At 69.3% G+C, this 111002-nt stretch carries 109 protein-coding genes, 1 other RNA gene and 1 pseudogene (2 of these 111 running past the window's edge); 53 read left to right on the top strand and 58 right to left on the bottom strand.

Going from position 1 to position 111002, the window contains the following annotated elements; translation table 11 throughout:
• Positions 1–1539, top strand: the 3' portion of a protein-coding gene (locus ASD38_RS03565) for a TonB-dependent receptor plug domain-containing protein (protein WP_056457653.1). 510 nt of this gene lie to the left of the window's left edge; only the last 1539 of its 2049 coding nucleotides appear in the window; the start codon falls outside the window, past its left edge; the stop codon is at positions 1537–1539.
• Between the two features lie 16 nt (positions 1540–1555).
• Here the strand turns inward: ASD38_RS03565 and ASD38_RS03560 are convergent, their stop codons facing one another.
• The 3 genes from ASD38_RS03560 to ASD38_RS03550 all read right to left on the bottom strand — a co-directional run bounded on the left by ASD38_RS03560 (position 1556) and on the right by ASD38_RS03550 (position 4590).
• Positions 1556–2332, bottom strand: a complete 777-nt coding sequence (locus tag ASD38_RS03560) for a DUF4908 domain-containing protein (protein WP_235523747.1) — start codon at positions 2330–2332, stop codon at positions 1556–1558.
• Positions 2333–2535: 203 nt separating this feature from the next.
• Complete coding sequence (locus ASD38_RS03555; protein WP_056435810.1) at positions 2536–3261, bottom strand: beta-ketoacyl-ACP reductase; 726 nt, start codon at positions 3259–3261, stop codon at positions 2536–2538.
• 153 nt (positions 3262–3414) lie between these two features.
• The gene (locus ASD38_RS03550) at positions 3415–4590 is read right to left on the bottom strand and encodes an acetyl-CoA C-acetyltransferase (RefSeq protein WP_056435812.1); all 1176 of its coding nucleotides are present in this window, start codon (positions 4588–4590) and stop codon (positions 3415–3417) included.
• Between the two features lie 221 nt (positions 4591–4811).
• Here ASD38_RS03550 and phaR point away from each other — a divergent pair, with 221 nt between their 5' ends.
• The 3 genes and pseudogenes from phaR to ASD38_RS03540 all read left to right on the top strand — a co-directional run bounded on the left by phaR (position 4812) and on the right by ASD38_RS03540 (position 6018).
• Positions 4812–5492 carry a polyhydroxyalkanoate synthesis repressor PhaR gene (phaR, locus tag ASD38_RS03545; RefSeq protein ID WP_056435815.1) on the top strand — a complete coding sequence of 227 codons (681 nt, stop codon included), beginning with the start codon at positions 4812–4814 and terminating at the stop codon, positions 5490–5492.
• Positions 5493–5516: 24 nt separating this feature from the next.
• Positions 5517–5581 (top strand): annotated as a pseudogene (locus ASD38_RS24445) (hypothetical protein); the annotation flags it as partial.
• 92 nt (positions 5582–5673) lie between these two features.
• On the top strand, positions 5674–6018 hold the full coding sequence (locus tag ASD38_RS03540; RefSeq protein ID WP_056457650.1) for a hypothetical protein: 345 nt from the start codon (positions 5674–5676) through the stop codon (positions 6016–6018).
• Here ASD38_RS03540 and ASD38_RS03535 read toward each other — a convergent pair.
• From ASD38_RS03535 to ASD38_RS03520, 4 genes are all read right to left on the bottom strand, one after another.
• Positions 6015–6338 carry a hypothetical protein gene (locus ASD38_RS03535; RefSeq protein WP_056435821.1) on the bottom strand — a complete coding sequence of 108 codons (324 nt, stop codon included), beginning with the start codon at positions 6336–6338 and terminating at the stop codon, positions 6015–6017. The two genes, ASD38_RS03540 and ASD38_RS03535, sit on opposite strands and share 4 nt — an antisense overlap.
• A gap of 146 nt (positions 6339–6484) precedes the next feature.
• Entirely contained in the window at positions 6485–7756 is a 1272-nt protein-coding gene (locus ASD38_RS03530; RefSeq protein WP_056435824.1) for an acetyl-CoA C-acyltransferase, read from the bottom strand.
• A gap of 163 nt (positions 7757–7919) precedes the next feature.
• Positions 7920–8345 (bottom strand): hypothetical protein, encoded by a 426-nt coding sequence (locus ASD38_RS03525; protein WP_056435827.1) that lies wholly within the window; start codon positions 8343–8345, stop codon positions 7920–7922.
• A gap of 294 nt (positions 8346–8639) precedes the next feature.
• Positions 8640–9377 (bottom strand): glycosyltransferase family 2 protein, encoded by a 738-nt coding sequence (locus ASD38_RS03520; protein ID WP_056457647.1) that lies wholly within the window; start codon positions 9375–9377, stop codon positions 8640–8642.
• Between the two features lie 55 nt (positions 9378–9432).
• Between ASD38_RS03520 and ASD38_RS03515 the strand changes: the two genes are divergently transcribed.
• From ASD38_RS03515 to ASD38_RS03505, 3 genes are all read left to right on the top strand, one after another.
• Positions 9433–11148 carry an ArnT family glycosyltransferase gene (locus ASD38_RS03515; protein ID WP_056457644.1) on the top strand — a complete coding sequence of 572 codons (1716 nt, stop codon included), beginning with the start codon at positions 9433–9435 and terminating at the stop codon, positions 11146–11148.
• On the top strand, positions 11145–12047 hold the full coding sequence (locus ASD38_RS03510; protein WP_056457643.1) for a hydroxymethylglutaryl-CoA lyase: 903 nt from the start codon (positions 11145–11147) through the stop codon (positions 12045–12047). The genes ASD38_RS03515 and ASD38_RS03510 overlap by 4 nt, the downstream gene beginning before the upstream one ends.
• Before the next feature lie 117 nt (positions 12048–12164).
• Entirely contained in the window at positions 12165–13001 is an 837-nt protein-coding gene (locus ASD38_RS03505) for a hypothetical protein (RefSeq protein WP_056435839.1), read from the top strand.
• Positions 13002–13039: 38 nt separating this feature from the next.
• Here the strand turns inward: ASD38_RS03505 and ASD38_RS03500 are convergent, their stop codons facing one another.
• From ASD38_RS03500 to cysS, 7 genes are read right to left on the bottom strand one after another with little or no spacing between them, the layout of a single operon-like run.
• Positions 13040–13966: a glycosyltransferase family 2 protein gene (locus tag ASD38_RS03500; protein WP_056457642.1), complete on the bottom strand. Its 927-nt coding sequence runs from the start codon at positions 13964–13966 to the stop codon at positions 13040–13042.
• The gene (gene thrS / locus ASD38_RS03495) at positions 13966–15945 is read right to left on the bottom strand and encodes a threonine--tRNA ligase (protein WP_056435845.1); all 1980 of its coding nucleotides are present in this window, start codon (positions 15943–15945) and stop codon (positions 13966–13968) included. Before thrS ends, ASD38_RS03500 begins: the two co-directional genes overlap by 1 nt.
• Complete coding sequence (gene yidD, locus ASD38_RS23180; RefSeq protein WP_082554589.1) at positions 15942–16196, bottom strand: membrane protein insertion efficiency factor YidD; 255 nt, start codon at positions 16194–16196, stop codon at positions 15942–15944. Before yidD ends, thrS begins: the two co-directional genes overlap by 4 nt.
• 54 nt (positions 16197–16250) lie before the next feature.
• On the bottom strand, positions 16251–16712 hold the full coding sequence (locus ASD38_RS03490; protein WP_056435848.1) for an iron-sulfur cluster assembly scaffold protein: 462 nt from the start codon (positions 16710–16712) through the stop codon (positions 16251–16253).
• 5 nt (positions 16713–16717) lie between these two features.
• Positions 16718–17179, bottom strand: a complete 462-nt coding sequence (locus ASD38_RS03485; protein WP_056435850.1) for an SRPBCC domain-containing protein — start codon at positions 17177–17179, stop codon at positions 16718–16720.
• Positions 17180–17198: 19 nt separating this feature from the next.
• Positions 17199–17711, bottom strand: a complete 513-nt coding sequence (locus tag ASD38_RS03480; protein ID WP_056457640.1) for a DinB family protein — start codon at positions 17709–17711, stop codon at positions 17199–17201.
• A gap of 28 nt (positions 17712–17739) precedes the next feature.
• Positions 17740–19131 carry a cysteine--tRNA ligase gene (gene cysS, locus ASD38_RS03475; protein ID WP_056435855.1) on the bottom strand — a complete coding sequence of 464 codons (1392 nt, stop codon included), beginning with the start codon at positions 19129–19131 and terminating at the stop codon, positions 17740–17742.
• Between the two features lie 178 nt (positions 19132–19309).
• Between cysS and folE the strand changes: the two genes are divergently transcribed.
• From folE to ASD38_RS03440, 7 genes are all read left to right on the top strand, one after another.
• Complete coding sequence (folE, locus tag ASD38_RS03470; RefSeq protein WP_056457638.1) at positions 19310–19951, top strand: GTP cyclohydrolase I FolE; 642 nt, start codon at positions 19310–19312, stop codon at positions 19949–19951.
• Positions 19952–20087: 136 nt separating this feature from the next.
• Entirely contained in the window at positions 20088–21929 is a 1842-nt protein-coding gene (locus ASD38_RS03465; RefSeq protein ID WP_056457635.1) for a M14 family metallopeptidase, read from the top strand.
• Between the two features lie 185 nt (positions 21930–22114).
• Entirely contained in the window at positions 22115–22516 is a 402-nt protein-coding gene (locus ASD38_RS03460) for an MAPEG family protein (RefSeq protein WP_056457632.1), read from the top strand.
• Between the two features lie 131 nt (positions 22517–22647).
• Positions 22648–24432: an FAD-binding protein gene (locus ASD38_RS03455; RefSeq protein ID WP_056457630.1), complete on the top strand. Its 1785-nt coding sequence runs from the start codon at positions 22648–22650 to the stop codon at positions 24430–24432.
• Positions 24433–24481: 49 nt separating this feature from the next.
• Positions 24482–25813: a TldD/PmbA family protein gene (locus ASD38_RS03450; protein ID WP_056457627.1), complete on the top strand. Its 1332-nt coding sequence runs from the start codon at positions 24482–24484 to the stop codon at positions 25811–25813.
• Positions 25810–26595, top strand: a complete 786-nt coding sequence (locus ASD38_RS03445; RefSeq protein ID WP_056435872.1) for a 3'(2'),5'-bisphosphate nucleotidase CysQ — start codon at positions 25810–25812, stop codon at positions 26593–26595. Before ASD38_RS03450 ends, ASD38_RS03445 begins: the two co-directional genes overlap by 4 nt.
• Before the next feature lie 24 nt (positions 26596–26619).
• Positions 26620–26844 carry a DUF4170 domain-containing protein gene (locus tag ASD38_RS03440; RefSeq protein WP_056435874.1) on the top strand — a complete coding sequence of 75 codons (225 nt, stop codon included), beginning with the start codon at positions 26620–26622 and terminating at the stop codon, positions 26842–26844.
• 156 nt (positions 26845–27000) lie between these two features.
• Here ASD38_RS03440 and ASD38_RS03435 read toward each other — a convergent pair whose 3' ends face one another.
• Entirely contained in the window at positions 27001–27666 is a 666-nt protein-coding gene (locus ASD38_RS03435; RefSeq protein ID WP_056435876.1) for a fused DSP-PTPase phosphatase/NAD kinase-like protein, read from the bottom strand.
• Positions 27667–27804: 138 nt separating this feature from the next.
• Between ASD38_RS03435 and ASD38_RS03430 the strand changes: the two genes are divergently transcribed.
• The 5 genes from ASD38_RS03430 to lpxK all read left to right on the top strand — a co-directional run bounded on the left by ASD38_RS03430 (position 27805) and on the right by lpxK (position 33790).
• Positions 27805–29583, top strand: coding sequence for an ABC transporter ATP-binding protein (locus ASD38_RS03430; RefSeq protein ID WP_056435879.1), 1779 nt, complete (start codon positions 27805–27807; stop codon positions 29581–29583).
• Entirely contained in the window at positions 29580–30293 is a 714-nt protein-coding gene (locus ASD38_RS03425) for a lysophospholipid acyltransferase family protein (RefSeq protein WP_056435881.1), read from the top strand. Before ASD38_RS03430 ends, ASD38_RS03425 begins: the two co-directional genes overlap by 4 nt.
• 202 nt (positions 30294–30495) lie before the next feature.
• Positions 30496–31506 carry a cation diffusion facilitator family transporter gene (locus tag ASD38_RS03420; protein WP_056435882.1) on the top strand — a complete coding sequence of 337 codons (1011 nt, stop codon included), beginning with the start codon at positions 30496–30498 and terminating at the stop codon, positions 31504–31506.
• A complete protein-coding gene (locus ASD38_RS03415; protein WP_235523746.1) occupies positions 31503–32786 on the top strand; it encodes a 3-deoxy-D-manno-octulosonic acid transferase in 1284 nt (427 codons plus the stop codon). Before ASD38_RS03420 ends, ASD38_RS03415 begins: the two co-directional genes overlap by 4 nt.
• Entirely contained in the window at positions 32783–33790 is a 1008-nt protein-coding gene (lpxK, locus tag ASD38_RS03410; RefSeq protein ID WP_056457624.1) for a tetraacyldisaccharide 4'-kinase, read from the top strand. Before ASD38_RS03415 ends, lpxK begins: the two co-directional genes overlap by 4 nt.
• Before the next feature lie 131 nt (positions 33791–33921).
• On the opposite strand, the gene ASD38_RS03405 is transcribed toward lpxK, so the two are convergent.
• Complete coding sequence (locus ASD38_RS03405; protein WP_056457621.1) at positions 33922–35001, bottom strand: phosphotransferase; 1080 nt, start codon at positions 34999–35001, stop codon at positions 33922–33924.
• 315 nt (positions 35002–35316) lie between these two features.
• Here ASD38_RS03405 and ASD38_RS24245 point away from each other — a divergent pair, with 315 nt between their 5' ends.
• Positions 35317–35676 (top strand): VOC family protein, encoded by a 360-nt coding sequence (locus ASD38_RS24245; protein WP_156390542.1) that lies wholly within the window; start codon positions 35317–35319, stop codon positions 35674–35676.
• A 56-nt stretch (positions 35677–35732) separates the two neighbouring features.
• Here ASD38_RS24245 and purD read toward each other — a convergent pair whose 3' ends face one another.
• Positions 35733–37019 carry a phosphoribosylamine--glycine ligase gene (gene purD, locus ASD38_RS03395; RefSeq protein WP_056457617.1) on the bottom strand — a complete coding sequence of 429 codons (1287 nt, stop codon included), beginning with the start codon at positions 37017–37019 and terminating at the stop codon, positions 35733–35735.
• A gap of 157 nt (positions 37020–37176) precedes the next feature.
• On the opposite strand from purD, the gene ASD38_RS03390 reads away from it, so the two are divergent.
• Positions 37177–39246: an alkaline phosphatase family protein gene (locus ASD38_RS03390; protein WP_056457615.1), complete on the top strand. Its 2070-nt coding sequence runs from the start codon at positions 37177–37179 to the stop codon at positions 39244–39246.
• On the opposite strand, the gene cytX is transcribed toward ASD38_RS03390, so the two are convergent.
• Positions 39243–40511, bottom strand: a complete 1269-nt coding sequence (gene cytX, locus ASD38_RS03385) for a putative hydroxymethylpyrimidine transporter CytX (RefSeq protein ID WP_056435893.1) — start codon at positions 40509–40511, stop codon at positions 39243–39245. The two genes, ASD38_RS03390 and cytX, sit on opposite strands and share 4 nt — an antisense overlap.
• Before the next feature lie 223 nt (positions 40512–40734).
• On the opposite strand from cytX, the gene ASD38_RS03380 reads away from it, so the two are divergent.
• Positions 40735–41274, top strand: coding sequence for a calcium-binding protein (locus ASD38_RS03380; RefSeq protein WP_056457604.1), 540 nt, complete (start codon positions 40735–40737; stop codon positions 41272–41274).
• A gap of 15 nt (positions 41275–41289) precedes the next feature.
• Here the strand turns inward: ASD38_RS03380 and phoB are convergent, their stop codons facing one another.
• The 6 genes from phoB to ASD38_RS03350 all read right to left on the bottom strand — a co-directional run bounded on the left by phoB (position 41290) and on the right by ASD38_RS03350 (position 48039).
• Complete coding sequence (phoB, locus tag ASD38_RS03375) at positions 41290–41982, bottom strand: phosphate regulon transcriptional regulator PhoB (protein ID WP_012288542.1); 693 nt, start codon at positions 41980–41982, stop codon at positions 41290–41292.
• 18 nt (positions 41983–42000) lie between these two features.
• Positions 42001–42693: a phosphate signaling complex protein PhoU gene (gene phoU / locus ASD38_RS03370; protein ID WP_056435899.1), complete on the bottom strand. Its 693-nt coding sequence runs from the start codon at positions 42691–42693 to the stop codon at positions 42001–42003.
• 19 nt (positions 42694–42712) lie between these two features.
• On the bottom strand, positions 42713–43576 hold the full coding sequence (pstB, locus tag ASD38_RS03365; RefSeq protein ID WP_442856936.1) for a phosphate ABC transporter ATP-binding protein PstB: 864 nt from the start codon (positions 43574–43576) through the stop codon (positions 42713–42715).
• Positions 43577–43628: 52 nt separating this feature from the next.
• Positions 43629–44930, bottom strand: a complete 1302-nt coding sequence (gene pstA / locus ASD38_RS03360) for a phosphate ABC transporter permease PstA (protein WP_056435901.1) — start codon at positions 44928–44930, stop codon at positions 43629–43631.
• A complete protein-coding gene (gene pstC, locus ASD38_RS03355; protein WP_056435902.1) occupies positions 44923–46365 on the bottom strand; it encodes a phosphate ABC transporter permease subunit PstC in 1443 nt (480 codons plus the stop codon). The genes pstA and pstC overlap by 8 nt, the downstream gene beginning before the upstream one ends.
• 285 nt (positions 46366–46650) lie before the next feature.
• A complete protein-coding gene (locus tag ASD38_RS03350) occupies positions 46651–48039 on the bottom strand; it encodes a sensor histidine kinase (RefSeq protein ID WP_056457588.1) in 1389 nt (462 codons plus the stop codon).
• Between the two features lie 176 nt (positions 48040–48215).
• Here ASD38_RS03350 and ASD38_RS03345 point away from each other — a divergent pair, with 176 nt between their 5' ends.
• The 9 genes from ASD38_RS03345 (at position 48216) to dapD (ending at position 59095) form a co-directional block, all read left to right on the top strand.
• A complete protein-coding gene (locus ASD38_RS03345) occupies positions 48216–51491 on the top strand; it encodes an autotransporter outer membrane beta-barrel domain-containing protein (protein ID WP_056435906.1) in 3276 nt (1091 codons plus the stop codon).
• Between the two features lie 235 nt (positions 51492–51726).
• Positions 51727–53190: a porin gene (locus tag ASD38_RS03340; RefSeq protein WP_056457570.1), complete on the top strand. Its 1464-nt coding sequence runs from the start codon at positions 51727–51729 to the stop codon at positions 53188–53190.
• A 124-nt stretch (positions 53191–53314) separates the two neighbouring features.
• A complete protein-coding gene (locus tag ASD38_RS03335) occupies positions 53315–54367 on the top strand; it encodes a sulfate ABC transporter substrate-binding protein (protein WP_056457567.1) in 1053 nt (350 codons plus the stop codon).
• A gap of 156 nt (positions 54368–54523) precedes the next feature.
• Entirely contained in the window at positions 54524–55645 is a 1122-nt protein-coding gene (lovK, locus tag ASD38_RS03330; protein ID WP_056435913.1) for a photosensory histidine protein kinase LovK, read from the top strand.
• An 18-nt stretch (positions 55646–55663) separates the two neighbouring features.
• Positions 55664–56140: a response regulator gene (locus ASD38_RS03325; protein ID WP_056457564.1), complete on the top strand. Its 477-nt coding sequence runs from the start codon at positions 55664–55666 to the stop codon at positions 56138–56140.
• Positions 56141–56143: 3 nt separating this feature from the next.
• A complete protein-coding gene (locus tag ASD38_RS03320; protein ID WP_056457561.1) occupies positions 56144–56419 on the top strand; it encodes a SemiSWEET family sugar transporter in 276 nt (91 codons plus the stop codon).
• A gap of 243 nt (positions 56420–56662) precedes the next feature.
• Positions 56663–57577: an acetylglutamate kinase gene (argB, locus tag ASD38_RS03315; protein ID WP_056457558.1), complete on the top strand. Its 915-nt coding sequence runs from the start codon at positions 56663–56665 to the stop codon at positions 57575–57577.
• Complete coding sequence (locus ASD38_RS03310; RefSeq protein ID WP_056435924.1) at positions 57574–58233, top strand: pyrimidine 5'-nucleotidase; 660 nt, start codon at positions 57574–57576, stop codon at positions 58231–58233. Before argB ends, ASD38_RS03310 begins: the two co-directional genes overlap by 4 nt.
• A gap of 1 nt (position 58234) precedes the next feature.
• A complete protein-coding gene (dapD, locus tag ASD38_RS03305) occupies positions 58235–59095 on the top strand; it encodes a 2,3,4,5-tetrahydropyridine-2,6-dicarboxylate N-succinyltransferase (RefSeq protein ID WP_056435925.1) in 861 nt (286 codons plus the stop codon).
• A 41-nt stretch (positions 59096–59136) separates the two neighbouring features.
• On the opposite strand, the gene ASD38_RS03300 is transcribed toward dapD, so the two are convergent.
• A complete protein-coding gene (locus ASD38_RS03300) occupies positions 59137–59592 on the bottom strand; it encodes a cupin domain-containing protein (protein ID WP_056457555.1) in 456 nt (151 codons plus the stop codon).
• A gap of 52 nt (positions 59593–59644) precedes the next feature.
• Between ASD38_RS03300 and dapE the strand changes: the two genes are divergently transcribed.
• From dapE to ASD38_RS03280, 4 genes are all read left to right on the top strand, one after another.
• Positions 59645–60814 (top strand): succinyl-diaminopimelate desuccinylase, encoded by a 1170-nt coding sequence (gene dapE / locus ASD38_RS03295; RefSeq protein ID WP_056457553.1) that lies wholly within the window; start codon positions 59645–59647, stop codon positions 60812–60814.
• Positions 60814–61254 carry an EamA family transporter gene (locus ASD38_RS03290; protein ID WP_056457550.1) on the top strand — a complete coding sequence of 147 codons (441 nt, stop codon included), beginning with the start codon at positions 60814–60816 and terminating at the stop codon, positions 61252–61254. Before dapE ends, ASD38_RS03290 begins: the two co-directional genes overlap by 1 nt.
• 16 nt (positions 61255–61270) lie before the next feature.
• Entirely contained in the window at positions 61271–62191 is a 921-nt protein-coding gene (locus ASD38_RS03285) for a glutaminase (protein WP_056435933.1), read from the top strand.
• A 76-nt stretch (positions 62192–62267) separates the two neighbouring features.
• On the top strand, positions 62268–62846 hold the full coding sequence (locus tag ASD38_RS03280) for an NAD(P)H-dependent oxidoreductase (RefSeq protein ID WP_056457547.1): 579 nt from the start codon (positions 62268–62270) through the stop codon (positions 62844–62846).
• Between the two features lie 331 nt (positions 62847–63177).
• Here the strand turns inward: ASD38_RS03280 and truA are convergent, their stop codons facing one another.
• Complete coding sequence (truA, locus tag ASD38_RS03275) at positions 63178–63927, bottom strand: tRNA pseudouridine(38-40) synthase TruA (RefSeq protein WP_056457544.1); 750 nt, start codon at positions 63925–63927, stop codon at positions 63178–63180.
• Positions 63927–64868 carry a methionyl-tRNA formyltransferase gene (gene fmt / locus ASD38_RS03270; RefSeq protein ID WP_056457540.1) on the bottom strand — a complete coding sequence of 314 codons (942 nt, stop codon included), beginning with the start codon at positions 64866–64868 and terminating at the stop codon, positions 63927–63929. Before fmt ends, truA begins: the two co-directional genes overlap by 1 nt.
• Before the next feature lie 102 nt (positions 64869–64970).
• Here fmt and ASD38_RS03265 point away from each other — a divergent pair, with 102 nt between their 5' ends.
• Positions 64971–65330 carry a hypothetical protein gene (locus tag ASD38_RS03265; protein ID WP_056435944.1) on the top strand — a complete coding sequence of 120 codons (360 nt, stop codon included), beginning with the start codon at positions 64971–64973 and terminating at the stop codon, positions 65328–65330.
• 101 nt (positions 65331–65431) lie between these two features.
• Here ASD38_RS03265 and def read toward each other — a convergent pair whose 3' ends face one another.
• From def to ffs, 8 genes are all read right to left on the bottom strand, one after another.
• A complete protein-coding gene (def, locus tag ASD38_RS03260) occupies positions 65432–65953 on the bottom strand; it encodes a peptide deformylase (RefSeq protein WP_056435946.1) in 522 nt (173 codons plus the stop codon).
• Positions 65954–66011: 58 nt separating this feature from the next.
• The gene (locus ASD38_RS03255) at positions 66012–66287 is read right to left on the bottom strand and encodes a hypothetical protein (protein WP_056435948.1); all 276 of its coding nucleotides are present in this window, start codon (positions 66285–66287) and stop codon (positions 66012–66014) included.
• A 9-nt stretch (positions 66288–66296) separates the two neighbouring features.
• On the bottom strand, positions 66297–67622 hold the full coding sequence (locus ASD38_RS03250) for a DNA recombination protein RmuC (RefSeq protein WP_056435950.1): 1326 nt from the start codon (positions 67620–67622) through the stop codon (positions 66297–66299).
• A 180-nt stretch (positions 67623–67802) separates the two neighbouring features.
• On the bottom strand, positions 67803–68405 hold the full coding sequence (gene recR, locus ASD38_RS03245) for a recombination mediator RecR (RefSeq protein WP_056435953.1): 603 nt from the start codon (positions 68403–68405) through the stop codon (positions 67803–67805).
• Positions 68405–68725 carry a nuclear transport factor 2 family protein gene (locus tag ASD38_RS03240; RefSeq protein WP_235523745.1) on the bottom strand — a complete coding sequence of 107 codons (321 nt, stop codon included), beginning with the start codon at positions 68723–68725 and terminating at the stop codon, positions 68405–68407. The genes recR and ASD38_RS03240 overlap by 1 nt, the downstream gene beginning before the upstream one ends.
• A 144-nt stretch (positions 68726–68869) precedes the next feature.
• Complete coding sequence (locus tag ASD38_RS03235) at positions 68870–69199, bottom strand: YbaB/EbfC family nucleoid-associated protein (protein WP_056435959.1); 330 nt, start codon at positions 69197–69199, stop codon at positions 68870–68872.
• A 129-nt stretch (positions 69200–69328) separates the two neighbouring features.
• Entirely contained in the window at positions 69329–71200 is a 1872-nt protein-coding gene (locus tag ASD38_RS03230) for a DNA polymerase III subunit gamma/tau (RefSeq protein ID WP_056457537.1), read from the bottom strand.
• 84 nt (positions 71201–71284) lie between these two features.
• An RNA gene (gene ffs / locus ASD38_RS23175) (signal recognition particle sRNA small type) lies at positions 71285–71377 on the bottom strand.
• 91 nt (positions 71378–71468) lie between these two features.
• On the opposite strand from ffs, the gene nudC reads away from it, so the two are divergent.
• The gene (nudC, locus tag ASD38_RS03225; protein ID WP_056457534.1) at positions 71469–72410 is read left to right on the top strand and encodes an NAD(+) diphosphatase; all 942 of its coding nucleotides are present in this window, start codon (positions 71469–71471) and stop codon (positions 72408–72410) included.
• Positions 72411–72566: 156 nt separating this feature from the next.
• On the opposite strand, the gene ASD38_RS03220 is transcribed toward nudC, so the two are convergent.
• From ASD38_RS03220 to ASD38_RS03205, 4 genes are all read right to left on the bottom strand, one after another.
• Positions 72567–72983, bottom strand: coding sequence for an MAPEG family protein (locus ASD38_RS03220; RefSeq protein WP_056458260.1), 417 nt, complete (start codon positions 72981–72983; stop codon positions 72567–72569).
• 93 nt (positions 72984–73076) lie between these two features.
• Positions 73077–73529, bottom strand: coding sequence for a hypothetical protein (locus ASD38_RS03215; RefSeq protein ID WP_156390541.1), 453 nt, complete (start codon positions 73527–73529; stop codon positions 73077–73079).
• Positions 73530–73604: 75 nt separating this feature from the next.
• Positions 73605–74453 (bottom strand): prephenate dehydratase, encoded by an 849-nt coding sequence (locus ASD38_RS03210; protein WP_056435965.1) that lies wholly within the window; start codon positions 74451–74453, stop codon positions 73605–73607.
• Positions 74450–75190: a 3-deoxy-manno-octulosonate cytidylyltransferase gene (locus ASD38_RS03205; protein WP_056435968.1), complete on the bottom strand. Its 741-nt coding sequence runs from the start codon at positions 75188–75190 to the stop codon at positions 74450–74452. The genes ASD38_RS03210 and ASD38_RS03205 overlap by 4 nt, the downstream gene beginning before the upstream one ends.
• A gap of 158 nt (positions 75191–75348) precedes the next feature.
• On the opposite strand from ASD38_RS03205, the gene ASD38_RS03200 reads away from it, so the two are divergent.
• Together ASD38_RS03200 and ASD38_RS03195 are read left to right on the top strand one after the other, a co-directional pair.
• Positions 75349–76050 carry a c-type cytochrome gene (locus tag ASD38_RS03200; RefSeq protein ID WP_056457526.1) on the top strand — a complete coding sequence of 234 codons (702 nt, stop codon included), beginning with the start codon at positions 75349–75351 and terminating at the stop codon, positions 76048–76050.
• A gap of 180 nt (positions 76051–76230) precedes the next feature.
• Entirely contained in the window at positions 76231–76758 is a 528-nt protein-coding gene (locus ASD38_RS03195; RefSeq protein ID WP_056435974.1) for a thioredoxin family protein, read from the top strand.
• Between the two features lie 118 nt (positions 76759–76876).
• Here ASD38_RS03195 and ASD38_RS03190 read toward each other — a convergent pair whose 3' ends face one another.
• Together ASD38_RS03190 and ASD38_RS03185 are read right to left on the bottom strand one after the other, a co-directional pair.
• A complete protein-coding gene (locus ASD38_RS03190; RefSeq protein WP_056457523.1) occupies positions 76877–77722 on the bottom strand; it encodes a C40 family peptidase in 846 nt (281 codons plus the stop codon).
• The gene (locus ASD38_RS03185; protein ID WP_056457520.1) at positions 77719–79140 is read right to left on the bottom strand and encodes a leucyl aminopeptidase family protein; all 1422 of its coding nucleotides are present in this window, start codon (positions 79138–79140) and stop codon (positions 77719–77721) included. Before ASD38_RS03185 ends, ASD38_RS03190 begins: the two co-directional genes overlap by 4 nt.
• Before the next feature lie 90 nt (positions 79141–79230).
• On the opposite strand from ASD38_RS03185, the gene ASD38_RS03180 reads away from it, so the two are divergent.
• From ASD38_RS03180 to ASD38_RS03170, 3 genes are all read left to right on the top strand, one after another.
• A complete protein-coding gene (locus ASD38_RS03180) occupies positions 79231–80052 on the top strand; it encodes a tetratricopeptide repeat protein (RefSeq protein ID WP_056457517.1) in 822 nt (273 codons plus the stop codon).
• Positions 80053–80179: 127 nt separating this feature from the next.
• Positions 80180–82276, top strand: coding sequence for a TonB-dependent siderophore receptor (locus ASD38_RS03175; RefSeq protein WP_056457513.1), 2097 nt, complete (start codon positions 80180–80182; stop codon positions 82274–82276).
• An 8-nt stretch (positions 82277–82284) separates the two neighbouring features.
• Positions 82285–83673, top strand: a complete 1389-nt coding sequence (locus ASD38_RS03170; RefSeq protein ID WP_156390540.1) for a PepSY-associated TM helix domain-containing protein — start codon at positions 82285–82287, stop codon at positions 83671–83673.
• On the opposite strand, the gene ASD38_RS03165 is transcribed toward ASD38_RS03170, so the two are convergent.
• The 9 genes from ASD38_RS03165 to ASD38_RS03125 form a co-directional block, all read right to left on the bottom strand.
• Positions 83642–84616: a type II secretion system F family protein gene (locus tag ASD38_RS03165; RefSeq protein WP_056435989.1), complete on the bottom strand. Its 975-nt coding sequence runs from the start codon at positions 84614–84616 to the stop codon at positions 83642–83644. The two genes, ASD38_RS03170 and ASD38_RS03165, sit on opposite strands and share 32 nt — an antisense overlap.
• Positions 84617–84627: 11 nt before the next feature.
• Positions 84628–85608 carry a type II secretion system F family protein gene (locus tag ASD38_RS03160; protein WP_056435991.1) on the bottom strand — a complete coding sequence of 327 codons (981 nt, stop codon included), beginning with the start codon at positions 85606–85608 and terminating at the stop codon, positions 84628–84630.
• A 3-nt stretch (positions 85609–85611) separates the two neighbouring features.
• Positions 85612–87138 (bottom strand): CpaF family protein, encoded by a 1527-nt coding sequence (locus ASD38_RS03155; RefSeq protein WP_056457510.1) that lies wholly within the window; start codon positions 87136–87138, stop codon positions 85612–85614.
• Positions 87139–87141: 3 nt separating this feature from the next.
• On the bottom strand, positions 87142–88707 hold the full coding sequence (locus tag ASD38_RS03150) for an AAA family ATPase (RefSeq protein ID WP_056435997.1): 1566 nt from the start codon (positions 88705–88707) through the stop codon (positions 87142–87144).
• Complete coding sequence (locus ASD38_RS03145; protein WP_056457507.1) at positions 88707–89432, bottom strand: CpaD family pilus assembly protein; 726 nt, start codon at positions 89430–89432, stop codon at positions 88707–88709. Before ASD38_RS03145 ends, ASD38_RS03150 begins: the two co-directional genes overlap by 1 nt.
• Before the next feature lie 10 nt (positions 89433–89442).
• The gene (locus ASD38_RS03140; RefSeq protein WP_056457505.1) at positions 89443–91038 is read right to left on the bottom strand and encodes a type II and III secretion system protein family protein; all 1596 of its coding nucleotides are present in this window, start codon (positions 91036–91038) and stop codon (positions 89443–89445) included.
• Positions 91035–91922 carry a Flp pilus assembly protein CpaB gene (gene cpaB / locus ASD38_RS03135; protein ID WP_056436003.1) on the bottom strand — a complete coding sequence of 296 codons (888 nt, stop codon included), beginning with the start codon at positions 91920–91922 and terminating at the stop codon, positions 91035–91037. Before cpaB ends, ASD38_RS03140 begins: the two co-directional genes overlap by 4 nt.
• 190 nt (positions 91923–92112) lie before the next feature.
• The gene (locus tag ASD38_RS03130; RefSeq protein WP_056457500.1) at positions 92113–92625 is read right to left on the bottom strand and encodes an A24 family peptidase; all 513 of its coding nucleotides are present in this window, start codon (positions 92623–92625) and stop codon (positions 92113–92115) included.
• A gap of 199 nt (positions 92626–92824) precedes the next feature.
• Positions 92825–93010: a Flp family type IVb pilin gene (locus tag ASD38_RS03125; RefSeq protein WP_056436007.1), complete on the bottom strand. Its 186-nt coding sequence runs from the start codon at positions 93008–93010 to the stop codon at positions 92825–92827.
• Between the two features lie 310 nt (positions 93011–93320).
• Between ASD38_RS03125 and ASD38_RS03120 the strand changes: the two genes are divergently transcribed.
• From ASD38_RS03120 to ASD38_RS03110, 3 genes are all read left to right on the top strand, one after another.
• Positions 93321–93740 carry a pilus assembly protein N-terminal domain-containing protein gene (locus ASD38_RS03120; RefSeq protein ID WP_056457498.1) on the top strand — a complete coding sequence of 140 codons (420 nt, stop codon included), beginning with the start codon at positions 93321–93323 and terminating at the stop codon, positions 93738–93740.
• 87 nt (positions 93741–93827) lie between these two features.
• Positions 93828–94373 carry a TadE/TadG family type IV pilus assembly protein gene (locus ASD38_RS03115; protein WP_056436011.1) on the top strand — a complete coding sequence of 182 codons (546 nt, stop codon included), beginning with the start codon at positions 93828–93830 and terminating at the stop codon, positions 94371–94373.
• Positions 94370–94909, top strand: a complete 540-nt coding sequence (locus ASD38_RS03110) for a TadE/TadG family type IV pilus assembly protein (RefSeq protein ID WP_056457495.1) — start codon at positions 94370–94372, stop codon at positions 94907–94909. Before ASD38_RS03115 ends, ASD38_RS03110 begins: the two co-directional genes overlap by 4 nt.
• Here ASD38_RS03110 and ASD38_RS03105 read toward each other — a convergent pair.
• The 4 genes from ASD38_RS03105 to ASD38_RS03090 all read right to left on the bottom strand — a co-directional run bounded on the left by ASD38_RS03105 (position 94899) and on the right by ASD38_RS03090 (position 99576).
• Positions 94899–95693, bottom strand: a complete 795-nt coding sequence (locus tag ASD38_RS03105; RefSeq protein WP_056457492.1) for an aminotransferase class IV — start codon at positions 95691–95693, stop codon at positions 94899–94901. The two genes, ASD38_RS03110 and ASD38_RS03105, sit on opposite strands and share 11 nt — an antisense overlap.
• Positions 95690–97045 carry an aminodeoxychorismate synthase, component I gene (gene pabB, locus ASD38_RS03100; protein ID WP_056457489.1) on the bottom strand — a complete coding sequence of 452 codons (1356 nt, stop codon included), beginning with the start codon at positions 97043–97045 and terminating at the stop codon, positions 95690–95692. Before pabB ends, ASD38_RS03105 begins: the two co-directional genes overlap by 4 nt.
• A gap of 54 nt (positions 97046–97099) precedes the next feature.
• A complete protein-coding gene (locus ASD38_RS03095; RefSeq protein WP_056457486.1) occupies positions 97100–98539 on the bottom strand; it encodes an MFS transporter in 1440 nt (479 codons plus the stop codon).
• A gap of 263 nt (positions 98540–98802) precedes the next feature.
• A complete protein-coding gene (locus tag ASD38_RS03090) occupies positions 98803–99576 on the bottom strand; it encodes a tyrosine-protein phosphatase (protein ID WP_056457483.1) in 774 nt (257 codons plus the stop codon).
• Between the two features lie 222 nt (positions 99577–99798).
• Between ASD38_RS03090 and ASD38_RS03085 the strand changes: the two genes are divergently transcribed.
• Entirely contained in the window at positions 99799–100560 is a 762-nt protein-coding gene (locus ASD38_RS03085) for an alpha/beta fold hydrolase (RefSeq protein WP_056457480.1), read from the top strand.
• A 152-nt stretch (positions 100561–100712) separates the two neighbouring features.
• Here ASD38_RS03085 and ASD38_RS03080 read toward each other — a convergent pair whose 3' ends face one another.
• Positions 100713–102167, bottom strand: a complete 1455-nt coding sequence (locus tag ASD38_RS03080; protein ID WP_056436029.1) for an AMP nucleosidase — start codon at positions 102165–102167, stop codon at positions 100713–100715.
• A gap of 203 nt (positions 102168–102370) precedes the next feature.
• On the opposite strand from ASD38_RS03080, the gene ASD38_RS03075 reads away from it, so the two are divergent.
• The 3 genes from ASD38_RS03075 to ASD38_RS03065 all read left to right on the top strand — a co-directional run bounded on the left by ASD38_RS03075 (position 102371) and on the right by ASD38_RS03065 (position 104636).
• Positions 102371–103630 carry a dicarboxylate/amino acid:cation symporter gene (locus ASD38_RS03075; RefSeq protein ID WP_056436032.1) on the top strand — a complete coding sequence of 420 codons (1260 nt, stop codon included), beginning with the start codon at positions 102371–102373 and terminating at the stop codon, positions 103628–103630.
• Positions 103631–103697: 67 nt separating this feature from the next.
• Positions 103698–104132, top strand: coding sequence for a DUF6491 family protein (locus tag ASD38_RS03070; protein ID WP_056457476.1), 435 nt, complete (start codon positions 103698–103700; stop codon positions 104130–104132).
• 96 nt (positions 104133–104228) lie between these two features.
• Positions 104229–104636, top strand: a complete 408-nt coding sequence (locus tag ASD38_RS03065) for a DUF6491 family protein (RefSeq protein WP_056436036.1) — start codon at positions 104229–104231, stop codon at positions 104634–104636.
• A 119-nt stretch (positions 104637–104755) separates the two neighbouring features.
• On the opposite strand, the gene ASD38_RS03060 is transcribed toward ASD38_RS03065, so the two are convergent.
• Both ASD38_RS03060 and ASD38_RS03055 read right to left on the bottom strand, forming a co-directional pair.
• Entirely contained in the window at positions 104756–105631 is an 876-nt protein-coding gene (locus ASD38_RS03060) for a 2-dehydropantoate 2-reductase (protein ID WP_056457473.1), read from the bottom strand.
• Positions 105632–105703: 72 nt separating this feature from the next.
• Positions 105704–106744, bottom strand: coding sequence for a ribonucleotide-diphosphate reductase subunit beta (locus ASD38_RS03055; RefSeq protein WP_056457470.1), 1041 nt, complete (start codon positions 106742–106744; stop codon positions 105704–105706).
• A gap of 135 nt (positions 106745–106879) precedes the next feature.
• Here ASD38_RS03055 and ASD38_RS03050 point away from each other — a divergent pair, with 135 nt between their 5' ends.
• Entirely contained in the window at positions 106880–107551 is a 672-nt protein-coding gene (locus ASD38_RS03050; RefSeq protein ID WP_056457467.1) for a glutathione S-transferase family protein, read from the top strand.
• Between the two features lie 47 nt (positions 107552–107598).
• On the opposite strand, the gene ASD38_RS23690 is transcribed toward ASD38_RS03050, so the two are convergent.
• A complete protein-coding gene (locus ASD38_RS23690; protein ID WP_156390539.1) occupies positions 107599–107793 on the bottom strand; it encodes a hypothetical protein in 195 nt (64 codons plus the stop codon).
• A gap of 1082 nt (positions 107794–108875) precedes the next feature.
• Here ASD38_RS23690 and ASD38_RS03045 point away from each other — a divergent pair.
• From ASD38_RS03045 to ASD38_RS03035, 3 genes are all read left to right on the top strand, one after another.
• Positions 108876–109646, top strand: a complete 771-nt coding sequence (locus ASD38_RS03045; protein WP_056457466.1) for a sulfite exporter TauE/SafE family protein — start codon at positions 108876–108878, stop codon at positions 109644–109646.
• Positions 109647–109728: 82 nt separating this feature from the next.
• The gene (gene trhA, locus ASD38_RS03040) at positions 109729–110454 is read left to right on the top strand and encodes a PAQR family membrane homeostasis protein TrhA (protein WP_056436048.1); all 726 of its coding nucleotides are present in this window, start codon (positions 109729–109731) and stop codon (positions 110452–110454) included.
• A gap of 22 nt (positions 110455–110476) precedes the next feature.
• Positions 110477–111002 carry the 5' end (the start) of a patatin-like phospholipase family protein gene (locus tag ASD38_RS03035; protein WP_056457463.1) on the top strand. 794 nt of this gene lie beyond the right edge of the window, so the window shows 526 of its 1320 coding nt (coding positions 1–526); the start codon lies at positions 110477–110479; the stop codon falls past the right edge of the window.

Raw genomic sequence — 111002 nt, 5'->3', positions numbered from 1 at the left:
GGGGTCAACGAGATCGAGGGCTCGGTGAAGGGCACGATCGACCGCACCGACCAGACCTTCGACGGCGGGTCGCGGGTGACCAGCTTTCCCGACGGGCGTCCGACGATCAAGGAAGCCCTCAAGGGCTACGACCAGATCCAGAACTACGTGGCCCGCGGCGCCGTCCAGCGCGCCGCGCCGGGCGGCAAGATCCGGGTCAACGGCAAGATCGAGTACTTCTCGTTCGACCGCGACGTGACCTACACCCAGTACGAGCCCGGCCCCGGCCGCCAGGACAGCGGCGAGACCGACGAAAACTGGACCGGCGAGTTCGGCGCCCGCTACGACCGCAAGATCGGCCCGCGCACCGACCTGCAGCTGGTGTTCCTGCAAAACCTGGGCGACGAGACCTACGGCTCGACCTTCTCCGCCGCCGGGCGCGCCGAGGTCTATCGCGAGCGCGACAAGACCGGCGAGAGCATCCTGCGGGGCGAGCTGAAGCAGCGCCGCTCGCAGACCCTGTCGCTGGAGGGCAGCCTCGAGGGCGCCTACAACTTCCTGGACGGCAATATCGGCTACACCGTCAACGGCGCCCCGGTCGACATCGGCCCGCCGCACGTGAAGGTCGAGGAGCTGCGGGGAGAGGCGGCCGGCAAGGCGGTCTGGCGGGCCAATCCGAAACTGACCGTCGAGGCCGGCGCGCGGATGGAGGTCTCGCGCATCACCCAGAGCGGCGGCGTGGACCTGGAGCGCAGCTTCTTCTACCCCAAGCCCCGGGTGCTGGTGACCTGGAACCCCACCGGCGCCGACCAACTGCGGGTGCGGGTCGAACGCGAGGTCGGGCAGCTGGACTTCGGCGACTTCATCGCCTCGGCCGACCTGACCGCCGGCAGCCAGGACAGCGCCGACGCCAATCTGGAGCCCCAGCGCTCCTGGGTCGGCGAAGTCGCGTGGGAGCGGCGGTTCTGGGGGGCGGGCTCGATCTCGGCCACCCTGACCCACTCGGAGATTTCCGACGTCGTCGACTATAAGCCGCTGCCGACCGGCGGCGACGCGCCCAGCAACATCGGCGACGGCCGGTCCGACCAGTTCGTGATCGCCATGACCGTGCCGACCCAGAAGCTGGGGATCTCCGGCGGCCAGATCAAAGGCCGCCTCAGCTGGTTCGACAGCGAGGTCACCGACCCGGTCACCCTCGAGAAGCGCCGCATCACCGGCGCGACGCCGTTCGTCTGCGACCTGCGTTTCACCCGCGACATGCCCGGCGGCAAGTGGAGCTGGGGCGTCGTCACCTTCTGTCCGACCGAGAACAGCCGCTTCCGCTTCAACGAGGTTCGCACCAACCGCCAGGAGCAATATTTCGAGGGCTTCGTCGAATGGAAGCCCAGCTCGGACCTGACGGTGCGCACCACCCTGTCGAACTGGAGCTCGCGCAACGTCACCCGCGAGCGGACGATCTACAAGGGCTCGCGCGCCGACAACGTGGTCGACAAGATCGAGTACCGCTCGCTGCCGTTCGAGCCCTACCTGTTCATCCAGGTCCGCAAGCGGCTGGGCTAGCGCGTGGGGGCGGCCCCTACTTGCTGACGATCTTGATGATCCGCTTGGACGAGGGCCGGCCCGACAGGCCCTTGCCGGACGCGTAGGTGACCGTCAGGTCGCCGCCCTTCAGGCTGGCGCCGGGCTTGTGGCCCTCGGCCAGCAGAACGCGGGTCACGCGGGCCAGCAGGCTTCGGTCGCCGTCACGGGCCATGCGCTCGAAGGCCTCGGCGGTGACGGTGGCGGTGTCGGCGACCAGGACCGAGGTGCCCGGCGTGGCGTCGTCGATCGTCTCGAACGCCACCCGGTGCTGGGCCGCGCGGCTGGCGCGGGCGCTGGCCTGGACCAGGCGCTGGAACAGGACGTTGACCGAGATGTACAGCGGCGGCTGGATCGAATTGGCCTTGCCCATCAGGGCGGCGGCGTCGCCGCCCGGCCGTTCGCGGGTGAACAGGGTCATGCCGCCCAGCTTGCTGGCCCGCAGCACCGGCTCGCCCATCTCGTTCTTGTAGATCGTGTCGCCGCGCGGCGCCGGCTGGGACGACAGCACCCAGACCTCGGAACTGTTCTCGAACTTCATCAGCGGCTGGGGCGCGGCCCGGTCCAGGATGAAGGCGTCGCCGGTTTCGGACACGTAGCGGGCGATCGGCGGGGCCGGCGTCTTGCGCACTTCGCCGCGGTTGCCGGAGAATACGTCGCGCAGGCTCACGGACGATTGCCGCGCGTTCGCCGCGCCGGCGTTGGCCGCGAGGGCGACCGCCAGCAGGATCGCCCAGCGCCCTGGCCCCGTCGTCACCGCCGATTGACTCTTCATACCCAGGGTCATGCCCCGCGACTGGGGCGAATCTTGGACGCCGAAGACCTTGTTGCCGCCACGCAATTTTCCGGAGGACGCTATGAAATGCTTGGAAGAATTTCCCCGCCGGCCGGAATCTTCGAACCGGCGGGGAGTCTTCGTCAAGCCGTCATGTCTTTTTGCCGCACCCTGTGGCCTTTAGGCCGCGCCTTGCGGCCCGGTTAAGCGGCCATGTACTGGCCGCCGTTGATCGTCAGGGTGGCGCCGGTCACGAAGCCGGCCCGCTCGCCGGCCAGGAACGCGACCATGTCGGCGATCTCCTCGCCCTTGCCCAGGCGGCCGACCGGGATGCCGGCGATGATGCCGGCCAGGACGTTCTCGGGCACGGCCGCGACCATCTCGGTGTCGATATAGCCCGGACAGATGACGTTGGCGGTCACGCCCTTCTTGGCGTTCTCCAGGGCCAGGGCCTTGGTGAAGCCGATCAGCCCGGCCTTGGCGGCCGAATAGTTGGTCTGGCCCATCTGGCCCTTCTGGCCATTGATCGAGCTGATGTTGATGATCCGGCCCCAGCCGCGCTCGCGCATGCCCTCGATGACCGGACGGGTCATGTTGAAGGCCGAGTCCAAGTTCACCCGGATGACTTCGGACCACTGCTCGTAGGTCATCTTGTGCAGCATGCCGTCGCGGGTGATGCCGGCGTTGTTGACCAGCACCTCGATCGGGCCCAGCTCGGCCTCGACCTTCTTGACGGCGGCGGCGCAGTCGTCGAACGCGCCGACATTGCCCTTGACCACCATCACGCCCAATTGCTTGGCGCAGGCCGCGGCGGCCTCCTCGTTGCCGGAATAGCCGGCCGCTACCTTCATTCCGTCGGCCACGAGCCGCTCGCAGATCGCCCGACCGATGCCCCGGGTGCCGCCGGTCACGAATGCAACTCTCGCCATGATCTTCTCCCGCCAGTTTCTTATGGTTGCACGTGGGTGGCGCGGGGGAACAAGCCCCCACGCCGCCCGTCATGAAAAATTTGCCGAAACGCCCAATCAAAACGCCCAATCAAAACAGGCGTCTGATCACAGCGCCCGTCGAGGCCTTGGGGGTCAGACCGCCTCGACGCACATGGCCACGCCCATGCCGCCGCCGATGCACAACGTGGCCAGGCCCTTCTTGGCTCCCGAGCGCTTCATCTCGTGGACCAGGGTGGTCAGGATGCGCGCGCCCGAGGCGCCGATGGGGTGGCCGATGGCGATGGCGCCGCCGTTGACATTGACCTTGGCCGGGTCGAGGCCCAGCTCGCTGACCACGCACAGGGACTGGGCGGCGAAGGCCTCGTTGCTTTCGACCAGGTCCAGGTCCGAGACCTTCCAGCCAGCCTTTTCCAGCGCCTTCTTCGAGGCCGGGATCGGGCCGGTGCCCATGATCTCGGGATCGACGCCGGCATTGGCCCACGAGGCGATGCGGGCCAGGGGCGTCAGGCCGCGCGCCTTGGCGTTCTCGGCGGTCATCAGCACCAGGGCGGCGGCCCCGTCATTGAGGCCCGAGGCGTTGGCGGCGGTGACCGTGCCGTCCTTGGTGAAGGCCGGCTTGAGGCCCGAAATGCCGTCCAGGGTGACGCCGTGACGGATGAATTCGTCCTTGTCGACGACCGTGTCGCCCTTGCGGCCCTTGATGGTGACCGGCGCGATCTCGGCGTCGAACCTGCCGGCCTTCTGGGCGGCCTCGGCCTTGTTCTGGCTGGCGACGGCGAACTTGTCCTGGGCCTCGCGGGTGATCTGCCAGCGCGAGGCGATGTTCTCGGCGGTCTGGCCCATGTGATAACCGTGGAAGGCGTCCCACAGACCGTCCTTGATCATGGTGTCGACGAAGGAAAGGTCGCCCATCTTCTGGCCGTTGCGCAGGGCCTGGGCGTGCGGGGCCTGGCTCATGCTCTCCTGGCCGCCCACCACCACGATGTCGGCGTCGCCGGCGGCGATCTGCTGGGCGCCCAGGGCCACCGCGCGCAGGCCCGAGCCGCACAGCTGGTTCAGACTCCAGGCCGGGCTTTCGACCGGGATGCCGGCGTTGACCGAGGCTTGGCGGGCCGGACCCTGGCCGGCGGCGGCCTGCAGCACCTGGCCCAGGATCACCTCGTCGACGTCGGCCGGCGTGATGCCCGCCCGCTCGACGGCGGCCTGGATGGCCAGCTTGCCCAGCTCGTGAGCCGGCAGGCTGGAGAGGGCGCCGAGGAACGATCCGACCGGCGTGCGGGCGGCGGAGACGATGACGATGTCGCTCATGGCGAAGGAACTCCCGTGACGTGTTTCCAGGCGCTTCTCGCAGTTGCGGCGCCCATGATTTTGCGGTGCACCATCACCTTGCATAAACCTGCGGGGTTCGTCACGCGCACATTTTCACGGGATGTTGCGAACTCCAAGCGCCGCCGGTACTGGCGCCATGCCTTTGCTTCCGCGATAGTGCGATGCGAAAAGGCGGAGACAACGCTGTCCTAGGGAACGAAATGTCCGAGAACAACGAAAACGGCGAAACGGGTTCGGCCCGCGCCCCCGGCGAAAAGAACGGCGGCCAGAAGGTCGTCATCAAGAAATACGCCAACCGTCGCCTCTACAACACAGCCTCTTCCTCTTACGTCACCCTCGAGCACCTGTCGGACATGGTGAAGGAGGGAGTCGACTTCGTGGTGTACGACGCCAAGACCAACGACGACATCACCCGTTCGGTCCTGACCCAGATCATCTTCGAAGAGGAAAACCGCGGCGGCGGCCAGAACCTGCTGCCGATCCAGTTCCTGCGCCAGCTGATCGGGTTCTACGGCAATTCGATGCAGGCGTTCCTGCCCAGCTATCTGGAAATGTCGCTGGAGAGCTTCACCAAGCAGCAGGAGCGCATGCGCACCCAGTTCGCGGGCCTGACCCCGGGGATCGGCGGCGCCAAGGGCATGCCGGGCATGGGCGTCTACGAAGAGCAGATCCGCCAGAACATGGCGCTGTTCGACCGGGCCATGAAGATGTTCTCGCCGTTCGCCTACGCCCGGCCCGAGGACGCGCCCGCCGCTCCGGCCGAACCACCGCCGCCCGCCGCGGCGGCGCCGTCCGCGCCCAGCGAGGACTCCCTGGCCGACCTCAAGCGCCAGCTGGAGGCCATGCAGCAGCAGATCGAGAAGCTGGCGACCAAGCCTTAGGGCCGTGCGTCCTTCGAGGCTCGGCTGCGCCTCACACCTCAGGATGAGGAATGCGGAGCAACAAAGCTCCTCATCCTGAGGCGCCCGCGTAGCGGGCCTCGAAGGACGCACCGCGCTTCCACGACCCCTTAACCACGCCGGCTGACCGGTCCTTAACCGTCATGGATCACAACTCTTCACCATGAACGGTCCGATCGACCCCATCCGGCGCGCCCAGCCCGCCCGCCGCGCGCTGCCCGCGCCGCGCGACGCCGACCGTCCCGAGGCGGACGGCGAAGAGGACGTGACCTTCGTGCGCGACGAGCAGCCGGCCCCGCCGCCGCGCGATCCGCGACCCAACACGCGCCGGGGGGGCGCCTTCGCCGCCTTCGCCGCCCATCTGATGGGTCAGAGCGGCCAGAAGCGCGGTCTGCGCGGTGGGCAGGAAGTGCTCGACGCGGCGCGTTCGACCTATCTCGGCACGGAATATTCCGGCCCGGCCGACCGCCGTCCCAAGGCGGGCCTGATCAAGAAGACCGAAATCTAGCCCTTCAGGCGGGCCAGTTCCGCTTCGAGCGCGGCGACCCGCGCCTCCAGCATCGCCACCTTCTGCTCCAGCGTCAGCGCCTCGCCCGGCAGGGCCGCGGCGTGCGCGCCCACGCCCGCCCGGCGCGCGGCCTCGGCCAGCGGAACGCCCAGAAGCTCGGCGAAGGCGGCGATCTGGGCGGCGGTCAGCTCGCGCTGGTCCTTGTAGGCCAGGACCAGCTCCTCGCCGGTCATGCCGGCCACGGCGGCCAGCACCGCCCGCGTCAGCCCCCGCTCGGCGAGCCGCGCGTCGTACCAGAGCTGGTCGAAGAACAACGCCATGACGCGAGGCTAACGCAGGAGGCGGCGTTGGCGCCAGTCTTGCTTGGCTGTCGGTGAATTCAGCCGACGAGACCCATCATGCTGCTCACCGCCGTGACCCGCTTCTTCGACATCGCCGTGGTGACCCTGATCTTCACGGCGCTGACCTAGGCGCTTTCCAGCAGCATCATCGTGCCCTGGCCGCCGTCGGCGCAGATGCTGACGATGGCCTTCTCGCCCTTGGGCCGGGTGGCCAGTTCCTTGACAGCCTGGCTGAGGATCCGCGCCCCGGTCGCCCCGAACGGATGGCCGACCGCCAGGCTGCCGCCCGTCGGGTTCATCCGCTCGCGCGGGAACTTGCCCAGATCGACATCGACGCCCGCCTTGGTCCTGCGGAACGCCTCGTCCTCCCAGGCGGCGATGTGCGACAGCACCTGGGCGGCGAAGGCCTCGTGGATCTCCCACAGGCCGACATCGGCGTAGTTCAGACCGTTGCGGGCCAGCAGGCGCGGCACGCCGTAGGCGGGGGCCATCAGCAGGCCTTCGTTTCGCAGGTCGATCGAGGTGACTTCGTAGTCGACCACCTTCACCCGCGGCGTCCTGGCCGGCAGGCGCGCCAGGCCCGCCTCGGACGCCACCCAGATCGCGGCGGCCCCATCGGTCAGGGGCGAGGAATTGCCGGCCGTCAGCGTGCCCTGGCCGCTGGTCCGGTCGAAAGCCGGCGCCAGCTTGGCCAGCTTCTCCAGCGTCGAATCCTTGCGCGGGATGGTGTCGCGCTTCAGCTCGCCGATCGGAATCACCAGGTCGTCGAAGAAGCCGGCCTCCCAGGCCGCGACCGCGTGCTGGTGGCTTTCGAAGGCGATCTGGTCCTGGTCGGCCCGGGCCAGCTTCCACGCCTTGGCGGTGATCTCGGTGTGCTCGCCCATCGACAGGCCGGTGGTGCGATTGGCCACCTTGGGAATCCACAGCTTCAGGTCGCCGGCCTTCAGCCTGGTCAGGTGCGCCAGCTTCTGGCCGGGAGTCTTGGCGGCCTGGAAGCCCTTGAGCCAGTCGGAGAAGGCGATGCTGGCCCCGATCTGGACCTTGCTCATGCTCTCGACCCCGCCGACCAGGGCCAGGTCGCGGCCGCGCCCGTCGATCATGCCGGCGGCCTCGATAACCCCGATCATGCTGGTCGAGCAGGCCATGATCGTCGAGAAGGCCGGGATGGTCGGATCGGCCCCGGCGTCCAGCAGCACCTCGCGGGCGATGTTGCTCCAGGTCAGGTTGGGGATCACCGTGCCCCAGATCGCGAAGTCCGGCCGCGCCCCCTGTGCGAGCATGGCCTGGACCACGGGGACCGACAGGGCGATGGCGTCATGGGTCTTCAGCGGCCCGTCGACCTTGGCGAAGGGAGTGCGCAGGCCGGCCGCCAGCCAGATGTCGGGTTTGGACGCCATGATCGTGATCCCGCGAAAGACAGGATGTCAGCATGGCCCGGCTTCGCCGCAAGGGTCTTGTCTAAATCGGCGCTAACCGGGGACATGCCCTTGCGGCGTGTCCCCTTCCGACGCACCGATCTCGACTGGGGACACGCCGCGAGGGCATGTCCCCGGCCGTGAACTAGTGCGCGTCGCCGAAGTCCACGTCGCGGCGGGCCGAGACGATGGTCACGATGAAGCCGGCCAGCACGTCCAGCAGCACCATCACGGTCAGCAGGAAGAACACCGAGGTGCCGAAGGCCGGGGCCAGCAGGAACTCGACCAGGCAGAGGATGAACAGCACCATCGACAGCGAGTGGTTGATGATCGCGATCTTGCGGCTGGTCGTCGACTTCAAGAGCTCGACGAACAGCACCACCAGCGAGGCGGCCAGCAACAGGTCGCCCAGGCTGACGGTCCAGTCCGCCTTGGAGGTCATGTGGATCGTGAACAGCTGCTCGGCCAGCCGGGCCTGGGCGCCGTTGGCGTGGAAGCCGCCCGCCAGGGTCAGGACGATCAGGTTGTAGACCAGCACTGGCAGGGCCAGCAGCGGAAACGCGGCGAACATGTTCCGGCTCTCCCCCGAGAGGCGCGCCCCATAGGCGCGCGACGACGGACGACAGGGTTAACCGGTTTTGCGGATTCCGGAAAGGCGGCGCCGCCCAGCGGGCGAGCTCCGCTCAAATGCCCGTCATCCTCGGACTTGTTCCGAGGACCCCTGCTTCAACCGCGAAGAAGGATGATCCATGGGGCGGTGAGGTCGCGGCCTTGCTGCAAGCGACAACGCGGCGGACCTAGGGGTCCTCGGAACAAGTCCGAGGATGACGGAGGGGGATGGTGGAGGCAAAGAAGGGCTAACCCCTCAAACCTCGTCCACGCCTTGCGGATTGCGGGCCCGGGTCTGCAGCCACATCACGCCCAGCAGGTCGGACACCGAGGCCTTGAGCCGGCCGAAATTGGTGTATTTCGACACCCCGCTCTCGCGGTGACGGTGGTTCACCGGCTGGAACTCGACCTGATAGCCCTCGCGCAGCATCAGGGCCGGGATGTAGCGGTGGATGTGATCGAAATAGGGCAGGCGCAGGAAGGCCTCCCGGCGGAAGGCCTTGAGCCCGCAGCCGGTGTCGTTGGCCGTGTCCTTCAGCATGCGCTTGCGCACGCCGTTGCCGAACTTGGAGGCGAAGCGCTTGGCCGAGCTGTCCTGGCGCTTGACCCGCTCGCCGCCGACCAGGGCCAGCTCGGGCGGGGCGGCCTTCAACGCCTTCGCCAAACGGGGCGCGTCGGCCGGGTCGTTCTGGCCGTCTCCGTCCAGGGTGACGACGATCGGGGCGCGGGCGGCCAGCACGCCGCTGCGCACGGCGCGGCTCTGGCCCGAATTCTTGCGATGGCTCAGCACCCGCAGCTGCGGGATCTCGGCCTTCAGGGCCACCAGCAGGGCCTTGGTGTCGTCGCGGCTGGCGTCGTCGATGAAGATGATCTCGTGGTTTTCGCCCGCGAAGGCGGCGGCGATCTCGCGCGCCAGGGCAGGCGCCGCCCCGCCCTCGTCGAAGACGGGCACGACGACGGAATAGTCGGGAATAGCGGAAGCGGAAGCGGTCATCGCCCTCTCATAGCGCAAAAATAGCCAGAAAGAAGGATCGTGCTATTCCACTACAATGACGCTTGAATCACGCCTGGATGATTGGAGCCGCGGCTGGCGCGGTCCGCTGTTCGCCGCGCTGGTGGCGCTGATCGCCGGCCTGCCCGGCCTGTTCGCCATGCCGCCGCTCGACCGCGACGAATCCCGCTTCGCCCAGGCGACCGCCCAGATGCTGGAAACCGACGACATGGTCGTCATCAAGTTCCAGGACCAGCCGCGCTTCAAGAAGCCGGTCGGCATCCACTGGCTGCAGGCGGCCAGCGTCACCGCGTTCTCGGCCGCCGAGGACCGCGGCATCTGGGCCTATCGCCTCCCCTCGCTGCTGGGCGCCATGCTGGCGGCGGCGGCCTGCGCCTGGGGCGCGGCGGCCCTGCTGGGACCCAAGACCGGCCTGCTGGCCGGCGGCATATTGGGCGCGACCATCCTGCTGTCGACCGAGGCCTTCATCGCCAAGACCGACGCGGCCCTGTGCGGCTTCACCACCCTGGCCATGGCCGCCCTGATGCGGATCTACGCCGCGCATCTCGCGGGCGAGAAGGTTCATCGTTGGACCAAGCTGGCCTTCTGGGTCGGCCTGGCCATGGGCGTGCTGATCAAGGGCCCGGTCGGGCTGATGGTCGTGGCGCTCAGCGTGATCGCCCTGTGGATCTGGGACCGCAAGGCGGTCTGGATCAAGGACCTGGGCTGGGGCTGGGGCGTGACCGTGCTGGCGGCCATCGTCCTGCCCTGGGCGATGATGATCACCGTGGCCACCGACGGCGCCTTCTGGTCGACGGCCGTGGCCGGCGACCTGGCCCCCAAGCTGGCCGGCGGCCAGGAAAGCCACGGCGCGCCGTTCGGCAGCTACGCCCTGGCGGCGTTCCTGCTGGTGTTTCCGACCACGCTGTTGCTGCCCGCCGGCCTGGTCCAGGGCTGGACCGGGCGCAAGGAGGCCGGGATCCGCTTCGCCCTGTGCTGGCTGATCCCGACCTGGCTGGTGTTCGAGATCCTGCCGACCAAGCTGGTGCACTACACCCTGCCCGCCGTGCCGGCCCTGTGCATGCTGATGGCCGCCGCCCTGCGCGCCCCGCTCGGCCCGATCTCGCGGGTGATCGGCGCGATCTTGTCGGCCCTGGCGGGCCTGCTGTTCGCGGTCGTGGCGATCTATCTGCAGCGCGAGCACGGCGATTCCGGCGACATTCCCTGGACGGCGCTGACCGCCCTGCTGTTCCTGGCCTCGGGCGGCGTCGGGGCCGTGCTGATCATGCGCAAGACCGCCGCCACGGCCCTGGTCGCGGCCGGGGCGATCGGCATCGCCGCCCACGCCGCCCTGGTCGGCCTTCTCGTTCCCCGCCTGGAGCCGCTGCTGCTGGCGCCGCGCCTGGAAAAGGCCCTGGAACAGGCCGACCTGGCGCCCCGGGGCGGCGCGCCGGGCCCCGTGGCCGTCACCGGCTACGCCGAGCCCAGCATGATCTTCCTGCTGGGCACCACCACCGAACTGACCGACCCGGTCGGCGCGGCCAAGGCCGTCGCCCAGGGCCGTCCCGCCGTGGTCGAGGGCCGCCAGGAAAAGGCGTTCCAGGCCGCCCTCGCCGCCCTGGGCCAGACCGCCCGCCCAGCCGGCGTGGTCGCGGGCTTCGACTATTCCGACGGCGACGAAGAGCGCCTGACGCTCTATCGCGGCGCGCCGATCCGCCCTGAGGACGAGACCGGCGACGAGACCGCGGAAACCCAAGCGGAGGCCCGCCCATGAGCCGCTTCATCCAGATCGTCGAGGTCGGTCCGCGCGACGGCCTGCAGAACGAGAAACTGTCCCTGCCGGTCGGCGAGAAGCTGGAGCTGATCCGTCGGCTCGAGGCCGCCGGCGCCAAGCGCATCGAGACCGTCTCGTTCGTCAATCCCAACCGCGTGCCCCAGATGGCCGGGGCCGAGGAAATCCAGGCGGCGCTGACGCCCGATCTGGAGCATTCGCGAATCGGCCTGGTGCTGAACATGCGCGGCTGGGAGCGCTGCGTGGCCGCCCAGTGCGACGAGGCCAATGTCGTGGTCTGCGCCACCGACGGCTTTGGCCTGGCCAACCAGGGCGCCACGGCCGCCCAGCAGGTCGACGCCCTGGCCGCCATCGTCGAGCGCCAGGCGGTCGAGGGCGGCCCTCCGATCACCGCCACGATCTCGGTGGCCTTCGGCTGTCCGTTCGACGGCGAGGTCTCCGAGGACCAGGTGGCGGCCATCGCCCGCGACGCCGCGTCCATGGGCGTGACCGAGCTCGCCATCGCCGACACCATCGGGGTCGCCGATCCCTGGACCGTCCGCCGACGGATCGAAGCCGTGCGCGCGGCCGCACCGGACGTCCGCCTGCGCATGCACTTCCACGACACCCGCAACACCGGCCTGGCCAACGCCTATGCCAGCGTCGAGGCCGGGATCGACGTGCTGGACGCCTCGGTCGGCGGCCTGGGCGGCTGCCCGTTCGCGCCGAACGCCACCGGCAACATCGGCACCGAGGACCTGGTCTACATGCTGGAACGGGCCGGCTTCGAAACCGGCTACGACCTGGGCGCCCTGATCGAGATCGGCCGCGACATCAGCGAACGCCTGGGCAAGGCGTCACCGGCGTCTTCGCTGGCGCGGGCGGGGACATTCCCCGCCTAGCCGTCCTTGACTACCCCATAACGAGCATCTTTAGTCTGCGCGACTCAAGATAGATATCGTCGCCCGGTTCCACGGCCGCGCGGCCGACGCGCTCAGGCGTCAGACAGGGGGACAGCGATGGCGAACACGATCACGTTCCAAGACATTCCGTCCGGCTGCCCGTCGGCGCCGGGACCTTACCGCAGCGGGGGCCTGGTGTTCACCAACTCGGTCGGCAACGCCTGGTGCAGCCCGTTCATCAACGGCTTCGTCGGCACCTATGGCTCGCCCAGCCAGCTGTTCGTGAGCCGCGACGACGGCGGCGTGTTCGACTTCGGGTCGCTGCAGGTGTGCAATCCCAACACGGCGATCCCGCCCCAGACCACGACCTTCACCGGGACCCGCGCCGACGGCACTTCGGTCAGCGCCCAGTTCAGCACCCCCAACGCCAGCACCGCGCCGCAGACCTTCGCCCCCGCCGGTTTCGACGACCTGACCAGCCTGGTGGTCAGTCTGGGCTTCGTGGCCTTCGACAACTTCGTGTTCGAGGGGGTGGCGGCCAAGACGGTGACGTTCAACCAGGACTTCCCGCCCGGCTGCCCGTCGATAGCCACCGCCTACACCTCCCAAGGCCTGACCTTCACCAATTCCGTCGGCAACAAGTGGTGCAGCGGCTTCATCAACGGCTTCGTCGGCACCTTCGGCTCGCCGTCCACGATGACCGTCAAGCCGGCCGCGGGCCATAAGTTCGACTTCCGCTCGCTGCAGATGTGCAACCCCAATCCCGCCATCACCGCCCAGGCCATCGAGTTCACGGGAACGCGGCCGGACGGCTCCACGATCAGCGCCGTCTTCTCGACGCCGCCCAACAACACCTCGCCTCAGACGTTCGCCCCCGCCGGGTTCGGCGGCCTGGCCTCGCTGACGATCGTGCTGGGCTTCGTGGCGTTCGACAACTTCGTGTTCGCCGACTAGGCGACGGCGCTCTCCCCGGTCGAGGCCGGGGAGCGACGTCAGATCGGCCGCCCGGTGATCTTCCAGATCAGCGGCCGGGAGACGCTCATCAGCAGGATGAGCGGGGCCAGCAGGACGGCGAGGATGTAGCGCTGGACCGAGTCGGCCCGCTTGATGAAGTAGCGCGACAGGCCCACGCCCTTGTGGAACTCGACCTTCAGCGGATGCTCCAGGCTGGTGTGGCCCAGATGGATGACCTCGGCCTTGGGCTGGAACAGCACCTGGCCGCCGGCCTGGCGGGCGCGCCAGCACAGGTCGATGTCCTCGACGTGCAGGAAATAGCCTTCGTCGAAGCCGCTCAGCAGGTCGAAGTCCTCGCGGCGCAGGGCGAAGCACGCGCCGGAGATGGTCGGCATCGGCACGGCCGCGTCCGGCGTCGGTTCGCGCTCGCGGTGGATCTCGAATTTCGACAGGCCTTTGAACCGGGCGGTCAGATGGCCGAAGCTGAGCAGGGTGGTGACCGGCGTGACCTCGCCGCGCCGGCCGCCGCGCTGTTCGGTGCCGTCGGTGTTCATCACCCGCGCCCCGACCACTGTGGGGACCGGCTGGTTCTCGAAAGCCGCGACCAGGGCCTCGACGCAATTGGCCTGCAGGTTGGCGTCCGGATTGAGGAAGACGATGTATTCGCCGCGCGCGGTCTCGGCGCCCATGTTGGCGCCGCGCGCGAAGCCGACATTGCCGTGGCCCTGCCGCAGCACGACGCGCGGCTCGGCCTGGCTCAGGGCCCGCAGCCGTTCGGCCCAGTCCGCCGGCGAACCGTTGTCGATGATGACGAACTCGTCGACCAGCGGCTCGGCCAGCACGTGCTGGATGCTTTCGATCAGCGCGTCTCCCGTCTGATAGACGACCATGACGACGGAGACGCGCGGCCGAACCGGCCGCACACCCGAGACGAAGGCCGAATGAGAAGGAAGAATGCTGTTCATCAGGCCTGCGCCAACTCCGCGGGCGCCGCCACGGCGCGATCACGGGCGAGGTCCGGCGGGGTCGCTTCCGTGGTCAACGCGCGCACGGCGTCCTCCAGCGACAACACCTTCTGTCCTTCGCCGCCGAGGCGACGCAGGGCGACTTCTCCGTTTTCAGCTTCCTTACGCCCGACCACTGCAATCACCGGCACCTTCGCGAGACTGTGTTCGCGAATCTTGTAGTTGATCTTTTCATTCCTGAAATCGACCTCTGCGCGAATGCCCATGGAAGTCAATCGCTCAGCCACACGTTGTGCGTAATCGTCGGCGTCGGACGTGATCGTGGCCACCACGACCTGGACCGGGGCCAGCCACAAAGGCAGGTGGCCGGCGTAGTTCTCCAACAGAATGCCGATGAATCGCTCGAACGAACCCAGGATCGCCCGGTGCAGCATGACCGGCCGCTTCTTGGAGCCGTCCTCGGCCACGTATTCGGCGTCGAGGCGCTCGGGCAGGACGAAGTCCAGCTGCAGCGTGCCGCACTGCCAGACCCGGCCGATGGCGTCCTTCAGCGAGAACTCCAGCTTGGGACCATAGAAGGCGCCTTCGCCGGGCTGGTCGACCAGACGCTCGCCCGCCGCCTCGGCGGCCGTGGCCAGGGCGTGCTCCGCCTTGTCCCAGGTCTCGTCCGTGCCGGCGCGCAAGTCCGGACGCGTCGAGAACTTCACGTCCGCCAGCTCCATGCCCAGGTCGTTATAGACGCTGCGCAACAGTTCGATGAAGCGCGCGCTTTCCTCCGTGACCTGCTCTTCGCGGCAGAAGATGTGGGCGTCGTCCTGGGTGAAGGCCCGCACGCGCATGATGCCGTGCATGGCGCCCGACGGCTCGTAGCGGTGGCAGGCGCCGAACTCGGCCATGCGCAGCGGCAGCTCGCGATAGCTCTTCTGGCCGACATTGAAGATCTGGATATGGCCGGGGCAGTTCATCGGCTTGACCGCCAGAACCTCGCCCTCGGCGCTCTCGCACATGAACATGGCGTGGCCGAACTTCTCGGCGTGGCCCGACTTCTCCCACAGGCTCTTGTCGAGGATCTGGGGCGTCTTGACCTCGCGATAGCCGGCCGCGTCCAGCCGGCGGCGCATATAGGCCTCCAGCGCCAGGTACAGCGTCCAGCCCTTGGGGTGCCAGAACACCATGCCCTTGCCCTCTTCCTGGATGTGGAAGAGGTCCATGGTCCGGCCCAGCTTGCGGTGATCGCGCCGCTCGGCCTCCTCGATACGCTTCAGGTGCGCCTCGAGATCGGCCTCGCTGGCCCACGACGTGCCGTAGATGCGCTGCAGCTGGGCGTTGTTCTGGTCGCCGCGCCAATAGGCGCCGGCCAGCTTGGTCAGCTTGAAGGCCTTGCCCACCGCCTTGGTCGACGGAAGGTGGGGACCGCGGCACAGATCCTTCCACTTCTCGCCCTGGTGATAGACCGTGATCGTGTCGCTGACCGGCAGGTCACGGATGATCTGGGCCTTGTAGCTTTCGCCCATGGCCTCGAAGTCGGCGATGGCGGCGTCACGCTCGACTTCCTCGCGGCGGATCTTCTCGTCGCGATCGACGATCTGGCGCATGCGCTCCTCGATCTTCGGCAGGTCGTCGAGGCTGAACGGCTCGTCGCGGGCGAAGTCGTAATAGAAACCGTCCTCGACGTTCGGACCGATCGTCACCTGGGTGCCGGGGAACAGCTCCTGCACGGCCTCGGCCAGGATGTGGGCGGTGTCGTGGCGGATCACTTCCAAGGCCTCGGGGGCCTCGCGCGTGATGATCTCGAAGCGGTTGCCGCGGCCCAGCAGATCGGCCGTCAACGGACGGTCCAGGTCCAGCAGCTGGCCGTCCAGCTTGATCAGCAGGGCCTTCTTCTCCAACGACTTGGAGATCGAGGCGGCCACGTCGCGGCCCGTCGCACCGTCAGGGTACTGGCGGGCCGAGCCGTCGGGGAAAATCAGGTCGATCATTCTTCACATTTCCACTTGCGCGGCGCGCGGGGCGGAGGCGGCGGGTCGTACCCTGAACCGCCTAACGGATTGCATCGGCAGATCCGTCCCACCGCGAGCCAGGACCCTTTCAGGGGTCCATGATCCTTGAGCGCCTGGGCCGCGTATTCCGAGCAGGTCGGCAGATACCGGCACTGACGCCCGATGAAGGGCGAAAGCGTCGTCTTGTAGGCCTTCAGGCCCAGGTCGACGGTGCGTTCGTAGAGTGTCATGCCGGCGCTTTCGCGAACGGAGTCGAGGACTTATCGACTAGCGAAAAGTCTCGATCAAGCGGCGCCGACGCGGCTAGTTCGGGTTTGGGTCTCGCCTGTGGCCTTGCGGACAGCCTCCACCGCGGCCTCGAACGCCAACAGCGTCGAGGCATGACGGGCGGGATAGTCCTTGACCGGCTCCAGCACGGCGAGCTCCGAAAATCGGCCCTGGGGAGGTGGGCCGCCTGATTTCAGCATAGCCTGCAAGGCGTCCCGGGCCAACTCGATCTCGGAAAGATCCGCCCCGACCACCTGGGCGCCGAGGATCGCGGCCGAGGCCTGCCCCAGGGCGCAGGCGGCCACGTCCTGAGCGAAGTCGGCGACCTTGCCGTCCCGGACCGTGACGTCGACCACGATCCGGCTGCCGCACAGCTTGGCCGTCTTCTCGGCGCTGGCGTCGGGCGCGGCCAGGCGTCCGGCCCGGGGCATGTTGGCCACCAGGCTCAGGATCCGGGCCGAATAGAGGTCGTCGATCATGCCGCTTATGTGGGGCTGTTCTGGCGCTGCGACCAGAGGTGTTCGGCCCGCGCCTTCACCGCCTCGCCCATCCGGGTGAAGGCGGCCTTCAGCTGGCGGCGCTCGTCGCGGCTGACGAAACGGACCAGCGGGCCCATGAACAGCTCGCCGTTCGAGAAGGTGGAGCCGACGTCGCTCATCTTCTCGATCTCCAGATAGCGGATCGCCGTCACGAAGCCGTTCAGCCGCTTGGTGCGCCAATGCAGCTGTTCGTAGGGCACCCAGTCCTGGACCACGGCCTCGACCAGCCGGGCCTGGCCGTCGTCGACCACCAGATCGAAGCGCAGCGAGGTGCCGATGCGCATCTCGCCCTCCATGCGGGGATGGACCGGATTCCAGTCCTTCCAGGTCGCGAAGTCGGAGATCACCTCCCAGACGATCTCGGCGGGGGCCAGCACCCCGGTACGGTGTTCTACAGCGCGTTGCATGGTCGTCCGTCTAGCACTCTCAAGCGATGAAACCCAAGCCGCTGGCCTTCTGGAAGACCGGCAGGTCGAGGGACGGCGGGTCGATCCCGGCCTGGCTGAGCAGGCCGTGGACCTGACCGCGATGGTGGGTCTGGTGGTTGAACAGGTGGGTCAGGGTGGCCCACATCGGCTGGGTCACCACCGATCCGTCGGCGATCCGCGTCCAGCGGAACACGCCGGCCAGCTGCTCGTCGGTCAGGGCGGCGACATGGCTCGACAGCGCCGCGTCCTCGTGGCTCCGCGCCTCGCGCAGCGTCGCCAGGTCGTGGAAGATCACCGCGTCCAGCCCGTGCGGCGGCAGGGTTTCGCCCCGCAGCCGCGCCAGCCACATCCGATCGGTGACGATCAGGTGGTTCAACGTCCCGTGGATCGAGCCGAAGAACGCCCCGCGCTCGGCCTTGTAGTCCGCCTCGTCCAGCATGGCGCAGGCCGCGTGGAGGCGATGATTGGCCCAGGCGTTGTATCCGGCGAACATCTGGAAATAGGCGCGCATCTCGGGCTCCTGGGTTCCTCGTGTGTATTTAGTCCTTCATTCGCCACGTGGCGCCGGCGGGACCGTCCATGACCACCACGCCCAGGCCGTCCAGCTCGGCGCGGATGGCGTCGGCGGCGGTCCAGTCCTTGGCGGCGCGGGCCTCGACCCGGCGCTTGAGCAGATCTTCCACCTTGGCCTTCAGGTCGTCGTCGGCGTCGCCCTCGAACCAGGCGTCCGGATCGGCCTGCAGCAGGCCCAGCAGGGCGCCGGCCGACAGCAGGCGGGCCTTGTTGGCGGCGATCGCGGCCTCGTCGCCGGCCGTCACGGCCCGCTCGATGGCGCTGGAGATCTCGAAGAAGCCCGACACCGCCAGCGGCGTGTTGAGGTCGTCCGACAGGGCGGCCAGCACGTCGACCGGGCCGTCGACGTCGGTCGCGGCCTCGATGCTCTTGGCGCGGCGCAGGGCGCCGTACAGGCGGTCCAGCGCCTTCCGGCTCTGCTCGACCAGCTCAGGCGTCCAGTCTAGCGGCTGGCGGTAGTGGCCCGACAGCAGCGCCCAGCGGATCACCTCGCCCGGCGTGGTCTTCAGCAGCTCGTGCGGGATGATCACATTGCCCAGGCTCTTGGACATCTTCTCGCCGGACATGTCGAGGAAGCCGTTGTGCAGCCAATAGTTCGCCAGCACCGGCGCGCCGTGGGCGCAGCGGCTCTGGGCCAGTTCGTTCTCATGGTGCGGGAAGGCCAGGTCGATGCCGCCACCGTGGATGTCGATCGTCTGGCCCAGCGCCTTGTCGATCATGGCCGAGCACTCGATGTGCCAGCCCGGACGGCCCGCGCCCCAGGGGCTGTCCCACTCGGGCTCGTTCTCCTTGGACGGCTTCCACAGCACGAAGTCGGCGGGGTGGCGCTTGTAGGGCGCGACCTCGACCCGGGCGCCGGCGATCATGTCGTCCAGGTCGCGGCCCGACAGCGCGCCGTAGTCGGGGAAGGCCTGGGTGTCGAACAGCACGTGGCCCTCGGCGGCGTAGGCGCTGCCGTTGGCGATCAGGGCGGCGATCATCTCGACGATCGGGCCCATGTGCTCGGTGGCCTTGGGCTCCAGGCTGGGCGACAGGGTCAGCAGGGCCGCGGCGTCCTGATGGTAGGCGGCCAGGTAGCGGTCGGTGATGACCTTGATCGCCACGCCCTCGGTCGCGGCCTTGGCGTTGATCTTGTCGTCCACGTCGGTGACGTTGCGGGCATAGACCACCGCGTCCTCGCCATAGACGTGGCGCAGCAGGCGGAACAGCACGTCGAACACCACCACCGGCCGGAAGTTGCCGATGTGGGCGTGGTTGTAGACCGTCGGCCCGCAGACATACATCGTCACCCGGCTCGGATCGGCGGGAACGAAGTCGCGCTTCTCGCGCGCCATGGTGTCGTAGAGCTTGATGGTCATGGGAAGGGAGCGGCCTGACGTCGCGGGAGTGTTGCGGGGATACGGATTGGCCCCATATAACGAGAGCACGCGCGCACGACCATGCTTATTGGTCCCAATGCGCGACGGGTGGCACGCGTAATTCCAGGACGAAAGGCGTCCTGGCGCAACTCAGCCCGTGGAAAGACCTTCCCCACACATGGACGCACGGACCTGCGAGCGAACCCTGACCGATCTCGAGAACGACATCGATCTTGATCTTGAACCCGCCCAGCGCCCCACCCGAGACGAGGCCATGGCCGCCGTCCGGACCCTGCTGGCCTGGGCCGGCGACAACCCCGACCGCGAAGGCCTGCTCGATACGCCGCAGCGCGTGGCCGACGCCTATGGCGAGTGGTTCGCCGGCTATCGCGGCGATCCCGCGCAGGAGCTCAGTCGCACCTTCGAGGACGTGCAGGGCTATGACGACATGGTCATGCTGCGCGGCATCGACGTGCAGAGCCATTGCGAGCACCACATGGCGCCGTTCCTGGGCAAGGCCTGGGTGGCCTATATGCCAACCGGCAAGGTCGTGGGCCTGTCCAAGCTGGCGCGCCTGGTCGAGATCTTCGCCAAGCGTCTCCAGACCCAGGAGACCATGACCATGCAGATCGCCGACGCCATCGAGGACCACCTCAGCGCCGCCGGCGTGGCCGTGCTGATCGACGCCGAGCACCAGTGCATGTCGACCCGCGGCGTGCATCACCACGACGTCTCGACGATCACCACCCAGTTCCGCGGCGCGTTCAAGACCGACAAGGTCCTGCAGCAGCGCTTCATGGACCTGGTGACGCGGAAGTAGGTTGAAAGTCCCTGCGTCCTTCGAGGCCGCTTCGCGGCGCCTCAGGATGAGGAAGTCTGTACTGCTTTCCTCATCCTGAGGAGCGAGCCATAAGGCGAGCCTCGAAGGACGCACGGCGTTTCCGTGGGGGCGTAAGATGTTGAAGACGTGGCTGGCGGCTCTGGCCGTCGCGATGACGGCGGGCATGACCATGGCGCAGACCCCGAAAGCTCCCTGGGAATCGGAAATCCTTCCCCCGGCCCTGGCCTGGCATGGCGTCAGCGAGACGCTGATCGCCAAGCCGTCCGACCCCTGGATCACGCCGTCGGAGCTGACGGGCCTGACCGCCTCGCCGAACTATGACGAGACCCGCGCCTGGCTGGAAAAGCTGGACGCCGCCTCGCCGCTGATCCGCATGGAGGTGTTCGGCAAGTCGCCCGAGGGCCGCGACCTGCTGGTGCTCTACGTCTCCAAGGACGGCGAAAAGTTCGATCCGAACAAGCCCGTGCTGCTGGCCCAGGCCGGCATCCACCCGGGCGAGATCGACGGCAAGGACGCCGGCATGATGCTGCTGCGGGACATTGCTTTCGAAAGGGGGGCCTTCCACGGCAAGGACAATCCGCTGAACAGCGTGAACCTGGTCTTCGTGCCGATCCTCAGCGTCGACGGCCACGAGCGCGCCAGCCCCTACAGCCGTCCCAACCAGCGCGGCCCGCTCATTCAGGGCTGGCGGCACACGGCCCAGAACCTCAATCTGAACCGCGACTACGGCAAGCTCGACGCGCCGGAGATGCGGGCGATGATCACGCTGATCGATCGGGTGAAGCCCGACCTCTACATGGACATCCACGTCACCGACGGCGAGGACTACCAGTACGACGTCACCTATGGCTGGGCCGGCTACCAGGGCGACTTCGCGCGCTCCAAGGCCACCAGCGCCTGGCTGGACAAGGCCTTCCTGCCGGCCACCGAGGCGGGCCTGAAGGCGGCGGGCCACATCCCCGGCCAGCTGGTCTTCGGCCTGGACAACCGCGACCCCAAGAAGGGCCTGGGCGCCTCGCCGGCGTCCTTGCGCTATTCCAACGGCTACGGCGACGCCGCGCGGATCGCCACGGTGCTGGTCGAGAACCATTCGCTGAAGCCCTACCGGCAGCGGGTGCTCGGGACCTACGTCCTGCTGGAGGAGACCCTGAAGGTCCTGGCCAAGGACGGCGCCGCCCTGCGGGCCGCCGAGCGGCAGGACCGCGCCCAGCGGCCCGCCGTGATCAAGGCCAATTTCGGGACCAGCTTCGGAGGCGCCGGCAAGCCGCTGCACACCGTGAGCTTCCTGGGCGTGCTGTACGAGACCTACGACTCCCCCGCCTCGGGCGGCAAGGAGGTGCGCTGGCTGGGCAAGCCCGATCCCAAGCCCTGGTCGCTGCCGCTCTACACCAGCGAGCCGTCGCTCGACCTGACTCCGGCCAAGGCCTACTGGGTCTCGTCGGCCAAGCCCGACATCATCGAACGTCTGCGCATTCACGGCGTCCAGATGGAGACCCTGGCCGCGCCCAGGGCGGTGTCGGTCGACATGATCCGCCTCACCGCGCCCAAGCTCGCGACACGCGCCAGCGAAGGCCATGTCGAGATCGACGCCGGCCCGGTCACCCACGAGACGCGCACCGTCACCTTCCCCGCCGGCTCGGTGCGGATCTCGACCGACCAGCCGCTGGGCGAGATGGTGACCCTGCTGCTGGAGCCGGAAAGCGACGAGAGCTTCTTCGCCTGGGGCATGTTCCCCGAGGTGTTGCAGCGCGTCGAATATATCGAGGGCTACGCGATCGCCCCGCTGGCCGAGAAGATGCTGGCCGCCGATCCCAAGCTGAAGGCCGAGTTCGAGGCCAAGCTGGCGGCGGACCCGAAGTTCGCCGCCGATCCCGATGCGCGGCTGGGGTGGTTCTACGCGCGGACGCCGTATTACGACGACCACTACAAGCTCTATCCGGTCGGGCGGGAGCTGTAGGGTGGGGACATGCCCTCGCGGCGTGTCCCCAACCAGGACCCCTGCGCGCGAAGGGGACACGCCGCAAGGGCATGTCCCCGATCGTGACCGGCCTTAGTCGCCTCCCCGACGATCCGGCTTGCCAGCTTCCGCGAACGCTGAACCTTATGCCGCTCACGTTCGACTAGTTTCATGAGTGACGATCGATGGACACCATCGCCTCCGGACACGCCGCCGCCCTGTGGGTGGGGCTGCACGTCCTGCTCCTGCTGACCCTGTCGCTGCTGGTCGTGCGCCTGCGGCAGAAACACAAGGTCGCCCTGGGCGATGAAGGCATTCCCGAACTGGCCCGCGCCATCCGCGCCTTCGGCAACGCCAGCGAGTACATCCCCGTGGGTCTGGCGGCGGTCATCGTCCTGGCCCTGGTCGGCGCCGCGCCGCTGGCCATCCACGTGGTGGGCCTGGTGCTGTTCGCCGGCCGGCTGATCCACGCCGTGGGCCTGTCCAACAGCGGCGGCGCCTCGATCCCGCGCGCCGTCGGCATGATCTGCACCTGGCTGGCCTACATCTTCGGCGCGGTCGCCCTGCTGTTCTACGCGATCGGCTGATCCCGCTTTTCGAGCCGCCCGGACCAGGGCGTTTCCGGCCGTCCCGAACGGGCCGCCGCTCGTCCCACGCCCCTGGATCGCGGCCGGGCCCTGGCCGATGTCTTCCTCACCGACCAGCGAGGCAAGACGTCATGACCACCGGCTCGAACACGACACGCAGAACCCTGCTGGCGGCCCTGCTGGCCCTGCCGGCGGCGGCCACCCTGAAGATCGACCGCGCCGCGGCCGCCGTGATGCGCCGGGCCCGTCCCGGAACGGCCGCCTGGCCGACGGACCAGCAGTGGGCGTCGCTGAACGCCGCGGTCGGCGGGCGGCTGAAGCCGGTGGTCCCGCCCCGGCTCGACGGCCCCGAGGCCGCCAAATGGCTGGCCGATCCCTTCTATGTCAGCGACCAGCCGGGCCTGACCCAGAGCTCGGGCTGGCTGGACGGCTGGACCTCGTCGCCCAGCGCCTGTGTCGTCCGCGCCGAGCAGGCCTCGGACGTCGCCCAGGCCGTGCGCTTTGCCGCCGAGCACCAGCTGCGCCTGGTCGTGCGCGGCGGGGCCCACAGCTACATGGGCGGCTCCAACGCCCCCGACTCCCTGCTGGTCTGGACCCAGGGCCTGCGCGACATCGCCCTGCACGAGGCCTTCACGCCCCAGGGCTCGAGCGCCGCGCCCGTCCCCGCCGTCTCGGTCGGGGCCGGCTGCCTGTGGGTCGACGTCTATGACGCGGTGACCACCAAGGCCGGCCGCTACGTCCAGGGCGGGGGCTGCACCACCGTGGGCGTCGCCGGCCTGGTCCAGGGCGGCGGCTTCGGCAGCTTCTCCAAGGGCTTCGGCCTGGCCGCCGCCAGCCTGCTGGAGGCCGAGATCGTCACCGCCGACGGCGCGGTCCGCGTCGTCAACGCCAGCCAGGAGCCCGACCTGTTCTGGGCCCTGAAGGGCGGCGGCGGCGGCACGTTCGGGGTGGTCACCCGCCTGACCCTGAAGACCCACGACCTGCCCGAGACCTTCGGCGTCGTGAGCTGGACGATCAAGGCCTCGTCCGACGCCGCGTTCCGCGACCTGCTCGCCGCCTTCGTCGCCCACTACGCCGATCACCTGCTGAACCCGCACTGGGGCGAGCAGGTCCGCACCCACACCGACAACAGGCTGGAGGTCCAGATGGTCTTCCAGGGCCTGGACGTCGAGATCGCCCGCGCCGCCTGGAAAGACTTGGCCGACTTCGTCAAGGCCCGTCCCAAGGCCTATCAGGCCCCCGACCCCGTGGTGCTGAGCCTGCCCGCCCGCCACTTCTGGAATCCGGCCGTCCTGGGCAAGTACGCTCCCGAGGCGATCAAGCTCAGCGACCGTCCCGGCGCGCGGCCGGGCGACTACTGGTGGGCCGGCGACGGCGAGCAGGTCGGAGCCTTCTGGCACGCCTACACCTCGGCCTGGCTGCCGGCCTCGCTGCTGAAACCTCAGGATCAGGGCAAGCTGGTCGACGCCTGGTTCGCCGCCAGCCGCCACTGGACGGTGTCGTTCCATTTCAACAAGGGCTTGGCCGGCGCCTCGCCCGCGACCCTGGCCGCCTCGCGCGACACGGCGATGAACCCGCAGGTGCTGGACGCCTTCGCCCTGGCGATCATCGCCGGGTCCGGCGACCCGGCCTATCCCGGCATGCCCGGTCCCGATCTGGCCGAGGCCCGCGACCACGCCGTCCGCGTCCACAAGGCCATGGACGCCCTGAAGACCGCCGCCCCGGACGCCGGCGGCTACCTGTCGGAATGCGACTTCTTCACCCGCGACTGGCAAGCGTCCAGCTGGGGCGGCCACTGGACGCGGCTGGCGGCGATCAAGCAGCGCCACGACCCCGACGGCCTGTTCGTGGTCCACCACGGCGTGGGCAGCGAAGGGTGGAGCGCGGACGGGTTCACGCGGCGGGCGCCCGCCTGACCCCCGACGGACCCTTGCCGCCCCCCGCCCGCCTCGTCCATAAGACCGCATGGACGAAAACCTGTTGAATGACGTGCTCGCCGCCGCGCGAACCGCTGGCGCCGACGCCGCCGAAGCCGTGTTCGCGCAACGCCAATCCCTCTCCGTCAGCGTTCGCCTGGGCGAGCTGGAGGAGGTCGAGCGCGAGGAGTCCCGCGACATCGGCCTGCGAGTGTTCGTCGGCAAGCAGAGCGCCACGGTGTCGGGCTCGGACATCTCGGCCGAGGGCCGCGCCAAGCTGATCGACCGGGCCGTGGCCATGGCCCGCCTGGCCCCCGAGGACCCCTACGCCGCCCTGGCCCCGGCCGAGCGTCTGGCGCGCGCGCCGTTCCGGGAGCTGGACCTCCATGACCCGACCGAGCCTTCGGCCGAGGCCCTGGAGGCCCAGGCTCGCGAGGCCGAAACCGCCGCCCGCGCCACCCCGGGCGTGACCAATTCCGACGGCGGCTCGTCGTCGTGGAGCGCCTCGACCTGGCGGCTGGTCACCAGCGAAGGCTTTTCCGGCCTGCACCAGGCCAGCGGCTTCGGCGTCTCGGCCTCGGCCATCGCCGGCGAAGGGGCGGGCATGGAGCGCGGCGGCGAGGGCCGCTCGGCCCGCCACGCCAGCGACCTGCCCAGCCCGCGAAGCATCGGCGCCAAGGCCGGCGAACTGGCCGTCGCCAAGCTGAACCCCCGCAAGCTGGACTCGACCACCGCCCCGGTAATCTTCGAGAACCGCCTGGCCATCTCGCTGCTCAGCCCGCTGATCGGCGCGATCTCGGGCCCGTCGATCGCCCGCGGCACCTCGTTCCTGAAGGACAGGCTGGGCCAGCAGATCTTCGCCAAGGGCGTCAACCTGCTGGACGACCCGTTCCGGCCGCGCGGCCTGGGCTCGGCGCCGTTCGACGACGAGGGCGTGGCCTGCGAGGCCCGCGCCCTGATCGACGACGGCGTGCTGACCACCTGGCTGATGAACATCAGCTCGGCCAAGCAGCTGGGCCTGGAAAGCACCGGCCACGCCTCGCGCGGCCTGGCCGGCCCGTCCGGCGTCTCGACCCATAATCTGACGCTGCAGCCCGGCGACAAGGATCTGGCGGGCCTGATGGCCGACGCCGGGACCGGCCTGCTGGTGACCTCGATGTTCGGCCCCTCGCTGAACGGCAACACCGGCGACTGGTCGGTAGGCTGCTCGGGCTTCTGGTTCGAGAACGGCGTGTCGACCGGCCCGGTCACCGAGATCACCGTGGCCGGCAACCTGATCGACATCTACGCCCGCCTGGTCCCCGGCTCGGACCTGGAGATCCGGGGGGCCAGCAACAGCCCGTCCCTGCTGGTCGACGCCCTGGCGATCGCCGGAAAATGACCGACCTGGACCTGATCCTCGCCGCGGCGCGCGAAGCCGGAGCCCTGGCGCTCTCGGCCCGCGAGGCTGGGCTGAAGATCTGGTCCAAGGACGGCGGCTCGCCGGTCACCGACGCCGACCTGGCGGTGGACGCGCTGCTGAAGGACCGCCTGGGCGCGGCCCGGCCGGCCTATGGCTGGCTGTCGGAGGAGACGGTCGACGATCCGGCCCGGCTGGTCACCGCGCGCCAGTTCGTCGTCGATCCGATCGACGGCACCCAGGCCTTCATGAAGGGCAAGCCCTGGTTCGCGGTGTCGATCGCCGTGGTCGAGAACGGCCGCCCCGTGGCCGGCGTGGTCCACGCTCCGGCCCTGGACGAGACCTATGTCGCCACCCTGGGCGGCGGCGTGTCGCTGAACGGCGCGGCGATCAGCCCCAGCGACACCGAAGACCTCGAGGACGCCGCCATGCTGGGCGACGCCAAGATGTTCATCCATCCGGCCTGGGCCAACCCCTGGCCGCCGATGCGGGTCGAGAGCCGCAACTCGATCGCCTATCGCCTGTGCCTGGTGGCCGGCGGGGCCTTCGACGCCGCGGTCGCCCTGTCGCCCAAGAACGAGTGGGACCTGGCCGCCGCCGACCTGATCTGCGCCGAGGCCGGGGCGGTGCTGACCGACCACAAGGGCGCCGCCTTCCGCTATAATCGGGCGAATCCACTGCTTCCGAGCGTGGTTTGCGCCAATCGGGCGCTTCACCCGTTGATCCTGTCACGCGTCGGGCATATCGACCTGCCGCAACGATAACTTCCGCGCAGGAAATTCCACGCCATGAGCGACAAGCAGCTTCTTCACCTCGTGATCGGCGGTGAACTGAAGAACGTTTCCGATATCGAGTTTCGCGACCTGAGCCAGGTCGAGTTCGTCGGCGCCTACGCCAACTACGCCGAGGCCCACAAGGCCTGGAAGGCCAAGGCCCAGGCCACGGTCGACAACGCCCACGCCCGGTACTTCATCATCCACGCGCACAAGCTGCTGGATCCGAGTCTGGATTAGGATCTACCTGAAAGGTCCTCCCCCTGTGGGGGAGGTGTCGGCGCAGCCGACGGAGGGGGGAATATTCGGCAGGCGGTTGCGTCTCGACGCTCGATCCTAAAACTCCCCCCACCGATCGCTGCGCGATCGCCTCCCCCACAGGGGGAGGACCTAAAGCTACTCCCGCCGCAAAAGCCCTTCCGTCACGATCCCGCCGATCATCCCAGCCCGGAAGTCGGCCTTGATCTTCACCGGATCGTAGTCGGGGCTCTCCACCCACTGGGTGAAGGTCAGGCCCTTGGGGGCGGCATCCTTCAGGTAGCGCTCGAAGGTGTAGTCCAGCACCCCGGTCTTGCCCTGCTTGATGTGCAGGTACTTCAGCGACAGCTGCTCGATGGCTTCCTCGATCGGCAGGCCCAGGCGGTAGTGGGCGTAGAGCACGCTCATGATGCCGGCCCGGTCCGCGCCGGACTTGCAGTGCATCAGGGCCGGATATTCGATCGACTCGAACAGGTCGCGCGCGCCCAGCACCCGCTCCTTGATCGGGACCTCGCGCGAGGTGATCACGAAGTCGACCATCTTCAGGCCGACCTTCTCGCAGGCGTATTTCTCCAGCGCGTAGAAGCTGCCGTCGAACCCGCCGCGCAGGTTGATGACGGTCTTGACGCCCTTCTTCTTCCACTCGGCCAGCTGGTGCGGCCACGGCTGGTTGGTCCGGACCAGCTCCGGGCTGATCCAGTGGTCGTTCTTGAAACCCAGGCGCAGATAGGCGTGGTCGTTCCAAAGATAGGAGAGATAGGTGCGAAAGCGCCCCCAGCGGGTTGTGGTGTCGTAGCTGGGCAAACGGGCGATCCTTCGTGAATGCGGGCTAAATAGGCGCCACAGCCCTGTAATGCAAAAGCCACAGCGCCGCACCCCCGCCGCAATGATTGGCCATTGCCCAGCTTGACAGTACGGCCCCGAAATCCGACCCCTGGCCCCATGACCGAACCCGCCGCGCCGCAGACGACCAACCGCGCCCTCGCCGCGCGGATCTGGCGCGACTACCTCCGGCCGCGCCGCGGAACCCTCGCGATCGCGATGATCAGCGCCGCGATCGTCGCCGCCCTGAGCGCGGGCCTGGCCAAGGTGCTGGAGCCGGCGGTGGACCAGCTGATCACGCATCCGCAGCCCGGCGCCCTGTGGCGCATCCCGCTGCTGATCGCCGTGATCGCCATCTCGCGCGGCCTGTTCCAGGTGCTGCAGACCCGGTCGATCAACCAGATCGGCAACGGCGTGGTCGGCGACATGCAGGTGCGATTGTTCGGCAAGCTGGTGCGCTCGGACCTGGCCCGCCTGCGCGGCGCCCATTCGGGCTCGTACGTCTCGTCGATGCTCTACGACGCCACCCTGATCCGCGAGGCGGCGACCAGCGGCGTGGTCAATTACACCCGCGAGATCCTGACCGTGGGCGGCATGCTGGTGGTGATGTTCCAGCTGGACTGGATCCTGGCGACCGGCGTGCTCGTCGTCGCCCCCGTCGCCAGCCTGTTCATCCGGCGGTTCTCCAAGAAGACGACCAAGGCCGCCAAGGGGGCCATGGGCGAGACCTCCAACCTGTCGACCGCGATCATGGAGAGCCTGGACGGGGTGAAGATCGTCAAGATGGAGAACCGCGAGGCCTATGAGGAAGGCCGCGTGGCCGCGGTGATCGAGCGCCGCCAGCGCCATCTGATCAAGGGCTCCAACGCCAAGGCGATGGCCGCGCCGGCCACCGAGACCTTCGGAGCCCTGATCACCGCCGCCGTCTTCGTCTATGCCGGCTGGCGGGCCAGCACCGGCGGCATGACGGCCGGGGCGTTCACCGGCTTCCTGTTCGCGCTGGGGGCGTCCCTGCAATCGCTGCGGCAGGTCGCCAACCTGCAGACGGTGTTCAGCGAGGGCTTCACCGGCGCTCGCCGCCTGTTCGAGGCGCTGGACGTCGAGGCCGCCATCGTCGATCCCGCCAACGCCAAGGCGCTGCCGGCCGGCGAGGCGGCCATCGCCTTCGACCATGTCAGCTTCGCCTATGGCGACAACGCCCCGGCCCTGTCCGACGTCAGCCTGACCGCCAGCCGGGGCGAGACCGTCGCCCTGGTCGGCCCCTCGGGCGGCGGCAAGAGCTCGATCCTCAACCTGATCCCGCGCTTCTACGACGTCACCGCCGGGGCGGTGACCATCGACGGCCACGACGTGCGCGGCGTGACCCTGGCGTCCCTGCGCGACCGGATCGCCCTGGTCACCCAGGAGCCGTTCCTGTTCGACGACACGATCCGCGCCAACATCGCCTACGCCCGGCCCAGCGCCGCCGAGGACGAGATCGAGGCCGCGGCCCGCCAGGCGGCGGCCCATGACTTCGTCAGCGAGCTGCCGCTGGGCTACGACACCATCGTCGGCGAGGCCGGCGCGCGGCTGTCGGGCGGCCAGCGCCAGCGCATCGCCATCGCCCGCGCCTTCCTGAAGGACGCCCCGATCCTGCTGCTGGACGAGGCCACCAGCGCCCTGGACACCGAGAGCGAGGCCCAGGTCCAGGCGGCGCTGGAGCGGTTGATGGCCGGCCGCACCACCATCGTGATCGCCCACCGCCTGTCGACCGTGAAGGACGCCGACCGCATCTATGTGATCGACAAGGGTCGGGTCGTGGAGACCGGAACCCACGGCTCGCTGGTCCGTCACAATGGCCTCTACGCCCGCCTGGCCAAGGCCCAGGACCTGGATCAACTGCCGGAGACTTCCGCTTGAGGCCGCTGCGTTCGCCCTGGGTGATGATCCTGCTGGCCAACCTGATGGCCGGCTATCTGCGGCTGGTCTACGCCACCCTGCGCTGGACCCGCGAAGGCCAGGAGCACGCCCAGGCGGTGTGGGCGCAAAGCCTGCGCGACAAGAGCGGGGCGATCCTGGCCCTGTGGCATTCGCGCGTGCCGGTGGGGCCGTCGACCTGGCCGCAGGGGGCCGACAAGCCGCGGATCCGCGTGCTGGTCTCGCAATCGCGCGACGGCGAGTTCATCGCCCGCACGATCAGCAAGCTGGGCTTCCCCTCGATCCGCGGCTCCTCGGTCAAGAAGACCGACACCGCAAAAAACAAAGGCGGCGAGCAGGCTTTCCGCGACATGGTCAAATGGGTGCGCGACGGCGGGGCCATGGCCATCACGCCGGACGGCCCGCGCGGTCCGGTCGAGGAGATGCAGAAGGGCGCCCTGGCCCTGGCCCGGATGACCGGCGCGCCGGTGCTGTTCGTCGGCCTGGCCATGAAGCCGTGCATCCGCCTCGACACCTGGGACCGCACCATCATCCCCCTGCCCTTCGCCAAGGCCGCCATGGTCTGGGACGGACCGGTGACCATGGGCCGCGACGACGACCCCGACGTGCTGGTGGGAACCTGGGCGGCGCGGCTGTCGGCCGTGAACCGGCGGGCGGAGGCGCTGGTGGGGGAGACGGCGGTCAGGGACTAGGTCCGAGGACCGAGGCTCACTCCCTTGCCCCCACCTGACCGCTTCGCGGTCTGTCCGCCCCCATGGGGGCGGAGGACGCGCGCACGAAGCCCTCTTTCCCCCTATGGGGGAAGACGACCGCGAAGCGGTCCGTAGGGGGCAAGCGTGTGAACCTCCAGGGATGACGGTTGAAAGGGTGATGGCTTGGTGGGATGTAGACCCCATGCCGCACGACCACGCCGACCACGCTCACGACCACCATGATCACGATCATGGTCACGACCATTCCCACGGTCACGACCACGGCCACCACCACCACGGCCCCGGCGGCCACAGCCATGCGCCCAAGGATTTCGGCCGGGCCTTCGCGATCGGCGCGGCGCTGAACATCGGCTTCGTCATGGCCGAGACCGCCGCCGGCCTGATGACCCATTCGCTGGCCCTGCTGGCCGACGCCGGCCACAATCTGTCCGACGTGCTGGGCCTGTTCATGGCCTGGGGCGCGGTGATCCTGGCCAAGAGGGCTCCGGGCGGACGCCACACCTACGGCCTGCGCAAGGGCACGATCCTGGCCTCGCTGACCAACGCCGTGGTGCTGCTGGTGGCGATCGGGGCCATCGCCTGGGAGGCCGTGCGCCGCTTCGCCGATCCGCAACCGATCCAGGCCGGGCCGGTGATGATCGTCGCGGGGATCGGCATCGTCATCAACACCGCCACGGCGCTGATGTTCATGAGGGGCTCCAAGGACGACCTGAACATCCGCGGGGCCTTCCTGCACATGGCCGCCGACGCGGCCATCTCGGCCGGGGTGGTGGTGGCCGCCGCCGTGATGTGGTTCACCGGCTGGCTGTGGCTGGACCCGGTGGTCAGCCTGGGCATCGTGGCGGTGATCGTGCTGGGCACTTGGAGTCTGCTGCGCGACTCGCTGGACCTGGCCCTGGACGCCGCCCCGCGCGGCATCGACCCCAAGGCGGTCAAGGACTGGCTGACCGCCCGCCCCGGCGTCACCGAGGTGCATGACCTGCACATCTGGGCGATGAGCACCACCGAGACCGCCATGACCGCCCACCTGGTGCGCCCCCTCGGGGCCGGCATGGTCGGCGAGGACCTCGACGCCTTCCTGCACGACGCCTGCGCCGAACTGAACAGCCGGTTCAACATCGGTCACGTCACGCTGCAGGTCGAGCACGGCGGCGCGGCGTCCTGCCGACTGGCCCCCGCGGACGTGGTGTGAGCCTTCCCCTGTCCCTGGCGCTGTACCGCGCGGCGACCACCGCGCTGGAGCCGTTCGCGCCCCTGCTGCTGGAACGCCGCGCCAAGGCCGGCAAGGAGGACCGCGCGCGGCTGCACGAGCGCCTGGCCCGGCCGACCATCCCGCGCCCCGACGGTCGGCTGGTCTGGCTGCACGGCGCCAGCGTCGGCGAGAGCCTGTCGATCCTGCCGTTGGTTGAGCGCCTCCGGGCCGAGCGGCCGGACGCCGCGGTGTTGGTGAGCTCCGGCACGGTCACCTCGGCCGAGCTTCTGGCCCGCCGCCTGCCGGCCGGCGCGATCCACCAGTTCCTGCCGGTCGACACCCCCGGCGGCGCCCGGCGGTTCCTCGATCACTGGCGGCCGGACCTGGCGGTGTTCGTCGAGAGCGAGCTGTGGCCCAACCTGCTGCTGACCGCCAAGGCGCGCGGGGTGAAGCTGGCCCTGGTCTCGGCCAAGCTGTCGGACAAGAGCTATGCCGGCTGGCAGGCCCGTCCGTTCGCGGCCCATGAGCTGTTCAGCGGCTTCGACCTGATCCTGGCCCAGGACGGCCGCGCCGCCGACCGGCTCACCGCCCTGGGCGGAATGGTGGCCGGCGAGGCCGACCTGAAGTTCGGCTCGGCCCCGCTGCCCGTCGACGAGGCGGCCCTGGCCGGCCTGCGCGCGCGGCTGGGCGAGCGGCCGCTGCTGCTGGCCGCCAGCACCCATCCGGGCGAGGACGAGATCGTGCTGGACGCCTGGCGCGCCCTGGCCGCCGATAAAGACCACGGGCGCCCGCGCCTGGTGATCGTCCCGCGCCATCCCGAACGCGGCCCGGCCGTCGCGGACCTGGCCCTGGCGACCGGCGCCACGGTCAGCCTGCGCAGCCGGGAGCCCGACGGCTCGGCCGAGATCATCGTCGCCGACACCCTGGGGGAGCTCGGCCTGTGGTACCGGCTGGCGGATCTGGCCCTGGTGGCTGGCAGCCTGGTGACGGGGATCGGCGGCCACAATCCGCTGGAGCCGGCGCGTCTGGACTGCCCGATCGTCTCGGGCCCGCATGTCGAGAACTGGCTGACCGCCTATGCCGATCTGCGGGCCGCCGACGGCGTGACCTTCGCCGACGCCTCGGTGCTGGGCGCGCGGCTGGCCGAGCTGCTGGCCGGGCCTGAGATCCTGAAGCTGCAAGCCGGCCGCGCCCAGGCCTTCGTCGCCCGGCGTGACGCCGAGGCCCGGGCGGGCCTGGACCGCATCCTCGAGCTGCTGGACGCGGAGGCGGAGGCATGAAGCTGGCCACCCCGCGCTGGTGGTATCGCCGCGAAGGCGCGCCCAGCCCCGTCACCCGCGCCCTGCTGACCCCGCTGTCGTGGATCTGGGCCGCCCAGACCGCCCGGCGCATCGCCCGCACCCAGCCGCGCGGCGCCGACTGCGCGGTGATCTGCGTCGGCAACTTCACGGTCGGCGGGGTGGGCAAGACGCCGATCGTCCGCGAACTGCTGCTGACCCTGACCCAGCGCGGCCGCCGGGCCCACGGCCTGTCGCGCGGCTACGGCGGCAAGCTGCAAGGTCCCGTGCGGGTCGACGTGGCCCGCCACACCGCCAAGGACGTCGGCGACGAGCCGCTGATGCTGGCCCAGGACTTCCCGATGTGGGTGTCGCGCGACCGGGTGCTGGGGGCGCGCAAGGCCGCCGCCAACGGGGCCGAGGTGGTGGTCATGGACGACGGCCACCAGAACCCCGACCTGCGCAAGACCCTGTCGCTGGTGGTGGTCGACGGCGAGACCCGCGACGACGAGTGGCCGTTCGGCGACGGCAAGGTGTTCCCGGCCGGCCCGATGCGCGAGCCGCTGGCGGTGAGTCTCGCCCGCACCGACGCGGTGATCGTGCTGCTGCCCGACGACCTGCCGCAGGCCGATCCGGAGTTGCTGGCCCTGTTCGGTGACACCCCCGTGCTGATCGCCCGCCTGGAGCCCGCCGCGCCGCCGCCCAAGGGCCGCCAGGTCGGCTTCGCCGGCATCGGCAAGCCCTGGAAGGTCGAGCGCGCCCTGCAGGCCGCCGGCTGCCACCTGGTCGACTTCGCGCCCTATCCGGACCACGGCGACTATGACGAGGCGACGCTGAACTTCCTGTGGGAGCGGGCCCAGACCTACAGCGCGGGCCTGGTCACCACCGAGAAGGACTGGGTGCGGCTGCCGCAGGCCTGGCGGGACAAGGTCACGGCCTGGCCGGTGCGGGCGCGGTTCGAGGATGAAGGGGCGCTGGCGAAACTGCTGGAGTCAGCAGGGCTGTAGCTCACCCACTTGCCCCCACCTGGCGGCTTCGCCGCCTGTCCGCCCCCATAGGGGGCGGAGGACGCGGCTCCTCTTCCCCCTGTGGGGGAAGACGATCGCGAAGCGATCCGTAGGGGGCAGGTGCTAGCCGCCTAAGCGCCCGCCTTCTTCGCGAACTCCCACGCCCCCCGCGCCAGCACCGGAACCCGCGCCTCCATGATCTCGGCATGGGCGCTGGCCGCCGTGCCGTCGCGCACCCGGCCCACGATCCCCTGGCAGATCCCCGCCAGGCGGAAGAGGTTGTAGCTGAAGTACCAGTCAAGGTTCGGCAGGCCGTCGCGGCCGGTCAGCTTGCAGTACTGGGCCACCGCCTCCGGAATGGTCGGCACGCCGTAGGCGGTCAGGTCCTTGATCTCGGCCAGGCCCCCGCGCTGGTCGGACGGCATCACCCAGTTCATCAGGAAGTAGCTGAAGTCGGCCAGCGGGTTGCCCAGGGTCGACAGCTCCCAGTCCAGCACCGCCACCACCTTCGGCTCGGTGGCGTGCAGGATCATGTTGTCCAGGCGGTAGTCGCCGTGGACGATCGAGGTCACGTCGTCGGCCGGGCACGTGGTCGGCAACCACGCGATCAGCCGGTCCATGTCCTCGATCACCTTCGTCTCGGACGCCTTGTACTGCTTGGTCCAGCGGTCGATCTGGCGGGCGAAGTAGTTGCCCGGCTTGCCGTAGTCGGCCAGGCCGACGGCGGCGTAGTCGACATTGTGCAGGGCCGCCAGGGTGGCGATCTCGGCCTCGTAGATCGCCCGGCGCTCGGCCGGCTGGTAGTCGGGCAAGGTGCCGTCCCACAGGATCCGGCCTTCGACATTGTCCATCACGTAGAAGATCGTGCCGATCACGTCCTCGTCCATGCACAGGGCGTAGGCCTTGGCGACGGGGAAGTTGGCCTTGTTCAGGCCCGAGATCACCTTGAACTCGCGGTCGACGGCGTGGGCGCTGGGCAGCAGCTTGCCCGGCGGCTTGCGGCGCAGGACGTACTTCTTGGTCGGGGTGACCAGCTGGTAGGTCGGGTTCGACTGGCCGCCCTTGAACTGACGGACCTCCAGGGGACCGGCATAGCCCTCGACATGGGCCTCCAGCCAGGTCGCCAGCCTGGCCTCGTCGATGGCGTGGCGCGGGTCGACGGGCTTGGTACCGGAATTCAGATCCTGGGCGGACTGTTCGGCCACAGCCATGCGCTTCACTCCCCAACACTTGTTTGAAAGCGACATTAGAGCGTGGGGACGCCGACGCAACCCTCTCGACGGCCCCGCGGCAGCTTGAGCCGTCCCTCGAAAGCCGGCTACAATCGCCAAGTCGAAAAAGGGCCATGGACCGGACGAGGTAAGCCCGGTCGCTCCGACTTTCGGAGAACCTGTACCCTCGCCTCACGGCTGGGACCCACGACGAGACGACGGCGCATCGTGCGCCGCCGGCTCGGCGTGCGAGGTCCCGATGTCGATACCGATAGAGCCACCCGTGCGCCGCGCCTCACCTGAAGGAGTGCGCTGATGCGCCTGAACCACATCGACTTGCCCGTGCCCGACGTCGCCGCGACGCGGGACTTCTTTGAAACCTGGCTAGGCTTCACCCACGAGCGCACCCTGGGCCAGGACGGCCTGTCCATCCTGCGCGACGACGCCGGCCTGGTGCTGGTGCTCAGCCGGCTGCGCCGCGACGGGGCCCAGACCTGGCCGATCCCGTTCCACATCGGCTTCCACCTGGAGAGCCAGGAGGCGGTGTCGGCGCTCCATGCTCGCCTGGCGGCCGGCGGCCTCGCCGTCGCCCCGCCGACCATGCAGCACGGCGCGTTCGGCTTCTACCTGACCGCGCCGGGCGACATTCTGCTGGAGGTGGCGCACCGCGCCTAGACACCGCGCGGAACGGAGACAGGCGCATGCGCCTGTCTCCAGCCGCGGCTCCGCTCTCAGCCGTGCTGGCTCAGCGCCCGCCAGCCGATGTCCGAGCGATAGAACCCGCCCTCCAGCGACACCGTGCCCAGGGCCGCGTAGGCCACGTCGCGGGCCTCGTGCAGCGTCGCGCCCAGGGCGCAGACATTGAGCACCCGGCCGCCCGAGGCCGTCAGCCGGCCCTCGGCGTCGCGGGTCGTGCCGGCGTGGAAGATCACCGCCTCGCCGCCGAACTCGCTGTCGGCGCCCTGGATCAGGCCGCCGGTCTTGGGGGCGTCGGGATAACCTTCGGCGGCCAGCACCACGCAGATCGCCGCCTGGTCGCGCCAGACCGGCTTGTCGGCGCCGGCCAGCTGACCGCGCGCGGCGGCCAGCAGCAGCGGGACCAGGTCGCTTTCCAGCCGCAGCATCAGGGTCTGGCATTCGGGGTCGCCGAAGCGGGCGTTGTACTCGACCAGCTTGGGGCCCTGGGCGGTGAGCATCAGACCGGCGTAGAGCACGCCGACATAGGGGCAGCCCTCGGCGGCCATGCCCTCGACGGTCGGGACGACCAGTTCGCGCCAAGCCTGCTCGACCAGGGCGTCGGTCAGGACCGGCGGCGGCGAATAGGTGCCCATGCCGCCGGTGTTGGGACCCTCGTCGCCGTCATAGGCGCGCTTGTGGTCCTGAGCCGCGCCGAACAGCATGGCGGTCTTGCCGTCGCAGATCGCGAACAGCGAGGCCTCCTCGCCGTGCATGAACTCCTCGATCACCACCCGCGCCCCGGCCGAGCCGAAGCGGCCGCCCAGCATGTCCAGCACGGCGGCGTCGGCCTGCGCCCGATCGGCGGCGATCACCACGCCCTTGCCGGCCGCCAGGCCGTCGGCCTTGATCACGAACGGCGCGGTCAGGGTGTCGAGGAACGTTCCGGCCGCGGCCGCGTCGGTGAACACGCCATAGGCCGCCGTCGGCAGGCCGTGGCGGGCGCAGAAGTCCTTGGTGAAGGCCTTGGAGGTTTCCAGCCGGGCGGCCTGGGCGCTGCCGCCGAAACAGGGGATCCCGGCCTTGGCCAGTTCGTCGGCCAGCCCGACCTCCAGCGCCGATTCCGGACCGACGACCACCAGGTCGGCGGCGATCTCCCGGGCCAGGGCCACCAGGCCCGCGACGTCGGTCACCTTCACCGCGCGCAGCTCGGCCACCTGGGCGATACCGGGATTGCCCGGCGCGGCCACCAGGCGGCCGCACAGCGGCGACTGGGCGATCTTCCAGGCCAGGGCGTGCTCGCGTCCGCCGGACCCGACGAGCAGGATGTTCAGCTTTTCCATGAGGCCGGGGTGTCGCGTGGCCAGCGCGCGGGGTCAAGACGAATGCGGCGCGCGGGGAGCACCCTCATTGGCGGCACATTGACATAACTCTCTCAAAAGTAGCATCTTCCCACCCATGCTCCGAGCGACTTCGAACGCCGGGCCGGGGGGAAGCGCCATGACACTCAAGAACATCGAACACGTCGTCGTGCTCATGCTCGAGAACCGCACGTTCGACAGCATGCTGGGCTGGACCTACGAAAAGGACTCGCCGACCTTCATCCCGCCGGCCACCGGGCCGTATCGCGGGCTGCAGGCGGTCAATCCCAACGATTTCCTCAACACGGCGCTGAGCGGCACGCTCGCCGCCAAGCCCACGCGCGGCGTGACCGGCTTCACGGTCCCCGACTTCGCGCCCGGGGAGTCGTTCCAGCAGGTCCTGACCCAGTTCTACAACACCCGCACGCCCAAGCCCGACGACCCCGTCACGATGAAGGGGGTGCTGGCCGACTTCGTCGAGGTCCTCAAAGCGCGCAAGCTGAGCGACGCCGACATCCGTCGCCTGGGACCGATGGTGATGCAGAGCTTCACCCCGGCCCAGGCCCCGGTGCTGAACCAGCTCGCCCGCCACTACGCCGTCAGCGACGCCTGGCACGCCTCGGTGCCGTCGCAGACCAATCCCAACCGCGCGTTCCTGATGTGCGGCACCTCGAACGGCATGATCAACAACGGCGACCTGGAGACCGATCCGCGCGCCAAGGAGATCCAGAGAATTGTCGGCATGGCGATCGGCGACGACCGCGTCGACGCGCCGACGATCTTCAACGCCCTGGAAACGGCGGGGGCCGACTGGAACGTCTTCTACGAGACCAGCTACCTGCCGCAGAAGATCTCGACCCTGCTGAAGGAGATCGGGATCATCGCGCCCTTTGTCCCCTTGCTCCGCGAGGTCTACCTGGCGCTGAAGCCCTACACCGACTACCTGGTGGGCCTGACCTCGGGCGCCCTGGAGTCCTGCTACACTTGGCGGCTGTTCCCACAGATCAAGGCCAAGATTCCGGGCGCGGAAAACCGCTTCCGCAAGACCGAGGAGTTCCACCGCAGGGCGCGCGCGGGCAAGCTGCCGATGTTCAGCTATATCGAGCCCTTCTGGTCGATTTCCCACAGCACCGTCGACAACAAGGGCTACGAGAACCTGTTCTCGGCCCTGGGCAACGACTACCACCCGCCCGGCAGCGTCCTGGCCGGCGAGCAGTTGGTGAAGGAGGTCTATTCCAGTCTGATCGCCAACAAGGCCGCCTGGGAAAAGACCCTGCTGCTGATCACCTTCGACGAGTTCGTGGGTTCGTTCGACCACCAGACCGCCGACCTGAAGCCCGGCAAGGTCAAGCCGCCGTGGGGCGCCGGCAAGCCGCCCTATCAGAACAGCGCCGGATTCAAGTTCGACCGCCTGGGCGCGCGGGTGCCGACCATCGTGGTCTCGCCCTATGTCCAGAAGGGATCGGTGTTCCGCTCGAAGACCGACACGCCCTTCGACCACGCCTCGGTGATCACCACCATGCTGGAGAAGGTCGGGCGTCCCGACCTGGTGGCCCAGTTCGGCGAGCGGGCCAAGAACGCGCCCAGCTTCAGCCACGCGGTGACGCTGACCACGCCCCGCACCGATCCTATCCTGCCGTTCGTCGATATGCCGCGCCGGAACGGCGACCCGGTGCTGTACGGTCAGACCTTCCATCTGAAGAACCAGCACGGCGTGTACCTGGCCCCCGCCGTCTGCGCGCTGAAGGTGACCAACTCGGTGTTCTCCAAGGCGATCATGGACCTCTTGGTGGCGTTCGACGTCGCCGCCTATTTTCCGAAGATGGACAAGACCAAGGCGCCGGTGTCGTTCGTCACGACCCTGCCCGATCCGACCGCCCAGATCCCCGACCATTCCCTGGTTCTGCTGGTCTCGCGCGAGCCCGGGCCCGGGGCCCGCAACGTCCTGGGGGCCTGGGACGATTCCCGCTCGTGCTACTATCACGACGAGTATCTCGAGGGGATCAATCTCAAGAAGCAGACCTGGGTGGTCAGCAACATCGACCATCCCGGCCAGCCGCTCCTCTACGGCGGGAAGGTCATCATCCACAACCTGCACTTCCGCGATCAGCGGCTGTCGCAAGACAACCGGATCGGGATGTCCCAATGGGTGACCACCCGCAAGGACGGCGACTACTGGACAATCGAGCCGGGCCCGGTCGGGGTCTAGGTCGAGCGCTTCCGTACGGCCTGGAGCGCCAGATAGACCACCGCGGCCGCCGCGAAGGCCGGCAGGGTGGCGCCCACCTCGGGCGCTGTCCTGCCGAGCGCCTGATAGGCGCCGACGCCGATCGCCCAGGCGGCCAGGCCCGGGAGGTTCAGCCCCAGGGTCTGGGCGTCGGCGGCCTCGACGCGGCGGCGGCGCACGATGAAGTGGTCGGCCAGCAGCACGCCGAACAGCGGCGCGAACACCGAGCCGATCAGCAGCAGGAAAGTCTCGTAGCGCGCCATCGGCGCCAGCAGGGCGACGGCCGTGCAGACCACGCCGAAGCCCAGGGCCAGGCGGGTCGGGCGGATCGGCGCCAGGGTCGCGGTCGAGACCGCCGCCGAATGGATGTCGGCGAAGGTGTTGTCGGTCTCGTCGATGACGATCAGCAGCAAGGCGATCCCGCCGCCGCTGGCCGCCAGGGCCGACAGCAGCATCCCCTGCCCGCCCCCGGCCGCCAGGGCGTAGGCCGCGCCCAGGCCCATGAACCAGACATTGGCCAGCAGGTATCCGACGGCGCTGCCCTGGAACATGCCGCGCGGCGAGCGGCCGAAGCGGGTGTAGTCGGCGATCAGCGGCAGCCACGACAACGGCATGGCCACCACCAGGTCGACCCCGGCCCCGAAGCTCATCTCGCCGGTGCCCGCCTTGGCCAGCAGGGCCGCCAGGTCGTGCTCGGCCAGCAGCCGCCAGGTCAGCCAGCCCGCCCCGGCCAGTAGCAGCCACAAGCCCCAGGCGCGCAGGAACCGCCGCACGAACGACACCGGCCCCATCACCGCCAGGCCGGTGGCCAGGCCGCCGAACAGCAGCGTCCATAGCAGGGGATTGGAGACTCCGAAGGTCTGCCGGGCCAGGGCGTCGGCCGAGTCGCGCATGGCGATGATCTCGAACGCGCCCCAGCCGGTCAGCTGGACGGCGTTGAGCACCGCCGGGATCGCCGCCCCGCGCGCGCCCAGGGCCAGCCGCAGCGACCCCATGGCCGAAAGCCCGGTGTCGGCGCCGACCACGCCGGCGGCGGCCAGCAGCAGCGCGCCCAGCACCGAGCCGGCGACGATCGCCGCCAGCGCCGCGCCCAGGCTCAGTCCGGGGACCAGGAAGGCGCCGGCCTGCAGCACCAAAAGGCCGATCCCCAGGCTGAACCACAGCGAAAAGGCGTCGAACGCGCCGAACGCCCGGCGCTCGGGCGGCACGGGCGTCAGGGGATCGTAGGAGTCGGCGGGGTGAAGCATGGGCGGTGATTAGCAGGAACAGCGCGGCCGCGTCATCCAGGCCTTCTGCCGTGGGGGAGGACCTGAAACACGCGGTTTTCGGCCTCGGTCGGGGGAGGGGCAAGAACGGGCGGCGGAGGTGAGTTCGCGCTGTGGTGTCGGCGCGAATTTGGGAAACACGAGGTTCTTCGGCGCGTTGGTTCGAATTCCGGCGCCTCCGGGGCGCGTAACAGGAGCCCAGATCATGGCTCGCATTGATGGAACCAACCGGGCGGACACTCTCGAAGGCGGCGCGCAAGGCGACGTCATCTACGGCAACGGCGGCGATGACGTCCTTTGGGGCAAGGGCGGCAAGGATCAACTCTATGGCGGAACGGGCGATGATGTTCTGCACGGCGGCGACGGCGCGGACCGGCTGCAGGGCGGCCCCGGCAACGACACCTATATCGGCGGCGACGGCGCGGACCGCTTCGTCTTCACCGACGTCCCCGCTTCGGGCTCGACCTTGGAGACCGTCACGGTCTACCAGATCGGCGACGTTCTCGATTTCAGCGACATCGACGCAAACTGGAACCGTGACGGCAACCAGGCCTTCCGCTGGCTGGGCCATGGCGATTTCACGGGCCGCCCCGGCGAGATGATCATCCGCCACTATGGCGAAGGCATGAGCGCCTACACCGAGATCTTCGTGGACGTCGACGGCAACGGCCTGGGGGACATGGCGGTCAAGCTGAACAACGGCTGGTTCGACTTCAATCCCGGCAACGGCGACCTGATCCTGTAGGGTCGGCGCGGCGCCTTACGCCGCGTCCAGATCCAGCGAATACCCCGCCGACCTCACCGTGCGGATCGGATCCCCGTCCACGTCCCCGTTCAGCGCCTTGCGCAGCCGCCCGATGTGCACGTCGACCGTCCGCGCCTCGACATAGACGTCCGAGCCCCAGACCGCGTCCAGCAGCTGTTCGCGGCTGAACACCCGGCCCGGGTGCTGCATCAGGTAGTCGAGCAGGCGGAACTCGGTCGGGCCCAGGTGGACTTCCTTGCCCTGGCGCTTCACGCGGTGGGCCACCCGGTCGATGACGATGTCGCCGACCGTGATGCGGTCGTCGGCCAGGCCCGGGCGGATGCGGCGCAGCACGGCGCGGACGCGGGCGGTCAGCTCGATCATCGAGAACGGCTTGACCACATAGTCGTCGGCCCCGGTGTCGAGGCCGCGGATCCGGTCGCTCTCCTCGCCGCGCGCCGTCAGCATGATGATCGGCACGTTGCGGGTTTCGGAGCGGCCGCGCAGGCGGCGGCAGACCTCGATGCCCGAGACCTTGGGCAGCATCCAGTCGAGGATCACCAGGTCGGGCGCGCGCTCGGAGGCCATGGTCAGGGCTTCCTCGCCGTCGCCGGCCACGCCGACGACATAGCCTTCCTTGTCGAGATTGTAGTGCAGCAGCGTGGCCAGGGCGTCTTCGTCTTCGACCACCAGAACGTACGGAGTCACTTGCGCCGGCCCTCTTGCTTAGTTCGACAGGGTGTCGAGCTTGGGCCGCTGGGAGATGATCTCCTCGCCGGTCAGCTCGAAATGGATGATCTCGGCGATGTTGGTGGCGTGGTCGCCGATCCGCTCGAGGTTCTTGGCGACGAACAGCAGATGGGCGCACGGATTGATCGTCCGGGGATCGCCCATCATGTAGGTCAGCAGTTCGCGGAAGATGGCGTTGTAGTGCTCGTCCACCTCCTCGTCGCGGCCCCACACGCCGATGGCGCGCTGCAGGTCCGAGGCGGTGTAGGCGTCCAGCACGTCCTTCAGCCGGCCCTGGACCAGGCGGCCCATGCGTTCGATCGAGCGGGTCAGGGCGCTCATCGGATCGGCCTCGGTCAGGATCAGGGCCCGCTTGCCGATGTTCTTGGCCATGTCGCCGCAGCGTTCCAGGCTCATCGAGATCTTCAGGGCGGCCACGGCGTGGCGCAGGTCCACGGCCATCGGCTGGCGCAGGGCGATCAGGCGGAACGCCTTGCGCTCGATCTCGGCCTGCAGGGTGTCGAGCCGCTCGTCGCGGGCCACGACCTGCTGGGCCAGGGGCGCGTCGCGGCGGGCGATGCAGTCGATGGCGTCGGCGACCTGGGCCTCGGCCAGGCCGCCCATGCGGGTGACCTCGGCCGTGAGGTGGTTCAGCTCTTCGCCGTAGGACTTGACGGTGTGTTCAGTCATCTCTTGTGCGTCCTGCCGGTCAGCCGAAGCGGCCGGTGATGTAATCTTGCGTGCGGGTGTCGCGAGGATTGGTGAACATCTCCTCGGTCGGACCGCTCTCGACCAGCTTGCCCAGGTGGAAGAAGGCGGTCTTCTGCGAGACCCGGGCGGCCTGGGCCATCGAGTGAGTGACGATGACGATGCAGTACTGGTTGCGCAGTTCGTCGATCAGCTCCTCGATCTTGGCGGTGGCGATCGGGTCGAGGGCCGAGCAGGGCTCGTCCATCAGGATCACCTCGGGGCTGACGGCGATGGCGCGGGCGATGACCAGGCGCTGCTGCTGACCGCCCGACAGGCCGGTGCCGGCCTGGTGCAGGCGATCGGCGACCTCGTTCCACAGGCCGGCCTTCTTCAGGCTGGCCTCGACGATGGCCTCGAGCTCGGCCTTGCCGGTGGCCAGGCCGTGGATCTTGGGGCCGTAGGCGACGTTCTCGAAGATCGTCTTGGGGAACGGGTTGGGTTTCTGGAACACCATGCCGACCCGCGAGCGCAGCACCACAGGGTCGACGCTCTTGGCGTTGACGTCGGCGCCGTCGATTTCGATCGAGCCGGTGACCTTGGCCGACGGGATGGTGTCGTTCATCCGGTTGATGCAGCGCAGGAAGGTCGACTTGCCGCACCCCGACGGGCCGATGAAGGCGGTGACCGACTTGGCCGGCACGTCCAGGCTGACGTCGAACAGCGCCTGTTTCTCGCCGTAGAAGACGTTGACGTCGCGGGCCCGGATCTTGAACTCGCTGGTGGTCACGTGGCCGTGGCCGGCGGGGATGGCCGACGCCAGGGTCGGAGCCCCGCTCTGGCGTTGGGAGGCGGCGATCGTGTCGTCGCGGTTTTCGGTCGGCATGGCGTGTCCCAGCGAAAGCGGAGAAGCGAGGGGATTGAGGACGGTCATTGGTCTACCACCGGCGTTCGAAGCGGCGGCGCAGGATCACGGCGGCGGCGTTCATGACGATCATGAAGACCAGCAGCACGATGATGGCCGCGGCGGTGCGTTCGTGGAAGGCGCGCTCCGAGGCGTTCTCCCAGATGAACACCTGGACCGGCAGCACGGTGGCCGAGCTGGTGAAGGTCTCCGGCGCGCCGGGCACGAAGGCGACCATGCCGATCATCAGCAGCGGCGCGGTCTCGCCCAGGGCGTGGGCCAGCGACAGGATGGCGCCGGTCATCACGCCGGGCATGGCCAGCGGCAGCACGTGGTGGAACACCGTCTGGGCCTTGGAGGCGCCGACGCCCAGGGCGGCTTCGCGGATCGAGGGCGGCACCGCCTTCAGCGAGCTGCGGGTGGCGATGATCACGGTCGGCAGGGCCATCAGGGCCAGCACCAGCCCGCCGACCAGCGGCGAACCGCGCGGCACGTGCAGCCAGTTGATGAACAGGGCCAGGCCCAGCAGGCCGTAGACGATCGACGGCACGGCGGCCAGGTTGTTGATGTTGACCTCGATGACGTCGGTCCAGCGGTTCTTCGGGGCGAACTCCTCCAGATAGACCGCGGCCATCACGCCGACCGGAATGGCGATCATGGCGGTGATGATCAGCATCATGGCCGACCCGATCACCGCGCCCCAGACGCCGGCCTGTTCGGGTTCGGTGGAGTCGGAGTTGGTGAAGAACTTGGTGTTGAAGCCGGCCTTGACCGTGCCTTCCTTCTTCAGGCGGTCCAGCCAGTCCAGCTGCTGGTTGTCGAGCTTGCGGTCTTCCTCGGCGGTCGCCCGCTGGATCTCGCCCTTGTAGTAGAGGTCGGCGTCGGCCTTGACCGAGCCGGTGACGTCGACGGTCTTGCCGATCAGCGACCGGTCCTTCTTGATCATCTGCAGCAGCTGGTTGCCGAAGTCGCGCGAGACCAGATCCTGGACCTTGCTCGACACCGTGCCCAGGTCGTCGTCCTGGACGCCCAGCTTCTTCATCATCGCCTCGGCGACGATGTAGTCGTAATTGACCCCTTCCAGCGCGTTGGTGTCGATGCGCTCGGGGTTCAGATAGACCGGCACCGTCAGGGTGTGGGTCTCGAAGGTCGAATAGCCCTGGGCGACGATGCGGCCGACCAGCACCACCAGGAAGATCATGGCGACGATGATCGCCGCCATGCCCTGGGCGCGGAACAGCTTCTCGGAGCGGTGGCGCTTCCTGAGCAGGGCCTCGCGGGCCGACAGCGTCGGGCGGGCGGCCGGCGCGCCGGGCTTTAGGGCGGCGTCAGTCATATTGTTCCCGGTACTTCTGGACGATGCGCAGGGCGATGATGTTGAGGCCCAGGGTGACCACGAACAGGGTCAGGCCCAGGCCGAAGGCCGACAGGGTCTTGGGGCTGTCGAATTCCTGGTCGCCGGTCAGCAGGGTGACGATCTGGACGGTCACCGTGGTGACGGTGTCCAGCGGGTTGGCGGTCAGCTTGGCCTGCAGGCCGGCGGCCATGGTGACGATCATGGTCTCGCCCACCGCGCGGGACACGGCCAGCAGCATGGCGGCCATGATCCCCGGCAGGGCGGCGGGCAGGACCACCTTCTTGACGGTCTCGGACTTGGTCGCGCCCATGGCGTAGCTGCCGTCGCGCAGGCTCTGGGGCACGGCGTTGATGATGTCGTCCGACAGCGAGGAGACGAACGGGATCAGCATGATCCCCATCACCACCCCGGCCACCAGGGCCATCTGGTTCTGGACCTGCATCAGGTACTGGCCGATCCCGTCCAGCGGCCCGCCGACCAGCTGCTCGCCGACGCCGTTGAAGAAGGCTCTAAACAAGGGCCCCACGGTCAGGGCGGCGAAGAAGCCGTAGACCACGGTCGGCACGCCGGCCAGGATCTCGAGCAGCGGCTTGATCGTCGAGCGCAGGCCGCGACCGGCGTATTCCGACAGGTAGATCGCCGAGTAGAGGCCGATCGGGGCGGCCACCAGCATGGCGATCATCATCACCAGGAAGGTGCCGGCGAACAGCGGCACCGCGCCGAATGCGCCCGCCGAGGCCACCTGGTCGGCGCGCATGGCGATCTGCGGCGCCCATTCGGTGCCGAACAGGAAACCGAGGATCGGCACGGTCTCGAAGAAGCGCCAGCTTTCGTAGATCAGCGACATGACGATGCCGAGCGTGGTCAGCACGGCGGCGACCGAGCAGGCGATCAGCACGCCGGCGATCCAGCCCTCGACCCGGTTGCGGGCCCGGAATTCGGTGTTGATGCGCGGGGTGGCCAGCATGAAGCCGGCCAGGGCCAGCAGGCCGGCCAGGCCCAGGACCGAATAGCTGACGATGCCGTCGATGCGCTTGGCCTCGACGACCTTGGCGTCGAACGCGGTCTTCAGGGCGCCGTCATAGGCCACCTCGCTGGCGGCCTGGCCGGTGGCGACGGCGTTGACGTCGCTGAAGAACACGTCCTGGCGATCCGCCGTCAGGGCCTGCACCACGGCCGGGCGCTGGGCCTGCAGCATGGCGTCCTCGACCCGGCCGCCGAACATGGCGCCCAGTAGCAGCAGCAGCGCCGCCGGGGCGCCGGCCCACAGGGCCGCGTACAGACCGTAATAGTTCGGCAGCGAGTGGAGCTTGGCCGCGGAGCCGCCGGAGGCCTTCAGCGCGCGGCCTCGGCCGGCCATGAAAGCCGCGCCGGAGAACAGGGCGAGAAACAGGAGCGAGAGCCAGGTCAGCATGCGTGCGGCGGGGTCTTGCGCGAAGGGATGCGATGACGGCGCACAGCGCGCCGTACCGCCCAGCCGATCTATGCCGGGCGGGCGCCGACCTTATGCGACGTCTTGACGACAGTTTTGCGACAGCGGCCAGGAAGGGCCTCCTTGAGACCCCAAGCCGTTGTCATCCCGGACAAGCTCGGCGAAGCCGAGCGCAGATCCGGGACCGTCGGAAGCGCTGAGTTCACGCGTCGGCCCCGAACCTTCGCGCTGCGCGCTCATCCGGGATGACAGCCTGAGTCTAAGGCCTCAATCCCCCGCACCCCGCGCCATCGGGAAATACACCCCGAACGTCGCCCCCTCGCCCTGCACGCTCTCCACCGTCATGCCGCCCCGGTGGCGGTTCATGATGTGCTTGACGATGGCCAGGCCAAGGCCCGTGCCCGAACGCTCGCCGCTCTTCTGGCCCTCGACCCGATAGAATCGCTCGGTCAGGCGCGGCAGGTGCTCGCGGGCCAGGCCCGGGCCCCGGTCGCTGACCCAGAGCGACGCGTAGCGCTCCTCGACGGCGTGGTCGGGGGTCAGCAGCGACATGCGCGCCGCGGCGGGGTCGCGCGGCGCGGCGGCCATGTCGGCGGTCAGCCCCGAGAAGATCTCCACCCGCACGACGCCGTCGCGCGGCGTGTATTTGATGGCGTTGTCGACCAGGTTCTGGATCACCTGGACGATCTGGTCGCGATCGCCCTCGACCACGGCCGCGCCGCGCGGCGGCAGGACGGGATCGAAGGTCACGGCCTTGTCCTTGGCCTGGGGCGTCAGGGCGTCCAGCACGTCGATCGTCGCCATCGCCAGGTCGACCTGGCCCAGCGGCGCGATGTGCTCGTTCAGCTCGATTCGCGACAGGCTCATCAGATCGTCGATCAGCCGCGCCATCCGCTCGGCCTGGGCCTGCATGATGCCCAGGAACTTGTCGCGCGCGCCGACGTCGTCCTTGGCGTGGCCGCGCAGGGTCTCGATGAAGCCCGACAGCGAGGCCAGGGGCGTGCGCAGCTCGTGGCTGGCGTTGGCCAGGAAGTCGGCGCGGGTGCGCTCGCTGCGGCGGGCGTCGGTCTCGTCGCTGAGGATCAGCAGGGCCAGGCGCGAACCGCGCTCGTCGACGCCCAGCGGCGCGCAGTGCGCCGCCCACTCGCGCCCCTGGGCCCCGCCGCCGACATAGTCGACCGAACGCCGCACGCCGCCGAACAGGCTTTCGTCCACCGCCTCCAGCACCTGAGGGCTGCGCAGGGCCGAGACCAGCAGCCCGCCGCGCGGCTGCAGCTTGAACAGGTCCCGCGCCGCGGCGTTGGCGAACACGAATCGCCGGCCGGTCAGGTCGTCGGCCTCCTCGGCGGCGATGACCATCAGCGGATCGGGCAGGGTTTCGAGAATCAGGCCGAAGGGCGGCGGCTGGTCGACCAGGGCCGGGGCGGGCGCCGGGGCGACCGAGTCGACGGACCGGGTCAACACCCGGCGGGCCAGGACATAGCCGGTCACGCCGCTGATCAGGGCCAGGGGAACCGCCGCCGTGGTGTTGGCCCCGCCCGCCGCCGCCAGCGCCAGAAGGGCCGCGGGTCCGGCCAGCACGGCCCCCCAGACGCCCAGCGGCGTGCTGATGGACCCATCGGAACGGGCTGACGAGGACGGCGAGGCCATCGGCATGCGGCAGTCTCGATTTTTCGCGAAGGGAGGATTCGGTGAACCAGATATGGCGCCCCGGGAACGCTTGCGATAGACCGTCAAACGCCTAGAAGCACGACAGCGGCGGAAAGCACCGCAATTTCGCCGCAACGTGCCGCAATCTGGGGTCTGGGTTTATCTCCGAGGTGTCGTTCGTAATGCAGCGCAAGGTCCTGGTCGCGACAGTCGCAACCGCTCCTCTCCTGGCCATGGCGTTCGGCGCTTATGCTGAGACCGTCATCAACACGGCCCGTACGACGCCGATCGCCACGGCGACGGCGACGGCCGCCGCCGGGCCCGACGACGTGAAGGTCGACACCGGCGGGGGCATCACCCTGACCACGGCCGGGCCGCTGATCACCCTGAACAGCAACAACAAGGTCTCGATCGGCGGCAACGGCCTGACGAGCGTCGGCGTGAACGACTCCACCGGCGTCCTGATCCAGGGCGGCATGACGGGCTCGGTGATCAACAACGCGGCCATCAGCCTGACCGAGGACTACACCCCGACCGACGACGACAAGGACGCGTCCGGCGCGGCCAAGCCGGACGGCGATCTCGACGGTCCGTTCGCCAAGGGCTCCAACCGCTACGGCATCCATCTGGTCGGGCCCGGCGTCTTCACCGGCGACATCACCCAGAGCGCGGGCGGCTCGATCACGATCGAGGGAAACAATTCGGCCGGCATCTGGCTTGAGACCGGCCAGGTCGGCAACCTGACCACCGGCGGCACGATCAACGTCATCGGCGACAACACCTACGGCGTCCGCGTCGCCGCCCCGGTGACCGGCAGGGTTTCGATCAACGGCGGCACGACCGTGACCGGCCTGAACGCCACCGGCGTGGCGATCGACGGCGCCGTCAGCGGCGCCGTCATCGTCCAGGGCGGCGTCACCACCACCGGCTATCGCTACACCACGCGTCCGGCGACCAAGGAATTGCGCGCGATTCTCGACGCCGACGACCTGCTGCAAGGCGGTTCGGCGGTGCGGGTGACCGCCAATGTCGGGGGCGGGATTTTGCTCGACGCGCCGCCTCTCGACACCGACACGGCCAACACCGACGAGGACGGCGACGGCGTCGCCGACGCCAGCGAAGGCACCGCGTCGCTGACCACCTACGGCGCGGCCCCGGCCCTGCTGATCGGCTCGGACACCCAGTCGGTCGCCATCGGCGCGGTCGGCACGGGCGACAACGCCTACGGCCTGATCGCCCGGGGCGGCGTCACCGCCAACGGCGTGTACGACGGCGTCACCGCCACCGGGATCCAGATCGGCGGAAACGCCGGCCAGACCACGACCATCGCCGGCGGCGCGCGGCTCGACAGCGCGATCACCGCCACCGCCTATGAAGCCAACTCGACCGGCGTCCTGGTCAAGGCCGGCGCGACCGCGCCCACCCTGTGGAACCGGGGCGGGATCACCGCCTTCAGCGTCTCCGAAGGCCAGTTCGACTCCCGCGCCGTCGCCATCGACGCCGGCGCCAGCGTCACCACCCTGCGCAACGCCGGTTCGATCTCGTCCACCCTGGGCGGCGAAAAGGGCAACGCCTATGGCGTGATCGACAACTCGGGCGCCCTGACCACCATCGAGAACACCGGCCGGATCTCGGCCACGATCGTGCCGACCGACGACAAGGACGACACCGACGACGCCGATCTGCTGGCCAGCAACGAAGTGGTCACCGGCAAGGCGATCGCCATCGACGTGAGCAAGAACACCACCGGCGTCACCCTGACCCAGTTCGGCGTCAATGACGGCGACGACCTGAAGGACGGCATCGCCGACGCGGACGCCGACGGCGACGGCGTGGACAACGCGGACGAGCCGACCCTGATCGGCGCGATCAACTTCGGCTCGGGCGCCGACACCTTCAACCTCCAGAACGGCCTGGTGGTCAGCGATGTCGCCTTCGGGGCCGGCGCCGACGCGCTGAACATCAGCGGCGGCGCCGCCATGCTCGGGGCCGTGCGCGACTCGGACGGCCAGCTGGCGATCAATATCGGCAAGGGCTCGCTGGGCCTGACCAACGCCGAGACCATCAACGCCACCAGCCTGACCCTGGGCGCGGACGCCAAGATGGCGTTCACCGCCGATCCGGCGGCCGGCACGCACACCCAGCTGGTGGTCTCCGGCCCGGTCAACATCGCCGCGGGCGCCCAGCTGGGCCTGCGGCTGACCAGCCTGCTGACGACCCCGACCAGCTACACGGTCATCACCGGCGGCACGCTGACGGCCGGCGCGATCAACCAGGACCTGCTGGGCGACACGCCGTACCTGTACGTGGCCGGCAGCCGGGTCGACACCAACAACGTCTATCTCGACGTGCGTCGCCGCACCGCGACCGAGATCGGCATGAACCAGTCCCAGGCCTCGGCCTACGACGCCACCTTCGCGGCGCTGAGCAAGGACGCGGACATCGCCAAGGCCTATCTGGCCCAAACGACCAAGGACGGGCTCCTGGGTCTCTACGACCAGATGATGCCCGACCAGGGCGAAGGCTTCTTCGCCGCCATGCAGGACGTCAGCCACGCGATCTCGGTCGCCACCCGCTTCCGCCCCGATCCGGGCGATCGCTACGGGCCCGACAGCCTGTGGATCCAGGAAATCAACACCCTGGTGCGGCGCGACACCGACGAGACCATGGGTTCGGACACCCAGGCCTTCGGCTTCGTCGGCGGCTACGAAGCCATGGGCGACGCCGGCGGCGCCCTGGGCCTGACCCTGGCCTATGTCAGCATCGAAGAGCACGACATCGCCGCCAAGGTGGGCGAGCAGACCACCGGCAACTTCGTCGAGCTGGGCGCCTACTGGCGCCGCGCGGTCGGCGGCTGGCGCTTCAATCTCGGCGGCGGCGGCGGCTACGGCTGGTACGACGGCGACCGGACGTTCAACACCGGCGACCTGAACGGCGACGGCGCCGCCGACGTCCAGCGGCACAACAGCGCCAAGTGGAACGGCTCCACGTTCAACGCCTTCGCCGGCATGGCCTACGAGGCCAAGTTCGGACGCTACTTCACCCGTCCCGAAGCCTCGCTCGACTACCTCTATCTGAGCGAAGGCGAGCGCAAGGAATCCGGCGGCGGCGACGGCTTCGACCAGATCGTCCACAAGCGCAACTCCGACAGCCTGATCGCCGACGCGGGAATCGTGTTCGGCGCCGACTATGGCCGCGACCTGTGGTGGCGCCCGGAAGTGCGGATCGGCTATCGCCAGCTGCTGGCCGGCGAGATCGGCAACACCGTGGCCCAGTACACCAACGGCGGCGCGCCCTTCACCCTGGCCTCCGGCACCGACAAGGACGGCGCGGTGACCCTGGGCTTCGCCCTGCGGGCCGGCACGCCGATGTCCTATCTGGCGCTCGAGGCCAACGCCGAGGCGGCCAAGAAGCAGAAGCGCTACAATCTCAAGCTCACCGGCCGGGCGATGTTCTAGGCCTCGCCGGTCCCCCTGGACTTCGGGGGCGAATATGACGAACACTGACGAACAGGGCCCGCGCTTCGGCGTGGGCCCTTTTTCGTTCTGGATTCCAGTAGCTTGACCATGCGCCGAGCAAGGGCCTGAAGGAAAACTCAAAGCCTCGCGGGCTTATCTCTATTTAACACGTAGGAATAATCGTCTTTTGTCCAATCGAACCCGGCGCCGGCCAAGGCGTCGAGAGGGGAACAGCATGACCAAGACCCAGACCGTCCTCCGCACGGCCCTGATCGCCGGAGCCTCGCTTCTGGCCCTCGCCGGCGCGGCGCACGCCCAAGCCGGCCAGGGGGGGACGGCCGTCCAGACCCCCGAGCAGCAACAGGCCCGCATCGAAGCCCTGGAGGCCCAGCTCGAGGCGCTGTCCAGCCAGATCGCCGACCTGAAGGCCGCCACCGCCGCCAGCCTGAAGGACGTGCGCACCGCCCAGGCGGCCACCACCGTCAGCGTCGCCAACGGCAAACCGACCATCGCCTCTGGCGACGGCGCCTTCAGCGCCAACATTCACGCGGTGATGCAGCTGGACGCCACCTGGTACAATCAGGACAGCGGCCTGCCCGCCTCGACGGTCGGCCGCGACCTGAACAGCGGCACGAACTTCCGCCGGGCCCGCCTGGGCGTCGACGGCAAGGCGTTCAAGAACTTCGAATACGGGGTCCTGCTGGACTTCGGCGGCTCGGGCGTCGACGGCGCCGGCGCGCTGCAGGAGATCTACCTGCAGTACAACTACGCCCCCTTCAAGGTTCGGGTCGGGGCCTTCGCGCCGAACCTGGGTCTGGAGGACGCGGCCTCGACCAACGGCTCGCTGTTCCCGGAGCGGGCTTCGGGCGCGGAAGCGGCCCGCGGCCTGGCCGGCGCCGACCGCCGCATCGCCCTGCAGGGCCAGGCCGTCGGCGAGCGCTGGATCGTCTCGGGCGCGGTGACCGGCGCCAAGACCGGCGACGGCGCCACCTTCGACGAGCAGCTGGGCTATGTCGGCCGCGTCGCCTTCATCCCGTTCAAGGGCCATGACTGGCTGACCCATGTCGGCGTCAACGCCAGCCGGATCGTCCAGCCCGCCCAGATCGCCGCGGCCGGCGCCTATCCGATCACCGTCGAAGACCGCCCCGAGCTGCGCACCGACGGCACGCGCCTGGTCAGCTCCGGCGCGATCGACTCGTCGGGCGCCCGCCACTACGGCTTCGAACTGGCCGCCCAGAAGAAGAACTTCCTGATCCAGGGCGAGTATTTCGACATCGCCCTGGACCGCCGCAACAAGCCCGCCAACCTCACCGACCCGAAGTTCTCGGGCTGGTACGTCGAGGGCGGCTGGGTGCTGACCGGCGAGCAGCGCAAGTACAACCCCGCCAACTTCGCCTTCGACGCCCCGCCCGTCACCAATCCGTTCGATCCCAAGACCGGCCAGTGGGGCGCCTGGGAGCTGGCGGCCCGCTATTCGGTGCTCGACCTGAACCACCACGAATACGCGACCGTGGCGGCCGACCGGGTGCGCGGCGGCCTGCAGGAGATCGCCACCGTCGGCCTGAACTGGTTCCCCAACTCGGTGACCAAGTTCTCGCTGGACTATCTGGACGTCGACATCGACCGTCGCGACGCGGCGGGCGTTCAGATCGGGCAGAGCTACAAGGCCGTCAACCTGCGCAGCCAATACGCGTTCTAGGCATGAACGGAGCCGCGTCCCCGCCCGGCGGGGACGTGGATCGGCGCCGCGCGCGGCGCCGCCAGCCAGGGCCGGGTTGGTCGCAAGCGTACAAGATCCACCTTCTCAAGCGAGCGACATCGCCATGATCAAAGATCTCAAGACCCCCACGCGACGCGGTCTTCTGGGTTCGGCCACGGCCGGGGCCGCGGCCCTGGCGGTCCCCGCCGCCCTGGCCGGCCCGGCCCGCGCCCAGGGCGTCAAGCCGCTGACCCTGCTCAATGTCAGCTACGACCCGACCCGCGAGCTCTACAAGGACGTCAACGCCGCCTACGCCAAGTACTGGAAGCAAAAGGTCGGCCAGGACCTGACCATCAACCAGAGCCATGGCGGTTCGGGCAAGCAGGCCCGGTCGGTGATCGACGGCCTGCAGGCCGACGTCGTCACCCTGGCGCTGGCCTACGACATCGACGAGATCGCCGCCAGGGCCAGGCTTCTGCCGGCCAACTGGCAGTCGCGCCTGCCCAACAACTCCACCCCCTACACCTCGACGATCGTGTTCCTGGTCCGCAAGGGCAATCCCTGGAGGATCAAGGACTGGGGCGACCTGATCAAGCCGGGCATCGACGTGATCACCCCCAACCCCAAGACCTCGGGCGGGGCGCGCTGGAACTACCTGGCCGCCTGGGCCTGGGCCCTGAAGCAGCCGGGCGGCAACCCCGCCAAGGCCGAGGCCTTCGTCGGCGAGCTGTTCCGCCACGTGCCGGTTCTCGACACCGGGGCGCGCGGCGCGACGACCAGCTTCACCCAGCGCGGCCTGGGCGACGTGCTGCTATCGTGGGAGAACGAGGCCTACCTCGCCCAGGAGGAGCTGCCGGGCAAGTTCGACATCGTCTATCCGTCGATCTCGATCCTGGCCGAGCCGCCAGTGGCTCTGATCGACAAGAACGTCGACCGCCACAAGACCCGCCTGGCGGCCGAGGGCTATCTGAACTTCCTCTACAGCCCCATCGCCCAGGACCTGATCGGCAAGAACCACTACCGCCCGCGCAACGCCCAGGCGGCGGCCAAGTACGCCGGCAAGTTCAAGTCCCTTCCGCTGGTCACCATCGACGACACCTTCGGCGGGTGGAAGAAGGCCCAGGCCGCCCACTTCGCCGACGGCGGCCTGTTCGACAAGATCTACCGGCCGAAATAGGACGCGCCTTCAGGTCCTTCGGACCCCAAGGGCCGCGACGGCGGAAACTCTCGGAGTTTCCGCCGTCACGCATTTTAGGCCAATGTCTGGAACCCGACTCCGACGTCGGCGTTTCGGGGAACCACGGGGCATGTCAACAAGTCGGGCGTCCAACGAATGACGGACACATTGCGGTCGGAACGCGCGGCCGAGGAATTGGCCGCCGAGCATGGGGTCGGCGATCCGTTCGCGGCGGCGATCCGCGCCACCCGCATGGCGATGGTCGTCACCGACGCGAGCCAGGCCGACAATCCGATCATCTTCGCCAACGACGCCTTCCTGGCCCTGACCGGCTACCGCCGCGACGAGGTGATCGGCCGCAACTGCCGCTTCCTGCAGGGACCCGACACCGACCCGGCCAGCATCGAGGCGATGCGGCGCGCCGTCGCCGACGGCCAGGACATGGCGATCGACATCCTCAACTACCGCAAGGACGGCACCACCTTCTGGAACGCCCTCTATCTGTCGCCCGTGCGCAGCAAGGCCGGCGAGATCGTCTATTTCTTCGGCTCGCAATTGAACATCAGCGACAGGAAGCGCGCCGAGCTGGAGCTGGGCGACACCCGCGAGCGGCTGGAGGCGGCCGTCGAGGCCCGCACCGCCGACCTGACCCAGGCCCTGCAGCAGAAGACCGCCCTGCTCCACGAGGTCGATCACCGGGTCAAGAACAACCTCCAGCTCATCTCCTCCCTGCTGCTGCTGCAGAACCGCCGCGTCACCGACCCGGCGGTCAAGAGCCACCTGCGCGGCATGCTGGAGCGGGTCAGCGCCATCGCCACGGTCCACCGCCGCCTGTTCCAGAGCGAGGACGTCGAGCGCTTCGACGTCGCGGCCTTCGTGCGCGATCTGGTCAGCGACATGATGGGCGGCGCGCGGCGCGACGACATCAAGGTCCGCCTGGACCTGGAGCGCGTCGACATCGCCGCCTCCAAGGCCGCGCCCCTGGCCCTGGTGATCAGCGAACTGTTCTCCAACGCCCTTCGCCACGCCTTCCCGCCGGAAGCGATGGCGGGGCGGACCGGCGAGGTGTTTGTCGGAATCACGCGGCAAGATGCGGATTTCCGGATCGAAATCACCGATAACGGCGTTGGGGTGGAGAATTCCGCATCGTCGGGCGGATTCGGTCTGACCATCGTCCAGCTGCTCTGCCAGCAGCTGAAGGCGCGTCCCCAGACCACGCCCGCCGATCCTGGAACCCGCGTCGTGGTGTATCTGCCGGTCAATGGCGTTCATCACTGAGATAGGTTGGATTTTGTGATGGACGAGCGCCCGCTCGATGTCTTGATCGTGGAGGACGAGGTTCTGCTGGCCACCGAGCTGGAGTTCCTGGTCGGGGAAGTCGGCTGCAACGCCGTCGGCCTGGCCATGAGCTCGGACGAGGCTGTGGCCATGGCCAACGACCTGCGTCCCGACCTGGCCCTGGTCGACGTCCACCTGCGCGACGGCCCGACCGGCGTCGAGGTGGTGCGCAAGATTCATGACGATTGCGGCGGCGTGGCCCTGTTCATGACCGCCAACGTCAAACGCCTGCCCGACGACTTCGCCGGCGCCTGCGGGGTGATCGGCAAGCCCTATTCCGAGCACGGCGTGAAGACCGCCCTGGCCTATCTGACGATCTGCCTGCGCGAAGGCCGGGCCCCCGGCCCCCCGCCGATCGGCCTGGAGCTGTCGCCGGCCTATGCCGAGCGCTGGGGCGTGACCGCCCTGCTCCGCGCTGTCCCGCACGCTGTCTAGGGCGTGAGCGCCAACCTCGCCGCCTCGGTCGTGGGCACGGCCGCCGCCCTGCTGTCGATCACCAGCTTCGCCCCGCAGATCATCAAGATCTGGCGCGAGAAGGACGCCTCGTCGGTGTCGCTGCGCACCTATGTGGTCACCGTCACCGGCTTTTCCTGCTGGATCGCCTATGGGGTGATGATCAAGGCCTGGCCGGTGATCGCCTCCAACACCGCCTGCCTTTTGATGTCGGGCGCGGTGCTGGCGCTCAAGTGGCGGTTCGGTCGGGAGGACCATTGAGCCTTCTGATGTTGTCATCCCGGGCGAAGCGAAGCGTAGACCCGGGACCCAGGTGAACCGCACCGCATCGGCCCAGTCCCCTGGGTCCCGGACAGCCTCCGCGAGGCTTCCGGGACGACAACGCTGGTTAGAGACGCGAAACCCTGGGGCCCGCCCGAGCCCGCTCAAAACTTCAGGCGACGCGTGACAGGGGTCCCGGGGTCCGCTATCGAGGCGCGCCTTTCGCCTTACAGGACCGCCGCCTTGACCGACGTCGCCGAGGAAGCGGGCTGGGCCACCGCCAAGACCCTGGCTGAAGCCCTGCCCTACATCCAGATCTACGACCGCGAGACGGTGGTGATCAAATATGGCGGCCACGCCATGGGCCAGGAGCAGGTGGCCAAGCTGTTCGCGGCCGACGCCGTGCTGCTCAAGCTGCTGGGCGTCCACCCCGTCGTGGTGCACGGCGGCGGCCCGCAGATCAGCCGCATGCTCGACAAGGCCGGCGTCAAGTCGACCTTCGTCGACGGGCTGCGCGTCACCGACGAGGCGACGATGGAAGTGGCCGAGATGGTGCTGTCGGGCGCCATCAACAAGGAAATCGCCAACTGGATCACCCTGGCCGGGGCGGAAGCCGACGTGCGCGGCGTGGGCCTGTCGGGCAAGGACGCCCGGATGATCACCGCCGAGAAGGTGACCCGCACCCGCAAGGACCCGGACAGCAACATCGAACAGGCCGTCGACCTGGGCTTCGTGGGCGAGCCGACCAAGATCGACCCGCACATCATCCAGGCCCTGCTGACCTCGGAAACCGACTACATCCCGGTGATCGCCCCGATCGGCGTCTCCGAGGCCGGCCAGACCTTCAACATCAACGCCGACACCGTGGCCGGCGCGCTGGCGGGCGCGCTGAAGGCCAAGCGGATGCTGATGCTGACCGACATCGCCGGCGTGCTGGACGCCGACGGCCAGCTGATCCGCCAGATGACCGTCGCCGAGGCCCGCGGCCTGATCGCCAGCGGCGTGGCCAGCGGCGGCATGATCCCCAAGCTGGAGAACGCCATCCACGCGGTGGAAAACGGCGTCGAGGCCGTGGTCATCCTGGACGGACGCCGTCCCCACGCCATGCTGGTCGAACTGTTCAGCGAGCACGGCGCGGGTACGCTCATCTCGAAATGACCGCCGATCTGACGCACGTCGAGACCTGGCTGTTCGACCTGGACAACACTCTCTATCCGGCCGAATGCGAATTCATGGCCCTGATCGAGGGCAAGATGACCGACTTCATGGAGAAGGCCACCGGCCTGCCCCGTGACGAGGCCCGGGCCATCCAGAAGCGCTACTACCACGAGCACGGCACCACCCTGGCCGGGCTGATGGCCCACCATGGCGTCGAGCCCAAGACGTTCCTGGACGAGGTGCACGACGTGTCGATGGACCGCCTGACGCCCGATCCGGCGCTGCGGGCGGCGATCGACGCCCTGCCCGGCCGCCGCCTGATCTTCACCAACGGCTCGCTGGGCCACGCCGATCGGGTGCTGAGCCATCTGGGCCTGGACCACCTGTTCGAGGACGTCTTCGCGATCGAGACGGCCGACTACCTGCCCAAGCCGGCCATGGCGACGTTCGAGAAGGTGGTGGCCCGCCACGCGTTCGGCCCCAAGGCCACGGCCTTCTTCGAGGATAGCGAGAAGAACCTCGCCCCCGCCGCCCTGCTGGGCATGACCACCGTCCTGGTCGGCGCCCACGCGGCCGCCTCGACCGCCGACTTCGTCCATCACCGCACGCACGACCTCGCCGGGTTCCTGACCTCGGCGCGCCTGAAGGAAGCCTGACATGACCGCCCAGAATCCCTCTGGATTGACCCTTGCCGACCTGCAAGCCGAAGTCGAAGCCGCCTGGGAGGCCCGCGACGGCGTCTCCACCGCCACCACCGGCCCGGTGCGCACGGCGGTCGAGGAGACCCTGCTGCTGATCGACGCCGGCAAGGCGCGGGTGTCCGAGAAGATCGACGGCGAATGGACCACCCACCAGTGGCTGAAGAAGGCCGTGCTGCTGTCGTTCCGCCTGAACCCCAACAAGGTGATGCACGCCGGGACCATGGGCGGCGCGGTCGGTCCGTGGTGGGACAAGGTCCCCAACAAGTTCGACGGCTGGGACGCCCCGCGGTTCGAGGCCGCCGGCTTCCGCGCCGTGCCCGGCTCGATCGTCCGCCGCGGCGCCTATGTCGGCAAGAACGTCATCCTGATGCCGTCGTTCGTGAACATCGGCGCCTATGTCGACGACAGCACGATGGTCGACACCTGGGTGACGGTCGGCTCGTGCGCCCAGATCGGCAAGCGCGTCCACCTGTCGGGCGGCGTCGGCATCGGCGGCGTGCTGGAGCCCCTGCAGGCCAACCCGACCATCATCGAGGACGACTGCTTCATCGGCGCCCGTTCGGAAGTCGTGGAAGGCGTCGTGGTCGGCGAGGGCTCGGTCCTGTCGATGGGCGTGTTCATCTCGGCCTCGACCAAGATCGTCGACCGCGCCACCGGCCAGATCCACATGGGCAAGGTGCCGCCCTACAGCGTCGTCGTGCCCGGCAGCCTGCCCGACCCCAAGGGCGGCCCCAGCCTGTCCTGCGCGGTGATCGTCAAGACGGTCGACGCCAAGACGCGGTCGAAGACCAGCATCAACGACCTGCTGCGGGACTAGGAACAGCGGCCGGGGACATGCCCTCGCGGCGTGTCCTCGCTCTAGTACGGCGTCCCGTCCTTGCGCCGGTAGAAGCTCTCCCCCGCCCGCGCGACCATGTCGATGTCGCTGTAGGTGCAGGTGTCCCGGTCCGGTCGCCGCGAACCCATCTCCAGCAGCATCGCCTCGCGGTCCGAGCGGTTCTCCAGGTGATGGCCGCTCTCGATCCCGGCCTTGAAGCCCGCGCAGTCGCCGGGCCGCAGGACCGTCTCGCCGCCATCCTCGACCAGCACGACCTCGCCTTCGACCACCCAGACGAACTCGTCCTCGGCCGAATGCCAGTGGCGCTGGCTGCTCCATTGGCCCGGCGGCAGGCGCATCAGGTTGACGCCGAACTGGTCGAGGCCCGCGAGGTCGCCAAGGGCCCAGCGCTGCCGGTCCCGGCACTTCGCATCGTGGGGCGGCGGATAGTCGGTCCCAACGCGCGTGGGGGCGGCGGGGATGTCGATCTTGGGCATGGCGGCGTTCTCGTGTTTGCGTCGGGCGCCAGGGGAGCCTAAAGCCAGGACAATGACTGACAACAGCCTCTCCCTCGACCCCGTCGCGCTTGATCCAGTGGCCTTGGCCCAGGCCCTGATCCGCCGTCCGTCCGTGACCCCGGCCGACGAAGGGGCGATGGACGTGCTGCAGCGGCAGCTGGAGGCCCTGGGCTTCAATTGCCGGCGCATGAAGTTCGGCGAGATCGAGAACCTCTACGCCCGGCGCGGAACCGCGCGGCCCAACCTCTGCTTCGCGGGCCACACCGACGTGGTGCCGGTCGGCGACAGCGCGGCCTGGACCGCGGGGCCCTTCGAGGCCGAGATCAAGGACGGCGTGCTCTACGGCCGCGGGGCGGTGGACATGAAGAGCGCCATCGCCGCCTTCGTCGCCGCCGTGTCACGCCTGCCCCAGGACCTGCCGGGCTCGCTGAGCTTCCTGATCACCGGCGACGAGGAGGGCGTGGCCGAGGACGGCACCGTCCGCGTCGTCCAGGCCCTGGCCGCCGAGGGCGAGGTCATCGACCACTGCATCGTCGGCGAGCCGACCAGCGCCAACCTGCTGGGCGACATGGTCAAGATCGGCCGGCGCGGCAGCATCAACGCCTGGATCGCCGTGGACGGCCGGCAGGGCCACGTGGCCTATCCACACCGCGCCGCCAACCCGATCCCGGTGATGGTCGACATCCTCTCGCGCCTGCAGAGCCGGGCGCTGGACGACGGCTATGCGGGCTTCCAGCCGTCGAACCTGGAAGTCACCACGGTCGATGTCGGCAACACCGCCACCAACGTCATTCCCGCCTCGGCCAAGGCCCGGATCAACATCCGCTTCAACCCGGCCCACAAGGGCAAGGACCTGCAGGCCTGGATCGAGCACGAGTGCCGCGAGGCCGCCGAGGGCTTCTCGGGCCGGGTCGAGGCGCTGTGCAAGATCAGCGGCGAGGCCTTCCTGACCGAGCCGGGCGCCTTCACCGACGTGATCGTCGCCGCCGTCGGCGACGCCACCGGCCGGGCGCCCGAGCTGTCGACCACGGGCGGCACCAGCGACGCGCGGTTCATCCGCAGCCTGTGTCCCGTGGTCGAGTTCGGCCTGGTCGGGGCCACCATGCACGCGGTCGACGAACGGGTTCCGGTCCAGGAGGTCCAGGACCTGGCCAACATCTACCAGGCCCTGATCGGCCGCTATTTCGCGGCCTTCGCCTGATGGGCCGCGCCGCCCTGACGAGCTGGCCCTTCTGGGCGCTCGCCTCGGCGGTGTTCGCGGCCCTGACCGCCATCCTGGCCAAGGTCGGGATCGACGGCGTCGGCTCCAACCTGGCCACCTTCATCCGCACCGTGGTGATCCTGGGCTTCGCGGCCCTGATCCTGACGGTCGCCGGCGAGTGGCGCGCGCCCGGTTCGATCGCACCGCGGTCCTGGCTGTTCCTGGTGCTGTCGGGCCTAGCCACCGGGGCTTCGTGGCTCTGCTATTTCCGGGCCCTGAAGCTGGGCGAGGCGGCCAAGGTCGCGCCGGTCGACAAGCTTTCCGTCGTGTTCGTGGCGATCATCGCCGCCGTGTTCCTGGGCGAGAAGCTGTCGGCCCTGAACTGGCTGGGCGTGGCCCTGATCGCGGCCGGGGCGGTGCTGGTGGCCCTAAGATTTTGAGGGGGCGGATCTAGGCATGGACGAGCTTTCGATCGCCGACGTCCTGGCCGAGGTGGCCGTGCTGGTGAAGCCGTACTTCGGCCGGGGCCGGCCCGCCGACTACATTCCGGAGCTAGCCTGCGTGCCGCCCGGCAAGTTCGGCATGGCCGTGCGGCTGGTCTCGGGCGAGGAGGCGGTGATCGGCGACGCCGACGAGGGCTTCTCGGTCCAGAGCATCACCAAGGTGTTCTCGCTCGGGCTGGCCCTGAACCGCTTCGGCGACGAGGTCTGGACCCGGGTCGGCAAGGAGCCGTCGGGCACGCCGTTCAACCACCTCTCCCAGCTGGAGGCCGAGGCGGGCGTGCCGCGCAACCCGTTCATCAACGCCGGGGCCCTGGCGATTTGCGACCAGCTGATGGACGTGGTCCCGGATCCGGCCGCCCTGGTGCGCGGCTTCGCGGGCTTCCTGGCCGGCGAGAAGGTCGAGATCGACGAGACGGTGGCGGCCTCCGAGCTGGCCAACGCCCACCAGAACCGGGCCATCGCCAACCTGATGCGCGGCAAGGGCACGATCACCCACGATCCCGAGGCCGTGGTCGCCGCCTATTGCCGCCAGTGCGCCCTGACCATGAGCTGCCGGCAGCTGGCCCGCGCCATGCTGCCCCTGGCGGCCGGCGGCTTCTCGCCGATCGTCGAGGAGACCATCTTCCCCGAGCGCCTGTCGCGGCGCTTGAACGCCCTGCTGCTGACCTGCGGCATCTATGACAGCGTCGGCAGCTTCGCCTACCGCGTCGGCCTGCCGGCCAAGAGCGGGGTCGGCGGCGGCATCGTGGCCATCGCGCCCGGCAAGGCGGCGATCGCGGTGTGGTCGCCGGAGCTGGACCGCTTCGGCACCTCGGTGGTGGGCACGGCGGCGCTGGAGCGGTTCAGCCAGCTTACCAACTGCTCGGTGCTGTAGGGGCGAAGCTTCCCGAGTTGCGACGGATCAAGGGCCCGGCGGCCAGGGTCTGTCATAGGCGGCGCAGGAGCTCCGCATGACCAAACGCATCCTCGTTCTTCTGGGCCATCCGGACGGCCGCCCCGAACGGTTCGGCAACGCCCTGGCGACCGCCTACGCCGAGGCCGCGACGGCCGCCGGCCACATGGTCCGGCGCATCAACCTGGCCGATGTCGATACGCCCTTTGTCGAGGGGCAGTGGGAGTTCGAAAGCCCGCCGCCGCCGCACATCGTCGCCGTGCAGGAAGACATCCTGTGGGCCGAACACATCGTGCTGCTGTTTCCGCTGTGGCTCGGCGCGACCCCGGCCAGGCTGAAGGCCCTGCTCGAGCAGGTGTTCCGCGCCGGCTTCGGCTTCACGGTCGGCCCCAAGGGCTGGAGCTCCAAGCTGAAGGGACGGTCGGCGCGCCTGGTCGTCACCATGGGCATGCCCGCCTTCGTCTTCCGGCTGGTGTTCGGGTCGCACGGCCTGCTGGCGCTGGACACGGGCGTGCTGAGGCTGGCCGGCCTGTCGCCCGTCCGGAAATCGGTGATCGGCGGAGTCGAGGCGATCGGTCCCAAGGCGCGACTGGGATGGCTGGCCAAGATGCGGCGCCTGGGCAAGCTGGGCGTCTAGATCGGCGACACGGGGTCATTGAGTCAGATAAAGGCCAACCGCCGTCGACCGCGCGAAGCTTCACCGTTCATGCAACGGAGAGCTTCCATGACGCCTTTTCTCGCCCTCGTGCTCGCCGCCTTCGGCGCCTTCATGCTGGCCCTGGCCGTCGGCCAGATCCAGACGGCCCGGGCCGAGCGGGCCAGGAAGCGCTAGGGCATATCGACATTCACGTCCGGTGCGTGGTCCTCGTCCTTCGACAGGCTCAGGATGAGGACCCTTCACAAGTCCGGGCTGTAGAAAAACCTCATCCTGAGCCTGTCGAAGGACGAGGTCTCGTGCTGAAGGCTTCCTAACCCTCGCCCTCATATCCAACGCCGGTCAGGTACAGCCCGTCGGACGGCGCGACGGGCCCGCAGGCCGTGCGGTCCTTGGCCTCCAGCGCGTCCCGCACGGCCTGCGCCGTCCACCGCCCGACCCCGACCTCGACCAGGGTGCCGGTCATCGACCGCACCTGGCGGTGCAGGAACGAGCGGGCCTCGAACACCAAATGGACCTCGTCGCCGACGCGGAACACCCGGGCTACGTCCAGGGTCTTCAGCGGCGACTTCGACTGGCAGGCCATGTCGCGGAACGTCGTGAAGTCGTGCGGGCCCACCAGGGCCTGGGCGGCGGCGTGCATGGCGTCGGCGTCGATGGGCTTCTTGACGTGCCAGACCTTGCCCTTGTCCAGGGCCGGCGGGGCGCGGCGGTTGAGGATGCGGTAGAGGTAGCGCCGCTCCCTGGCCGAGAACCGGGCGTGCCAGCCCTCGGGCGCGACCGAGGCGTCCAGCACGCTGATCGCCTCGCGCACCAGGTGGGCGTTCAGCGCGTTCATCACCGTCTCGGCCGGCCAGTCGCGCTCCAGATCGACCTGCACCACCTGAGCCGTCGCGTGGACGCCGGTGTCCGTGCGGCCGGCGGCGGCGATGCGGATGTCCTGGCCGGTGAAGGCCTTCACCGCCGCCTCGATCGCGCCCTGCACCGACGGCTGCGAGGCCTGGGCCTGGAAGCCGTTATAGGGCCGGCCGTCATATTCGATCGTCAGGCGGTAGCGGGGCATCAGGCCAGGACCGTTCCGGCCGTCAGCGGGAAGCCGCGCACGAAGACCTCGGCGTCCTGGGCCCCCTTGCCCTCGCGCTGGGCCTTGAGCAGGCGCACCGCGCCGTCGCCGCAGGCGATCAGCAGGGCGTCGTCGAGGGCGTGGCCGGGAACGCCCCCCTCTTCGATATCGGCGCCGTCCTCGACCCGCGACAGCAAGGCCTTCACGCGGACCGGGCCCTTGTCCGACGGCGCCTCGAACCAGGCGCCGGGGAACGGCGACAGGCCGCGGATGTGGCGGTCGACCTCGGCGGCCGGGCGGGTCCAGTCGATGCGGGCCTCGGCGGCCTTGATCTTCTTGGCGTAGGTCACGCCCTCTTCCGCCTGCGCGACCTCGCGGGCCCCGCCGCGTTCGATGGCGGCCAGGGCGATCGGCAGCAGGCGCGAGCCGACGGCGGCCAGCTTGTCGTGCAGGGTTCCGGCGGTCTCCAGGGCGTCGATCCGCACCTGTTCGCCCATCAGCACCGGGCCTTCGTCCAGGCCCTCGCTCATCCGCATCACCTGGACGCCGGTCACCGCGTCGCCGGCCATGATCGCGCGCTGGATCGGCGCCGCGCCGCGCCAGCGGGGCAGCAGGCTGGCGTGCAGGTTGAAGCAGCCCAGGCGCGGGGCCTCCAGCACGTCGCGGACCAGGATCTGGCCGAAGGCCACGACCACGGCGGCGTCGAGGTCGAGCGCGCGGAAGGCCTCGATCTCCTCCGGGGTCTTCATCGACGCCGGGGTGCGCACCGGCAGGCCCAGGCTTTGCGCGAAAGCGTGGACCGGCGAGGGCTTCAGGTCCTGGCCGCGGCCGCGCGGGGCGGGCGGCTGGGAATAGACGCAGGCGATCTCGTGGCCGGCGGCGACGAGCTCGGCCAGGCAGGCGACGGAGAATTCGGGGGTTCCGAGAAAGGCGAGGCGCATGAGCGTCGTTTAACCGCCCAGCCCTCCTGGGGAAAGCTTGAGAGTCGGAACCTTCACCATGGACCGCCGTTCTATGAGCGACCTTTCCAAGGAGGAAACGCCATGCGCTCCATCACCCTCTTCGCCGTCGCCGGCCTGGCCGCCCTGTCGCTGGCCGCCTGCTCGGACGAGCACGCCACCCAGATCAAGGAAGGCGCCAAGGCCGCCGGCAGCGAGATCAAGCAGGCCGCCACCGACATCAAGAATGATCCCGACGTCAAGGAAGCCGGCACGGCCCTGAAGGAAAGCACCGAGGAAGCCGCCGCCGACGCCAAGGTCGCGGCCGGCGAGGCGGTCGACAAGGCCAAGGAAGCCGGCGCCAAGGCCGGTCAGGAAACCAAGGAAGCGGCGGCCGACATCAACGCCGACGCCAAGAAGGCCGGCTCGAACGTCAAGAAGGACGTCCACGAGGCGACGAAGTAGGTCTCGGGGTGGAGATGGGGACGCACACTCACGGCAAGGACCGTGACCATACGTCCTCGAACGTGGGGTGAGTGTGTGTCCCCCGCGTCGTCCGCTGAGCTTTAGGCCGCCCGGCGCGCCTTCTTGACCTTGGAAATCGCCCGGTCGCGCTTCAGGCGCGACAGGTGGTCGATGAACAGCACGCCCTTGAGGTGGTCCATCTCGTGCTGGATGCAGACCGCGAACAGTTCCTCGGCCTCTTCCTCGACGGCTTCGCCCTTGTAGTTCAGGTAGCTGATCTTGACCTTGGCCGGCCGCTCGACGGCGTCGTAGACCTCGGGCACCGACAGGCAGCCTTCCTCGTATTCGAACAGCTCTTCGGACGCCCAGGTGATCTTGGGATTGACGAAGTAGCGGGGGGCCGGTTCCTCGCCCTCGCGGGCCAGGTCCATGACGATCACATTGACCAGCTCGCCGACCTGCACGGCCGCCAGGCCGATGCCGGGGGCGTCGTACATGGTCTCCAGCATGTCGTCCATCAGCGCGCGCAGGGCGTCATCGACGGCGGGCACGTCCTTGGAGACTTGCTTCAGGATCGCCAGATCGGCGGCGTTATCGACGGTGAGGATGCGACGGATGGCCATAACGACAGTCAGGTAAGGTCCGCGCGGTTCAGCGTCAAGGCGACGGAAGGGCGCGGGACTACGGAGCCCTGAGCGCGATCATCATCGCGAAGATCTGCCAAGCCAGCACGCAGATGGCGCTGACCAGGATCAAGGCCGGCATGCCCAGGGCCTTCACCCGGCCCTGGAGCAGCTTTTCGAACCGCTCGGTCTCGACGGCCCGCTCGATCTTGGCCTTGCCGTAGGACTTGCTGACCAGCACGCCCGTGCGCCGCGCGTTCAGCACGGTCAGGCCCTGGGTCAGCAGCATGTAGAGCGACGCGATGATGGCGCCGGCGCAGGCGAGGAAGATCATGCCGTCAGGCTACGGCTTAGCTTGCAGCCGCGCAACCGCGGGTTCGCCCAAGGCTTCGGGTGAGGCTTCCGGCGCCTCGCTGACCGCCAGCTTGATCAGCGGCCGCACCGACCCCTCGACCGGCGTCAACTCGTCGATATCCTTGCCCTCGTGATCGACCGACAGGTCCTCGAAGCGGCGGGCCTGGGTCAGGACCTGGCTTTCCAGCGAGCCGACGAACTGGTTGTAGCGCCCGACCGCCGCCTCCAGCGCCTTGCCCACCGAGCCGGCGTGGGCCCCCATCACGGCGATGCGCTTGTAAAGCTCGCGGCCCACCGCGACGATGGCGGCGGCGTTCTTGGCCTGGTCCTCGGCCCGCCAGCCGTAGGCGACGGCTTTGCAGAGGGCGAACAGGGTGGTCGGGGTGACCAGCAGGACGCGGCGGTCCATGGCCTCGGTCATCAGGTCGGGCAGGCGGTCCAGGGCCGCGGCCAGGAAACCGTCGCCGGGCACGAACATGGCCACGAAGTCGGGCGAGCCCTCGCCGGCGAACTGGTCCCAATAGGCTTTCGCGGAAAGCCCCTGCATGTGGGCGCGGACGCTCGCGGCGTGGCGAACCATGGCGGCTTCGCGCAGAGGCTCCTCGGTGGCCTCCTGGGCCTCGAGGAAGGCGTTCAGCGAGCACTTGGCGTCGATCACGAACACCCCGCCGCCGGGCATCTTGACCTTCACGTCGGGGCGACGACGGCCCTCGTCGCTCTCGACGCTGAACTGCTCCTCGAAATCGAAGCGGTTGTTGAGGCCGGCGGCCTCCAGGACATTACGCAAAGTCTGCTCGCCCCAGCGGCCCTGGACGCCGGCCCCGCGGCGCAGGGCGGCCGACAGCTTGCGGGCCTCGAACTGGGTGGCGGTCGAGGCCTCCATCAGGGCGGCGATCTGGGCCTTCAGGCCGCCGGTCTCCTCGGCGCGGGCCTTCTCGACGGCGGTGACCTGGGCTTCGAACTTGGCCAGGGTCTCGGCCACGGGCTTGAGCTGGGCTTCCAGCCGCTGCTGGCTCAGCAGTTCGCGGCTCTTGAAGTTCTCCTCGGTGCGCTTGATCAGCGCCTCGGCCACGGTGTTGGCGGTCATGGTCGCCTGCTGGGCGGCCTGGGCGCGGATCAGCTCGCCCTGGGTGGCCGTCTGGTCCTCCAGCAGCCGGGCCCGCTCGTCGGCCTGGACCAGCTTGGCGTTCAGCTCCCAGGCCCTGGCCTCGGCGGCGCCGGCGCGGCGCATGGCCCAAACGGCGACCGCGGCGGCGGCGATGGCCACGACCAGCAGGACCAAGGCGAGGATCAGGAACGGATCGGAGAAGTTCATGCTCCGTTCTTAGCCGGAGTCGCGTTCGCAAGGAAGCCGCGCACTTGCCCCCTACGGGTCGCTTCGCGACCGTCTTCCCCCATTAGGGGGAAGAGGAGCCGTGGCGAAACGCGCGTCCTCCGCCCCCTATGGGGGCGGACAGACCGCGAAGCGGTCAGGTGGGGGCAAGTGGGTGAGCCACTAAGCCGGCCTACGCGCCCTCAGCGCCTGGGCGATGGTCCCGTCGTCCAGCCAGTCCAGGTCTCCGCCGACCGGCACGCCGCGCGCCAGCATGGTCACCGAGACGCCGGTCGGCGCCAGGCGGTCGGCCAGGTAGTGGGCCGTGGTCTGGCCGTCGACCGTGGCCGGCAGGGCCAGGATCACCTCGGCGATCTCGCCGCCGCCGGCGCGGGCCAGCAGCTCGCTCACCCGCAGCGCCTCGGGGCCCACCCCGTCCAGGGCCGACAGCAGCCCGCCCAGCACGTGGTAGCGGCCCTTGAACGACTGGCCGCGCTCCATGGCCCACAGCGAGCCGACCTCCTCGACCACGCAGATCAGGCGCGGGTCGCGCGAGCCGTCGGCGCAGATGGCGCACGGGTCGGAGGTGTCCAGCGAGCCGCACACCGAGCAGGTGCGCACCTTGGCCTGGGCGTCGACCAGGGCCGCCGTCAGCGGGGCCAGCAAGGTGTCGCGCTTCTTCAGCAGGGCCAGGGCCGCCCGCCGGCCCGAGCGCGGACCCAGGCCCGGGAGCTTGGACAGCAGAGCGATCAGGCGCTCGATCTCGGGTCCGGCGGAGGCGGCCATCAGGGCTTCGCGACCCGGGTGACCTGCGAATAGACCACCCGCCACTGACCATCGCGTTTGGCCCAGGTGTCGACGAAGCGCACGACCAGGGCGAAGCGCTGGCCGCCGTCCGTGCCCGTCATGTTGACCCGGCCGCCCAGCAGGGCGGTGTCGCCGAGCACCTTCTCGACCGGCTCTTCGATCGTGAACGGGTCCAGCTTGAACCCCGGAGCCACATAGTCGGCGATCAGCCGCGCCTTGTCCTGGACCTGGCCCGCGCCGTTGACCAGCACGTAGTCGTCGGCGACCAGCCGCTCCAGCCCCGCGCGGTCGCCGTTCACCTGGGCCGCGTCATAGGCATGGGCCGGCGGCCAGGTCGGCCGGCAGGGGCGCGGCGAACCCAGCCCCCGGAGCAGTCAGCGCGAGGGCGAACAGGGCGGTGCGAAGGTGGAGCATCGGGGTCTCCGTGCGGACTGGGCGCGAGCCTAGAACTTCATGCCGGGCAGGCCGCCCATCATGCCGGCCATCGGACCGGCGGCTTCCTGCAACAGCTGGTCGCGCTGGGCGTCGAGCTTGGACTTGGCGACGGCGTGGGCGGCGACGACCAGGTCGGCGATCACCTCGCCCTCGCCCGGCTCGACCAGGCTTTCGTCCAGCACCACCTTGACCAGCTCGCCCGAGCCCTTGAGCGTGACGGTGACCATGCCGCCGCCGGCGGTTCCCTCGGCCGTCAGTTCCAGGGTCCTGGCCTGGGCTTCGGCCAGCTTCTGCTGCATGGCCTGGGCCTGCTTCATCAGGCCGCTGAGGTCTTTCATCTGACTAGCTCCATTTTCCCTGTCATCCCGGAAACGGCGAAGCCGTTATCCGGGACCGCCGGAAGCGCCGGCGTTCACGCGTCGGTCCCGGATCGGCGGCCTTGCGGGCCTTGTCCGGGATGACACCGTTTAAGTCTCTTCCAACTCGTCCGGCTCGATCGGCGGCGCCTCGGGCGTCATGATCTTGCGGACCTCGATGATTTCCGCGCCTGGGAAGGCGTCCAGCACCGAGGCGACGAACGGGTCGGCCTTGATCGAGGCCATCTCCTCGCGGTCCTCGCGCTTCTGGCGTTCCAGCAGGCTCTCGGCCCCGCCGCCGCCCTCGGCCGCCACCAGCCAGGGCTGGCCGGTCCATTCCTTCAGCGCGCGGACCAGCCGGCCGGCGAGGTTGCCGGGCGCGCCGGGGGCGGGTTCGAAGGTGATCGCCCCGGGTCGGAAGCTGATCGGGCGGACATATTGCTCGACGTCCAGGCGCAGGCCGATGTCGCGCTTCTCGGCGATCAGCTTCACGACGTCTTCGAACGAAGCCAGGGTCGGCGCGGCCTGGGCGGCCGGGGCGGCCATCACCCGGGCCTGGGCGTTGACGGCCCCGCCCTGAGCGCCGCCGCTGAACGAACCGCCGCCACCGCCGCTGGGACCACCACCCACCGGTTGGCCGTCGCGCAGGGCCTTCAGGGCTTCCTCGGGACCGGGCAGGTCGGCGGCGTAGCACAGGCGGATGATCGCCATCTCGGCCGCGGCCATGGCGTCGGGCGCGCGGCGCACCTCCTCATGGGCCTTCAGCAGCATCTGCCACAGGCGCGACAGGGTGCCGGCCGAGGTCTGGGCCCCGATCGCGGTCAGGCGCGCGGCCTGCTCCTTGGGCATCGACAGGACGTCCGGCCCCAGGGCCTTGGCCACCGAGGCGGCGTGGCAGTGGTCCAGCAGGTCCAGCATGACCACCGCCGGGTCGGCCCCGAAGCCCCACAGGGCGCGGAAGCCCTTCAGCGACTCGCCCGGCTTGCCGCTCATGACGTTCTCGAACAGGGCGATCGTCTGGCCGCGATCGGCCAGGCCCAGCATGTCGCGGATCACGGCGGCGGTGACGGCCGAACCGCGCTCGCCCTGGACGATGGCCTGGTCCAGCAGGGACAGTCCGTCGCGCACCGAGCCCTCGGCGGCGCGGGCGATCAGGGCCAGGCCGTCTTCCTCGACCTTGGCCCCTTCCTTGGCGGCGATCTTGGCGAAGTGCTTGACCAGCACGTCCGGCTCGACCCGGCGCAGGTCGAAGCGCTGGGTGCGCGACAGGATCGTCACCGGAACCTTGCGGATCTCGGTGGTGGCGAAGATGAACTTGGCGTGCGGCGGCGGCTCTTCCAGCGTCTTCAGCAGGGCGTTGAACGCCGCCGTCGACAGCATGTGCACTTCGTCGATGATGTAGACCTTGTAGCGCGCCTCGACCGGGGCGTAGCGCACCCCGTCCAGCAGCTCGCGCATCTCGTCGACCTTGGTGCGGCTGGCGGCGTCCAGCTCCAGCACGTCCATGTGCCGGCCCTCGACGATGGCCTTGCAGTGGCGGCCGTCGACGGTCAGGTCGACCGACGGCTGGTGGACGGTGTCGGTCTCGTAGTTCAGCGCCCGGGCCAGCAGGCGGGCGGTCGTGGTCTTGCCGACCCCCCGCACGCCGGTCAGCATGAAGGCGTGGGCGATCCGGCCGGTGGAGAAGGCGTTGGCCAGGGTGCGGACCATGGCCTCCTGGCCGATCAGGTCCTCGAAGGTCCGCGGCCGGTACTTGCGCGCCAGCACGGTGTAGGCGGCGCCGGACTCGTCCTGAGACGCGCCGGCCGACGGTTCGGCGACGACGACGGGCGCGGCCGGAGCCGCGACGACGGGCGGCGACGCCTCGGACCCTTCAGGGGCCGGCGGCGCGCCGAAGATGTCGGCGGTGTTCTCGTCGCGCTCGGGAGCGTCTTCATCCCACGGCGGCGCGGAATCGGTGGTGAGGTCGTCGTGGTCGGCCATGGCGGGAGTGTAGTGTGCGGAAGGGCGCAGCAAAAGGCTGACGCCACGGTTGGCGCGCAGAAGCTGACAGATTTTAGGGAAAGGTGGAGACCGGCAGACGACCCGGAGCGAAACTCGTTGTGGCTGCTGCCTCTCGGCCCTGACCAGGTTGGCGAGGACTCCGCCCGTCGCCGATCTCCAAGGCCTATATCGCGACTCATCGTGACGGATGCAAGACACGATGCGCGGACTCGTGACGACTCTTCGTCGCGGATGCTACAGAATCCTCATGGCCCTTTCGATCATCACCAACATCTTCGCCGGCAATCCGCTCGACCGCGCCAGCGAGCGCCGGGGCGACGAAGCCTGGCTGGCCGAGAAGGCCGACGACCCGCACTCGCTGGCGGTCGCCATCTGGAACGGCAAGGCCCTGGTCGAGGACGTCGTCGGGGACGAGGGCAAGGTGACCGGCGCCCAGATCGCCTATCTGCGGGCCGACATGGCCAAGGACCTGGCCGCCACGCCCGAGCGGCTGCTGTTTCTGGGCCTGTGGAAGGACATCGCGGTGTTCGCCGTCGACCTGGAGGGCGGGGCCGATCCGGCCGAGGGGCCGCTGCAGGGCCTGGGCCGGTTCGAGGAGCTGCGCGGCGTCGCCCTGACCCTGCCGCCGCCCGACGCCGGCATCCTGGCCACGGCCAAGTCGATGTTCGAATGGCGGCGCAAGCACAAGTGGTGCAGCAACTGCGGCCAGGAGACTCAGGTCAGCGACGGCGGCTGGAAGCGGCACTGTCCGGCCTGCCAGGCCGAGCACTTCCCGCGCACCGACCCGGTGGCGATCATGCTGGCCCTGCACGACGGCAAATGCCTGCTGGGCCGCCAGGCCGGCTGGCCGCCGGGGATGTACTCGGCGCTGGCCGGCTTCCTGGAGCCCGGCGAGACCATCGAGGAGGCCTGCGCCCGCGAGCTGAAGGAAGAGGCGGGCCTGACCGCCACCGCCGTCCGCTACCACTCCAGCCAGCCCTGGCCGTGGCCATCGTCGCTGATGATGGGCCTGATGGCCGATGTCGACAGCGACGCCGCCGCCCCGGACCAGACCGAACTGGAAGCGGTGAAGTGGTTCACCAAGGACGAGGCCAAACTGCTGATCAAGGGCGAGCTGGAAGGCTTCTTCGCCCCCCCGCCCCTGGCCATCGCCCATCAGCTGATCAAGGCCTGGGCGGAGGGGGAATAACGGCCCTCCCCCTGTGGGGGAGGCGGTCGCGAAGCGACCGGTGGGGGGAGTTTTGGGATCGAAGATCCGGGACTCGGCCGCTAGCCGAACACTCCCCCCTCCGTCGGCTTCGCCGACACCTCCCCCACGGGGGGAGGACCTGGGTTCCGGCTTCGCCTACCCGAACAGCACCATCAGTTCCCGCACGACCATCACCGCCAGGGCGATCGTCGACAGCGCGAACACCAGGAACCGCAGGGTCACGGCGTTGACGCTGACCTGCACCAGGCTGTGGACCACCCGCAGCGCCACATAGAGCCAGGCCAGGTGCAGCGCCCAGCCGTCCACATGGCCGGCGACCTGGATGGCCAGGGCGGCGGCGTAGAAGATGGTCGGCTGCTCCATCAGGTGGTTGTAGTTGTCGGCCGCGGCGCGAACCCCGGCGGGCAGGACGTTCAGGCTGCCCGGAAAGGCCGCGTCCTGCGGCTTGATCCCGGCCTTGCTCATCGCCGGAATGCGGCGGACGTACATCCACAGCCAGATCACCAGCGACCAGGCCACCAGCGCCATCACCGGCGCGATCATCGTGTTCATCGTCATTCCCTCCCCGGCCCCTTGCTGGGACCTTGGCGGGGAGGTTAGGCGCCGAACGCGAAATTAGCGAAGCTTGCCGTTCGGGAAGGCCGCTCAGGCCGCCGCGGACGTCAGCCGCGCCTTGAGCGCCGCGGGGACCGCGCCGAGCAGGAGGCCGACGCCCAGGGGCGCCAACGCTTCGGCCAGGCTGGGCGCGATCACGAACAGGTCGCTGGTGTGCGTGTTCTGCATGGCCCGGACGATGCTCAGGCCCGTCAGCAGCGTCGCGAGAAGACCCAGGCCCGGCGGCAGCAGGGTCAGGACCGACAGCAGCGAGGGATCGCCCGAACGCCCCTTCGCCAGGCTCGTGGCGCCAAGGATCGCGATCCAGATCCCCAATCCGAACAGCACCAGATAGACCAGCTTGGTCAGAGCCCCGGCCGAAAGCACCAGGATTCCGAGCGTGGCCAGCGGATTGGCCGGCATGCCCGCCCAGATCCCCAGCCCGATCGCCCCGACCAGGAGCAAGGCTCCGCCCACACCCAGGACGATCGGCGCGATCTTCATGCTTTCCCCCATCGGCGCGTCGATGGCGCGCCCAAGGTCAAGCTAGCGACAAGTCCCGAGGGTCGCAACGTCGCGTCAGACCCGATCCCGGAACGGATCGGCCGGATAGACGCCCAGGACCTCGAACTTCTCGGAGAAGAACTTCAGCTCGTCGAAGGCCAGGGCCAGGGGGCGGTCCTCGGGGCGGCCGTCGACCTCGGCGTAGAAGAAGGTGGCCGTGAAGGCCCCGCCCTCCATGTAGCTTTCCAGCTTGGTCATGTTGACGCCGTTGGTCGCGAAGCCGCCCAGCGCCTTGTAGAGGGCGGCCGGCAGGTTGCGGACCTTGAACACGAAGCTGGTCACGCAGCGATGGGTGAACGGCGGCGCCTCCGGCTTGGCGTCAGCCGTCATGACCAAGAACCGCGTGGTGTTGTTGCGCTCGTCCTCGATGTCGCGGGCCAGGATGTCCAGGCCGTAGATCTCGGCGGCCAGGGCCGGGGCCACTGCGGCGCGGGTCGGGTCGGGCTTCAGGGCCAGGGCCTTGGCGGCGCCCGCCGTGTCGCCGGCGCTTTCGTGGGCCAGGCCCAGCTTTTTCAGGTTATGCCGGCACTGGCTAAGCGCGATCGGCATCGAGGTGGCGATCTTCACCTGATCCAGCTTGACGCCCTTGTTGGCCATCAGCTGGAAGCGGATCGGCTTGAAGCGCTCGCCGACGATCTTCAGGCCCGAGGCCGGCAGCAGGTGGTGCACGTCGGCCACGCGACCGGCGATCGAGTTCTCGATCGGGATCATGCCCAGCTGGCAGGCGCCGGTCTTGATGGCCTCGAACGCTTCCTCGAAGGTGGCGCAGGGCACGGCCTCGTAGTCGGGAAAATAGGTGCGGCAGGCCTCGTGGCTGTTGGCGCCGGGTTCGCCCTGGAAGGCGATCTTCTTGAGGATGCTCATGCTCTATTCCCGGCGGCGTAGGCTCGCGCCGCCTCGAGGTCGGAAGGATTGTCGACGGAGATCGGGGCCTCTGCGGCCACGGCGGCGCGCAGGGACAGGCCCAGCTCCATGGCCCGCAGCTGCTCCAGCTTCTCGCGCTTCTCCAGCGGCGAGGGCGGGGCGGCGTTGAAGGCCTCCAGGGCGGCGCGGCGATAGCCGTAAATGCCGATGTGCCGCCAGATCGGCGCGTCGCCATACAGGGTGGAGCGGGTGAAATAGAGCGCCCGGCCCGACAGGCCGTCCTGCGCCATGGCCAGCACGGCCTTGACCACGTCGGGATTGGACCGGTCGGCCGGCGAGGCCTCCGGCGCGACGACGGTGGCGATGTCGCAGTCGGGATGGGCGCTCAGGAGGTCGGCGCAGGCGCTCAGCACCGAGGGCTGCACGAACGGCATGTCGCCCTGCAGGTTGATGACCACGTCGTGGCGGCGTTCGGGATCCAGCACCTCGAGGGCCGCCAGGATGCGGTCCGAGCCCGAGGGCAGGCCCGGATCGGTCAGCACCGCCTGGCCGCCGGCCTGCTTGACCGCGTGGACGATGGCGATGTCGCCCGCCGCCACCGCCACCGGACCGATTCCCGCCGCCTGGGCCTGACGCAGCACGCGCACGATCATCGGCGCCCCGCCGATGTCGGCCAGGGGCTTGTCGGGGAGCCGAGTGGCCGCCATGCGGGCCGGAATGACGACGATGGGGTTCATGAAAGGCCGATGCGGGTCAAAACCGTTGCTGCCCAGTTGCGCCCCGGGCGGTAGCGTGTAAGAGACGCGAGCGCAACATGGAGCGCGCGGGGGAAACCTCCGGGCGCGGATTTCGGGCCTGTCTTCAGACGGCCCCCAAGAGGCTGGTAAGGCTTTAGATGAGCGACCTGACGTTCAACAAGATCTTCGGCGGCGTCCTGATGACGGGCCTGATCATTTTCGGCCTCAAGGAAGCGTCGGACATCGTTTTCGCCAAGCACGAGCTGGAAAAGCCGGGCTACGAAATCGCCGTGGCCGAAGAGGCCGGCGCCGGCGGCGCCGCGGCCGAGGTCGCGCCTGACTGGGGCAGCGTTCTGACCCCGGCCAATGTCGAGCTGGGCAAGGCCGTCAGCGCCAAGTGCGCCTCGTGCCACAACTTCACCGCCGAGAATCACACGGGCCCCGGCCTGTTCGGCGTGGTGGGCCGCAAGCCCGGCAGCCACCCGGGCTTCGCCTATTCGCCGGCCATGACCGATTTCGGCGGCAAGAACCCCGTCTGGGACTACGACCACCTCGACACCTTCCTGAAGGCGCCGGGCAAGGACGTCTCGGGCACCAAGATGACGTTCGTCGGCCTGAAGAAGCAGGAAGACCGGATCGCCATGATCGCCTACCTGCACAGCCTGGGCTCGACCCTGCCGATCCCGGCGCCGAAGCCGGCCGGCGCGGCGCCGGCCGCCGCCGCTGGCGAGGCTCCGGCCGCCGGCGCCGCCGCCACGGGCTCCACCCCGGCGGGCGCGACCGCTCCGGCTCCGGCCGGCGCTGGGGCTCCGGCCGCCGGCCAGCCGACCACGCCGGCCCCGGCCGCCGCCAAGTCCTGATCGCCTTCAGGTCCGACCAAGATCAATAGGCCGCGAAGTTCGCTTCGCGGCCTTTTTCTTTGCCGTCTTTCCAGGCGCCCCAGGCCTTGTGAAGCCGCCCGCAGCAAAGCTGGCTTGCCGCCTTTTCCCATTCCGTGAGTAGGGTATCGAACCGCACCGCTTCACCGGAACCGTTCGATCATGACGTCTCGCCCGCTGGCCCAACTTGGACGTCTTGGCGTCCTCGCCGCGCTGCTGATCGCCGCTCCCGTCTCGGCGTTCGCCGCCAAGGCGCCGACCGTGGCCCTGAAGTCGCTGGCCGAACTGCCGACGCCCCTGCCCTATCCCTATGACGAAAAGGCCGACGCCGAGGCCGACGTCGCCGCCGCGATCAAGAAGGCCAAGGCCCGTCACAAGCTGGTGCTGATCGACCTGGGCGGCAATTGGTGCGGCGACTGCCGGGTGTTCGCCGGCATGATCGAGCAGCCCGACCTCAAGGCCTTCGTCGACAAGCACTACGAGGTCGTGACCGTCAATGTCGGCCGCTACGACCACAACATGCAGATTCCCGCCCGCTACGGGATCGACAGGCTGAACGGCGTGCCGACCTTCCTGGTGGTCGACACCAAGGGCAAGCTGGTCAATCCCGACGCCCTGTTCGCCCTGACCGACGCCCGCCACATGACGCCCCAGTCGCTGGCCGACTGGCTAGCCCGGTGGCCGAAGTGATTGTCATCCCGGACGAGCGCGCAGCGCGAAGATCCGGGACCGACGCCTGAGCGCCAGCGCTTCCGGCGGTCCCGGATAACGGCTTCGCCGTTTCCGGGATGACAAGCGTTTTTGCTGACTAAGGCCGTCGCCACCCCGTGACCGCCCCGCCGCCCGCCGCCTCGACGCGGGCGATCGCCTCGGCCAGGGGTTCGACCGCCACGGCCATGTGGTGGGCGTTGGCGTGCAGGATGGTCTCGGCGTCCAGCAGGATCGCCACGTGGCCCTTCCAGAACACCAGGTCGCCGCGCCGGCGCGCCTCGGCCGCGATCGGCGCGAAGAAGGCCAGCTGCAGGTCGGTGTCGCGCGGAACCGCCTTGCCGCAGGCCGCCAGGGCCTGCTGCACCAGGCCCGAGCAGTCCAGGCCCAGCGATTCGCGGCCGCCCCACTGGTACGGCGCGCCGAGATAGCTCTCGGCCGCCGCGACATGGTCGGTCAGCGCCACGCCGACCGGCGTCAGGTGGGCGGCGACGAACCAGCCCGTGCCCTCGCCCTTGGCGAACCGGCCCTCGGTCGCCTCGATCGCGGTCAGGGCGTTCAGCGAATAGAGGCCCACGGGCCGCGATTTGATGTTCGGTTCGGCGAAGGCGTAGGTGCGTGGGACCGCCACCTGGTGGGTGGCCGGCGCGCCCGGGGCGGCCAGGTCGGCCTCGGCGACGAAGCCGACATAGCCGTCGCGCGCCGCCTGGCCCCAGGCGAAGCCGTCCTGGACGTCCAGCACCCGGAACAGCTCGCCGAACAGCAGCTGGTCCCATTGCTCGGCCATCGGGTCGGCGGCCTTGCGCAGGGCGGCGGTCGGGACCGCGACCTGGCGCGGGGTCGGAGCCTCGTAGCGTCCGGCGGCGACCAAGCCTTGCAGATCGAGATCCGCCAGGTCGGGGCGGGCCAGAGTCAGTCTTGGATCTCTTGGGCGCGGATCGCTCATGCCTGAGCCTTCGGGAAGCGCGACTTCAGCATGCCGTAGAGCCCCCGGATCACCTGGGCCTCGCCGCCGGACGCGAAGCCCGGCCGGGCCTTGGGATTCCAGGCGAAGATGTCGAAATGCGCCCAGGCGCCGGTGGCGGGCGCGAAGCGCTGCAGGAACAGGGCCGCGGTCACCGAGCCGGCCTGGGCCCAGCCGTCGGGATCGTTCTTGAGGTCGGCGATGTCGCCCTCGATCGCCTCCCGGTATCCATCCCACAAGGGCATGCGCCAAACCGGGTCGCAGGCCTCGCGCGCGCCCTCCTCGATCTCCAGGGCCAGGTCGTCGTCGGGGGTGTAGAACGGGATGACCTGCGGGCCCAGCGCCACGCGGGCCGCGCCGGTCAGGGTGGCCAGGTCGAGGGTCAGCACCGGCTTCAGCTCGGCCGCCCGGGTCAGGGCGTCGGCCAGGATCAGCCGGCCCTCGGCGTCGGTGTTGCCGACCTCGACCGTCAGGCCCGAGCGGGTGGCCAGCACGTCGCCGGGCCGCATGGCGTCGCCGGCGATGGCGTTTTCGACGGCCGGGACCAGCACGGTCAGGGCCACGGGCAGGCCGGCGGCCATCACCATCCGCCCCAGGGCCAGGGCGTGGGCGGCGCCGCCCATGTCCTTCTTCATCAGCCGCATGCCGCCGGACGGCTTGATGTCCAGGCCGCCGGTGTCGAACACCACGCCTTTTCCGATGATCGCTACGCGAGGGTGGGCTCCATCGCCCCAGGTCAGCTCCAGCATGCGCGGGGCGCGGGCCGGGACGGCGGCGCGGCCGACGGCGTGGACGGCGGGATAGTTCTGGTCCAGCAGGTCGTCGCCCGTGATCACCTCCAGGCTCGCGCCGTGGCGCTCGGCGATCTCGCGGGCGATGGTCTCGATCTGCAGCGGGCCCATGTCGTTGGCCGGGGTGTTGACCATGTCGCGGGCCAGGGCGCAGGCGTGGGCGACGGCGTGGACCTCGTGCAGATCGACATTCTCGTCCGCGACCAGTCGTCGCGGCTCATCTCCGGTCCGGGGCCGATAGCGGTCGAACTTGTAGGCCCCCAGCGCGAAGGCCAGGGCGATCTGGCCGGCGTCGAAGCCGTCGGGGACCGCCGCCAGGCGGTAGTCGCCGGCCGGCAGCCGGCTCGGCAGGGCCCGGAACAGCATGGCCTCGGCCTTGTCGCGGGTCCCCAGGCCCAGCAGCACGCGGTCCACGGCCCCTTGCGGCGTCGGCAGAACCAGCACCTGGCCGGCCTTGGCCTTGAAGTCCTCCAGGGCCACGAAGCCCTTCACGAAGCTGGGCCGCGCCTCGACGAAGGCGGCCAGCTCGGACTCGTACAGGCAGTGGATGGGCGTCGGCGCGCCGTCCTCCGAAGCGCGGGACGAGGAGGCGATGATCGGTTCCGACATGGACGCGCCCTGCAGGGGGGTGGAAATTATGCTTAACGATTCCTTGAGGGCCGCGCGCGAGGATGCGGGACCGTCGGGAGATCCCTCTTCATGTGTCGCAAGCGCGCGCTCCTCGCAACCGTTCTCGCCCCGATCTTGCTGATCGGCGTGTCGGCTCACGCCGCCGACAAACGGGCCAAGCCCGCGCCCGAAGCCGCGTCCGTCGCCGCGCCCCAGCCGCCGCGCAAGGCCAGCCCGGCCGAACGGGCCGAGATGCGCCGCGCCGATCCCCTGACCCGCATGGCCTTCTGGTCGACCGAGGCCGAGCGCGACGGCCGCGACGTCGAGGCCGGCGTGGGCCTGGCCCAGGCCCTGCGCGCCCTGGGCCGCTATGACGAGGCCGCCGACGCGGCGGCCCGCCTGCTGATCGTCGTTCCCGACAACTATGACGCCCTGATGGAATCGGCGCGGGCCAACGTGGCGCGCGGCCAGGGCTTCTACGCCATCGAGCCGGGCCGCAAGGCCGCGGCCCTGCAGCCGCGCGACTGGCGGCCGCTGTCGCTGCTGGGCGTGGCCTACGAGCAGGCCAAGCGCGACGACGAGGCCCTGGCCGCCCACCGGCAGGCCGTGGCCCTGGCCCCGAGCGAGGCGGTCCCCCTGACCAACCTGGCCATGCACCTGGCCTCGGCCGGCGACCTGAAGGGGGCCGAGGCCGCCCTGCGCCAGGCCGCCGCCCTGCCCACCGCCACCATCCAGGTGCGCCAGAACCTGGCCCTGGTGGTCGGCCTGCAAGGCCGCCTGGACGAGGCCGAGAAGCTGGCCCGTCAGGACCTGCCGCCGGAGTCGGTCGACAACAACCTGGCCTGGCTGCGCGCCGCCATCGGCCAGGAAAGCACGACACGCTCGTGGACCGCCGTGAAGGCGGGCGGCTAGCAAACCTTTCAGTCTCGACCGCGCGACACGCGATCCGGAGCCGCCAGACCGCGCTCCGGATTTGACACCGCTCGCCGCCGCCGTTACTTGCTCTTGCGAATCATTATCGATTGTAAGAGGGGACTTCATGACCACGATCCTGCGCGCCCTGCTTCTGGCCGGCGCTTCCGTCGCGGCCGTGTCATGGGGCGGCTCCGCCCTGGCCGACGACACCGCCTCCGCCGACGCCGACATCTTGGAAAACCAGGTGGACGGCTTGGTCGTCACGGGCGCGCGCACCCGCACCTCGGCCGTGACCGGCCTGGACATGAGCCTGCGCGAGACGCCGCAATCGGTGACGATCCTCGACCAGGCGCGCATCCGCGACTTCGGCCTGACCAGCGTCCACGACCTGCTGGCCCAGGTGACCGGCGTCAATGTCGAGAAGGTCGAGACCGACCGCACCTATTACAACTCGCGCGGCTTCGACATCACCAACTTCCAGGTCGACGGGATCGGCCTGCCGCTGATCTGGGGCATCCAGTTCGGCGACCTGGACACCGTGCTGTTCGACCGCGTCGAGGTGGTGCGCGGGGCCAACAGCATGATGACCGGCGCCGGCAATCCCTCGGCCACGGTCAACTACGTGCGCAAGCGCCCGACCGACGGCTTCCAGGCCGCCGGGGCCCTGCAATACGGCTCGTGGGAGGACTATCGCCTGGAGGCCGACGTCGCGGGTCCGCTGAACGCCGCGGGCACGGTGCGCGGCCGGCTGATCTACGCCAACGAGGACAAGGGCTCGTACCTCGACCACCACCACGTCAATCGGAACGTCTATTCGGCCCTGCTGGCCTGGGACGTCACGCCCAGGCTGACCGCCACCGCCGGCTATTCGCTGCAGGACAACCGCTCGCGCGGCGTGCTGTGGGGCGCCCTGCCGCTGAACTATTCGGACGGAACGCCGGTGGACTACCCGTCCTCGGCCTCGACCTCGGCCGACTGGACCTACTGGAACGTCAAGGACCAGACGGCCTTCACGGAGCTGGATTACAAGTTCGACAACGGCTGGAAGATCAAGGCCACGGCCACCTACAAGCGCTTCGACGAGAAGGCCAAGCTGCTCTACGCCTACGACAGTCCCGATCCGGTCACCGGCCTGGGCGTGAAGGGCATGAGCGGGATCTACCCGTCCAAGTACAGGAACTACATCCTGGACGCCTACGCCTCGGGGCCGTTCCAGCTGTTCGGCCGCACCCACCAGCTGGTGGTCGGCGGCCAGACCTCCAAATCGACCGGCCTGGAGTGGGAGAACTTCTCCGGCGATGCGATCGTCTATCCCGACGTGCGCCTGTGGGGCTCGCGACAGGTCGCCGAACCGACCTATCCGGGCGAGTATCTGGCTTCCGACCAGACCGACCGCCTGTCGCGCTTCTACGCCGCCGCCCACTTCAGCGTCACCGACCCGTTCAAGATCGTGGCCGGCTTCAACGCCCTGAAGCTGAAGTCGAAGGGCTATTCCTACGGCACGGACACCCCGCGCGACGAGGAGAAGGTCAGCCCCTATGTCGGCGGCGTCTACGACCTGAACCAGAACGTTTCGCTCTACGCCAGCTACACCGACATCTTCAATCCGCAGTCCGAGGTCGACATCGACCACCAGACCCTGTCCGCCGCGCACGGCAAGGCCTACGAGGCCGGGGTCAAGAGCGAGTGGTTCGACCACCGTCTCTACGTGACGGGCGCGGTGTTCAAGTCCGAGCAGGGCGGCCTGGCCGAATACGCCGGCGACTTTCCGAACGGCCAGAGCTACTACGCCGGCGTCGACACCGAGGTGACCGGCTACGAGCTGGAAGCCAGCGGCGCGCTCACCGACCGGTGGACGCTCAGCGCGGGCTGGACCCGGCTGAAGGTCGAGGGCGAGAACGGGCAGCCGACGCGCGCCTACCTGCCGCGCAAGACCTTCAAGGCCGCCACGACCTACACCTTCCCCTCGGCGCGCAACCTGAAGGTCGGAGCGGCGGTGCGCTGGCAGAGCGAGGTCTCGATGGTCGACATCGCGCCGGTCGAGCAGGACGCCTACGCCGTCGTCGACCTGATGGCCGGGATCGACCTGACCGAAAAGGTGCGCGCCACGCTCAACGTCGATAACGCCGCCGACAAGAAATACCTGACCAGCCTGATGTGGAACCAGTCCTACCACGCCGCGCCGCGCAGCGCTTCGCTGCGGCTCGACTTCGCGTTCTGAGGCCGGTCATGGACGCCCAGACCCCGGATCTCGATCTCGCCGCGAACCCCTCCCAGGCGCCCGAACCCTCGGGCGCGGCCCGTTTCGCGCCGCCGGCGCTGCGGCCGATCCTGACCTTCCTTCACCGGTGGGTCGGGTTGTTCATCGCCGGGTTCCTGTTCGTCTCGGGCGTCACCGGCGCCGTGATCTCGTGGGATCACGAGCTGGACGACGTGCTCAATCCGCACCTGATGTTCGCCCGATCCAGCCAGGCGGGGGCCAAGGACGGCCCTGCCCTGCCGGCCCTGGACCTGGCGCGGCAGATCGAGGCGCGCGATCCGCGCGTGCAGGTCACCTATCTGCCCCTGGCCCCGGAGCCGGGCGGAACCCTGGCCTTCGGGGTCGGGCCCAGGCGCGACCCCGCCACCGGCAAGCTGTTCGATCCCCACTACAACCAGGTCTTCATCGACCCGGCGACCGGCGCCGAGCAGGGCCGGCGCGAATGGGGCGCGGTGTGGCCGATCACCGGCGAGACCTTCGTCTCGTTCCTCTACGTGCTGCACTACAGCCTGCACATTCCGGAGATGTGGGGGACCGACCGCTGGGGGATCTGGCTGCTGGGCGGGGTCGCGATCCTGTGGACGCTGGACTGCTTCGTGGGCTTCTACCTGACCCTGCCCCCGCGCCAGAAGAGCGCCCCGAAAGCCGCGCGCCAAAAGGGGGGACGCGGTTTCTGGGCCCGCTGGAAGCCGGCCTGGATGATCAAGACCTCGGCCAGCGCCTACCGGATCAATTTCGACATCCACCGGGCCTTCGGCCTGTGGTTGTGGGGCGTGCTGTTCACCGTCGCGTTCACCGCCTTCTCGCTGAACCTCTACGGCGAGGTGTTCTATCCGCTGATGTCGAAGGTCTCGAAGGTGACGCCCAGCCCGTTCGACCTGCGCAAGCCGGCCGACATCCATTCGCCGATCATCGCCGCGCGCACCTACGACCAGGTGCTGGCCTCGGCCCGGATCGAGGCGGCGAAGCGCGGCTGGCGGGCGCCGGCGGGCGGGGCGTTCTACTCGCCCGAATACGGCATTTACGGCGTGGCCTTCCACGCGCCGGGCGGCGACCACGGCGCCGCCGGCGTGGGTCCGCCCTATCTCTATTATGACGGCAAGACCGGGGCCCTGCTGGGCGCTTCCCAACCCTGGAAAGGCACGGCGGCCGACATCTTCGTCCAGGCGCAGTTTCCGCTGCATTCGGGCCGGATCCTGGGCCTGCCGGGCCGGATCCTGATCTCGCTGACCGGCTTGGTCGTGGCGGCGCTCAGCGTGACCGGCGTGGTCATCTGGCTGCGCAAGCGCAAGGCGCGCGTGGCGCGGCGCAGGCCGCGTCCGCTCCCTAGCGGTGCTTCATCACGTCCTGGATCTTGATGATCGCCGGACCCATGATCACGATGAACAGCACGGGCAGGAAGAACAGGATCATCGGCACGGTCAGCTTGGCCGGCAGGGCGGCGGCCTTCTTCTCGGCGGCCGACAGCCGCAGGTCGCGGTTTTCCTTGGCCATCACCCGCAGGGCCGTGCCCAGCGGGGTGCCGTAGCGTTCGGCCTGGATCATGGCGGTGACCACCGAGCGAATGCCGGGATGGTTGGTCCGCCGGGCCAGGCCCTCATAGGCCAGGCGGCGTTCGGGCAGGTAGCTGAGCTCGGCGGTCAGCAGGCCCAGCTCCTCGGCCAGCTCGATCGAGGCGCCGCCGACCTCGGCGCCGACCTTGGCGATCGCCGCCTCGATCGACATGCCGCTTTCGACGCAGATCAGCATCAGGTCCAGGGCGTCGGGAAAGGCCCCGACGATCGACTCGCGGCGCTTCTGGGCGATGTTGGAGATGTAGAGGTTGGGCGCGTAGTAGCCCGCCCCCAGGGCGAAGACGCAGGCGGCGATCTTCTGCATCGGCAGCAGGCCGAAGTCGTTGATCACATAGAGGTAGAACGCCGCCACCACCGCGAACACGAACGGCATCACGAAGCGGAAGAAGTAGAAGGTCGAGACCGGCTTGGGGCCGCGGAAGCCGGCCTGGGCCAGCTTGTCGACGACCTTGGGATCCTCCAGCAGCTTGGACAGCTGCAAGCGGTCGACGACGTTCTTGTACATCCCCTCGTCGGCGTGGCGCAGGGTGCCGCCGCCGCTCTTCTGGGACATGGCCTCGCGCGAGCGGCGGCGCAGCTCCTCGCGGCGGTTGGCCACCGACTTCAGCCGGCCCTCCAGGCCGTTGCTGCTGAGCATCGGCGAGGCCAGGGTGACGATGGTGGCGAACACCACGATCGCGATGAAGGCGCTGAACAGATTCTGGGGATTGGTGAGCATCTCGATCATGGTCGCCTCCCCTAGAACTTGAAGTTGATCATCTTGCGCATCACGAAGATGCCCACGCTCATCCAGAAGCCGGCGATCATCAGCATGAAGTGGCCGCGCTGGTCGCTGAACATCGGCGCCATGTAGGTGGGCGCGGTGACCGAGATCATCACGACGACGCCGGGCGGCAGGCTGCCGATGATGAAGGCCGAGGCCACGGCTTCGGCCGACAGGGCCTTGATCTTCTCGGCCATCAGCTTGCGGGCCCGCAGCACGGTCGACAGGTTGCCCAGCGCCTCGGCCAGGTTGCCGCCGGTCTTGGCCTGGATGGTCAGGACGATGGTGAAGAAGCGCAGCTCGTTGGTCGGCATGCGCTCGTACATGCGCTCCAGCGCCTGCTCCATCGACATGCCCATGCCGGTGTTCTCGGTCAGGATGCGGAACTCGCCGGCCAGGGGCTCGGGGCATTCCTTGCCGATGATCTTCAGGCAGTCATGGACGGGCAGGCCCGACTTGATGCCGCGCACGATGATGTCGATGGCGTCGGAAAAGGCCTCGGTGAACTTCTTGGTGCGGGCCTTGGCCAGCATGCCGACCACCCAGCGCGGCAGGCCCAGGCCCGCGGCGAAGGCCGCGCCCAGCGCGATCAGCGGCATCTGGCGCAGCACCAGCAGCACCACGCCGACCAGCAGGCCGACGACCCCGCTGATGATCCAGAACATCTGGACGTTGTCGCCCAGGCCGGCGGCGCGCAGGCGCGCGGCGATGCTCAGCGAGGCCTTCTTCTTCTCCTGATCCTGTTCCTTGAGCGTCTTGAGGATCTGCTTTCGGCGGGCGTCGGGAGTGTTGGCGGCCGCCTTGGCCCGGGCGGCCACGCTGGTGCGGTCGCCGCCGGTGATCAGCTGGGCGCGCTTGACGGTCTTGGCCGAGCCGCCGTCGCCGCCGCCGGCCAGCACGAAGCCGAGCCCCGCGATGGTGATGAAGCCAAGGACGCCGGCGAGGATGAACAGCATCGCCTATTCCGCCGCGTCGAGGGCTTCGGCCAGCTCGCGCTCGAGGCCGTAATAGCGGGCGCGGTCCCAGAAGCGCGGGCGGCCGATGCCGGTCGAGCGGTGCTTGCCCACCACCTTGCCGTCGGCGTCCTCGCCGCTGATCTCGTAGACGAACAGGTCCTGGGTGACGATCACGTCGCCTTCCAGCCCCACCACCTCGGTGATGTGGGTGATCCGGCGCGAGCCGTCGCGCAGGCGGGCGGCCTGGACGATGACGTCGACCGAACCGACGATCATCTCCTTGATGGTCTTGGAGGGCAGGCCGTAGCCGCCCATGGTGATCATGCTCTCGATCCGGCTGATCGCCTCGCGCGGGCTGTTGGCGTGCAGCGTGCCCATCGAGCCGTCGTGGCCGGTGTTCATGGCCTGCAGCAGGTCGAAGGCCTCCGGGCCGCGGACTTCGCCGACGATGATCCGCTCGGGACGCATGCGCAGGCAGTTCTTGACCAGGTCGCGCATGGTCACCGCGCCCTGGCCTTCCAGGTTGGGCGGCCGGGTTTCCAGGCGCACCACGTGCGGCTGCTGCAGCTGCAGTTCGGCCGCGTCCTCGCAGGTCACCACCCGCTCGGTCGGGTCGATGAAGGCGGTCATGGTGTTGAGCAGGGTGGTCTTGCCCGAGCCGGTGCCGCCGGAGATGACGATGTTGCAGCGGCAGGCGCCGATCACGCCCAGAACCCGCGCCCCCTCGGGGCTGATCGACGCGTAGTCGACCAGGTTCTTCATCGTCAGCTTGTCCTTCTTGAACTTCCGGATGGTCAGGGTGGGACCATCCAGCGCCAAGGGCGGGGCGATGACGTTGACGCGGCTGCCGTCGGGCAGGCGGGCGTCGCAGATCGGGCTGCTCTCGTCGACCCGCCGGCCGACCTGGCTGACGATCCGCTGGCAGATGTTCATCAGCTGCAGATTGTCGCGGAAGCGCACGTTGGTCAGCTGGACCTTGCCGCCGACCTCGATGAACACCCGGTGGGCGCCGTTGACCATGATGTCGGCGATGTCGTCGCGGGCCAGCAGGGGCTCCAGCGGGCCGTAGCCGAGGACGTCGTTGATGATGTCCTGGACCAGGTGCTCCTGCTCGGACACCGACATCGAGACGTTCTTGATCGCCACCAGCTCGGCGACGATGTCGCGGATCTCCTCGGCCGCCGCCTTCAGGTCCAGCTGGGCCAGCTGGGAAAGGTCGATGGTGTTGAGCAGGGCGTTGAAGATCGTGGTCTTGGTGGCGTGGTAGTAGTCGCTCTGCTCGCGGACCACGTTGGCGGTCGGCGGCGCGCCTTGGGCGGCGCGCAGCTGCTCCAGGCCGTTGGTGGCCTTGGGACCGACGGCCTTGGTCGGAACGGCGCCCGGGGCCGCCGCCGAGGCGGCGGGGGCGCCCGATTCATTGGCGGGGTCGACGCGCTGCGGACGCGTGGCGATGGCCGGCGCGCCCGTCGAGACGGGCGGGGGCGCCTGCTCCGTGCGGACGGCGGCGGCCTGATCGCGCTTGCCGAACATGCCCTACTTCTTCTTGAACAGGCTGGAGAGGACCGACGTCTTCTGCGGCGTCGGCGGTTCGCGGCGGCTGATCAGCCGCGCCAGATGGTCGATGCCCTCGGCCGCCTTCGACTTGGGCGCCACCTCGGCGACCATCTGGCCGTTGTTGGCGGCCTGGCCGAAGGGCTTGGGATCGAAGGGCAGCACCAGGGACGGCGTCAGGCCCAGGGCCTCGCCGAAGTCCTTGACCGGGATCTCGGGGCGGCCGGGCACGCCCACCTGGTTGAGCACCAGGCGCGGCGGGGCGTCGTTGGGCCGGGCCTGGCGGACCAGGTCGACGATGTTCTTGGCGTTGCGCAGGGACGCCAGGTCCGGAGTGGCCACCACGACCAGGTCGTCGCTGGCGATCAGCACCTGTCGGGTCCAGGCGCTCCAGCTGTGCGGCAGGTCCAGCACCACGAAGGGCGCGGCGCCGCGGATCTTCTGGGTGACTTCCTCGAAGGCGTCGGCCGGGATCTCGTAGTCCTGGTCCAGGGTGCCGGGCGCGGCGAACAGCGACAGACGGTCGCCGCAGCGGACCATCATGCGGTCCATCAGCACCGGGTCCAGGCGGTCGGGCTGGCTCAGCGCGTCGAGCACGCCCTGCAGCGGGTCCTGGTTGAAGTCGAGGCCGGCGGTGCCGAACGGCAGGTCCAGGTCGACCATCACCGTGGCGGCCTGGACGCGCTCGGCCATCGACCAGGCGAAGTTGTGGGCCAGGGTCGAGGATCCGACGCCGCCCTTGGCGCCGACGAAGGCGATCTGCCGGCCGACGAACGGCGCGGACGGGTCGGCATAGAGGCCCGAGACCGCGCGGATGATCTGCAGCGGGCCCTGGGGCTGGGTGATGTACTCGCTGACCCCCCGCCGCATCAGTTCGCGATAGAGGGCGATGTCGTTGGTCTGGCCGATGACCACGACCTTGGTGCCCGGGTCGCAGACCTGGGCCAGGCCGTCCAGCAGGGCCAGCATGCGCGGCGCGGCGTCCAGGCTCTCGACCAGCACCAGCGAGGGGGTCGACTGGTTCTGGTAGTAGTCGACCGCGGCTTCCAGCCCGCCGGGGCGGGCCGAGGTCGAGGCGCGGAGCATGCGGCGGTCGGCCGCGGCGGCCTCGACCAGGGCGACGGTCTCGGGCCGCGAGCAGAAGGCGTGGATGGTGATGCGCGGCACGGCCGCCTCGCCCATGTCGGCGTCGGCGGCGGCGATGACTTCCTGCACCAGCGCCTGGGTGGTGCCGACCGGATGGGCGGCCGGCGCGACGGGCGCGGCGGCTTCGACGGGCACGGGCTGGGCCGCGACCGGCGCGACCGGCGCGGCCGCCGGGGCGGGCGGGGCCGTCGGCCTGGGCGTGGGGGGCGCGGCCGGCGGCGGCGGGTCCGCGAACGACGCGGAGACGGTTTCGCGGGGACGCACGGGCGGAAAATCGGCGAACGGGTCGTCGTTCAAGCGCGCCGTCGGCGCGGCTCGCCAGGACTCCGCGCCGGGCGCCGCGAAATCGTCGTCGGCCTCGAAGCCCAGGTCGAAAGGATCGTGATCGTCGCGCGGGGCCATCAGTGGACCGCCTTCGAAACGACGCCGTTGGACTGCTCGTCCTTGGCCGAGGAGGTGGTCTCGCCCTTGCGGTACTTGTCGAGCACGGTGGCGCGCCGCCCAGAGTCGATCGGACCCTCGGGACGCGGGCTCAGCAGGTCCTCGGGATTGGCCACCTGGGCGGCGATATTGGCGGTCACCGCGCAGCCGAAGTTCTCATAGGCGGTGTTGTTGCGCGTGCCGGTGATGTTCTCCCAGCCGCCGCATCGCGGGACCTGGGCGGTGTAGCGCAGGAAGCCGACCTTCAGCGGCGCGGCCGGCGCGCCGGCGGCGTCATAGCCCATCACCCGGACCTTGGCGGCCGGAGCGCCCATGGCGATCAGGCGCTGGCGGGCGGCCACGGCCATGCGGCCGGCGACCTCGCCGCTGGCTCCGCCGGTCGGGGCGCTGACCACGATCTCGCGCGCCTCTGCCGCCATCCAGCGGTCCAGCAGACCGTCCAGGGCCTGGCTCTGAGCAACCGACAGCCCCTCGGCGTGGAGGGCCAGCAGGACCTCGTCGGGGTGGGAGTCGACATAGACGCGGTCGTTCCACTGCTCGGAAGGGGTGCGCGGCGCGACGGCCGTCTCGGGCCCCGCGGCCGGCGCGGCGCAGGCGGCCAGCAGCGTCAGGACCAGACCGGCGGCGGCCAGTTTCGAGACCAGCGGAGCGGCCGTTCGGGGCGAAGAAGGATGGGGGCGCGTCATGTCCGCGTTCTCACTCGATCACATAGCCGACGGGGCCCTGATAGGCGCGCCCGTTGTTCGCGCCGACCGGCGCCTTGACCACCTTGTTCAGCCGGCCCAGCAGGACCGTGCTCATGTCGCTCGCCGTCTGCAGGCCGTCGGCCGGAGTTTGCAGTTCCTGCGGCTTGGTCGGGTCGACGATGTAGGGGGTGATGATGATCACCAGCTCGGTCTCGCCGCTGAGATAGTCGCGCGAGCGGAACAGCGAGCCCAGGATCGGCAGGTTGGTCATGCCCGGCAGGGAGTCGATGTTCTGCTTGGAGGTCTGTTGCAGCAGGCCGGCGATCATCAGCGAGCCGCCGGACGGCAGTTCGACCGTGGTCTCGGCCCGCCGCACGGTCAGGCCCGGCACGCTGAGATTGGTGCCGCCGTCGGAGCTGGCCAGGGTGAAGGCGCCCAGGCTGGTCAGTTCCGAGACTTCGGTCGACAGCTTCAGCGAGATGCGGCCGCCCGACATCACGACCGGCGTATAGCCCAGGCCCACGCCGTACGGCTTGAACTCCAGCGAGATGCGGCCCAGCGCGTCCTGGGCGACCGGGATCGGGAACTCGCCGCCGACCAGGAACTTGCCGGCCTCGCCCGACACCACGGTCAGGTTGGGCTCGGCCAGGGTGCGCAGCAGGCCCACCCGCTCGAAGGCCTGGATCATGGCGTTCGCGGAGTTGACGCCGTCGCTGCCGACGCGGTCCGTGCCCACGCAGTTGGCCATGTTGCCGCCGCTGATCACGGTGCTGACCGCGCAGCCGGCGGGCGGCGAGGCGATCGGCTGCTTGGTGGTGTCCAGCTTGTAGCCGCCGATCGCGCCGCCGACGAGGGCGCCGTTGACGCCGAAGGTCGGGCTCATGCCGAAGGCGTACTGGGCCCCGCCCAGCTGGCCGAGAACCGCGCCGGTGTTGAAGCCCAGCTGCTTGATGATGTTGCGCTGGACCTCGACGATGCGGACCTTGAGCATCACCTGGTCCTTGCCGGCGATGGTCAGCATGTTCAGCACGTTGTCGGGCTTGTCGACGAAGCGGCTGGCGATCTGCGAGGCCATGCCCGCCTCGCCGGTGTTGGCCACGGCTCCGGTCAGGATCACGCTGTCGCGGATCGACTGCACCTGGATGTGGGCGTTGGGCAGCACGCGGCGCAGGGTTTCCTCCAGGGCGGTGGAGTCCTGCTCGACCCGAATGGCCAGGCTGAGGATCTTCCGACCCGAAGCGTCGAAGAACACCGCGTCGGTCGCGCCCAGGGCCATGCCCAGCACGTAGACGCGGCGCGGTCCGCGCAGCACCGCGTCGGCCACGGCCGGATTGGTCACCAGCATGTCGCGCACGTCGACCGGCAGCTCGATGATCGCCGACTTGCCGCGCGACAGGTTCAGGCTCTGGGCGCCCGAGGCGGTGAGATCGATGCGCAGCACCTGTTCGGCCGGCGGCGCCATGACCGACGTCGGGGCGGGGCGGGGCGCGACGCGGGCGGGCGCCCCGTACAGATGGGTGCCGGCCGCCGGGCCGTCGGCCAGGACGGTCGAGGGCGCCAGGACCAGGACGGCCGCGAGCGAGGCGGAAAGGAGCCGGCGGATCATGGGCGGACCGAGATGCTGGAGGTCTGGCCGCCGCGGTTGATGCGGACGACGGCGGAATCTTGCGACGGGGCGGCCAGACCGGAGGGACCGCCCAGGTCGGTGTAGGCCCGCAGGGTCAGGGTCACCGGGCCGCCGGCCTTTGCGCGGGTCAGGGCTTCGGCCTCGATCGGGCCGACCTCGAGGGTGGCGGTGGAGGCGACGATGGTCTTGGCGTCCTTCTCGGCCGCCGTGGTCTGGTCGAGGGCCAGCACGCGGACATTCTGCACGATGGTCTCGGCGATGGTCTGCTTGACCGAGGCGCCGTCGCCCTCGCCGACGCTCTGCGCCTCGCGGGTCTGGATGACGTCGACACGGTCGCCGGGCAGGATGAAGCCGCCGACCGCGGTCTCGGAGGTGACCGGCACGGCCATGGCGCGCTTGCCGGGGCCCAGGACCACCGACAGGTAGCCGCCCTCGCCGCCGCGGACGATCTTGCGGGCGGTGATGGGTTCTCCGGACAGGATCGGGTCGCGCACGATCGCGCCCTCGACGGCCTTTTCGGGGGTGACGCCGCCGATCATGGTCCCGGCCGCCTCGCCGACCGCCTTGGCGGCCTTGGCCGTGGCCTTGGTCGGAACGGGCTCGGCCGCGCCGTTGGTGATGAAGGCGGCGTTGACCGCGTCGGACGGCCAGGGCTGCCAGGCGACGTCGCCGGCGGCCAGGCGATCACCGATCGCCAGGTCGCGCTTGGCGACCAGGACCTGGGTCATGGGCTTGTTGGAGGGCGCGGCTTCCGCGACCGGAGCCGGCGCGGGCTTGCCGCCCATCGCCTTCTGCATGACCACGGCCAGGCCGATGGCCGCGACGGCGGCGACCAAAACGATCATGACGCGAAGAGGGTTCATGCGGTCGGGCTCTAACGACGGAAATACAGGTCGGGGCGAGCCGCCTTCAGGCGATCACGCACGATTCGTCGAACGGCCCTTCTGGCCGCGTCGCACACTCGCGCGGCCATGGTTAACAGCGGCTAAAGGCAGCGCTCCAAAGGCGGGGGCCGGGGCGCGACAGGCTGACGCGGGGCGCCCAGGGGCGTCGCTAGACGCCGACGGCCAGGGTCAGGGCGCCTTGCGGAAAGGCCGCCAGGGCGCCGACCGCGATGGCCACGCCGTAAGGGATGTCGCCGTCCTTGGCGCCCAGCTTGCGGATCCAGGCGGGGCTGCCGGCCAGGACCGGCTCGAACCAGCCCGACCGCAGGCTGAGAATGCCCAGGGTCAGGGCGCCGCCGGCCATGCCGGTGATCAGCATGAACGGCAGGGCCGCGGGCCAGCCCAGCCACAGGACGGACGCCGCGAACAGCTTGGCGTCGCCGCCGCCGACCCAGCCGGCCGCGAACATCCCCATGCCGGCCAGCAGGGCGATCAGGCCGGCGGCCAGGCACAGGCCCAGGGTCGCCAGGGAGGCGCCGCTGACCAGGGCGACCGGCGCGAAGGCGGCGATCAGGGCCAGGGAGATCCAGTTGGGGATCGTGTAGCTGGTGACGTCCTTCAGCGCGGCCACGACGACCAGCGCGGGGAAGATGAGCAGCAGGGCGAACTGAAAGGTCTGCATGGCGGCCTAGCCTGATGGGATCGGCCCCACCCTGGGCCAATCGCGTGAAGCAATCGTTGAAGGGGGCGTTGAAAAGGGCGTCGAAGCGGACGTTGAAGCGGTCGCGCCGCCGGAGGCCGCCCGCCCCGATGCGGGGCTCCAGACGCAAAAAAAGGCCCCGGCGTTTCCACCGGGGCCCTCTTTTCGGGACGGCTTGGCCTTAGTTGGCGGCGCTGTTGGCGGCTTCAACCTTGGCGTTGGCGTTCGTGAAGGTGGTCTTCAGGTTGGTGCCGAGCGTGGTGACGATCGTGGCGATCACGACGGCGATCAGGGCGACGATCAGGCCATACTCGATGGCGGTCGCGCCGGATTCATCGTTCAGGAAGCGGGTGACGAACTTCGACATGTTGGATCTCCTGGTCAGTAAGTGGATCTGGGCTTTCAAGCCGTGTCGACTTGCTCACCCCCGAAAACACGATCAACTTCACCCAGTTCGCTTAATGGCCAGTAAACGCGGATGGTTTCGCATTTTTTTTCGATGGTTTATTTTGATTTACCATTATCTTCTCTTAACTATGCCGATAGTCGGAACATGAAAACCCCTTGTGCGACAACGTTTTCTCAAATGTCGGAAAGAATACACGGGCGGCGCGCTTAGTTCTTTATTGACCATTCCAAGGCATTTTCGTCGTGCACAAAGCTGGGAAGACATCTTCATGCGCCCCCTGACTCTCGCCCTCTGCGCCGGTCTGAGCCTCTCGATCGCCACGGTCGCGCTCGCCGACAGTCCGGCCGCGCCGTTGTCGGTCAGCGCCGGCGCCGCCGCGCGCATCGTGTTGAGCGGGCCGGTGCGCGACATCGTGGTGGGCGACCCGTCGGTGGCCGACGTCAGCCTGGTCAACGAGCGGACCCTGGTGGTGCTGGGCAAGAAGGCCGGCGCGACCACCATCCTGGCCTTCGACGCGCGCGGACGCGCCCTGGCCGACCGCGACGTGGTGGTCTCCGACGTTCCGACCCAGGCGGTCGTCGTCCAGCGCGGCCTCAGCGCCGCGACCTACGCCTGCGGCGATCGCTGCTCGCTGCTGGGCGCCACGAACGCCCCGGCCGCGCCCGCCCCGGCCGCCGCCGTCCCGTAAAGTCCCCGACCTAAACCAACGATTAGGGACGCCCGGCCTAGATTGTCCGGCCTGACGTTCCCAGAAGGCGCTGACGCGGACGCCGCCATGGCCGATCGAGCCCGACACCATCGCCAGCTTCTGGCCCGCCTGGGTCTGCTGCGCCGCTTCGCCCGCGCCGACGACGGCGCGGCGGCGATCGAGTTCGCCTTCGTCGCCATCCCCTTCCTGATCCTGGTGTTCGCGATCATCGAGCTGGGCCTCACCTTCCTGGTGTCGATGAGCCTGGAAAACGCGCTGAGCAACGTCGACCGCACGATCCGCACCGGAACCCTGCAGACCAGCGGCGGCAACGCCGCCTCCTTCCACCAGGACGTCTGCAACGAGATGTCCTGGCTGGGCGCGTCCTGCGCGTCGGCCCTGACCCTGGACGTCCGCGTCCTGCCCTCGTTCGCCCAGACCAAGGACCTGCCCAAGCCCCTGCCCGGCGCCACCAGCTTCGATCCCGGCGGCCCCAACGCGATCGTCCTGGTGCGCGGCTACTACAAGTGGCCCCTGATCACCCCGCTGCTGGAGGACGCCGTCGCCGGTTCGTCCGGCGATCGCGAGGTCACGTTCGCGGCGGTGTTCACCAACGAGCCCTATCCCCCATGACCCGTCGTCTCTCCAGCTTCTGGCGCGACCGCCGAGGGGTCTCGGCCGTCGAATTCGCCCTGATCCTCCCCGTGCTGATGATCTTCTATTTCGGCATGGCCGAGCTGACCGAGGCGATGATGGCCCAACGGCGCCTGAGCCACCTGACCGCCTCGATCGGCGACGTGGTGGCCCGCGACCAGAAGTTCACCGACGCCCGTCGCGACGACGTCTTCAGCGTCGGCAATGTGCTGATGGCGCCCTTCCCCACCGCCACCCTGCGGATGTGCATCGTCAGCATCGCCTCCGACGCCGCCGGCAAGGACGTGGTGGTCTGGTCGGAAAAGTCGAACGCCCCGGCCAACTGCCCCGCGGCCAACGCCATCGTCGACATCCCGCCCAGCGTGCTGCCGGCCGGCCAGAGCGTGATCATGAGCAAGGCCAGCTACGATTACGACTCGGTGTTCAAGCTGATCATCCCCCAGACCATGACCTTCCGCCGCACCTTCTATCTGCGGCCGCGGCTCTCCGACCAGGTGACGCGCGTCAAGCAGTGAGGGCCTGGCCCAGGCGTTCGATCAGGGCGTGCGGACCGAAGGTCTCGCCCTCGAACCGCCGGGCCGGGCGCACGCCGATAAGGCTGTTGGTCAGGAACACCGCCTCGGCCTCGTCCAGGGCCTCGGCGCCGGTCGCCACCTCGTGGACCTCGACGTCCAGGGTCCGCGCCGCCTCCAGCACCCGCCCCCGGGCGATGCCGTTCAGCACGCCGCAATGCAGGGCGGGGGTGAACAGCCGCCCTTCGATGATCCAGAACAGGTTGGCGGCCGCCGCGCAGGTCAGGTCGCCGTGGTTGTTGCGCATCACCGCCTCGTCGGCGCCGGCCGCCCTGGCCTCGGCCCGGGCCAGGACGTTGTCGAGATAGGACAGGGTCTTGAGCCGGGCGGCGGGCGAGCCCTCGTTGCGGCGGGTCTTGGCCAGGACCAGGTCGACCGGCGTCGTCGCCGGCGGCGCGGCGGCGGCCCTGGCCGCCAGGCGAAGCACGGGGGCGGCGGGTCGATCCAGGCCCCGGCCGCCGGAGCCGGCCGTCAGGGTCAGGCGCACGGCGGCGCGGATCTCGGCCAGCCCGGCCTCGCCGGGCGCGGCCAGGCAGAGCGCGCGGGCCTGGACCAGGTCGAAGGCCGGCAGGCCCAGGGTCTCGCAGCCGGCGGCCATGCGCGCCAGGTGGGCGTCGAGATGCGGCAGGTCCTCGCCGGTCCACAGCATCGTCTCGAACAGGCCGTCGCCCAGCAGCAGGCCCCGGTCGTCCAGGGGAAAGGCGGCGTCTAGAGGAAAGGCTGTCATCCGCGGGGCGGCTCCATCAGGGCCCGGCGCAGGGCGGCGAACTTGGCTTCGGTCTCCAGGCGCTCGGCATGGGGATCGCTGTCGGCCACGATGCCCGCTCCGGCCCTCGCCTCCAAACGCCATCCGCCATCCTTTTGTTCGAGCGGGTCCTGTTCAAGGCCGACGGTGCGGATCAGCACGCTGGACTCCAGCGCCCCGTCGACCCCGGCCCAGAACAGCGAGCCGCAATAGGGTCCGCGCGCCGTCTCCAGCTGGGCGATGACCTTCATGGCCTGGACCTTGGGCGCGCCGGTGATCGAGCCGGGCGGAAAGGCCGCGCGCAGCAGGTCGGCCGCCGCCAGGCCGGGGGCCAGCCGGCCGGTCACCGTCGAGACCAGGTGATGGACGTTGGCGAAGGTCTCGACCCGGAACAGCTCGGGGACCGCGACGCTGCCCGGCGGGCTGACCCGGGCCAGGTCGTTGCGCATCAGGTCGACGATCATCAGGTTCTCGGCCCGGTCCTTGGCGCTGGCCGACAGCTCGGCCATCAGCCGGGCGTCCTCGGCCTGGTCGGCTCCGCGCGGGCGGGTGCCCTTGATCGGCCGGGTCTCGATCGTCAGATCGTCCCCCGCGACCTTCAGGAACCGCTCGGGCGAATTGGACACCAGGGCCCGGCCCGGCAGGCGCAGATAGGCCGAGAAGGGCGCGGGGCTGTCGGCGCGCAGGCGGGCGAACAGGTCGAACGGATGGGCGCCGGCCGCCAGGCGGCCGGTCCAGGCGCGGGCGATGTTGGCCTGGAAGATCTCGCCGCCGACGATGCGCTCGACCACGTCGGCCACCGCCGCCTCGTAGGCTTCGCCGGCGCTGACGCTCAGCGCCTCGCACAGTGTTCCTTCGTGCAGGTCCGGCGAGGCGGCGTTCAGCCAGCCCAGGGCCGCCTCGGCGCGGACCCGCGCGAAGCTCTGCGATCCGCCCCGGCCGATCGCCAGCACCCGGCGCTGCAGGTGGTCGAAGGCCAGCAGGGCCGGATAGCGGGCGCAGGCCAGGTCGGGCCAGCCGGTGCGCGGCAGATCCAGATGCTCGACCCGGTCGCCCAGCTCGTAGGCGGCCAGGCCCGCCACCCCGCCCTGGAACGGCGGGCCGTCGGGGTCCATGGCCTGGGGCGGGCCGACCAGTTGGGCCAGGGCCTCGAAGGGATCGCGAGGGTCGTCGGCGGTCACCGTCAGGGTCGCGTCCGGGTCGCGCAGCAGGTAGGACCACCGTCCCGCCTGGCCGCCGGAGATCATCGCGCAGGCGAACGGCTCGTCCCGCCACGGGGCCGCGGCCCAGACCGGGTCGCGCCAGGGGGCGCTGATGAGGACGACATGACGCATCGGCGGGTGATACCGCCGCTGGCCCTCGGACGCTACGACTTAGGGGCCGCCGGATCAGGTCTCCGGGTCGCCGCCCCGCACCAGGAACAGGCCGCAGAATCCCAGCCCCAGCAGGACGGCGATCGGCAGGAAGCCGCCGACCTGGCTCTTGAAGATCGCCGTGGCCAGGGCCACCAGCAGCGAGCCCAGCCACACCGTGGCCGTGCCCGACAGGGCGTACAGCCCGAAGAAGGCGGCGGTCTTGTCGGGCGGACACAGACGGATCAGCAGGGTGCGGCTGGACGCGTACTGGGCGGTGACGAACACCGCGATCAGCAGGCCCAGGCCCAGATAGATCAGCTCCGGCGCGGTGCGGAACAGCGGTCCGCCCCAGATCGGCGCGTGGGCCGCCGGGTCGTAGGACCAGAAGTACAGGATCTTCTCGCGGCTCATGCCCAGGGTGGCGACCAGCACCGCCAGGCAGCCGGCGATCTCGAGCTGGACGGCCTTGCGCGGCCCCAGCACGCGGTCGAACCACGGGGCGGCCAGGCCGCCGATCACCCCGAAGATGCTCAGCGAGATGCCGTAGGCCAGCATCTCCAGCGCGCCCCACCGCATCAGGCCGGCGGCCAGCAGCCCGCCGAACACCAGCAGCGCCGTCATGCCGTCGTTGTAGAGCATGCGCGCGCCCAGGAAGACGGCGACGTCGCGATGGCCGCGCAGGTTGCCGAAGATGTCGCGCAGCATGGCGATCCCCGCCCGCAGGCTGTCCATCCAGCTGCGGCCGGTGCGGACGGCGTCGGGGGTCCACAGGAAGAACGGGATCGCGCCCAGCAGCATCACCGCCGCCGCCATCGGGCCGGAGATCCGGCTGGGCTCGTTCTTGGCCGGGTCCAGGCCGAACAGCGGGGCGTGCGGCACGCCGGGCCAGTCGACCTGGCCGGGCAGCACCATGCCCCAGAGCATGAAGATCAGCAGGGCCACCGACAGGCCGTTGGCCAGGGCGTAGCCGAGGCCGGAGATCAGGGCGGCGCGGCCCGGGACGGCGCCGGCGGCGCGGCCCAGCAGCGAATTGCTCAGCACGTCGCCCCAGTTATAGACCAGGCCCAGCACGATCAGCAGGGCGCTGGTCGCCATCAGCGGCAGGCCGCCGGCGGGCATCGCCCACCACAGGGCGACCAGGGCCGGGACCATGATCCCCAGCACGATCCCCAGCATCGGCTTGCGAGGGCCGTACTGCTCGATCATCGCCCCCAGGAACGGCGCGGTCAGGGCGGTCAGCAGGCCGTAGGTCGTGGAGATGTTGGCCACCAGGGCCTGGCCCGCGACCGGATCGCCGACCAGCACCCGCGAGAAGTAGGGCGAGAAGATGTAGATGGTGATCAGGATCACATAGGGGTCGCGCGCGCCCTGCTGCAGGATCCAGGCAAGGGCGCCGCCCGGCAGGCCCGACTTCAGCGGGGCGACCGGTTCGCCGCTGGCCGGAGCCGCCGCGGCGGCCGAAAACTCACTCATGCCGTTCCACCCTCGTCACTGGCCGTCGTCTGGCGCGGCGGCTTGGGCGGAGCGTGGCTTTGAAACGAGCGTTTGTCACGCCCTGTTCGCCGCCCCCTTTTCACCGTCATCCCGGGCCTTGTGCCCGGGCCCCCTCTATCCGCCGCGGGTGCGGAGGTGTGGCGCGCCGGCGCGCCATTTGGCTTCACCGTCAGCTGAACCGGGGGTCCCGGGCACGAGGCCCGGGATGACGGACTGAATTTGGAAAGGGGAAGCTGTAGCTTTTACAGCAGGATATGCGCCCGCACGGCCTCGCGGCCCGCCGCGTCCAGTCCGATCGCCTGATCCAGATAGCCGTCGATCGAGCCGTAGCGCGCCTTCATCGCCGCCAACGCCGTGGCCAGGTAGTCGGCCTCGACGCCCAGGGCCGCGCGCATCGCCGCGTCGGACGGCCGGCGGCCGAGCTCGGCCTCGAGACGGTCGGCCACCTTCGGCCCGCGGCGGGCGAAGCGCTCCTCGTCGTTGGTCAGCAGGTAGTCGTCGACGATGTCGTCGTCGCCCACCCCGGCCACGTGGTGGGTCAGGGCGGCCAGCAGGCCGGTGCGGTCCTTGCCCGCCGCGCAGTGGATCAGCACGGGGCCGCGCGCGGCGGCCAGGGCCTGGAAGTAGCGGCGGAACAGGTCCAGGTGGCGTTCCGCGAACGGCGCCCGGCCGTAATATTCGACCAGGTAGCCGCGGATCGACTCCACCGACAGGTCCGAACCACGCAGGAAGGCGTGCCAGGGATCCTCGCCGGTCACGCCCAGGTCGTTGTCGATCACCTCGGCGGCGAAGCCCGCCCAGCGCCGCGACGGATCGCGCTGGCGCTCGTTGGGACGGCGCAGGTCGACGAGGGTGACGATGCCCAGCCCGGCCATGGCGACCAGATCGTCGTCGGTGGCCTCGGCCTGGTGGGCGGCGCGGAACAGCACGCCCTTCTTCAGCCGGCCCTCGCCGGCGGCGTAGTCGCCGAAATCGCGGAAGTTCTCGACGCCTTGCAGAACGATGTGACGAGTCATGGCGGGCTTGTTAGCGCCACGGGGTGACGAAAGCGAGACATCCTAAACACCGCTCATCCCGGCGAATGCCGGGACCCAGATGGAATGGCGCTGGGGCTGACGCCATGAGCTCAGAGCCTATCCAATCATCCACCCCGCTAAGGGATCTGGGTCCCGGCATTCGCCGGGATGAGCGGATCTAAGGGGCTGGCCGCACAATCCCCACGGCGCCACTCTGCCCTCATGACCGAACTGCACCGCTTCCAGAGCTTCGACGGCGTCTCCCTGGGGTACCGCACCCTGTGCGGTTCCGGGGGGGCGGGCTGGCCGACCCTGATGCTGCACGGGTTCCTGGCCAGCGCCGAGACCAACTGGTTCCTGCCGGGGATCGCCGCGGCCGTGGCCGCGACCGGCCGCCGGGTGATCGCCCCGGACCTGCGCGGCCACGGCCGTTCGGACGCCCCGACCGATCCGGCCGCCTGGCCGCGCGACGTGCTGGCCATGGACCAGGAGGCGCTGATCGCCCACCTGAATCTGAAGGACTACGACCTGGTCGGCTATTCGCTGGGCGCGCGCACGGCCGTGCGAATGCTGGTGCGCGGGGCGCGGCCCCGCAAGCTGGTTCTGGGCGGCATGGGCGATCGCGGCCTGATGGAGGCGGGCGCCCGGGCGGCGATGTTCGAGGACAGCATCCGCCACGGCGACGCGGCCCAGGATCCGAGGGCCGGCCGGCGGGTCCACGCGATGATGGCGGCGGGCGGCCTCAAGCCGGAGGCGATGCTGGGCGTGCTGGCCTCGTTCGCGGCGACCAGCGCCGAGGAGATCGCGGCGATCAACGTGCCGGCCCTGGTGGTGGCCGGACAGCGCGACGACGACAACGGTTCGGTCGAGGGGCTGGCGGGGATGATGCCTGACGCGCGCGGCGTGAGGGTTCCGGGGGATCACCTGAGCGCGGTGATGGAGCCGGCGCTGGCCGAGGTGATTACGGGGTTTTTGGAAGCGTAGGCCCTCCCCCCGTGGGGGAGGCGATCGCGAAGCGATCGGTGGGGGGAGTTTTAGGATCGCCGATCCAGGCACTCGGCCGTCTTCCGATCACTCCCCCCTCCGTCGGCTTCGCCGACACCTCCCCCACGGGGGGAGGACCTAGATCGGCGACATCACCGGAACGGCGGCTCGTCGAACGCCCGCAGTTTGCGCGAGTGCAGGTTCGGGCCTTCCTCCAGCAGCAGCTTGCAGGTCAGGATGCCGATCTGCAGGTGCTGGCTGATGGCCCGCTCGTAGAAGGCGTTGGCCTGGCCGGGCAGCTTGATCTCGCCGTGCAGCGGCTTGTCCGACACGCACAGCAGGGTCCCGTACGGCACCCGGAAGCGGTAGCCCTGGGCGGCGATGGTGGCGCTTTCCATGTCGATGGCCACGGCCCGGCTCTGGTTGAAGCGCAGGGCCGAGAGGCTGTGGCGCAGTTCCCAGTTGCGGTCGTCGGTGGTGACCACCGTGCCCGTCCGCAAGCGCTTCTTGAGCTGATCACCCGAGTCGCCGCTGATCGCCTTGGAGGCGTCGTAGAGGGCGCGCTGGACCTCGGCGATCGACGGCACCGGGATCTCGGGCGGCAGGACGGCGTCCAGCACGTGGTCGTCGCGCAGATAGGCGTGGGCCAGCACGTAGTCGCCGATGGTCTGGGTGTCGCGCAGCCCCCCGCAGTGGCCGATCATCAGCCAGGCCTGCGGGCGCAGCACCGCCAGGTGGTCGCAGATGGTCTTGGCGTTGGATGGGCCCACGCCGATGTTGACCAGGGTGATCCCCGTGCCGTCCTTGCCCATCAGGTGGTAGGCCGGCATCTGGTGCTTGCGCCAGGTCGACTCCGCCACCGCCAGTTCGGGATTGGCGGTGTTGGCGGTGATCATCAGCCCGCCCGAGCAGGACAGGCCCTCGTAGGGACTGTCCGGCAGGGCCAGCTGCTCAATGCCCCAGCGCACGAACTCGTCGACATAGCGATGGTAGTTGGTGAACAGGATGAATTGCTGGACGTGCTCGGCCGGGGCGCCGGTGTAGTGGCGCAGGCGGGCCAGGGAGAAGTCGGTGCGCAGGCCGTCGAACAGGGCCAGCGGCCGGTGCTCCTCCATCGCCGGGCTCCACACCCCGTCGGCGATTTCGTCGCCGATGAAGGCCAGGTCCGTGGTCGGAAAGAAGCGGGCAATGTCCTCGGAGCGGACGTCGGCCTGGTTCAGGTCGATCGTGGCGTCCAGCACGTAGGGATAGGGGATCTCCTGGTTGGAGCGGTCGATCTCGATCTCGACCTCGAAGTCGTTGAGCAGCAGGGTCAGCTGCTCGACCAGGTAGTCCTTGAACTGGTTGGGCTTGGTGATCGTCGTGGCGTAGACGCCGGGCCGGCTGACCCGGGCGTAGGAGCGCGCCAGCTTGGGCGGCAGGGCCTCGGGATCGTAGATCAGCCGCAGCTGGGGATAGGCGAACGTGCCGTCGAACCGCGCTTGCGGATCGGGCCGGGTTCCATGTTCGAGATAGGCGCGAAGCGCGGTCCGCAGGGCGTCGACGGCGCGTTCGTATTCTTCGTTGAGCTGCTCAACGACGGCGATTGCTTTTTCTTGGTTTGACATGGCGCCCTATATCAGCGTTCCGGCGGCTTTTCCAGGCCAGGGCTGGTCGGTGGGCTCCAGGGCATGGACGAAGCCGATTTCGTCGGCCACAAGGGTCGTAACGACCAGGGCGACGGGCGCGCGAGCGGAAAGCTTGCCCCCAATCCTTTGCTTAAGGTCGCCTCGACCAATTCGCTCGAGCCCCGCGCTCGAGGGGGGAGCCCATGAATAGACGTTTCGCCTTTCTGATCATCGCCGCCATGGTCCTCGGGGTCCTGGTCGGCTGGGGTTGCAACCAGTATCTCGACGCCGCCCAGACCGCCGAGGCGGTCAAGTGGTTCAAGATGGGGACCGACCTGTTCCTGCGGCTGATCAAGATGATCATCGCCCCGCTGGTCTTCACCACCCTGGTGGCCGGCATCGCCCACATGGAGGACGCCGCCGCCGTCGGCCGGATCGGCGCCAAGACCATGGGCTGGTTCATCAGCGCCTCGGCCGTCTCGCTGCTGCTGGGCCTGTTCATGGTGCACCTGCTGCATCCGGGCGCGGGCCTGGTGCTGAACGAGGCGACCAACGTGGCCGCCAACGCGCCGGCCGCCTCGACCGAGACCTTCACCCTGCAGGGCTTCCTGACCCACCTGGTGCCGATCTCGATCTTCGACGCCCTGGCCAAGAACGAGATCCTGCAGATCGTCGTCTTCTCGCTGTTCGTCGGCACCGCCGTCGCCTCGCTGGACAACAAGGCCCCGCACATCCTGGAGCTGGCCGAGCAGGGCGCGCAGATCATGCTCAAGGTCACCGGCTTCGTGATGAAGCTGGCCCCGCTGGCGATCTTCTGCGCCCTGGCCTCGACCATCGCCGACCAGGGCATCTCGATGCTGGTGGTCTACGGCAAGTTCGTGGTCGGCTTCTACGCCACCATGGCCACGCTCTGGCTGCTGCTGTTCATCGCCGCCTTCATCGTGCTGGGCAAGCGGGCCATCCCCCTGTTCGGCATCATCCGCGACCCGGCCCTGCTGGCCTTCTCGACCGCCAGCTCGGAAGCCGCCTATCCGCGCATCCTCGACGCCCTGCCCAAGCTGGGCATCCGCCGCCGCATCGTCTCGTTCGTCCTGCCGCTGGGCTATTCGTTCAATCTCGACGGCTCGATGCTCTACTGCACCTTCGCCACGATGTTCATCCTGCAGGCCCACGGCGTGCACCTGACCGTCCAGCAGCAGATCTTCATGCTGCTGCTGTTGATGGTCACCTCCAAGGGCATCGCCGGCGTGCCGCGCGCCTCGCTGGTGGTGATCATGGCCACCCTGACCTATTTCGGCCTGCCCGAAACCTGGATCGCCCTGGTCCTGGGCGTCGACCATCTGCTGGACATGGGCCGCAGCGCCACCAACGTGGTCGGCAATTCGGTGGCCGCCGCCGTGGTCGCCAAGTGGGAGGGCGAGCTGGACGACGTCGTCCCGGACGAGGAGCCGGCCAAGGCCTAGAACACCGGAGGTTGACTCCTTGGCGCCAAGGTTCACAGTAACCGGACCTGACGCCAAGGAGCCGACGATGACCGGTAAGATGACCCTCCGCGCCCTGTCGATCGGCGCCGCCAGCCTGGCCTGCGCCTTGACCTCGGCCGCCTTCGCCGCCGAACCGTCCGCGGCCCGCGACTGCTTCGAGGGGACCAAGGTCGCCGACTGGGTCGCCATCGACGACCACACCATCCTGCTGAAGACCCAACAGTCGGATTTCTATCGCATCGACCTGGCCCGTCCGATCCGGCAGCTGAATTCGCCCGCCGCGCGGCTGAACGTCGGTTCGAAGAACCGGATGGTGTGCGCCGCCGCGGACCTGAACGTGAACCTGTTCCTCACCGCCTCCATGAACATGCCGCTGGGCGTGTCGAAGGTGACCCGGATGTCGGCCGAGGAGGTCGCGACGGCGGGGTCGGCGAACCTGCCGGGACGGCGGTATCGCGGCGAGCGCCTGGCCGACTTCTGAGTCCCGGCCGGCCCCACCGCGTATAACCGCACACATTGACTTCCGTGCGGCGGGGACCAATCTGCGTGGCGAGGGACCCAGTCGAGGAAGACCGTCATGAACGCTCGCTCCATGCTCAAGGCCGGACTGCTGACGGCGGCCCTCCTGGCCGCCGCCCCGGCGTTCGCCGATCCGGCCGCCCAGACCAAACCCCGCCCGGCCCGCACCTGCTTCTCGCTGTCCGACTGGGACAACTGGAGCGCCCCCGACCGCGACACCCTTTATCTGAAGGTCCGCAATCGCGACGTCTATCAGGTCGACCTGTCGCACGGCACCAGCATGCTGACCTCGCCGGGCGTGCACCTGGTGTCGATCGTGCGCGGCCCCGACACGGTCTGCGGTCCGCTGGACCTCGATCTGCGGGTCTCCGACGGCTTCGGCATGGCCATGCCGATCATGGCCAAGAGCATCACCAAGCTCTCTACCGAACAGGTCGCCGCGATCCCCAAGAAGGACCGGCCGTAAAGCCACCTGACACGGGAGCGAAAACCTCGTCCTTCGACAGGCTCAGGATGAGGTTTTCTACCGCCGCCGCCTGCGCTTGGTCCTCATCCTGAGCCTGTCGAAGGACGAGGACCACGCGCCTACCCCTCCGCCGCCGCCTCCAGCAGCGCCACGACCATCGCGTTGACCGGCGTGGCGATTCCGTGCCGCGCGCCCAGGCGGACGATCACGCCGTTGCGGGCGTCCAGCTCCATGGGCCGGCCCGCCGCCCGGTCGGCGTGCAGGGAATTGACCCCGTCGGCCGGTCCCGAGCGATAACCTTCGACCACGGCGTCGGGCAGGTCGGGCGGCAGGTCCGCCCCCTCGGCCCGTCCCACCGCCACGCATTCGCCGACCAGGGCCCGCATCAGGGCGGCGATCGGCTCGCGCCGGGCCACGCCCGAGGGCCGCAGGGTCAGGGCGTTGACCGCCCCGGCGCAGTTCAGGGCCAGCTTCTTCCAGGCCGCGGTCTTGAAGTCCGGCGTCGTGGAGACCGCGATCGGGGTGTGGGCGAACAGGGCCACGAAGGCCTCCCCCGCCGCCCCTTCCGGAACCAGGATCGAGCCGTCGCGCCGCTGGCGCACGCGGCCGGGCGCGCCGCGTTCGGCCGGGATGTCGACGACGGCCGGGGTGATCCGCTCGGCGGCGACGTAGGCGCTGAAGCGCTCGACATGTTCGACGCCGTTTTGCAGCACCGCCACGCGGGTGTCCGGCCCGACCAGGCGCGCCAGCCAGCCGCCGGTCGCCGCCGCGTCATAGGTCTTGGTGGTGATGATCGCCCAGTCGACGGGGGACGCCTGGTCCGGCGCGGTCAGCACAAGCGGCCTGGCCGTCAGCGGGCCGCCCGGCGTCTCGACCTCCAGCCGCTCGAAGGCGGTGCGCACGCAGACCTCGACCTCAAGCTCCGGGTTCTGGGCCAGCCACGCGGCGATCACGCCGCCCACCGCGCCCGGTCCGATCACCGCAATCCGCGTCATCACCAAACTCCAGACAAAGAAACGCCGCCCCCTTTCGAGGGCGGCGGCATGTTATCCCCGTTGTCCCTGCTCTTATTCTGCCGGCAGGGTGTTCTCCGAGCGCTTGGTCAGCATGTTGTCGAAGCTCGACCACACGCCTTCCGCGCCGTGCCATTGGCCCCGGGTGGCGGCCTTGGAATATTCCGTGGCCCGGGCCTCGAAGAAGTTGGCGTGCTCCACGCCCGACAGCAGCGACTGCAGCCAGGGCAGCGGGTTTTCCTTGATGCCGTACACTTCCGGCAAGGCCAGCTGGCGCAGGCGCCAGTCGGCGATGAAGCGGATGTATTTCTTGATGTCGTCCGGGGTCATGCCCTGGATCTCGCCGGCCTCGAAGGCCAGGTCGATGAAGGCGTCCTCCATGGTGACCACGGTCTTGCAGCAGTCGACGATGTCGTCGGCCACGGCCTTGGTGACCGCGCCGGTCTCCTTGTTGAACGTGTGGTACAGCTTGATGATGCCTTCGCAGTGCAGGCTCTCGTCGCGGATCGACCACGAGACGATCTGGCCCATGCCCTTCATCTTGTTGAAGCGCGGGAAGTTCATCAGCATCGCGAAGCTGGCGAACAGCTGCAGGCCTTCGGTGAAGCCGCCGAACATGGCCAGGGTGCGGGCGATGTCGGCATTGGTGTCGACGCCGAACTTCTGCATGAAGTCGTGCTTGTCGCGCATGGCCTGGTATTCCATGAACGCGCCGAATTCGCTCTCCGGCATGCCGATGGTCTCGAGCAGCAGCGCGTAGGCCGCGATATGGATGGTCTCCATATTGGCGAACGACGACAGCATCATCTTCACTTCGGTGGGTTTGAAGACCCGGCCGTAGCGCTCCATGTAGTTGTCGGCGACCTCGATGTCCGACTGGGTGAAGAAGCGGAAAATCTGCGTCAGCAGGTTCCGTTCCTTGTCGTTCAGCTTGACCGCCCAGTCCTTCAGGTCCTCGCCGAGCGGCACTTCCTCGGGCATCCAGTGGACCTGCTGCTGCTTCTTCCAGAACTCGTGGGCCCACGGATAGCGGAAGGGCTTGTAGGCGCCGGAGGGGGTCAGCAGGCCGGGCGTGGTGATCAGCTTGGCGGACATCGAGGACGGCTCCAGGGCAGGCGGACGCGAATCGGACAGTCGGTTAGGCTCTCTTGGTACCGCAGCTGTCGGGATCATCTAGTGGTCACGACGTCGCAGCACACAACATGTTGTGGGCAGATTGGGTAACGAAAGATGAATCAAGCTTACACCATCTTTGGCGCGCTTGGCTCGGGGTCCGTGCCCGTCGAGGCGACTTTGACCCTGCTGGGGCAGCCGTACAGCGTGGTCGAGGCGCCGACCTGGGAGGGCGAGGCGCAGCGGGCCAAGGTGGCGGGCGTCAATCCGCTCAAACAGATCCCGGCCCTGGTCACCCCCGACGGCGAGACGATCACCGAGAGCGCGGCCATCCTGATCTGGCTGGCCGACCGCTTCCCGGAAGCGCGGCTGGCCCCGTCGCTCGATTCGCCCCTGCGCGGCCAGTTCCTGCGCTGGATGGTGTTCGTGCCGGCCGCGATCTACTCGCTGTTCTGGGTGCGCGACGATCCCTCGCGCCTGGCGGGGCCGGACGCCGAGCTCGGCGCGCGGATCAAGGCCGCGACGGCGGACCGGATCGCCGACTGCTGGGGGATGATGGAGAGCCAGCTGGCGCCGGGCCGGTATCTGCTGGGTGACGAGCTGACGGTGCTGGACCTCTATGTCGCCGTGGTCAGCCGCTGGGGGTCGCGGCGCAAGCGGTTCTACGCGGTGGCGCCGCGGATGGGCGAGGTGGTGCGACGCGTGGACGCCGATCCGCGGCTGGAGGCGTTCTGGGCGGAGCGGTTTCCGTTCGTGGACGGGTGGGAGAGCCGCGGGGCGGCGGGGTAGGAGCGAACGTCGGGAGGTGTGGCGGAGGCCAGCTTCCGCTTTCGACCCTAGTCGGACATTGGCTTTTCAGCGGGAATTCTGCGCCGTTCACGTTGGAGTAGCAGGAAGGACGCCACGAACAGCGCCACGACGGCTATGCCGAAGATGTCGGCCATTGATGCCATCGTTGCGAACTTCCAGCCTAGAATCGCCACCGCGAACAGGTTCAACAGCGCAATGAGCACTAGCCTTGAACGACGCATTGCATTCCCCTTCACCACCCTTCTCAGACATTTGAAACGTCCGCTAGGCGGGAGCCAGCATCCGCCCCGGATGCGGCCACGCCTTAAAGCCTTGGTGGATCGGAGCTCTGGCGTCTGGCCGTGTCAAGGACGGCGCGTCGCGCCGCCGCGACGCGCCGTCCTTGACACGGCCAGACGCCAGAGCAGGCTCGCCATCAAGGTTTCAAGGCGCGGCCTCGCCGCTGGCGATGACGTCAGGGGCTTTTCGGCGAAGCCGACGGGTGGGGGATCGGTGCAGGGTGTCGGACGCGGGGCTTTTCTGCCGACTCAGCAGCCCCCCACCCGACCCTGGCGCTGCCAGGGCACCCTCCCCGCGAGGGGGAGGGAAGGGGTTTATGCTTGGCGCATAGCCAACAAACCCCCACGATTTCAACGCGATAAACTTTCTCGACCCGATTTGGTCCTCACCCTCCCAATCGCCCGTATCCTGATCCCACCTCGACGCAAGGAAAGGGCGCATGGCCAGCGACCGATGCGGCGGCGGGGGCGATCGAGCGGGAAGCTTTGTCGGCGGCGGGATCCGCGTGCGTAGGGATCTTGTCAAACCTCTCGTCTCCAGGGCCGGCCGGGCATGGAACACAGAAACGGCGTGGCGTGAGGGCTGACCTAGCAGCAGGCGGGCTGTGACAGGCTCGCGGTCCGGGACCGGGTTTCGTTGACCTGGGTCGGAGGCTTCAAGGCGGCGAGGCCCTAACAAAGGCTCAGCGTCGCGGGCTTCCGGATAACGACCGCGCGGAGCGATCGGGCTTCGTCGAAACGGTAACAACTCAAACACTCCGGACGGTGTCCGGCGCTCCGCGACCCTTTCCATCCGCTCAGCGAGAGATCGCGTGAGAACGAGAGATCGTGCCCGCGAACACTTGCCCCCACCTGACCGCTTCGCGGTCTGTCCGCCCCCGCAGGGGGCGGAGGACGCGCGCGGCGCCGACGGCGGAACCTCTTCCCCCTCTGGGGGAAGACGACCGCGAAGCGGTCCGTAGGGGGCAAGCGGTCGCCGCACCGCCCCCTTGGGAAATCGCCCATGATCCTGCTAAGCAGCGCCCATGCTGACCGATCCCCTGTTCTACGCCGTCGCCATTCCCGCGGTGATCCTGCTGGGCCTGGCCAAGGGCGGGTTCGCCGGGATCGGGGTGGTGGCGGTGCCGATGATGGCCCTGGTCATCTCGCCGGTGCTGGCCGCGGCGATCACCCTGCCGATCCTGCTGGCCCAGGACGTCGTCAGCGTCTGGTCGTTCCGCAAGACCTGGGACAAGGGCCTGCTGATCCTGATGCTGCCGGCGGCGGCGGTCGGGATCTTCCTGGGCTGGCTGCTGGCGGCGCGGGTCTCCGTCGCGGCGGTCGAGCTGTCGATCGGCCTGATCTCCATCGCCTTTTCGCTGCAGCGGCTGTGGGTCGAGCGGGCGGTCAAGGTCGCCCAGGTGATCGAGGCCGGCCCGGCCAGGCCATGGCTGGGCGCCCTGTGCGGCGCGGTGGCCGGCTTCACCAGTCAGGTCGCCCACGCCGGCGGCCCGCCGTTCCAGATCTACGTGCTGCCCCGCCGCCTGCCGCGCGACGTGTTCATCGGCACCAGCGCCATCTTCTTCGCGGTCGTCAACTGGATGAAGGTGCCGGCCTATATCGCCCTGGGCCAGTTCACGCCCCAGGTGCTGACCACGGCGGCCGTGCTGCTGCCCCTGGCCCTGGCCTCGACCTGGGCCGGGGTGTGGCTGGTGCGCCGCGTGCCGGCCGAGGGCTTCTACCGGGTCATCTACGTGCTGCTGATCGCGGTCGGCGCCAAGCTGGCCTGGGACGGGGCGCACGGCCTGCTGGGCTGACCGAAATATGCGCCGACGGCCCTATCCCAGCCACGATGATCGGCGTTTATATGTCATCAATTGCGCGTACAGTGGGCGGGCCATGACAGAGACTTCCAGCATCGTCGCGACGGCGACCCAGACCCAGGTTCCGGCGACCAATCCAACCGGTGTTCCGGCCACGCACTATCCGACGCCCGGCGCCAAGTGCGCCGACCTGGTGGTGCACCTGGCCGGCCTGGCCTGCGCCCTGCTGGGCGGCGGCATCCTGCTGGGCCTGGCGTTCGGCCTGGGCTCGCTGAGCCAGGTGGCGGCCATCGGCGTCTACACGGTCGGCCTGATCACCATGCTGTCGCTGTCGACCGCCTACAACTTCTCCAAGGCCCGCTGGCGCCCGCTGCTGCGCCGCTTCGACCACGCCGGCATCTTCATCATGATCGCCGCGTCCTACACCCCCTTCACCACCCAGAACCTGCACGGCTGGTGGGCGATCGGCATGACCACGGCCGTCTGGTCGGTGGCCGGGATCGGCGTGGCCGCCAAGCTGTTCCTGCCGGGCCTGGACAAGCGCTTCTGGGTCGGCCTCTACCTGGCCCTGGGCTGGCTGGTCCTGGTGGCCGTCAAGCCGATGATCGCCGGCATGGGCTGGGTGGCCCTGCTGCTTTTGGCGATCGGCGGCGTGATCTATTCGACGGGTACGGTGTTCTACCTGATGAAGCGGCTGAAGTTCCGGCGGGCGATCTGGCACGGTCACGTGATCGGCGGCGCCGGCCTGCACTACGCCGCCGTGCTGGTCGGGGTGGTCCTGACCTCGAGCGGACACCCCTGACCTAGTGTAAGTTGGACGCGCCTTGAACACCCCGCCGGATTCCAAAAAGACCGTCCAGACCTTCTTCCGGGATCGCACGACGAACGGCCAGCGCGGCAAGCGTTTGCCTGCGCCGCCGAGCCAGCACGACAGCCAGGTCGAGGCGGTCGGCTTTCCGGGCGTGCGGCTCAGCGTCGACGAGGCCGACGAGGCCCTGCGCAACGTCGCCGATCGCCTGGCCCCGCTGCGGCCGTTGCTGGGCGCGAGCGACTTCAACATCCTGGCCCTGTCGGGCGGCGCGGCGGGCGGCGCCTTCGGGGCCGGGGCCCTGGTCGGCCTGACCAAGGCCGGGGCGCGGCCCGAGTTCGCCATCGTCACCGGGGTCAGCACCGGCGCCCTGATCGCGCCCTTCGCCTTCCTGGGCCCGGCCTGGGACGACCGCCTCGCCGACGCCTATGTCGGCGGCCACGCCGCCGACCTGCTCAGCTTCAAGCGCCTGGGCCCGACCCTGGGCCCGAGCCTTTTCCGGGGCGACTCCCTGGACAGCCTGGTCGCGCTGTTCATCGACC

It is taken from the genome of Caulobacter sp. Root487D2Y (assembly GCF_001427165.1).
Taxonomy (GTDB): Bacteria; Pseudomonadota; Alphaproteobacteria; order Caulobacterales; family Caulobacteraceae; genus Caulobacter.
This window is presented reverse-complemented; position numbering and strand designations above follow the sequence as displayed.

Bases quoted from the DNA above. Each gene is read 5' to 3' on its own strand.
- ASD38_RS03310 (WP_056435924.1), top strand. From the start codon at position 57,574: ATGACCGCCGATCTGACGCACGTCGAGACCTGGCTGTTCGACCTGGAC.
- ASD38_RS03180 (WP_056457517.1), top strand. From the start codon at position 79,231: ATGTGTCGCAAGCGCGCGCTCCTCGCAACCGTTCTCGCCCCGATCTTG.
- ASD38_RS03045 (WP_056457466.1), top strand. From the start codon at position 108,876: ATGCTGACCGATCCCCTGTTCTACGCCGTCGCCATTCCCGCGGTGATC.
- ASD38_RS03140 (WP_056457505.1), bottom strand. From the start codon at position 91,038: ATGATCCGCCGGCTCCTTTCCGCCTCGCTCGCGGCCGTCCTGGTCCTG.
- ASD38_RS03175 (WP_056457513.1), top strand. From the start codon at position 80,180: ATGACCACGATCCTGCGCGCCCTGCTTCTGGCCGGCGCTTCCGTCGCG.
- cytX (WP_056435893.1), bottom strand. From the start codon at position 40,511: ATGCTTCACCCCGCCGACTCCTACGATCCCCTGACGCCCGTGCCGCCC.
- ASD38_RS03560 (WP_235523747.1), bottom strand. From the start codon at position 2,332: ATGAAGAGTCAATCGGCGGTGACGACGGGGCCAGGGCGCTGGGCGATC.
- ASD38_RS03325 (WP_056457564.1), top strand. From the start codon at position 55,664: ATGGACGAGCGCCCGCTCGATGTCTTGATCGTGGAGGACGAGGTTCTG.
- ASD38_RS03165 (WP_056435989.1), bottom strand. From the start codon at position 84,616: ATGATCGAGATGCTCACCAATCCCCAGAATCTGTTCAGCGCCTTCATC.
- ASD38_RS03090 (WP_056457483.1), bottom strand. From the start codon at position 99,576: ATGACTCGTCACATCGTTCTGCAAGGCGTCGAGAACTTCCGCGATTTC.
- ASD38_RS03125 (WP_056436007.1), bottom strand. From the start codon at position 93,010: ATGTCGAAGTTCGTCACCCGCTTCCTGAACGATGAATCCGGCGCGACC.
- ASD38_RS03430 (WP_056435879.1), top strand. From the start codon at position 27,805: ATGACCGAACCCGCCGCGCCGCAGACGACCAACCGCGCCCTCGCCGCG.
- ASD38_RS03535 (WP_056435821.1), bottom strand. From the start codon at position 6,338: ATGGCGTTGTTCTTCGACCAGCTCTGGTACGACGCGCGGCTCGCCGAG.
- ASD38_RS03515 (WP_056457644.1), top strand. From the start codon at position 9,433: ATGACGCTTGAATCACGCCTGGATGATTGGAGCCGCGGCTGGCGCGGT.
- ASD38_RS03405 (WP_056457621.1), bottom strand. From the start codon at position 35,001: ATGGCTGTGGCCGAACAGTCCGCCCAGGATCTGAATTCCGGTACCAAG.
- ASD38_RS03150 (WP_056435997.1), bottom strand. From the start codon at position 88,707: ATGGCCCCGCGCGACGATCACGATCCTTTCGACCTGGGCTTCGAGGCC.
- ASD38_RS03055 (WP_056457470.1), bottom strand. From the start codon at position 106,744: ATGTCCGCCAAGCTGATCACCACGCCCGGCCTGCTGACCCCCTCCGGC.
- ASD38_RS03215 (WP_156390541.1), bottom strand. From the start codon at position 73,529: ATGAAGATCGCGCCGATCGTCCTGGGTGTGGGCGGAGCCTTGCTCCTG.
- ASD38_RS03110 (WP_056457495.1), top strand. From the start codon at position 94,370: ATGACCCGTCGTCTCTCCAGCTTCTGGCGCGACCGCCGAGGGGTCTCG.
- ASD38_RS03335 (WP_056457567.1), top strand. From the start codon at position 53,315: ATGATCAAAGATCTCAAGACCCCCACGCGACGCGGTCTTCTGGGTTCG.
- ASD38_RS03200 (WP_056457526.1), top strand. From the start codon at position 75,349: ATGAGCGACCTGACGTTCAACAAGATCTTCGGCGGCGTCCTGATGACG.
- ASD38_RS03440 (WP_056435874.1), top strand. From the start codon at position 26,620: ATGAGCGACAAGCAGCTTCTTCACCTCGTGATCGGCGGTGAACTGAAG.
- ASD38_RS03280 (WP_056457547.1), top strand. From the start codon at position 62,268: ATGACCAAACGCATCCTCGTTCTTCTGGGCCATCCGGACGGCCGCCCC.
- truA (WP_056457544.1), bottom strand. From the start codon at position 63,927: ATGCCCCGCTACCGCCTGACGATCGAATATGACGGCCGGCCCTATAAC.
- ASD38_RS03220 (WP_056458260.1), bottom strand. From the start codon at position 72,983: ATGAACACGATGATCGCGCCGGTGATGGCGCTGGTGGCCTGGTCGCTG.
- ASD38_RS03510 (WP_056457643.1), top strand. From the start codon at position 11,145: ATGAGCCGCTTCATCCAGATCGTCGAGGTCGGTCCGCGCGACGGCCTG.
- dapD (WP_056435925.1), top strand. From the start codon at position 58,235: ATGACCGCCCAGAATCCCTCTGGATTGACCCTTGCCGACCTGCAAGCC.
- phoU (WP_056435899.1), bottom strand. From the start codon at position 42,693: ATGACTGAACACACCGTCAAGTCCTACGGCGAAGAGCTGAACCACCTC.
- ASD38_RS03555 (WP_056435810.1), bottom strand. From the start codon at position 3,261: ATGGCGAGAGTTGCATTCGTGACCGGCGGCACCCGGGGCATCGGTCGG.
- ASD38_RS03520 (WP_056457647.1), bottom strand. From the start codon at position 9,377: ATGACCGCTTCCGCTTCCGCTATTCCCGACTATTCCGTCGTCGTGCCC.
- ASD38_RS03235 (WP_056435959.1), bottom strand. From the start codon at position 69,199: ATGAAAGACCTCAGCGGCCTGATGAAGCAGGCCCAGGCCATGCAGCAG.
- ASD38_RS03185 (WP_056457520.1), bottom strand. From the start codon at position 79,140: ATGTCGGAACCGATCATCGCCTCCTCGTCCCGCGCTTCGGAGGACGGC.
- ASD38_RS03265 (WP_056435944.1), top strand. From the start codon at position 64,971: ATGCGCTCCATCACCCTCTTCGCCGTCGCCGGCCTGGCCGCCCTGTCG.
- ASD38_RS03460 (WP_056457632.1), top strand. From the start codon at position 22,115: ATGGACACCATCGCCTCCGGACACGCCGCCGCCCTGTGGGTGGGGCTG.
- ASD38_RS03300 (WP_056457555.1), bottom strand. From the start codon at position 59,592: ATGCCCAAGATCGACATCCCCGCCGCCCCCACGCGCGTTGGGACCGAC.
- thrS (WP_056435845.1), bottom strand. From the start codon at position 15,945: ATGATCGACCTGATTTTCCCCGACGGCTCGGCCCGCCAGTACCCTGAC.
- ASD38_RS03115 (WP_056436011.1), top strand. From the start codon at position 93,828: ATGGCCGATCGAGCCCGACACCATCGCCAGCTTCTGGCCCGCCTGGGT.
- ASD38_RS03490 (WP_056435848.1), bottom strand. From the start codon at position 16,712: ATGATCGACGACCTCTATTCGGCCCGGATCCTGAGCCTGGTGGCCAAC.
- ASD38_RS03255 (WP_056435948.1), bottom strand. From the start codon at position 66,287: ATGATCTTCCTCGCCTGCGCCGGCGCCATCATCGCGTCGCTCTACATG.
- ASD38_RS03340 (WP_056457570.1), top strand. From the start codon at position 51,727: ATGACCAAGACCCAGACCGTCCTCCGCACGGCCCTGATCGCCGGAGCC.
- ASD38_RS03250 (WP_056435950.1), bottom strand. From the start codon at position 67,622: ATGAACTTCTCCGATCCGTTCCTGATCCTCGCCTTGGTCCTGCTGGTC.
- ASD38_RS03505 (WP_056435839.1), top strand. From the start codon at position 12,165: ATGGCGAACACGATCACGTTCCAAGACATTCCGTCCGGCTGCCCGTCG.
- ASD38_RS23690 (WP_156390539.1), bottom strand. From the start codon at position 107,793: ATGCGTCGTTCAAGGCTAGTGCTCATTGCGCTGTTGAACCTGTTCGCG.
- nudC (WP_056457534.1), top strand. From the start codon at position 71,469: ATGGCCCTTTCGATCATCACCAACATCTTCGCCGGCAATCCGCTCGAC.
- ASD38_RS03500 (WP_056457642.1), bottom strand. From the start codon at position 13,966: ATGAACAGCATTCTTCCTTCTCATTCGGCCTTCGTCTCGGGTGTGCGG.
- ASD38_RS03550 (WP_056435812.1), bottom strand. From the start codon at position 4,590: ATGAGCGACATCGTCATCGTCTCCGCCGCCCGCACGCCGGTCGGATCG.
- ASD38_RS03390 (WP_056457615.1), top strand. From the start codon at position 37,177: ATGACACTCAAGAACATCGAACACGTCGTCGTGCTCATGCTCGAGAAC.
- ASD38_RS03060 (WP_056457473.1), bottom strand. From the start codon at position 105,631: ATGACGCGGATTGCGGTGATCGGACCGGGCGCGGTGGGCGGCGTGATC.
- ASD38_RS03195 (WP_056435974.1), top strand. From the start codon at position 76,231: ATGACGTCTCGCCCGCTGGCCCAACTTGGACGTCTTGGCGTCCTCGCC.
- ASD38_RS03465 (WP_056457635.1), top strand. From the start codon at position 20,088: ATGTTGAAGACGTGGCTGGCGGCTCTGGCCGTCGCGATGACGGCGGGC.
- ASD38_RS03130 (WP_056457500.1), bottom strand. From the start codon at position 92,625: ATGCAGACCTTTCAGTTCGCCCTGCTGCTCATCTTCCCCGCGCTGGTC.
- ASD38_RS03450 (WP_056457627.1), top strand. From the start codon at position 24,482: ATGGACGAAAACCTGTTGAATGACGTGCTCGCCGCCGCGCGAACCGCT.
- lpxK (WP_056457624.1), top strand. From the start codon at position 32,783: ATGAAGCTGGCCACCCCGCGCTGGTGGTATCGCCGCGAAGGCGCGCCC.
- ASD38_RS24245 (WP_156390542.1), top strand. From the start codon at position 35,317: ATGCGCCTGAACCACATCGACTTGCCCGTGCCCGACGTCGCCGCGACG.
- fmt (WP_056457540.1), bottom strand. From the start codon at position 64,868: ATGCGCCTCGCCTTTCTCGGAACCCCCGAATTCTCCGTCGCCTGCCTG.
- pstC (WP_056435902.1), bottom strand. From the start codon at position 46,365: ATGCTGACCTGGCTCTCGCTCCTGTTTCTCGCCCTGTTCTCCGGCGCG.
- ASD38_RS03380 (WP_056457604.1), top strand. From the start codon at position 40,735: ATGGCTCGCATTGATGGAACCAACCGGGCGGACACTCTCGAAGGCGGC.
- ASD38_RS03530 (WP_056435824.1), bottom strand. From the start codon at position 7,756: ATGGCGTCCAAACCCGACATCTGGCTGGCGGCCGGCCTGCGCACTCCC.
- dapE (WP_056457553.1), top strand. From the start codon at position 59,645: ATGACTGACAACAGCCTCTCCCTCGACCCCGTCGCGCTTGATCCAGTG.
- recR (WP_056435953.1), bottom strand. From the start codon at position 68,405: ATGGCCGCCTCCGCCGGACCCGAGATCGAGCGCCTGATCGCTCTGCTG.
- ASD38_RS03420 (WP_056435882.1), top strand. From the start codon at position 30,496: ATGCCGCACGACCACGCCGACCACGCTCACGACCACCATGATCACGAT.
- cysS (WP_056435855.1), bottom strand. From the start codon at position 19,131: ATGACCATCAAGCTCTACGACACCATGGCGCGCGAGAAGCGCGACTTC.
- ASD38_RS03120 (WP_056457498.1), top strand. From the start codon at position 93,321: ATGCGCCCCCTGACTCTCGCCCTCTGCGCCGGTCTGAGCCTCTCGATC.
- phaR (WP_056435815.1), top strand. From the start codon at position 4,812: ATGTCCGAGAACAACGAAAACGGCGAAACGGGTTCGGCCCGCGCCCCC.
- ASD38_RS03065 (WP_056436036.1), top strand. From the start codon at position 104,229: ATGAACGCTCGCTCCATGCTCAAGGCCGGACTGCTGACGGCGGCCCTC.
- ASD38_RS03485 (WP_056435850.1), bottom strand. From the start codon at position 17,179: ATGCAACGCGCTGTAGAACACCGTACCGGGGTGCTGGCCCCCGCCGAG.
- ASD38_RS03350 (WP_056457588.1), bottom strand. From the start codon at position 48,039: ATGCCGATGGCCTCGCCGTCCTCGTCAGCCCGTTCCGATGGGTCCATC.
- ASD38_RS03075 (WP_056436032.1), top strand. From the start codon at position 102,371: ATGAATAGACGTTTCGCCTTTCTGATCATCGCCGCCATGGTCCTCGGG.
- ASD38_RS03160 (WP_056435991.1), bottom strand. From the start codon at position 85,608: ATGCTGTTCATCCTCGCCGGCGTCCTTGGCTTCATCACCATCGCGGGG.
- ASD38_RS03080 (WP_056436029.1), bottom strand. From the start codon at position 102,167: ATGTCAAACCAAGAAAAAGCAATCGCCGTCGTTGAGCAGCTCAACGAA.
- trhA (WP_056436048.1), top strand. From the start codon at position 109,729: ATGACAGAGACTTCCAGCATCGTCGCGACGGCGACCCAGACCCAGGTT.
- ASD38_RS03170 (WP_156390540.1), top strand. From the start codon at position 82,285: ATGGACGCCCAGACCCCGGATCTCGATCTCGCCGCGAACCCCTCCCAG.
- ASD38_RS03525 (WP_056435827.1), bottom strand. From the start codon at position 8,345: ATGTTCGCCGCGTTTCCGCTGCTGGCCCTGCCAGTGCTGGTCTACAAC.
- ASD38_RS03095 (WP_056457486.1), bottom strand. From the start codon at position 98,539: ATGAGTGAGTTTTCGGCCGCCGCGGCGGCTCCGGCCAGCGGCGAACCG.
- ASD38_RS03050 (WP_056457467.1), top strand. From the start codon at position 106,880: ATGAATCAAGCTTACACCATCTTTGGCGCGCTTGGCTCGGGGTCCGTG.
- ASD38_RS03085 (WP_056457480.1), top strand. From the start codon at position 99,799: ATGACCGAACTGCACCGCTTCCAGAGCTTCGACGGCGTCTCCCTGGGG.
- ASD38_RS03285 (WP_056435933.1), top strand. From the start codon at position 61,271: ATGGACGAGCTTTCGATCGCCGACGTCCTGGCCGAGGTGGCCGTGCTG.
- ASD38_RS03445 (WP_056435872.1), top strand. From the start codon at position 25,810: ATGACCGACCTGGACCTGATCCTCGCCGCGGCGCGCGAAGCCGGAGCC.
- ASD38_RS03290 (WP_056457550.1), top strand. From the start codon at position 60,814: ATGGGCCGCGCCGCCCTGACGAGCTGGCCCTTCTGGGCGCTCGCCTCG.
- purD (WP_056457617.1), bottom strand. From the start codon at position 37,019: ATGGAAAAGCTGAACATCCTGCTCGTCGGGTCCGGCGGACGCGAGCAC.
- pstB (WP_442856936.1), bottom strand. From the start codon at position 43,576: ATGCCGACCGAAAACCGCGACGACACGATCGCCGCCTCCCAACGCCAG.
- ASD38_RS03230 (WP_056457537.1), bottom strand. From the start codon at position 71,200: ATGGCCGACCACGACGACCTCACCACCGATTCCGCGCCGCCGTGGGAT.
- folE (WP_056457638.1), top strand. From the start codon at position 19,310: ATGGACGCACGGACCTGCGAGCGAACCCTGACCGATCTCGAGAACGAC.
- ASD38_RS03540 (WP_056457650.1), top strand. From the start codon at position 5,674: ATGAACGGTCCGATCGACCCCATCCGGCGCGCCCAGCCCGCCCGCCGC.
- ASD38_RS03070 (WP_056457476.1), top strand. From the start codon at position 103,698: ATGACCGGTAAGATGACCCTCCGCGCCCTGTCGATCGGCGCCGCCAGC.
- ASD38_RS03145 (WP_056457507.1), bottom strand. From the start codon at position 89,432: ATGACGCGCCCCCATCCTTCTTCGCCCCGAACGGCCGCTCCGCTGGTC.
- ASD38_RS03105 (WP_056457492.1), bottom strand. From the start codon at position 95,693: ATGACAGCCTTTCCTCTAGACGCCGCCTTTCCCCTGGACGACCGGGGC.
- lovK (WP_056435913.1), top strand. From the start codon at position 54,524: ATGACGGACACATTGCGGTCGGAACGCGCGGCCGAGGAATTGGCCGCC.
- yidD (WP_082554589.1), bottom strand. From the start codon at position 16,196: ATGACACTCTACGAACGCACCGTCGACCTGGGCCTGAAGGCCTACAAG.
- pstA (WP_056435901.1), bottom strand. From the start codon at position 44,930: ATGACTGACGCCGCCCTAAAGCCCGGCGCGCCGGCCGCCCGCCCGACG.
- ASD38_RS03155 (WP_056457510.1), bottom strand. From the start codon at position 87,138: ATGTTCGGCAAGCGCGATCAGGCCGCCGCCGTCCGCACGGAGCAGGCG.
- ASD38_RS03205 (WP_056435968.1), bottom strand. From the start codon at position 75,190: ATGAACCCCATCGTCGTCATTCCGGCCCGCATGGCGGCCACTCGGCTC.
- def (WP_056435946.1), bottom strand. From the start codon at position 65,953: ATGGCCATCCGTCGCATCCTCACCGTCGATAACGCCGCCGATCTGGCG.
- ASD38_RS03190 (WP_056457523.1), bottom strand. From the start codon at position 77,722: ATGAGCGATCCGCGCCCAAGAGATCCAAGACTGACTCTGGCCCGCCCC.
- ASD38_RS03480 (WP_056457640.1), bottom strand. From the start codon at position 17,711: ATGCGCGCCTATTTCCAGATGTTCGCCGGATACAACGCCTGGGCCAAT.
- ASD38_RS03455 (WP_056457630.1), top strand. From the start codon at position 22,648: ATGACCACCGGCTCGAACACGACACGCAGAACCCTGCTGGCGGCCCTG.
- cpaB (WP_056436003.1), bottom strand. From the start codon at position 91,922: ATGAACCCTCTTCGCGTCATGATCGTTTTGGTCGCCGCCGTCGCGGCC.
- pabB (WP_056457489.1), bottom strand. From the start codon at position 97,045: ATGCGTCATGTCGTCCTCATCAGCGCCCCCTGGCGCGACCCGGTCTGG.
- ASD38_RS03210 (WP_056435965.1), bottom strand. From the start codon at position 74,453: ATGAGCATCCTCAAGAAGATCGCCTTCCAGGGCGAACCCGGCGCCAAC.
- ASD38_RS03345 (WP_056435906.1), top strand. From the start codon at position 48,216: ATGCAGCGCAAGGTCCTGGTCGCGACAGTCGCAACCGCTCCTCTCCTG.